This window comes from Porphyromonas sp. C0026D3 (assembly GCF_056590775.1).
Genome location: NZ_JBWPWU010000008.1, coordinates 1 through 115,343 on the forward strand (window position 1 = coordinate 1; position 115,343 = coordinate 115,343).

The following is a 115,343-nucleotide window of genomic DNA, read 5'->3' on the forward strand; positions in this document are numbered from 1 at the left end:
TACTAATTACCCAAACGCTTTATCGTGTGCTGTGTGTCTCGCAAGTGAGTCACACAGCACGAACCAAAAAAGCAGAATACGTACGAAAAGAGAAGCGACAGAGCTCGGGACTTGGTCCTCCGAAGAGAGGAAAGCCCCCGAGTGAAGTAGCACAGGAAGTGACGATACAGTAAGTAGACTATCTCGTGAGATAAGCTACGAGCTCGGAAGAAAAGAGAGAGTCACTCCACGGACGGTACGCATATAGAGCGCAATAGACACGGAAAGATACGTGAAGAGAGACATCAGGCAAATCGAGAAGACGAAGGACAAAGACTTTCGATCAGCCAGACAGAAGATCCGATAGAAGATAGTACTCTCGGTCCGATCACTAGAGTGATAACGCCCACAGCCGAAGACAAATCGGTGAGTGGATCTACTTTTGCCGACATGTTTTTATAGCTATAAACAGGTGGTTATAGCACCGGGGATCCACCTCTAACCATTCCGAACAGAGCAGTTAAGCCCGGTCACGCCGATGGTACTATTACGATGGGAGAGTAGGTAGCCGCCACTTATCGAGAGACGCATAGGAGCAACCCTCCTGTGCGTCTCTTTTTTTGTCTTCCGCTCCAACTTTTGGAGTCGATATTTTGGAGCTTGCATACGGGAATCAGCTATAGGCTGACCAATATTTTGGTACATTTGTAGGAATAGACAACAGACCTTAGGAATAATCATGATCAGAAAAATCTACTCCATACTTTTTGTCATGCTGCTCCTAGCGAGCTGCAGTGCGACAGCGCAAGTCCGGACCGAACGGTACAATGCCGCTTCGATGCCGGACAACAGCATCGTCTACATGTTGCCGGCCACCAAACTCTATGCAGTGGTGACAATTGTAGAGGAGGAGGAGATCCCGGGAGAGTTTGCCCTATATGCCAAACGCTATCTCGGAGTCGATGAAGCGATCCTGAAGCCTCGTCATACCTACCGCATCGATCAGGTGACACTGGGAAGCTATGGGGTGCCGGATGAGAGGCGACGCTTCTCGGTCCGCTTTAGGCGAAACAACAGTGCTACCTACATGACCCTCACCCCCGAGGGGTTGCTGGCGAGCATCAATAAAAAGGTGGAGACTGTGCCGGCGCTCCCAACTGACCAAAAAGGCACTCCGGACAAGGAATCCGGGTTTTTGTCTCTGAGTAGCATGCCTCAGGCATTTATCCAAGCGACCTCTACCGCCAAAAAGGCTGAGATTGCCGCACAGGAGATCTATCGCCTGCGTGACAGTCGGACCGCCATCATCAGCGGAGAGAGTGACCAACCATTTCCCGACGGGGAGGCTATGAAGGTGGCCATCGGTGGACTGGACCGGGCGGAGCAGAGCTTACTGGAACGCTTTTTGGGAAAAAAGATACAGACGAGGCACCGGTATGTTGTCACTGACCTTGATCCGGCCGGTGAGGGTGAGCAGGTGGCTTTTCGCTTTTCGGAGCGTATGGGGCTTTTGGCTCAGGATGACCTGAGGGGGGCTCCGGTCTACTTGCGGATCAAGGTTACCGATGCGGCCACACCGCTGACCGAACAGGAGCAGGGTAAAAAGGAGCGTGCCCTCACCAAGGGGGTTGTCTATGCGGTGCCCGGTCAGGTCCTTGCAGAGGTTTTGTATGAGCATGCCACGCTGGCCAAAAAGGCCTTTCCGGTGGCGCAACTGGGTACGCTCGAAGTCCTCGATCCGGTTCTTTTTGCGACAAAAGGGGTGCTGACAGCAGTTACACTCGATACAACGACCGGGGGTCTAACCAATGTAGAGGCTATACAATGAGGGCCGTTGCCGGATTGACCTCAGAGGCAAAAGTGCCGGCGGAAGAGCGGGAAGAGCTAACCCCTCTGGCGCAAAAAGTAATAAACGGCTATAGCTATGGTGAGGTGGATGAACTACTGGAGACGGTGGAGCAGACGCCACGGACGGAGCTGTACCGATCGTGCAACCAGATCACGAGTCGCTTGATGGGTGATGGCTTTGACACCTGCTCGATCATTGATATCAAGAGTGGTCGCTGTACCGAAGACTGTAAGTGGTGTGCCCAAAGCGGACACTTTAGGACAGGATGCGCCAACCACGATATCCTCCCTACCTGTGTCGCCAAGGCGCAGGCACGACACAACTATCGCAAGGGGATCAAGCGATTTAGTCTCGTAGCCAGTGGCAAGCGACCAACAGACCGTGAGGTGGACCGCTATGTGGAGATCCTGACCCAAACGGCAGAGGAGTCTCAGGGGTTGCAGCTCTGTGCTTCGCTCGGCTTGGCCTATGAGGAGCAGTTGCGACGGCTCTACGAGGCAGGTTGTACCACGTACCACTGCAATATGGAGAGTGCACCGTCGTTTTTTGGAACACTGGTCGGCACCCACACGCAGCAACAGAAAGAGGAGACACTGAGAGCCGCCCAAAAAGTGGGAATGAAACTCTGTAGCGGAGGGATTATAGGCATGGGGGAGAGCCGTCGGCAGAGGGTGGAGTTTGCCCTGTATCTAGCCAGCATGCAGATCCACAGTATTCCGATCAACGTCCTGCACCCCATCCCGGGCACGGCACTGGGCAATCGAGAGCCGATGGCGGCGGATGAGGTGCTCCTGAGTATCTGTATCTTTAGGCTCGCCAACCCTATGGCTTTTTTGAGATTCAGTGGAGGACGGGCACTACTGGATCGTGAGACTCAACGGCTGGCACTGTATATCGGCATCAATGCCGCCATTACGGGCGATCTGCTGACAACCAAAGCCTCGGTGACAGAGCAGGATATGGCGCTATTTGCCGAAATGGGATACGACACAAAGAAAGAGACAACCTGGGAATGATGACGACAGACGAACTCCTCCGGTGGGATCGTGAACACCTATGGCACCCCTACACCTCTACCGTGGATCCTCTACCGGTCTATCCGGTAAAGCGAGCAGAGGGGTGTGTCATCACGCTGGAGGATGGACGGGAACTCATAGATGGTATGAGCTCCTGGTGGGCTGCAATACATGGGTACAACCACCCGGTACTCACTCGTGCTCTCCAAGCGCAAGCCGAGGAGCTGGCGCATGTGATGTTTGGCGGACTGACCCACCGTCCCGCTGTGGAGCTGGGCAAACTCTTGGTGGAGTCCATCCTGCCGGATGGTATCGACCAACTCTTTTACTCTGACAGTGGATCGGTCGCTGTGGAGGTGGCTCTGAAGATGGCGATACAGTACCATATCTCCCGAGGCGAAACCCGTCGCCAACACTTTGCCACCATACGTAGCGGGTATCATGGAGATACTTGGCATGCAATGTCCGTATGCGACCCGGTGACCGGAATGCATGGGATTTTTGGACAGACATTGCCGGTACAATACTTCGTCCCCCAACCCCGCTCGAGATTTCGTGGTGAGTGGGACGAGTGTGACCTGGAGCCCATGAGGCAATTGCTGGAGCAAAAGGGTGACGAACTGGCCGGGATCATCGTGGAGCCCATCGTTCAGGGGGCAGGGGGAATGTACTTTTACCACCCCGCCTATCTGGAGGGACTGAGACACTTGGCTGATCAATACGGTCTTCTGCTACTTTTTGACGAGATCGCGACAGGATTCGGCCGTACGGGCGAGCTACTGGCCACCTACCATACCACGATCCGCCCCGATATCATCTGTCTCGGCAAATCACTCACCGGTGGATACATGACCTTTGCCGTCACCGCCACTACCAAGAAGATCGCAGATACCATCTGTAGCGGAGAGGCGGAATGCTTCATGCACGGGCCGACCTTCATGGGCAACCCCTTGGCTTGTGCTGTGAGCAAGGCATCGGTCAACCTCCTGCTGAGCCAAGACTGGAAGGGTAGGGTAGGCAGGATCGAGTGCCAATTGGCAGAAGGATTGGCCCCTCTCTCAGAGCTAAAAAGTGTCTCCGAGGTGCGCTGTCTCGGTGCGATAGGCGTCGTGGAGATGCAGGAACCGGTAGATATGGCTGAGCTGATACCGCAGTTTGTGAGACAGGGAATATGGGTGCGCCCATTTGGCAAACTGGTCTATCTTGAGCCACAGTTCATGGCCATCACTGACGAACAACTCCAAAAACTCATCTCCGGACTCCGAAATGTCCTTTGGCACTATGAGCGGATACACTGAGCGACTCAATACACTTCGACAGGCGGGTGTCCGCCGGACCCTCCCCGCTCTCACACTGCGTGGAAAGTACGTTTTGCTTGATGGTAGGCCCCTACTCAACCTCAATAGCAACGACTACCTCGGACTACTCGACTGCCCCGATCTCCGGGCGGATTTTCTCAGCCAAGCAGGTGCCAAGTACCCTCTCAGTAGTGCCTCCTCCCGCTTGCTCACTGGCAATGACCTGGCATATCGAGAGTTTGAGCAGTGGCTCTGTGAGGTTTACCGGTGCCCCTCTGCCCTTGTCTGGGATAGCGGGTTTCATGCCAATAGCGGTATCATCCCGGTGTTGGCGATAGAGCGCACTATGATCATTGCGGACCGCTTGGTGCATGCGAGCATCGTGGAGGGAATACGTCTGTCCGGAGTGCCCTTCACACGCTATCGGCACAACGATATGGCCGATCTGGAGCAGATTATCCGCAAAAATAGAGACAAGTACGACCGCCTATGGGTCGTCACAGAAGGAGTCTTCAGTATGGATGGAGATCGCGCACCACTCTTGGAGCTTGTTGCCCTCAAAGATCGCTACCCCGGTCTCCTTCTCTATGTCGATGAGGCACACAGTGTGGGAATTTTTGGTGGTGGATTGGGCCTGTCGGCAGAGCTCGGTGTGACGCACAAGATAGACCTGCTCGTGGGCACACTGGGCAAGGCACTTGGCTCTGTGGGTGCCTTTAGTCTACAGTCCGAGACCCTGCGTGATCTTTTTATCTCCTCTGCACGGCCATTCATTTACTCCACCGCTCTTCCGCCTCTCAATGTTGCATGGAGTCACTACCTCTTTCGGCAGGTGCTTGGCATGGAGGAGCGAAGAGCCCACCTCCGACACCTAATCTCCCTTTTTTCCGACCTACTGGATCTCCCCATGTCCAGCCCTATCCTCGGACTAATCCTCCCCGAGACACTGACAGAGGCGGTAGAGGACCTACTGGCTCAGGGCTATTACGTCCGTCCCATCCGCAAGCCCACTGTTCCGGCCGGCACCGAGCGGATCCGGCTGAGCCTCACTGCGGCACTGACCGAAGCAGAAGTCACCCACCTGGCACACCTACTGCGACGATGGAAATAGACTACCATATCCAGCCTAGGAGCGATACCCTGTTGCTCTTTTTCTCCGGTTGGGGTACTACGCCGGAGGTTGTGCGCCACCTAGCGATACCGTCCGGGTGGGATTACGTCACGGCATACGACTACCGCACACTCCCCGAGACCCTCAGCATCCGATCCGGCTACCGAGCTATCCACTTGGTGGCCTGGAGCATGGGCGTGTGGGCAGCTGATTGCCTGTCGGCGCTCCTCCCGCCACTCACCACAGCGGTAGCCATCAATGGCACTCCCCAGCCCATGCACGACGAGTACGGCATCCCTCGGCAGATCTTTCACGACACTTTGGCCACTCTCACGGACGAAAATCGGAGCCGATTCGACCGACGGATGTGTGGCGGTAAAAAGCTCCTATCGGTCTACGAGAGCTTTAGCGCACGTAGCACCGACGACCTTCGCGATGAGCTCCGCAGTACCTACGACCGTGTCTCCCCTATCATTCACTACCAAGCCCCACAGCTGGCCTGGACCAAGGCACTCATCAGCGAAAAAGACCTCATCATGCCCCCTCAAAACCAGCTTCGCTACTGGCAAAAAGTGGGCATTTCCACCCACATCATCCCCAATATCGGGCACTATCCTCTCTACAACTACACATCATGGCTGGATCTACTCCACTGATCGACAAAACCCTCCTTCGGCACAGGTTTGGTGCGGCCGCTGAGAGCTACGACGATACTGCTGTAGTCCAAGCAGAGGTCGCCGATCGACTGGTGGCACTGCTTCCACCTACAGTGGCACCCGAGCGCGTCCTGGAGATTGGGTGTGGCACCGGACTACTTAGCTACCGCCTCACTCAGAGACTTTCGGGAGCTACATTCGTATTCAACGATATTGCGCCAGAGGTCGAGCGTATCCTTCGACTCAAGGTAGGTATCCGCCACACCTTCATCACGGCCGATGCCGAGCATTCCGCCTGGGACGGCACCTACGGACTCATTGCCAGCAGCTCTTGTATTCAGTGGTGGCACGACCCCCTCTCCTTTTTCCCAAAAAGCCACCGCGCACTCCTACCACACGGGCATATCCTGTACAGCACATTCCTCCCCGACACCTTTTGCGAGCTACGACGCACCACGGGAGCCGGACTCCTTTACCCCACAGCCGATCAGATCCTGGAGACCATACACGGGCTACACTTTGCCGAACATCGCCACGAGATATACAGCTCCACGCTACATTTCCGTACATTCACTGAGCTACTCAGGCATATCAAGCAGACCGGCACCAATGCCATGCCCGCACACACAGTATGGACTCCACGCATGATCGCCCACCTCGACCACACCTTCCGAGAGGCCAACGACCTACCACTCGGAGCACCCTATCCACTCACCTACAACACGATCATAGGCATAGCGACAAAATGATACAGACCCTACTTTCCAAAAACTGCTACTTCGTCACCGGCATAGACACCGACGCCGGCAAAACCTGTGTTACCGGATACCTATCCCGCCTACTCCTCCAAGAGGGGGTCAATGTCATCACCCAAAAATTGATCCAGACAGGAGACTCCGGAATATCCGAGGACATCCGTCTGCACCGGCAGATAGAGGGGCGACCACTGCAGGCACCCGACCTCGACCACACCACCTGCCCACTCATCTATAGTTACCCCTGCTCGCCACACATGGCCCTGTCGATAGATGGGAAAAAACCACAGTACGACCTAGCCACCCAGAGCACCCAAGCACTCCTCGCCAAATACGACAAAGTCCTCATCGAAGGTGCAGGAGGACTCATGGTACCCCTCACCCAAGACTACCTCACCATCGACTACATACAGAGCCAACGGCTACCGGTCATACTCGTCACCACGGCCAAACTTGGTAGCATCAACCACACGCTCCTCAACCTCGAAGTCTTGCAAAATAGGGAGATCCCCGTCGCACTAGTCGTCTACAATACCGGAATCCAAACCGATCCCCGCATAACCGCCGACACTCAGGACTACCTACAGCGACACATATCCGTGCCCCTGATCACCTGTCCCACTCTAGACCTCCACTGACTGCGCCTTCGCCCTTGCCCAAAATATGCAACAGCCCACCCTCACCGTCATCACCGTCTGCCGAAATGCCTATATCCAGCTACGGCGCACCATAGAGTCCGTCGTCGCACAGACCTACCCGCATATAGAGTACATCATCATCGACGGAGCTTCCACGGACGACACTCCCACACTTCTAAAAGAGTGGGCTCCCAGCATCCACCAAGCAATCAGCGAACCCGACCGAGGCATATACGATGCCATGAACAAAGGAATAGGCCTGGCGACCGGTACCTACCTCTGCTTCCTAAACGCCGGAGACACTTTCCCCTCCTCCACCACTGTTGCCAACGCACTCGCGCCCATTGATGGACACCGACTTCCCGGAGTCATTTACGGACAGACCAATATCGTAGACGCCGATGGCCAATACCTACACCCCAGACACCACACCGCACCCAAGATTCTCACCTACGACAGCTTCGCACAAGGGATGCTCGTCTGCCACCAATCCTTTTATGCCCGAAAAGACCTAGTGCCACTCTACGACACACGCTACAAGTACAGTGCCGACTACGACTGGTGCCTAAAGATCCTAAAAGCATCCACCGACAACCACTATACCGGCATCCCCCTCACCAACTACCTGTCTGAAGGGGTCACCACCCGGAATCGCCTACCATCACTCTGCGAACGCTTGCAGATCATGATCCGGCACTACGGACTCCTACCCGCCATCAGTTTCCACCTAAAGATTGCATTCAAGCGAATCCTCCACTCCGACCGGAGTTAGGTTGCACCGATCCGGGGAAAATACCGGCCCCCATCCATATTCCTACCTTTGAGACGACCCAGCCCAGGGTCGTCTTTTTTTGTTTGGATCCTGCCAACCCCGGCTCTTTGCGCTTCGTGCCACGCTCCAAAAGTGGATGCAAAACGGCTCACCGCCATCTCCTCTTCCCTGTCGCACCTCCGGCGAATAAGGGTGTTTCCCTCCTGTGCTTCAATATGGCACACCACGGAGTGTATCTTCGCAATGTGCTCAGCCAAGTCCCGTCTTTCATCACATGGGGGCCAAGGATTTGGAGGAGACTCGCCTCCGGAGGATCGCCTCCTCCGACGGTGTAGTCTCGACACGACAGACAAAAGCAGCCCACGCCTGTCACATTGCAGTTGTTTGTTTTGGTAAAAAGTTGTAAACGGCAACGCAGTAGGAGTTTTTCTCTTATCTGTCTTATCAAACATACGAAGCGATTGTGCTTATCTCGAAGTCGGGAACGTAGGAAATTCAAGACTTTTTCAGAGAGAGAGCATAGTGGTTTCCACGCGAATGGCGTGGGCTGCTATCTACGTGTCTCTGAATCAAGGTATCCTACGACCTCCGACTTGGGACGTGGCTGGCAGTGCCACGCTTCTTTTGTTCGGTGACAGAGGTAACTGCATAGATGTCAAAACGTAGGATATTGGCTCTCCCTACAAGCAATGAGAGCCAAATAAAAAAATCAAAAACATGTACGCAACTAAGTTGTCAGCAAACATTGAGGCTCTAAAAGCGAGTCGTCAGCCTCTGCCAAAAGCACTTTTTCTGAACCCGATCCCCAATGATGTTATCCGGCACCAAGAAAAACGGTTGGGGATAATCCTTCGCCCGGACGAGACTCCTCTCCTTGCGGTCAATAAAAAGATCCTAGGTGCAGTGGGTGGTTATGCTTGGTCCGGGATCTTGATTACGGACAAGGCCCTCTACTACAAGCTCACCAAGGACTCTTTTCTGAGTGGGCTGGTCGCCATGTCCGTCAAAGGTTGCATCCCGATGAATCAAATCACCTCATTGCAGATCGGAGATCACGATGCTTGCTTTGGGACAGCGTATGTAGGCCATCAGTTTGTCGTGAATGGCAACGTTCTGGGACTGCTGAGGATGGGCGGTTCGATCGAGTTTGATGAGACGCTAATAGACCTCCTCAGAGGACTGTTTGGGGATGACAATAAATCCTATGCTTGGGGAAATTAAGGAACACTAAATAGTGATAAAGCCTGTATGAGACAAAAACTCCTCATCCTACCTCTGCTACTTCTTGTAGGACTATTCACCGGCTGCGACACAGAGGATCCGACGCAGGACGACTTCGTCAAAGATTACGTCAAACTCCATGTCGTATACTACGAGATGCTCAAAGGGGAGGCCGTATTCGCCTTTTGGAATATAGACCTAGACTGTTCCACTTACATTCAGAATGCCATCGATGAATTTGATGGGTCTATCAAGAAGGCCTTTTACACAGGCAATGGCATCACCGACAGCTCCCCTGAAAAAGCGATGGTGGATATGCTGATCAAGGCGGTCAAAAGCCAAAAGATAAATCTCGTGATAACCGAAGATGATCGTCCGAACTCATGTAAGATAAAAGACACCGAGAGTGATCTGTCCTTTTTGGTCACTTACTCAGGTGGTTCGATGTATATAAGCGAGATAAATAATTAAGTAAGCTATGAAACAGTACTACATTATCATCAATGATCAGAAAGCCGGGCCCTACGACTTGGAAGAGCTTACTGCTCAGCAAATCACCCCTCAGACTATGGTGTGGACCGAGGGAATGGTACAGTGGCTACCCGCCCGGGAAGTAGAGGAGGTGCGGCCGTATCTATCACCGGAGACACCTAAAAGCTGGCCCCCACACCAACCTCAGACCGTGGTACAGGTGGCGGCTGCCCCCTCCGCCTTCACCAGCCCCAGCAGGCCGTCGGAGCAACCACCCAGCTACTTGGTATGGAGTATCCTGGCCACTCTCTTCTGCTGTCTCATAGGAGGTATCGTAGCGATCATATACTCGTCACAGGTGGGGTCACGCTATTCGCGAGGCGACTATGACGGGGCCAATCGAGCCAGCCGCAGTGCTCTCGGATGGATTATAGGATCTGCCATTTGCGGTGCATTGGGGTGGGGGCTCTACCTCATACTGCTGCCACTCGGGCTTTTGTAGACGCTGAGGCCAATAAACTGTTTACGATTTACGACTGATCCGGATGGAGCAACCCGATTTTACCAATATGGAAGACCTCAATAGTTATGAGCATCAGGCCCCACTAGACAGTGGCGAGTCCCCCTCTGAGGACTGTGTCACTTCCGGTGGTACACCACCGCCTCCACCTCCACCTCCACCACTGCAGCATACTCCTCCACAGGGGAGGCCGGTGACAGAGCCCTCCCGCAGGACACTCAAGTATCTCCTGCTTGGTGGAGTAGCATTCATTGTTTTGGTCGCTGCCGGAATCTTGGCGTGGTACTTTGTCTCGAATGCGAGGATACTGAAAAAAAGCATCATGGACCCCTTGACTACAAAGGAGCTACAGACTGCCGAAAAAAAAGATCCGCGACTTTCCGACCACATCGACTTCGTCTACCAGGCACAAAATGCCTGTGTCGGAACACCAAAAGAGGATACCTATCGCCCCATCACCTATGAGAGACTGCTAGACTTCCTGAGTATAGATGAGCAGAAAGTCGAAGTCGATGCACAATCGGCCTATGACTCGTATTGCAAACAGTACGATGCAAAAGTCAACCAGCTGGTGGATAAGTGGAGCGACTACATCCAAAATCATGACCCAAGTCGCTATTTGAGCCTTAGCTTCAACCTTAGGTATATGACCTCGGGTGAGGGCTCCTCTGCGAGGTATTATCCCGGCTTTTGGGTGGATATCACCTATCCTCGTGGGGAGATCGCTGATTGTGTGGTGGCGTTTGCTTTGGCGAACAAGGAAAACGGCAACATCTTGGATGGCTCAAACGCAGTAGTTTCGCTCAATGACTTGAAAACGTACACCAAGTCAGCAGATTACCGCTACAATATCACCAGATCCGAGCCAACTTTTTACGACGAGTATCGGTATGTGTATGAGGTCAGGAGTGTGACGTTGAAGGACGGCTCGTACTTCTCCCTGGCGTATAGGGACAAAGTACCTCGCGAGATACTCCAGTATCTCCAGCAGCCATGCGCTGAGTACAAAGGTTACGTCATCAGCGAACTCATAGATCCGGACTTTGAAGATGAGGATCTCTTTTTCTCCAACTATCGTTGGAAATTTTACAATGAGAGAGACTCGCTTTGCAATGCTCTGCTTCATGAGTTTACAGAGTAGCATCGACCACGTTCCCGCCAAAGGACGTGAGAGATGAATCCGGAAAAGGTCAGGGTAGATCCAAGAGTGATCTATCCTGACCTTTTTTAGTTTGCTTAGGGTCGGTTTTTTTGCGACCCAAAAATACCCCTTTGGGGAGTCTTGATAATCAGGTACTTATAAGTGGTCTAGAGTTTCACGGATAGAAGCGAACTTTTTTACGGATAGAAGCAAAACTTTTTACGGATAGAAGCGATCGCTTAGACGGACAGAAGAAAAAAATAGGCTGTCCGAGGGCGATCGCTTTTGTTGCTTTAGGAGCTCGGATTTGGTCACGAGGCCCAGGTGTTTTTCCGAACCGACCATCCCGCTTTCCGGCAATGGCACAGAGGATAAGCGCAAGAGGAGCCCTTTTGTAAAAAAATACCTAAATGATGGTATTGACCAAAAAGTGGAGCCTATTTACCTTTGCAATTCAATGGAGAACGATTGTAACATTTCAGATTAAATATAAGAAGATATGAGAACTTCCAAAACCATTCTAGCCCTAGTGATCGCTTCAGCGGCACTGCTCACGTCCTGTAAATCCGGCAACAATGTGCCGGAAAACAAAAAGTCCACAGAGATCAAAAAAGTGGAGTACCTCGATGCCACCTCCTGGGCAGACTGGGTCTACTTTTCGCTCAAGGACAACAAGGTGGTGAAGACGACCACACCGGAGAAGGACAAGAGCTGGGACATCGCTTTTCGTCGTGAGTGCATGGCGGTGAACGCTCCTGAGCACTACAGCGGTCTGGGCGGCATCGTTCGGACTACATCGACGAACTTCGGTGCCAAGGTACAGGTGTCCAACCTGAAATTCGTCCAAAACAGCCCCAAAGTACTTGCCACTGTGAGTCCGATGGCAGGCGGTGGCAACAAGACCGCCACGATGTATGTTGCGCAAGACCTCGTGAAGAAGATGGTCAAGAAAGAAGGCAAGGAGGTGGAGGTGTCCATCAACCGGATTGCCTGCTACGACCTAGATATGTCCAAGATGATGACTGGTGGTGCAAGCGCGATGTACACGCCTGTGAAAGATATCTATGTCGTTCGCTCAGCTGATGGCAAGCACGTGTATCGCCTACAGTTCACCGGTTCGGTCAATGCACAAGGCCAAAAGGGTGGCACACTGAGCTTCCGCTACCAAGAGCTCTGATAAGTTGATCGGATAGCACTGCACAAAAAACCGGTGGGTAGACACCTCCGAGAGGATTTTTTCGGCAGGTGTCTACTCACTTTTGGCAAAATAGACCCCGGAAAAAATAGATACCAGACCATGAATAAGCTGATCCCGAGTATTGTCCTCTGCATCTACCTACTTCTCGGTACATCCGCCCTTGCCCAAAAGGTGATCAGGGGGCGTGTCGTCGACCAAGCAAGTAAGGGTATCCCCTGCGTGACGGTCTCCATCCGCCACTCCGGCAAACTGGCGCAGAGAGTGCAGACCGACCAAGCGGGCTACTACTCCTACCGGATACGTGTGGCACCGGATGGCGGAAAGTACGAGGCTACCTTTTCGCACCTCTCCTATGAGACCGAGTCGCTCGTACTGGATCTTGCCCGCGAGGAGCAACAGACAGTGCGCCTATGGCCCCGTGCCACGGAGCTGGATGAGTATGTCGTCACGGCCACACGTAGCCGCTGCAAGCTCGAGCAACTCCCGCTCCCCGTCTCGGTCATCGACCGGGCGGACCTCAAGCGTATCGCACCCCAAAACACCAAGGATGTGATGCTCTACTCGATCCCCGGGGTGGAGTTTAGTTCGCACGGTGGTATCACACACGTCAAGATACAAGGGCTCTCGGCCGACTACTATGCCTTCTTGATCGATGGAGAGGAGATCGCCGGGATGAAGGACGGTAGCCCGGACTTTTTGCGCCTCAGCCCGGAGAATATCGAGCGGGTGGAGATCATCCGCGGTGCGGGCTCAGCACTCTACGGCTCGGGTGCCATCGGCGGGGTGGTCAATATCATCACCAAGCAGGCCAAGTCGCCTCTCACGCTCTCCCTCTGTGGGGGCTGGTCGATGCCCAAGGTGTGGGATGGCTACGGTGACCTCAGTATCAAGCGCAAGCAGTGGAGCAACACCACGACCCTCTCTCTCGGCAAGGAGGGGGACTACAACATCACGCGGCGAGATGGAGAGAGCTACATACCGGTGCCACGCAACGATGTCTATCGGCTCTCCAACCGGTTTGGGTGGCAACCCACCGACCGTCTCTCCCTCAAGGTCGACCTGGGGGGCATGAGCCGCAAGCAAGAGCGCTCCGAGTACCAAAATGATGTGTACGACGCCTACAATGGCCGACTCACCGGCATGTGGGACGTGGACGACCGTAGCAACCTCGCACTCTCCTACAATGCCGACTACTCCTCCAGAGAGCGCCATTACCCCAAGTCCCCAGGAGACCGCACACTGCTGCACAGCAATTTCAAGCACATTCTACGTGCGCACTACAATATCAACTTTGGTGACAAGAGCTCGCTAGCCACAGGGCTTGAGGGACACCAGGAGCTACTACTGTCCGACCAGATCTCCGGAGCTGCGGCACGCAAGAGTATCCTCTGTGGCGTCCTCTATGGGCAGTACCTGAGAGAGTTGGGCGCAGGACTCGAACTCATGGCCGGCCTACGGGCCGATCTCCACGGACGCTACGGGCTCAACCTCTCCCCAAAGGTCACCCTTGCCTACAACAAGGGCGGACTCAGCCTGCGAGCCGGGTATGCCAGGGCCTTCAAGTCACCGACGCTGATGGAGCTCTACTTCGACTGGAGCCACCAAGGGATGTTTCATATCTATGGCAACCCCAATCTCAAGCCGGAGATTGCCAACCAGATGATCCTCGGAGCCAACTACCGATCCGGCAAGCTGGTCCTCTCCACAGGGACGACCTATACGCTCTTCAAGAACCAGATAACCATGCAGGCCGATGCCAAGCAGGATCAGCGGTACGTCAATATCGCCGGCCGATCCCGTATGTTCAATGCCGACCTGACAGCGGAGTGGTTCGTGATCAACGGCCTCTCCCTCAAGACAATGTACAGCTACACACGTGCGCCCAAGACGATCACCCACCTCGACAAGAAGTACGACATCAACGCCGCCCGACCACACAACCTCCTGATGCAGGTCAATGGCTTTTACCACACAGGCGACTGGGCCTTTAGCACCAGCCTGATCGGCCAATACCTATCTGCGGTCAGCTACTACACTCTGGACACCGACAGCAAGGGGGATCTGGACGACACCAAGCCTCTCGTCCGTCAGGACGTGGAGGGCTACCCGCTCCTGAGACTGACTGCCACGACCGAGTACAAGAGCAGATACTACGTGACCCTTGGAGCCAACAACCTGCTCAACTTTAGGCCGGCCAACCTGACCTATCAGACCGCCTCGCTAAGCCCCGGTGCCGTGTTTTTTGTGCGGCTCGGTGTACGCCTCTTTTGAGAAAAAATAGCACTCCTATACACTGAAAAACTATGACTAAAAAGAACAAACAACTGACCCGTGCGCTGGGAGTATTGATCCTACTGGTGCTCGGATACCTAGGCTACCAACGGTGGATGTCACCAACAGATGTGGCACTGATCAATATGACCGGATTCCAGGGGACACCTATCGCCAAGTCGAACACCAACAAGGCCGTGCGCTATCACCTGATCAGCCCACAGGACTTTTTGAAAAACCCACGAGGGTATGAGTTTGTACTCATGAACGGAATGGGACTCAAGATCGATGCCGAAGAGCGCGCCAAGATCCAAAAGTATGCCGACTCCGGCAAGCCCATGATGACCGTGATGGCCACCAATCCCCAAAACGATATCACAAACCTCGACTCGCTCGACATACAGCGAGTGAGCGAGTACTTCTACAACGGCAACAAGCAGAACTACATCTCGATGTCCAACTACATCCGCAAGTACATCGACCACAAGGTGACCTCTGCACCGGAGCCGATGGAGGCAGTGGAGACCCCCAACAACGTCTTTTACCACCTGGATGAGAGTGTCCGGATCGACAACCTGGAGGAGTATGAGAAGTACATCAAGGGCATCGGGTACTACCATGAGGGTGGTCCCAAGGTGGCTCTGGTGGGTGCACTCAACTCCCCATACAGTGGCAACAAAAAGAACCTCGATGAGCTGATCCAAGCCCTCTCGGATAGGGGACTGAACGTCTACCCCATCTATGCGTCGGGCAAGGAGTTGCTGGACTTCCTCGGTCAGCTACGCCCCAATGCTATTATTCACCAAGCGCATGGACGCATGTTTTTTGGTCCGCTGGCCGGCATGGGAGTCCGGAGTTTTGAGCAATTTGACTGCCCGGTATTTACCCCGCTGACGATCATGTCCGACCAAAAGAGTTGGCTGGAGGATCCGATGGGGATGTTTGGGGGATTCATGTCTCAGAGCATCGTGATGCCCGAGCTGGATGGCGGAGTGCTCCCCTATGTGCTCAACTTCCAGGAGATCAACAGCGACGGCATAGTGGAGACCATTACCGACCCCAAGCGTCTGTCGCGCTTTGCAGACCTCGTGTCGCACACCCTGCAACTCAAGACCAAACCCAATAGCGAGAAGCGGGTCGCCATCTTTTACCTCAAAGGCCCCGGACAGCAAGGCCTCACCGCACAAGGACTGGAGACCGTGCCTGCACTGTACAATGTGCTGAAAAAGCTCAAGGAGGAGGGCTATACAGTGAACCTGCCGGCCAATGCCCAAGAGCTGGAGGCAATGATCATGAAGGATGGACCTGTACTGGAGCACTTTACCAAAGGAGCTATCGACTCCTACATGCAGAAGTGCAACCCCATACGATTTGCGACAGCGGAGTACGACAGCCTGATGCGTGTTCGCCTCGAGCCAAAGAGCTATGCAGATGTGGTGGATAAGTATGGTGCCGCACCGGGTGCGTACATGAGCGGACAGACTCCCGATGGCAGCAGCTACATAGCTGTGTCCGGAGTGCAACTGGGCAATGTCGTGCTGCTCCCGCAGCCAATGTCTGCGATAGGGGATGACAGCTTTGCGATCGTACACGGTGCCAACACGGCACCGCCTCACCCCTATATTGCGGCCTACTTGTGGGCTGAGGATGTTTTTGGAGCCGATGCACTGATGCACTTTGGGACGCATGGCAGCTTGGAGTTTACCCCACAAAAGCAGGTGGCACTCAGCACCTATGATTGGCCTGAGGCACTGGTGGGTACCACACCACATGTCTACTACTACACCATAGCCAATATAGGTGAGTCGATGATGGCCAAGCGTCGCTCCTATGCTACACTGGTCAGCTACCTGACCCCGCCCTTTGAGGAGAGTGCTACACGCTCCATATTCGACCGGCTGATGCAAAACATCGTCAACTACCAAAAGAACCCCACGGACGCCAATGCCAAGGCCGTCCGAACCGAGACCATGCGACTGGGTATCCACCGCGACCTCAAGCTGGACAGCCTGTCGAACAAGCCCTATACAGCTGATGAGATCGAGCGTGTCGAGCACTTTGCAGAGGAGATCGCCAACGAAAAGATCTACACGACACTCTACACCACCGGCGTGCCATACAGCGAGACTCAGCTGAAAAACACGATCGTCGCCATGGCGTGCGACCCTATCGCCTACGGACAGGCAACCCTGCACAAGATGAATGGCCAAGAGGTACCGGAGGGCAGAGCTTTCACGCAGAAGTATCTGGATCCGGCCAAGGCACTTGTCCGTCGGATCCTGGCCGGCTACACCCCTGATAGCGCATTCATAGCCTCGTATGGAGGCTTTTCGCTCCAGGAGTATCGCGAGGCCGGTACACAAGCAGAGGAGGCAACGGACAGCGTGCGCTTTAGGAGCGATGCCATCCTGAGCCTCGGCAATGCCATCAGCAGTGTCGCCTCCTACTACGAGGCACTCAAGTCCTCACCGGAGAGAGAACTCAACCAGATCACCCGAGCACTCAGCGGAGGATTCATCGCCCCATCGTCGGGCGGAGATCCCGTGGCCAACCCCACAGCTCTGCCGACCGGACGCAACCTGTACAGCATCAACCCCGAGACAACACCCACGGAGGTGGCATGGGAAAAAGGCAAGGCACTGGCACAACAAACCTTGGACGACTACGTCCGCAAGCATGGCGACTATCCGGAAAAAGTGAGCTTCTCCTTCTGGAGCAGCGAGTTCATCGAGACCGGTGGCGCCACTATCGCTCAGGTACTTTACTTGCTTGGAGTGGAGCCGGTACGTGACCCAAGAGGTCGGGTGAGCGATGTACGACTCATCCCATCGTCGGAGCTGGGACGCCCGCGTGTGGATGTCCTGGTGCAGACGTCAGGGCAGTTTAGAGACTTGGCAGCCTCACGCCTTGATCTGATCACCAAGGCTGTCTGGATGGCCAGCCAAGCCGGAGACAAAGAACCCTATCCCAACCACGTACACGAGGGCAATGTTCGCATCGAGCAACGTCTCGTCGAGGCCGGCATGGCACCTGCCACTGCACGAGAATGGGCCGGTAACCGTGTCTTTGGAGGCATCAATGGAATGTACGGGACCGGAATACAGGAGATGATCTTTGCGAGTGACAAGTGGAACGACCGAAGTGATATCGCCGATGTCTACCTCAACAACATGGGTGCCGCTTATGGCTCGACCGAGCAGTGGGGCGCATTTCACCAAGGGATGTTCCGCGCGGCAGTTGAGCATACCGATGTCGTTGTACACCCGCGTCAGAGCAATACTTGGGGCGCACTCAGCCTGGACCACGTCTTTGAGTTCATGGGTGGGCTCAACCTCACTATCACCAGCGTAACCGGCAAAGAACCTGAAGCCTACTTTGCCGACTACCGCAACCACAACCATGTCCGGATGCAGGAGCTCAAGGAGGCTGTGGGTGTGGAGAGCCGTAGCACGATCCTCAACCCCGCTTTTGTGAAAAAGGTAGTAGAGGGAGGCGGATCGGGCAATGCGATGCGGCTGGCATCCATTGTCGAAAACACCTTTGGCTGGGAGGTCTCCAAGCCGGACCTTATCGATGACGAACTCTGGAGCGAGATCTACGATATCTGGATCAACGATGCTCTGAAAATGGGAGCAACAGACTATGTAGAGAAAAACAGTCCCGCCTCTCTGGAGCAAATCACCGGAGTGATGCTCGAGTCGATACGCAAGGGCATGTGGAATGCTACCCCCGAGCAGACCAAACGTCTGGCGGAGCTCAACCAACACGTGGTCACGACCTATGGCTTCTCCGGAGCCGGAATGATGGCCGCCAATGCCAAGCTCCGTGACTTTGTCCGTGAGCAACTACCCTCTGAGGGCCAAAAGAAGGACTTTGACCAAGCTGTGCAAGTGGCCATGTCGCAAAAGGCCGGACAAAGTGGCGATGCCAAGAGTGTGGTCCTGACCGAAGAAGGACGTCAAAACGCACAAAACGCAAGCCAAGCAGATACCCTTCAGTCCGATACACTTAGGACCCTGATGTGGATAGGTATCGGTATTGTAGCACTGTTGCTACTGGCTGTGTTCATCCTCAGAAAGAAGCGCTCATGACTCTCATCATGGTCTACCTGACCTTGTTGCTCTGTCTCCCCGCCGTCATAGCCAAGCTTAGTCTCTTGTCTCGCTGGGTGGCAGTCGTGTACGGGGCGGTACTCCTCGGCTTTTGCCTCATCATGACCGATGTTGCCAGTATGGCCCCTCGGGCGCAGATCCTACAGTACACCTCCGCTTCCCAAGCACGGGAAGCGGTGGCTGTGCTGGTTACCGTGGAGCTGCTGATGGTGGTGGCGTATGCCTTTCGGGAGTGGACCAAGCGGCCAAGCCCCCGTCCTGTGCGTCGGCATCCGGTTCGGTTGTTTTTGGAGCGACTTCTAGCACCGGTACACCTATTGCTGAGCTACTATGTCACCTTATTAGTATTTCCCACGCTCTTCTTCATCCAGGTGCAGTTGTGCTATGCGCTGCCGGGCATTAGCTTTTGGGTGCCCTCCGGCATTGTCGGTGGGTGTTCGCTCGTTTTTGTGCCACTTTTGGCAGAGGTGTTGCGTCGCAGTTTGCCGGCTCGTGAGCTTCGGGAGGAGCTGGTGCTGATGCTCTCGACGCTCCTTTGTATCTGTGCGCTCCTCTCTACCACCACCGACAGCATCCTCTACCGCCCCGCCGAGCATGCCACCGGTATGGCTACAGAGGTCGCCCTTACACTTGGGGTGATTGTACTCCTCTTCATCGTTACTCTTTTTGTCCAAAAAAATAGGACCTACAAACTAAAATAAAAGCAAGCAGACTCTATATGGAATGGATCTCTAAAATACTTTTCGGCATCTCCGACAGTCTACTCATCCCCGTCATCATCCTCCTGATTCTCTTCTTTATTCGGGTTGTAATCATGGCGGGTGTCTTCTATGGTCGCTTCCTTACCCGTCGGCGCAACCTCCGTGCTTACCAGGCGATCATTGATGACTTTCGGGCACATACGGCAGAGGAGCTCTCGCAGGCACTTCCGGCCTATGACAACGCACTTGTCATCCCCTACCTCCGGCAGATCCTCGCTCATCCCGGCGACACGGACTATGCCGAGTACCTCATAGCCGACTTCGAAAACCGTGCCCAAAAAGACCTCATCACCTCTCGCCTCCTCACCAAGATAGGTCCTATCCTGGGGCTTATGGGTACCCTTATCTCCATGAGCCCTGCGCTTGTGGGTCTCTCGAGTGGAGATGTCAGTGGCATGGCGTACAATATGCAGGTCGTTTTTGCCACCACGGTCGTCGGGTTGGTGATCAGTGGCATCGCCATTGTGGTCCTCCTCTTCACGCAACGCTGGTACGACAAGGATGCCAATCACCTCACCTATGTCGCCAACGTACTGGCAGAAAGGAGTGCGACACATGAGTAATCCTACCAAAAAGATCCGCCGGACCGGTCGCCTCAGAGAGGGGCAGGACGAGGATCCCCTGAGCGTCATCGTCAACCTCTTTGATGTCTCCATGGTCTTTGCCGTATCGCTGATGGTCGCACTTGTCCTCAACCTCAATATGAGCGAGTACTTTAGCAACGAAGACTACACCATCGTCAAAAATCCGGGGAAGGACAACATGGAAATCATCACCAAGGAGGGGCGACAGATCAAGAAGTACACCCCGTCCGAGACGGATGCCTCGAGCCAGTCCAAGGGCAAGCGCGTCGGGATAGCCTACGAGCTGGACAATGGCGAGATCATATACGTCCCGGAATAATTTACCGATCGGATAATGCCCTGATCGTTAGGATACGACACGAGACCTTTGGCAAAGAATCCCTTTTGCAATGGTCTCGTGTTGTATCCGGACGAAAGTGCTTGGGTCGCTTCGTACTTTTTAGCCACAGAGCACCCCAAAGTCTGTATCATTGAGCCGACAATCACCTATTGTTTTGGTAACTTTGCCACATCCGCACAAGAGGACGACAAAAGTATATGAGCAAAAACAAGCAGGAAAAGTTTGCAGAGCTGGATGCACTCTCCAACACCCTACAGTATCCCTATCAGGCTCTGGCCGCCGGCAAGGAGTTTCCCTACCGCGGTCAGTGGGGTGAGGCCGTCTTTGGCAACGACTATCCCATCGTGCTCGAGCTGGGTTGTGGCAAGGGGGAGTACACTGTCGAGATGGCGAGACGACATCCCAGGGTCAACTTTGTAGGAGTGGACCTCAAGGGGAATCGCATCTGGACCGGTGCCACGACAGCCGACCGAGAGGGGCTGGACAACGTCCGGTTTTTGCGGACTCAGATAGAGCTCCTCGGCACCTTCTTTGCGGATGACGAGGTGTCGGAGATCTGGCTCACCTTTCCCGATCCGCAGATGAAAAAGGTACGCAAGCGCCTCACCTCCATCCACTTTTTGGGTGAGTATCAGCGGATACTGACCGAGGGAGGGCTACTGCACCTCAAGACGGACTCGGGCTTTCTCTACACCTACACCCAAGCCATAGCCCGGGCCAACCACCAGACGATCCTCCGGGACATCCGAGATGTCTACGCCGATCCCTCGGCACAGCCACTACTCCGAGAGGTCCAGACCTACTACGAGCAACAGTGGCTCAGCAGGGGCATGACCATCAAGTACCTCTGTATCCGACTTGATCCGACGATTCTCCACGGCATCGAGCCGGAGGTGGAGATCGAGCCGGACGACTACCGGAGCTATGGTCGCAGCCGACGGACCAACCCCTCCAGTACAGACTAATCACATCCCCCCAAAAAAACAGACATGAGCAACAGCATGGATACCATCACAGTAGAGCAGGTCCTCCAAGCCCTCAAGCACGTCACCTATCCCGGTGCCACGGACAACATCGTCAGCAGTGGCATGGTACAAGACGATATAGAGATCAAGGACAACAAGGTCAGCTTTTCCCTGAGATTCCAAAAGTCCAGAGATCCATTCCAAAAGTCAGTGACTCGTGCCGCCGAGCGTGCTCTGCAGGACTACCTCCACCCCGATCTCGCGGTCGAGATCACCCCACTACTCCCCACACCTCAGCCAACAGAGCCGGATCGCCCCCTGCCCGGGGTCAAAAACATCATTGCCGTGAGCAGTGGCAAGGGTGGGGTGGGCAAGAGTACCGTCACGACCAACCTGGCTGTGGCACTCACACGCCAGGGCTACCGTGTCGGCCTGCTCGACGCCGACATCTATGGACCATCCATCCCCAGGATGATGGGCGCTGAGGGCGCCAAGCCCCTTTTGACCAAGGTGGATGGCAAGGACCTCATCGATCCCGTGGTCCGCTACGGTGTGCGGCTGCTGAGTATCGGCTTTTTCGTCGAGCCCGAGAGTGCGCTTATCTGGCGAGGGACCATGGCCTCCAATGCTCTGGGGCAATTGATCCGAGAGGGCAACTGGGGTACCCTCGACTACCTCCTAGTGGACTTGCCCCCAGGCACCAGCGACATCCACCTGACACTCATCCAGACCCTTGGCATCACCGGCGCACTGGTCGTCACCACCCCCCAAGCCGTGGCCACCGACGATGCACGCAAAGGGATCAGTATGTTCCGGGACGAAAAAGTGGCCGTCCCCATACTCGGAATTGTCGAAAACATGAGCTGGTTCACCCCTGCCGAACTGCCCCAAAACCGCTACTATATTTTCGGAAAAGAGGGTGGGGCACATCTCGCACAGGAGACCAATACACCACTCATTGGCCAGATCCCACTCGTCCAGAGCGTATGTGAGGCAGCCGACGAAGGTACCCCCATCGCCCTCAAGGAGAGCGTCATGGGACAAGCCTTTATGGATTTGGCCACCAAGGTGACCGAAGTCACCGACGAGCGCAACAAAACCCTAGCCCCCACGCACAAAGTGGAGATAACCCGACGGTAGCTCCACCCACCGAGAAACAACACGCAGACCCCATATTTCTTTTTTTCAAAAAAACAGACACAAAGATTCATGCAACCTGCTACCCAAACTACTAAAAATAGGTCCCTGCTAGGTTTACTGAGCCAAGTCAACCCCTCAGTCTACCTCTTCATGGCCACCATTTTGGCGATTATAGTCGCCAATAGTGGCAATACCGCCGACTTTTACTTCAAGTGGCTACAGACCCCTATTGACTTTGGCATAGGCGACTTCACCCCCTTCATGGTACATGGCGGGCCGATGACCATCTCGCTCTTTGTCAACGATGCCCTCATGGCTATCTTCTTTTTCGCCATAGGCCTCGAGATCAAGTACGAGCTCCGTGCCGGCAGTCTCTCCCATCCGCGCAATGCCCTCCTACCGGTGATCGCCGCTATCGGCGGAATGATCCTGCCGGTGATCGTTTTCAGCTTGGTTGATCACAACCCCGACCACATCCACGGAGCCGCCATCCCGATGGCCACGGATATCGCCTTTTCGCTGGCAGTGTTAGGGCTATTGGGCAAAAAGGTTCCCTCCACGCTCAAGGTCTTTCTTGTCACACTCGCTGTGGTGGACGACATTGGAGGTATCTTGGTGATTGCGATCTTCTACACCTCGCACATCAACTTTGCCGCACTCGTCTCCGCCGCCTTGGTCGTCTTTTTTGCCTTCTACATAGGACGCTTCAACGTGCGGAGCCGCTGGGTCTACTACCTCCTCTTCTTTGTGGCTTGGACCTTCATGCTACAGTCCGGAGTGCACGCCACTATCGCCGGTGTCGCGATGGGGCTGGCCGTTCCGCACATGCCTTTGCGCAAAAAGAGTGAGCTGCAAGCCTCACTGGTCGCTCTGGACCATGACCTCGAGACCGCCAAGGAAACCGGTGGCGACAAACACTTCTTCCTGCCCGAGCCCCTGGTGCATACGATGAAGGCAACCCAAAACAACATCGACAAGACCATCAGCCTCACCCAGCTCATGCACACCGAGCTCATGCCCTTTGTCAACTATGTCATCCTGACCCTCTTTGCCTTTGTCAACGCCGGGGTCACCTTTGAGGCCATGACTCCGGATCAGATCACCGGCATCCCACTCGCCATCACATTGGGCCTGGTGCTTGGCAAGACCTTTGGGATCTTTGGTGCCACCTACCTGGCTTGCAAGACCAAGCTGTGTGAGATGCCGGCGGGTATGACTCACGAAAACCTCTTTGGGGTATCCATCTTTGGTGGCATAGGCTTCACGGTGGCCCTCTTCATCGCGACACTGGCCTACTCGCCTCACGTCGTAGGTGCGATAGGGCCGGAGCTCCTCAACGAAGCCAAGATTGGCGTCTTTGCCGGTAGCTTGATCTCCGGGACTCTGGGCTACTTTGTCCTAAAAGCAATCCTCCACAAGGAGAAAAAGCAGGGACGAGGAGCTTTTAGTCCGGAGTACCTACAGCATGTGGGCGGGAAAAAGGACTGATGCTCCGCACCGGATCCTCCCGTGACGATGAAAAAGGGGGTGTGTCGAGGTTTTGCCTACGACACACCCCTTTTTTCTCTCCCTTTTCGTACCCAAAAGTCACTTGAAAAGGCCCCCCCAAAAAAAAGCCGATTTTTGGGCCCCAAAAAGCCCCTCCCGGAGCCATTGATAATCAAGTGCTTGTGAGGAGCATCGAGTTTCACGGATAGAAGCAAGACTTTTCACGGATAGAAGCGAAAGTTTTCACGGATAGAAGAAAATGCTTAGACGGATAGAAGAAAAAACAGTGGCCCGTAGCCAACCAAAAAATCAAATGACACTTCGTGAGACATTCTCAGGATAGATAACGAGAAAAAACGTACCTTTGTGAGGTATGAACAAACCGAGCAGCAACAACAACAGCATCTTGTACCGTGCGGATGTCATCCCCTTTGTGGCATCCGTGGCCGGCTTTTGCGCCTTGGTGGATCCCGGGACGACCCCCCGATGGACCCACGAGACCCTCGCTGAGTGTCGGCGAGAGTTGGCCGCTGTCTACGCCACAGGAGTGGCGTTGCAAAAGGCCGACTTTGTCCCCATGGGGGAGCTGGAGCCCTATATCCGACAAGAGGATTACGACCGAGTCGAGAACCGACTGATGCAAGTGTTTGGCGAGTACGACCGCTTCCTGACCACCCAAGTGGAGGAGATGAAGTACTCGGACGTCCCGATTAGCGTCAGCACCTCCGAACTTTTGGCAGACTTGTACCAAGCTCTGGGCGATACGCTGTGGGCCTTTAGGGGGCAAAACGAAACCCGTATGTTGCTCGCCCTCGATGACGTACAGGATCAGCTCCTCCACGAGCTCGGAGATAGTCTGCTCCTAGTGCTCAAGCAGTTGCACGACCTACTGGCGCACCCCGACTTTGACCCCTATCCGGTCCAAGACCACTAGAATGGATACGCACACCGAAGACGAAGAGATGCGCTCCATATCCATGGAGGAGCTCAACGAGCTAGAGGCAGAGACCATCCCCATCCCCGTCGAAGTCATCACCACCGAGACTGAGGATGAGAGGATACAAGAGGTGTGTGCCTACCTGGCGCAGTCGGAGGTCCTGGGGATGGACACCGAGACCAAGCCCGTCTTCAAGAAAGGGCAGTACAACCCCGTCTCACTCCTCCAGCTCTCCGGCTCGGAGCATGCTTTTTTGTTTCGGCTCTTCACCTTTGAGGACCGCGAGCGACTCGCACCCCTGGCCCGACTCCTCAGCAATCCGGAGATCCTGAAGGTGGGTGTCGCTATAGTGGAGGACTGCCAGGAGCTATACCGAGACTACGGGCTCGTCACCAATGGGATCCTCGACCTGCGCACCCTCGCCACGGCAGACCATATGGAGGTACAGTCGCTATCCAAGATCTATGCTCTGCTCTACGGCAAGCGACTCACCAAAGGACAGCGACTGAGCGATTGGCAGCAGTCGGAGCTAACCCCCTCACAAGTCGGGTACGCCGGACTGGATGCCTATGCCGGACTCAAGATCTACGAGGCCCTCAACCACTTGCGACGACCGGAGATGATCTGCAATCTGGCACAAGTGCGACAAGACAGTGTCGCCAAAAAGGGACGGAAACGAAAAACAGGTGGACCCAAAAAGAATAAGAAGAAATGATGACCAAGATACGCCTAAGACACGACGAAGCCAAGTCCGTACAGCGTCGCCATCCGTGGCTCTTTTCGGGCGCACTGGAGCCGGGGGACCTACGTCACCTAGGCGAGGGCGACCTGGTGGAGGTGATCAGTAGGGAGGGGAAGTTTGTGGGCCGTGGATACTACGAGGCCGGCAGCATCGCTGTCCGTCTGCTGACCTTTGACCCCACAGTCCGGATCGATGCCACCTTTTGGGAAGAAAAGGTGAGGCGTGCCTACCACTTGCGCCAATGCTTGGGACTCACACAGCCACACGGAGCGTTTCGGCTGATCCACGGCGAGGGAGACGGTGTGCCGGGGTTGGTCATAGACATGTACGACCATGTGGCAGTGGTGCAAGCACACACCATGGGTATCCACCGCCTGAGAGGAGCGATCTCAGATGCCCTCGTGCAGGTACTCGGCTCGCAACTCCGCTGCATCTACTACAAGAGTGCCACCACACTCACCACACGCACGACGATCACCGAGCCACTGGACACCGTCGTGTATGGAGAGCTACCAAGCGACCTCGTGATCTCCGAGAATGGTGTCGCCTTTGCCCCCGATATCCTTAGGGGCCAAAAGACAGGCTTTTTCCTCGACCAGAGAGACAACCGCCGACTGATCCAAAGCTACGCTCACGACCGAACCGTGCTCAATGTCTTTTGCTACACAGGAGGCTTTTCGCTCCACGCATTGCGAGGAGGAGCCAACCAGGTCACATCGGTGGACAGCTCGGCTGTGGCGACCCAACAACTCGAGCACAACCTCTCGCTCAACCCCGACCTGCCACTCGACAGACACCATACTGCGACAGAGGATGCCTTTGACTTCCTCGACCGGATGCCGGCCGGTGCCTACGACCTCATCGTGCTGGATCCCCCCGCTTTTGCCAAAAAACGAAGCGCACTCACCAATGGTCTGCACGGCTATAGACGGATCAACACCCGAGCTCTGGAGAAGATCGCACCCGGCGGACTCCTCTTTACCTTCTCCTGCTCTCAGGCACTGAGTAGCGAAGTCTTTAGGCAAAACATCTTTACGGCAGCGCTGGCGGCCGGACGCAATGTCCGCATCCTCCACCAATTGGCGCAAGCACCGGACCACCCGATCAGCATCTATCACCCCGAGGGCGATTACCTCAAAGGCCTGGCTCTGTATGTAGAATGAACCTCCGACACCTGCTCATCACAGTACTGGGCGTGCTCATACTCCCACTGGGGTCTTGCCTCCGACATGAGAGACAGGACGATGGGCGACTTTTTCGGAGCTGGGATGAGATCGTGGCATCGGACACACTCCGAGTCGGGACCTGCACTTCACCGCTGAGCTTCTTTCTGTACCGCGGACAGCCACTCGGCACAGAGTACCAAAAGGCACTGGACTTTGCCCAAGCGCACCACCTCACACCCGCTATCTCGATCTCCCATAGTACCGACAGCCTACGCGCATGGCTCGACAAGGGCGAGATCGACCTCATCATCTCCCCACAGCCACTGACCAAGACGAATACTGACTCGCTGAGGTTTTGCGGAGAAGTGGATACGACTGCGCTGGTCCTGGTCCAAAGAAAAACCGCCACCCCCATCCGCTCCATGGCTGACCTCGAGGGAAAAACCCTCCATATTACCACCGACGCCACCCTGCGCCTACGCGCCAAGCAGATCGCTCAAGAAATAGGGGCAAAAGCACTGACCATCATCTCCATCGACTCTCTCGGAGTGGAGGACCTCATCGAGAGTGTCGTGACCACCGACACCATCCACTACACACTGGCCGATGAGCGACTTGCTCAAGCGTTTGCACAGTACCATCCCGAGCTGGATGTACGTACTCGAGCGAGTGTCCCGATCCGCTATGCCTGGGCCACTCAGCGCACCAATAGCAGCCTCGCCATGCAGGTTGACTCCTTCTTCATCGGACCCAACGCCCCCGAACAGTCCTACAAGCGTGCCGACAGTCAGCAGTGGCGCCACTACTTCAGCCCCACACACTACTTTGTCCACGGAGGGGGAAAAGCCATCTCCCCCTACGACAACCTCTTTCGTCAGGCGGCCGATCAGCTCGGCTGGGACTGGAGTATCCTGGCCGCAATCGCCTGCTGTGAGTCCGGTTTTTATCCGGATGTCATCGGCTGGAGTGGTGCTCGAGGACTCATGGGTATCATGCCGGCCACCGGCAAAGCCTATGGGGCCACTGCCGATCGCCTACTACAGCCCGAAACCTCAGTGCAGGTAGCTGTCGCACTCCTCCAAGTCCTCCGAGCGCAATATGCCGACATCCCCGACCCATACGATCGCGATGCGCTCGTGCTTGCCTCCTACAATGCCGGCATCGGACACGTACAGGACGCACAGCGACTGGCCAAAAAGTTTGGCAAAGATCCCCAAAAGTGGCAGGGAAATGTCCGAGAGTACCTCCGTCTCAAGAGCAATCCCGCCTACTACAACGACCCTGTCGTCAAGTACGGGTATGCGCGAGGGACAGAGACTATCGACTATGTCGACAACATAATGTCAATGAGCGCCACCTACCGTGCTCATGTCCAAAAATAATCCTCAACAACAACGACAAGAAGAGTATGAAAGTAATCAACCTTTCCGAACAATCCAGCATCCTCAATCGGTTCGTGGCAGAGATCCGCGATGTTGAGATACAAAAAGACCGTCTCCGGTTTCGCCGAAATATAGAGCGCATAGGGGAGATCATGGCATACGAGATCAGCAAAACCTTTGACTACGTCTCCACTCCCGTCACCACCCCACTCGACATCTCCCACGACATGCTCGACCAAGATCACGTCGTACTGGCCACCATACTTCGCGCCGGACTCCCACTGCACCACGGCTTTGCCGGCTACCTCGACCGTGCCGACAACGCCTTTGTCTCCGCATTCCGAAAATACAAGGATCGGCTCAATTTTGAGGTCATGATCGAGTACCTTGCCTGTCCAAGCATCGAGGGCAGTACCCTCATCATCACCGACCCCATGCTCGCCACAGGTAGCTCTATGGAGCTGGCCTACCGAGCACTCCTCACCAAAGGCAATCCCGCCAAGATCCATCTGGCGGCGGTCATCTCCAGCCAGCCAGCACTCGACCACCTACAGAGCGTGATGCCCGAGGAGACCATCTGCTGGACAGCCGCACTTGATCCCGCTATCAACGAGCACAGCTACATCATCCCCGGACTGGGAGATGCGGGAGATCTGGCATTTGGCGAAAAAGAGGACGAGGCCTGACCTCCACGCTCAAGCGACACAGCTCGCTCAAGGCATTACTTGTCCGAACATGTGTAAGAGATTGAAATAAAAGGTATATTTGTCCTCAAGAAAGATTTGACGACGGACAACAATTTATTTTACAAACCAATATAGATTCACTCGATATGATAAGCTATAAGGAAATAGGCTTGGTAAACACCAAGGAAATGTTTGCCAAAGCAATAGATGGCGGATACGCCATTCCGGCTTTCAACTTCAACAACATGGAGCAGCTACAGGCCATCATCATGGCAGTGGCAGAAAACAAGTCTCCGGTCATCCTCCAAGTCTCCAAAGGTGCGCGTGAGTACGCCAACCAGACCCTCCTCCGCTTCATGGCAGAGGGTGCTGTACAGTATGCCAAGGAGCTCGGACTAGAGCACCCACAGATCGTACTGCACCTCGACCACGGTGATTCACTGGAGCTTTGCAAGAGCTGCATTGAGCTCGGATTCTCCAGCGTCATGATCGATGGTTCGCACCTACCCTATGACGAAAACGTGGCCCTCACCAAGTCAGTGGTAGAGTACGCACACAAGTACGACGTGACCGTAGAGGGTGAGCTGGGTGTCCTGGCAGGTGTAGAGGACGAAGTATCCGCTGAGCACCACACCTACACCGAGCCCGAGCAAGTGATCGACTTTGTCACCAAGACAGGCGTAGACTCACTCGCTATCTCCATCGGTACCTCACACGGAGCCTACAAGTTCACTCCGGCGCAGTGCACACGTGACGAGAACGGTCGTCTCGTACCTCCCCCTCTCCGCTTTGATATCCTGAAAGAGGTGGAGCAAAAGCTCCCCGGCTTCCCAATCGTCCTCCACGGATCCTCCTCTGTGCCACAGGAGGACGTAGAGACCATCAACAAATATGGTGGCAAGCTAGAGGCAGCCATCGGTATCCCCGAGGAGCAACTCCGCAAGGCCGCCAAGTCTGCTGTCTGCAAGATCAATATCGACTCCGACAGCCGACTCGCCATGACAGCGGCAATCCGCAAGGTCTTCCACGACAAGCCTGCTGAGTTTGACCCACGTAAGTACCTGGGACCGGCTCGTGAGCACATGAAGGCCCTCTACGCACACAAGATCACCAACGTACTCGGATCGGACAACAAGCTCTGATCACCGATACCGGCAGTGGGGTAGTCGCTCCACTTGCAAGAGAATAAATAAATAGCCCGGCGGGTGTGTCAAAACTAAGTTTTGGCACACCCGCTCTCTTGTATTGAGCTCTTTTGCGCAAAGAGAGAGGTGCGAAAACAGTCCCCCAAAAGGCGATTTTCGGGGTCAAAAAAGTACTTTTTGGGGAGCTTGATAATCAGAAGCTTATAGAGGGCCTTGAGTTTCACGGATAGAAGCGATCGGTTTCACGGATAGAAGCAAAAGTTTTCACGGATAGAAGCGATGGCTTAGCCGGTACTAAAAATTTGGGGGCTGTGCCCTTTGGGGCTTTTGGGGTCAATGTGTGAGGAGGGACTGTTGTGCAGCTTTTAGACAAAAAAGAGGCCACTGCTTTTTTCGGCAGTGGCCTCTCTGCGGTATTGGCCCGATAGGCAGTCGGCTGTCTCAGACGTTGGTGTCGAAGCGGGCATTTTTCATGGACCCTGTCTCGAGTAGCGCACGGTGCATGTTGTGGCAGGTGGCGAGGTTGGTCGGGGTTTGTCCGATGGGGCAGCCCTTGAGGTAGTCTCGGAGTGCGTCTCGGTAGTCGGGGTGTACGACGTTGTTGATGATCTCTTGTGCGCGTTGTCGTGGTGACTTGCCACGGAGGTCTGCTATGCCGTACTCGGAGACGATGACCTTGACCGAGTGCTCGGTGTGGTCGACGTGCGAGACCATCGGGACAAAGCTGCTGATGTCGCCTCCCTTGGCTGTGGACGCTGTGGTGAAGATGGAGACGTATGCCGCCCGAGTGAAGTCTCCGGATCCTCCGATGCCGTTCATCATCTTTGTGCCAAAGAGGTGTGTGGAGTTGATGTTGCCGTAGATGTCTGCCTCGATGGCCGTGTTGATGGCTATGACCCCCAAGCGTCGGATGACCTCGGGGTTGTTGGATATTTCGGACGGTCGCAGCATGACTTTGTCTCGGAAGAAGTCCAAGTCTCTGTAGAAGTCCTGTATGGCTTCGCGTGAGACGGTGAGTGAGCATCCGCTGGCAAAGGTGACTTTGCCTTGGCGCATGAGGTCGAGGACGGCGTCTTGGATGACCTCGGTATAGATTTCAAATGGCGGGATGTGGCTGTTGGACCCCATTGCTCCGAGTACGGCATTGGCTACATTTCCGACGCCACTCTGGATGGGCAAAAACGTGGTGGGGATGCGTCCGGCTTTCATCTCTTGCTCAAAGAAGCGGGCGACGTTTTGGCCAATGGCGTCCGTGACATCGTCCACTGGGCTAAACTTCCCGTCGTCGTTGGGGGCTTGGGTCTTGACCACGCCCACGATTTTGTCCGGGTCTACCTTGACACAGTCTGTGCCGATGCGGTCTTGTACCCGTGTGATCTCTATGCAGCCTCGGTGTGGTGGGTCCTTTAGCTCAACGATGTCGTGTAGTCCTCGTATATTGGGTGGGTAGCAGGCGTTTAGCTCGACGATGATGCGGTCGGCCAATCGGCAGACGGTGGGGAGTATGCCCACTGCGGTGGTGGGGACGATCTCGCCGGATTCGGTGACCTGTGAGGCTTCGACGATGGCGACATTGACCTTGCCCTCAAATCCATAGCGGATCTCCTGTGCGACGGTGGAGAGGTGCATGTCGGTGTAGTCTGTGCCACCGGAGTTGATGAGCTCACGCAGTGACTTGTTGGTCTGGTAGGGTAGTCTGTGGCTGATGGCATTGGCACGTGCCAGCTCGCCATCCAGTCGATCGCCTGTACTGGCGCCGGTGAAGATGCCGATCTGGTAGGGTCGTCCGGCGTTGTGCTCCTCCAGTGCGTGTCGGGCAATTGCTCCGGGTACGACTTTGGGTGCTCCGGCGTGTGTGAAGCCACTGAAGCCGACATTGTCGCCGTTGTGGACGTAGGAGGTGGCTTCTTCCGGGGTGATGAATCTTAGAGCCATGCTTTGTGTTGTCTGTTGTTTAGTGGGGATTAGAATTTCCTTTCCAATATCTCTTTTAGGATCACAGCTCGTCGTAGGTCGTTGAGGCGTTGGGTGGGATCCGTGGGAAGGATGCCCCGGCCTGTGGTGCCCATGCTGTCCGATGGGTGAGCTCCCTCCAGGATCTCCAGCTCCAGTGGGTCGTGGTGTAGGTCTTGGATGCCGGACTTGAGCGGGGATCGTCGAGTGCCTCGGAAAGCGCAGGTCCCCTCCTCAAATGCGGGTGTGGGGATTGGTGGGCGAGTGGAGGTCGTCCAGGGACTGTCATCGATCTCGTAGAGGGGTGGTGGAGGTGGTGTCTCTTGTGGTGCGTCTGTGGGCTTTTCCAACTGCTGGACAAAAGATCTGAACTTTTGGTCCATTTTTCGGAGTATGTAGTAGCCGGCAATGATGAGTGCCAGTGAGCTGATTGATCCCATCTTTTTTTTCTGTGAGTTGTTTGTCCGGGTGCCCGGGGGCAAAATGGTCTTCTCCTATTCTTTTGGTATTTTTGTACTCCAAAAGTAAGTAATAACTTATTCTCTGCCAAATTTTTTGAGACCCAACATGCCCGATCCATCCGATAAGCTCCTGTATCTAGAGACCTATGGTTGCCAAATGAATGTCGCCGACTCGGAGGTGGTCTATGCCGTGATGCAGACTGCCGGCTATGCCCCTACGGCCAATCTGGAGGAGGCTGATGCGGTGTTTCTCAACACTTGCTCGGTGCGTGAAAATGCAGAGCACAAGATTGTGAATCGTCTGAGCCAGCTGGATGCCTATCGCAAGCGTCACAAGCCGGGGCTCATCATCGGTGTACTGGGCTGTATGGCCGAGCGGGTGCGGGAGCGTTTGCTCACGGAGCATGCCGCTGACTTGGTAGCGGGTCCGGATGCTTATCTGGACTTGCCGGCCCTCGTGTCGGCGGCGGAGCAGGGTGAGAAGGCACTCAATGTCACGCTTTCGACACAAGAGACCTACAAGGATGTGGTGCCACTCAAGCTGGAGGGACTCCATATCTCGGGCTTTTTGTCGATCATGAGGGGGTGCAATAAGTTTTGCAGCTACTGTATTGTGCCCTATACCCGTGGCCGTGAGCGCAGCCGTGAGGTGTCGAGTATCCTGACGGAGCTGCACCACATGGTGGAGCTGGGCTACCGGGAGGTGACTCTCCTGGGGCAGACGGTCAATGGCTACCGATATGCCGATCCGGAGAGTGGGGGGACGACGGACTTTGCGCGCCTGCTGGAGCTGATAGCCACTGAGGCTCCGGGTATGCGGATACGCTATACCAGCCCTCATCCGATGGAGATGTCGGATGAGTCGATAGAGGTGATGGCGCGCTATCCCAATATCTGCAACCATATCCACCTGCCGGTACAGAGTGGCTCCAACTCGGTGCTCAAGCGGATGAAGCGTGGCTACACTCGTGAGTGGTACCTGAACCGCATCGCCAAGCTCCGGGAGCTGATCCCGGACTGTGGAATCAGTACCGATATTTTTTGTGGCTTTTCGGGAGAGACGGAGGCTGATTTTTGTGAGACCTTGTCGCTGATGGAGGAGGTGGGGTTTGATACTTCGTTTCTTTTCAAGTACTCCGAGCGCCCCGGTACCTACGCAGCTCGCAAGTATGCGGACGATGTGCCGGAGGAGGTGAAGCTGGAGCGTCTGCAGCGTATGATTGACTTGCAGCAAAAACTGTCGGAGGAGAGCAACCGCCGTGATGTGGGCAAGACGTTTGAGGTATTGGTCGAGGGCTTTTCCAAAAAGTCGCGTGAGCAGTACTTTGGACGCACGCAACAAAACAAGGTCCTGGTCTTTGACAAAAAGAAGCACCGTATCGGTGACTTTGTATGGGCGACGGTGGATGAGGTCTCTTCGGCCACGCTCCTAGGACACAGTGTGGATCGCCCATGACGCAGGATGAGATCATCGGGAAGTACAATGTCCCGGTGCCGAGATACACGAGCTATCCTCCGGCCAACCTTTTCGCCGAGACCTATACCGGTGAGGACTACAAGCGGGATATCCTAGCGAGCAATGGGGTGGGGTCGAGGTCGCTGTCGTTTTATGTCCACATCCCTTTTTGCAAAAATATTTGTCACTTCTGTGCCTGCAATAGGGTCCTGATACCTGCTGACCGACGGGAGGTCTCTGACTATGTGAGCTATCTGGGTCGGGAGTTTGGGCTGGTGCGACCATTGATCGACCCGGAGCGTCGGATCAGCCAAATCCACTTTGGAGGTGGCTCGCCTACGGCTATCGCTCCGGAGTATATCGGTGGGGTGATCGAGATGCTTGCCGGTGCCTTTGCACTTGCTCCCGGTGCTGAGGTGGCGATAGAGGTGCACCCCGGTTTTTTGAGATGGCAGGAGTGGAAGCGTCTCCTAGATATGCCGTTCACACGGTACAGTATAGGCGTGCAGGACCTTCATGCCGATGTGCTGAGGCTGGCCGGTCGCATCGCTCCCCGTGAGTCCGTGGCGGAGATTGTGGCGGAGATACACGGCGCGGGCAAGCGGGTGAACCTAGACTTTGTCTACGGCTTGCCCGGACAGACGGTTGAGAGCTTTGCCGATAACATGGCACAAGTGCTGGAGATCCGTCCTGACCGTGTGGTGACTTTTTCGTATGCCCATGTGCCGTGGTTGCATCCGGGCCAAAGAGTTCTGGAGGAGTATGGGCTGCCGACTCCGGAGATCAAGCAATCAATGTACGATCGTGCGGCTGAGATGATGACGGGAGCCGGCTATGTGCAGATCGGGCTCGACCACTTTGTAGTACCTGATGATCCGCTGGCCGTAGCACTCCGAAGCCATAGCCTCCACCGAAACTTTCAGGGCTATTGTCCGCGCGATCTCTCCGGACAGGTGTATGGACTGGGGGTGACCGGGATAGCGCAACTACACGACGCCTATGCCCAAAATACCAAGTTAATACCGGAGTACTACGAGGCTATAGACCAAAGGAGACTGCCTACCAAGGTCGGCTACAAACTGACACCGGAGGAGTGTCTGGCGCGAGACATCATCACCGAGCTCATGTGCAACTACCGCACTGCTCCGCTGGAGTCGGCCAAAAACTATGGGCTGTATCCCAATCGACTTCGGGACCTGAAGATCCTGAATTTTGCCCGACTGGAGGAGATGATCCAAGATGGGCTGGTGACGGTGGATGATGCGATGGCATTGACGATCTCTTCCGAGTGCCATCCTTTTGTCCGCAACGTCGCCTCTTGCTTTGACGTGCACTACTCCCCGGATCAACCACGGGGCTACTCCAAGCCTATCTGATGGTCCTACCGACTCATCGACCCAAAGCCAAGTAGGTGGACCAGTAGGTTGTTGGGGAACTTGCGGACGTATGTGTCGTACTCTTCTATCGCTTTGGCGAGGTTTAGGCACTCTGTGTTGAGCCCTGCTTCGGCATCCTTGAATTGCGCTTGCAGGGTGCGGAAGTTTTGGTCGGCTTGGAGGTCAGGCTGTTGCTCAGCGGAGCTCATGATCCGATCTAGTGCTTGGGACAGTTGGCGCTGTGCCGCCAAGTATTCTTGCATTGCCTCGGGTGTTGCCGGGGTATCTGCTTCTGTCGGTGTGGCTTGTAGCAGGGGAGAGGAGTCGAGTTGGGTGTAGACTTCGACTTGCTTTAGGAGGTCGGGGATGAGGACTTGTCGGTGTTGGGATTGCTCCACAACCTGGGTTCGGGCTTGGCTGATGTCTGCTTGCAGTGCGGTGATGTGGTTGTTGGTCCGTATGGCTTTTCCGGTCAGCAACACCAGTAGTACAAGGGTGACGATCGTACTTGTAAGCCCTTTCTTTGTCTTCATACGGTGGTTTTTGGGGTATAGTGTACGAGCACGACCTCATCTTTTTCGATCTTTCGGGTGCAGTAGTTGCATTTGAGGCGTACTTCCTTTTTGTCCAGTACCTCAAAGTCACTCTGCATAGGCTCGTTGTTGGTGATGCACTTGGGGTTGGTGCAGCGTACGAGTCCCACGATACGGTCCGGCAGTCGTACATGTATCTTCTCTGCCACCTCGTAGTCTCGGATGACGTTGATGACGATGTCGGGGCATACCAGTGCGAGGGTGTTGACTTCGTCGGGGGTGAAAAACTTGCCCTCCACCTTTATGAGTCCTTTTTGTCCCAGTTTTTTGCTCTTGAAGTTTTGGCCGATTGTCAGGGGGTACTTGGAGGCATAGAGATCTAGGAGTGCCACCACTTTGGGCAGCTGATCTACGGGGATATGGTCGATCACGGAGCCATTTTTGATGGCCGGTACGTGCATCTTTCCTTCTTCTATCTTTTTCATAGTAGGTGTGTTGGCTGAGTGGTTAGCGGACCTCTATGCCGAGTCCTCTGCATATGAGGGCTTGGCGTACATATAGGCCATTGAGGGCTTGCTCAAAGTAGTAGGCATGCGGCGTGGCATCCACATCCATGGCGATCTCGTTGACACGTGGCAGGGGGTGTAGGACTCGCATATTGGGTCGTGCTTCTGTGAGCATGTCGGCCGAGAGGACAAAAGCACTCTTGACTGCCTCGTAGTCCTCCTCGTCCATGAAGCGTTCCCTTTGGACCCGGGTCATGTAGATGATGTCGCTGTCATTGATTGTGTCGGGTGTGAGAGCTTGGCTGTAGCGTGTGGGGATATTGTGTTCGTCACAGTAGTCTCGGTACTCGCGTGGCAGGCCCAGCCGGTCCGGGGCTACAAAGATGAAGCGTACCCCAAAGTGGCTCATACCTGATATAAGGGAGTGTACTGTGCGTCCATACTTGAGGTCGCCGACCACTGTGATGGTGAGGTCGCTGAGTGTCCCTTGTGTCTTTTTGATAGAGTAGAGGTCGAGTAGGGTTTGGCTGGGGTGCTGGTTGGCACCGTCACCGGCATTGATCACGGGGCGCTCGGTCACTTCGCTTGCGTACTTGGCCGCACCCTCCAGGTAGTGTCGCATGATGATGATGTCGGCATAGTTGGAGACCATCTGGATGGTGTCGTTGAGGCTTTCGCCCTTGACCGAACTGCTGACCTTGGGGTCCTGGAAGCCGATGACACGGCCACGGAGACGGTTGACGGCGGTCTCAAAGCTGAGGCGCGTACGCGTACTTGGCTCAAAAAAAAGTGTGGCCGCCACACGTCCTTGCAGATAGTCTCGGTTGGGGTTTTGCTCAAATAGCTCTGCCACACTCAGGATGTCCAGGATGTCCTGTTTGGAGAGTTGCTCGATGGAGTAGAGGCTTTTGGAGTTCATCTGTATCCGTTGTCTTTTTTGTGAAGCGAAAAGCTGCCATCCTATCCGGTGGCAACTGATGTCGACCTGAATCAACCAAGTTTTCACCGGACAAATATACCTATTTTGTGGGGCTAAAAGTGGAGCAGTGCCACAAATTGTGTGTCGGGTAATAGTGGGGTCAGGAGGTGAGCTCCGCTGTGTGGTGCGGTCGGATCTGTGAGGTAGAGGGGCGTGGAGGAGGAGGGTTGGGGTAGCGCACCGGCTTCTGCGAGGTATCGGATCTCAAACAACCGCGCATGCTCATACTTTTTCTCCAGTGCCAGTGCCACATGCCCCATTGTTGGCCGTATGTTGATCTCTATGAGGGGCCAGATGTGGGGTTGGCCATCGCTTCCTTTGTATATAGCGGTGTCCACGCCTATCAGCCCGTGGTAGTGCCCCAGGTCGTAGGAGCCGAGTACCTCCAGTACCAGATCAATGTAGGTGTGCATGTCGGGGTGGGGCAGAGTGGGGTCGTTTAGTCTATTGCCGGCATATCGACCTTTGTTGTTTTGCATCCGGCTCAGTCCGAGGTAGCGGAGTGTGCCTGTCGACGTGCGCTCGAGTTCGATCCCGATATCCTCCTGTATCTCGAGCAGGGGTTCCACTATGCGCTGTCGCTGTCCGGAGGGCAGTTTGGCTTTTGTCGTTGGTACGAAGGTGACCCCTCTTCCGGAGCTGGAGTAGAGGTCTTTGAGGACAAAAGGGGGGGTGGGGAGGTCGGTGCTGTCGGCTTGCACTCTGGGAGGTATGGTGTTTTTTTCAAAAAGGTCGCCACCGATCCGGTAGATCATTTTCCACAGCTCCACCGACCGTTTGCGGCAGGCAAAGTAGCGCATCTCATCGGTTGAGTAGGGTAGTGGTCCGTATTGTGAGAGTTCGGGAGCCCACCCCCACGGTGCCAAGGGTTGTCCATTGGCTGTGGCGCAAAAGGCCGGATGCCACAGGGCTTCCGGCAGTGTGTGTGGTACGAGGACTCGATCTTCCGGTCCGGCCAGCGATAGGAGGAGCGGTGCACAGTCTGTCCGGAAGCGATCTACGTTTTTTGGGGGTGTGTAGTTGGGGAGACCTTGTTTTGCTGAGGATTCGTATCCGGGGTTGAAGATCCAGACGGCCATCTTTTTTTCTAGGGTTGTAGGGGGCGGAATAGGTAGTCACCACTTCCCAAAAAGGGATGGGATGCTCCCGCACCGACAGCGGGGAGGAGCATCCCATCCTTGGTTATGGGGCACACAGTCGTAGGCTCATGTGCCGTTGGTTGCTTACTTGTTTTCTACGTTTGGCTCTTCTGTGGTGTTGTCGAGCGTTGTCTCCGGTGCCGGTGATTCGGCTACGGTCTCGTCGGTCGTCGCTGTTTCGTCGGATACTTCGTCGGAGCTGGTCTTGATTGCCTCCTTCAGCCCCTCCAGTCTTTGTTCGTGGCGGTCGATATCCTTTTGGATCGCATCGATCTTCTTTTGGATATGCTGTACCATGGGGTCATTGTGGGCGCTGGACTGGAAGAATCCCAGGTTGTTCTCGTACTGTAGGCGTTGCGACTCGAGTTGCTTGATGTTCCACTTGAGGTCGTTGCGCTCTTTTTGCAGCTGCTCTGTGGTCATGCTCTCGAGACTCTTGGAAAAGTCCACCGGAGCTCCACTGGCAGTCTGGCGGTCCGTCGACCAGGCCACGCTGCCTTGGCGTCTGCCGGCACCTCGTTCCTCTCTGTGTTGTCGGCCTTCGTTGCGGCGTGCGCCACCCTCTTTGCGTTGGCGTTGTTTGCCGTCAGCGGGCTTGCGTCGTGCATCGCCACCGCCACGGTAGGCGCGTAGGATGCTGTAGTATGGGCCGAGTACGTCGTCTTTTTTCTTGTCGGGTACCGGGCCGATGCTCTGCCACTCACTCTCGATGGTGGCTATCTGCTCATCGAGGTCTGCCGGCTTGGACTCCCATACGGAGCGGAGTCGCTCCACCAGCTCCATCTTTTTGTCAAAGTTTTCCTCACGGCCGGCACGGAGTGTGGCATAGTGGTCACGCATCCGTCCAAAAAATTGGTCAGCGGCTCGCCTGAAGGAGCGATTCAGTCGCCGATCGACGGCGAAGGGGATTCCCTCGTTGCGCAGTGACTCCCACTCCTGCTGGATCTCCTTGAACCACTGTGACACCTCATGCCACGTCTCGCTGCTCTTGTGTCCGATGGCCTCCTCGAGGATTTCTTTCATGCGCTCCACTCTCGAGACACTCTCCTCAGCGATCGTCTTGCTGTAGCTGCGACGTTGGTGGTAGTACTCGTCCATGGCCACACGGTAGCGTGAGTCCACCTCCCAGCGGTCCTCTCGTGCTACGCGACCGGCATTGCGCCATTGCTCCTTGATCCGGTTGATGTTTCGCTCTAGCTTTTGCCACTCGCGTGGGATCGATGGGATCTTGGCCAAAAGGGTCTCCAAGTCATCGGCGATGCTCTTTTTCTTTTCGAGAGCCTCCTGCTGTTGCTTGCGGACCTCCTCGTTGTACTCTTCTTGCTTCTTGTTGACTACCGAGGCGGCGTCCTTGAATTCCTTCCACATTGCATCCTTAAACTCCGGTGCCACAGGGCCGGTCTCTTTCCAGAGGTCTTGGAGCTCCCGTAGTTTACGGGTGGCTCGGCGGATGTTTTTGTCATTGGCCAGCTCTTTGGCTTGGGCGATCAGGGACTCTTTGGTTTCTCTGTTTTCGCGGTAGTCTGCCAGTACATCCTCGTCGCCGAATTTGTTTTGCTCGTAAAAGGCTTCGTTGACCTTTGCAAACCTATTGAGTAGCGCGGTGCGCCTGTTTTCGGGTACAGCACCAATCTCACGCCACCTATTGATGAGGTTGGCGCGCTCGTTTCGGATAGTGAAGTAGTCGGCCGGTGAGGTGAGGAGTGCTTCGAGGTCGTTGAGGAGTGCCTCTTTTTGTGCCAGATTGGCTTCTGCTTCGTTTTTCTCCTCCTCTTTTTGCTTGGCTCGCAGCTCCTGGTAGCGGGTCTTGAGGTTGATCAGAGCCACCTGCAGTGCTTCTGTCTCCGGAGTCAGCGCCGTCTCGGCTGCCTCGGCCAGGTTTTGTGTGGCCTCACGTACCTTTTTCTCCACTAGGTTTTGCAGGCGACGCAGGTCCGCCCCTTTGGGGAGTTGCAGGGCATCGATCTGTGCGCCAAGGTGCCGGAGTAGCTCTTCGGCGGACATTGACCGAGTATCGACCTCTGCCTCATGACTCTCGGGGGCTTCGGAGGTCTCCACGGGAGGGGTTGCAGGGGTGTTGTCTTCGTTTTCTACTGTTGCGGCAGGGGTTGGCTCTGCACTCTTCTCTTCCACTTGCGTTTCCGCTTGGTTGCCGAGGTTTTGCTCCTTCAGCTCGTCGGGCGTCAAGTTCACAGGATTTTGATCCATAGCTCAGTTGTATGATTGGTGTGTTGTAAAATGTCTATTCCACCCTGAAAGATAACCAACTTTCCGGAATTTTCCAAAACTCTTCATCGGGCGACTTTGGCTCCTTTTTTGGGGAGCTTTGGAGGTGGGCTTCTATCGGTGGTCAATATTTCTTCTATCCGTCTAATCGATCGCTTCTATCCGTGAAAACTTTTGCTTTTATCCGTGAAATCGATCGCTTCTATCCGTGAAACTCGAGGCTTATTGCAAGTGCTTGATTATCAGCGTCCCCCCAAAAGTCTTTTTTGACCCCAAAAATCACCTGTTTTTTGCCTTTTGGGGGAATGTCTCGGCAGGGAGGATTTTGCCACAAAGGTGTCGGAATGATTTTGGGCAAAAAGCCCCTCTCTCCCTCCAAAAAACAATGCCCCCCGTAGACTTCACGTCTGCGGGGGGCATCCTCACTAAAAACTAAAAACAAACAAAAAATAGAATTCTTATCACTTGGTCACAATCATGTGGCTACCGTGTGGCATCATTGGTCGCACATGGCCCTGCTGTGTGCGATCATATATCCATTGCGAGCCCGACGTAGTAGCTTCGGGGTTGTGAGGGTCCGAATACGTATGCACTGTCGCGTGCGCCATTGAGGTCAAAGTCTTTTTGGATCGAGTTGAGGAGGTTGTTGGCTCCCACATAGACCTGAATGGTGGAGGAGTTGAAGACCCTGAAGTCGTAGGACACCTTTGCGCCCAGCTCTACGAATGATGGGGTGCGCTCGAGCCGGTCCCACCTCGGTGCGGCATCGGTGCCGGTGGCTTGGCGCTTGCCTCTCTTGACGAGGTCTCTGTCGACCAGTGCGGCCATCCTTCCGCACTCGATCATGTGTGGTGCGTACATGGAGCCTGTGTAGTTGAGCGTCGTGCTGAGTGTGAGTTGGTGTGTGGGGGTGTACTGTAGGGTGAGGTAGCCGTATAGGTCGGGTGTGCGTAGGTAGTGGCGGGTCGACATCGGGACCTCCTCGTAGGCACCGTTGGCATCTTTGGCAAATCCGGTGAGCTTTTCGGGTCCATTGTCTTTCAGGGTGTTGATCTCACGGGGTTCTGCCCCGGTGGCTTCGTCGGCCAGTCGTGCTCGCTTGCCCCACTCCTGTGGTTGATCCCACATGGCGGTCTGTAGGGTGAGTCCGCCTTGGATCATCAGGTGGCTGACGGCGGCTTTGGCTTCGATGTTGAGCCCGGCCACTTTTGCTCCGGAGCCATTGATGCGCTCGTAGATGATGTAGCCATCCTTGGACCCGACTTCGTTGGTGGTGAAGGCATCGTTGAGCCGGGTGTAAAATCCCTCTACGAGGAGGTTGGTCTGTACCTGTCCGAGGGTGAAGTACATGTCTGCACTGGCCGATAGGCTGTGGCTGTTTTCGGGCTTGAGGTTGGGGCGGTTGTGTATGCGTTGCGACTCCCCACCGACGATATTGACGTGTAGGTCTTCGTCGAATAGCTGTGGAGCGCGGAAGCCCTTGGCGTAGGCTAGGCGCAGGCTGATGTTGCTGAGGGGGTTGAACCTCAGAGTGGCTCGTGGGCTAAACACGGGCTTGAGCCGGCCCTTGCTGTTGCGGACCATGGAGTGCTCGTCGAGACGCCCTCCCAAGAGGATGGTCCAGCGGTCGTCGGTCCACTCGAACTGTGCTATCTGCGATACGACATGCAGGTGCTGTATCGTGGGCGGGTAGAGGGTTGCCTTGCCGGTGTCATCGGGTATCCACTGCCGGACGGGCATGATGTCGTGCAGGCCGTCGTAGGAGTATTCGGTGCCGAGTAGTAGCTTGGCGGGCATGAAGAGTAGGTGGCCAAGGTCTTTGTTCCACTGAAGCCCGGCGACGTAGGTCTGCCCTGTGGTCTTGCCAAAGTTGATCCCGGGTACATAGTTGCCCTCCTCAGCCACAGAGGGGAGGTGCCCCAGGCTGCCTAGGTTTTTGTCTCCCACACCTCCATAGTAGCTGTCTCTCACGACGACCTGTCCGGAGCCGTAGATCTGGAGCAGTCCGGTGCCGTCCTCGGATCTGTGAGAGTAGTTGGCGTTGCCACTGTACACGTTGTGCTCGAGTCGCTCGGAGACGGAGGCGTATTGGTCGGGGAGGTCGAAGTGGTCTCCGCCTCGCCTATACTCTTGGATGAAGTGGGTCTCGACGCTGAGCCGGTCTTGCCCTGTGGGGCGGAAAAAGAGTCGCCCTCCGAGTGAGTTGTTTTTGTTTAGCCCAAGTTCGCTAAATCCGTCGCCATTGGCATCCCACGGCCGGCGTATCCTATTTTGTCCAAAGATCATGCCACCGATCCGGCCATCTGCGCCCACCACGGTGCCACAAAAGCTGACCGCATTGTCGGGTACCCGTCCACCGAGCATGGTGAGGTTTTCGCGGAAGTGAAAGCTATTGTACTCCGGCTCCTTGGTGATGATGTTGACGACTCCGGCTATGGCGTTGGAGCCGTAGAGGGCTGATCCTCCGCCACGCACGACCTCCACGCGGTCGATCATGTTGGCAGGGATTTGCTCAAGTCCGTAGATTCCGGCCAGTGCGCTAAATGATGGACGGGAGTCAATGAGGATCTGGGAGTAGCGACCGTCGAGGCCATTGATACGGACTTGGGAGAAGCCACAGTTTTGGCAGTTGTTTTCGACACGAAGTCCGGGCTGGAAGGTCAGTCCTTGGGAGAGGCTGACAGCGTTGGTGATCTTGAAGACATGGTCGTCGAGGACGCTGACCAGTGTGGGGGCCAGCTTGCGCAGGGTGCGCTGCCTATTGGAGGAGACGACGACCTCCTCCAGGCTCAGGACATCCTCCTCGGCCTCAAAGTTGACCTCCAAGGAGACACCCGCCCGTAGCGTGACTGTCTTTTCTTGGGTCTTGTAGCCGACACCCTGCATCACGATGGTGTACTTGCCGGCCCGGAGGTTGCGGAGGAAGTAGTGTCCGGAGGCATCGGTGGTGGCACCGTGTGGTGTCCCCTTGAGGTAGATCGTGATACCGGATAGGTACTCATTGGTGTTTTTGTCCACCACGTGTCCGACCAAGTCTCCATCCTTGACCTGAACGGTGGCAAGTGGCGATCCGGCTATTGCCTGTCCTGAGAGCAGGAAGGCAAATAGTGCGATGAGCAGGGTGGCTATTTTGGAAAAAGCAAGAACCTTTTTAGATAAAATGGATTGCATGTATTTTTGTGAAAGTCAGTGTTGGTTGTGTTGTGTACATGATGTATCTGTATTTCGTGGCCAAAGGTACGTCTAATTCCCAAAAAAGCCCCAAAAATTACCGATTTTACCCATATATAGGTACGATTGGAAAGGTTGAGTACCAATATGTTGGCAGGGTGCCATTCTGCGGTGGAGGCCTATGGGTGCGAGTTGTGTGAGGGTGGTCTGCTTCGTTGCTTTCCTTTTTGGTACCTTTGTGCCGAAGTTGGCCGATCGGACCAACTCTTGGACCAATAATAGATGAATCCCTCAATGCAGAAAATACGTAATATCGCGATCATTGCACACGTCGACCACGGCAAGACCTCCTTGGTGGACCGTATGCTACAAGCTGGCAAGCTCTTCAGAGACCCCAGCGAACAACTCGAGCAGGTACTGGACAACAATGACCTGGAGCGAGAGCGAGGGATAACGATCCTCTCCAAGAATGTCTCGATCCGGTACAATGACTACAAGATCAACATCATCGACACACCGGGGCACGCCGACTTTGGGGGTGAGGTGGAGCGTGTGCTCAATATGGCGGACGGCTGTCTGCTGCTGGTGGATGCCTTTGAGGGTCCGATGCCTCAGACCCGTTTTGTCCTCGGCAAAGCGATAGAGATGGGGCTGAAGCCTATCGTCGTGGTGAATAAGGTGGATAAGGAGAATTGTCGCCCCGATGAGGTGCAGGAGCAGGTATTTGACCTGATGTTTAATCTCGACGCCACTGAGGATCAGCTGGACTTCCCGACCATCTATGGCTCGGCCAAGCAAGGCTGGATGTCGACCGACTGGCGCCAACCCAAGGAGGATATCACCGATCTGCTGGATGCGATCATCAAGTATATCCCGGAGCCTCCTATGCTGGAGGGGCCGGCACAGATGCTGATCACCTCCCTCGACTACTCGACCTATGTGGGCCGTATCGCTGTGGGCCGTGTGCACAGAGGTACCCTCAAGGAGGGGCAAAACATCACACTCATCAGCAGAGATGGCTCTTTTCACAACTGCAAGATCAAGGAGCTAGATATCTTTGAAGGGCTGGGTCGCAGCAAGGTGAGTGAGGTGCACTGTGGCGATATATGCGCCGTGGTGGGGCTGGAGAACTTTGAGATCGGTGAGACAATAGCCGACAGCTCTTGCCCCGAGGCACTGCCGACGATTGCCGTGGATGAGCCTACGATGAGTATGCTCTTCACGATCAACAACTCTCCCTTTTTTGGCAAAGATGGCAAGTTTGTCACCTCTCGTCACCTCCACGATCGCCTAATGCGTGAGCTGGACAAAAACTTGGCACTGAGGGTAAAGGATACAGAATCAGCGGACTCGTGGCTGGTCTATGGTCGCGGTGTGCTACACCTCTCGATCCTCATCGAGTCCATGAGACGTGAGGGGTATGAGCTCCAAGTGGGACAACCACAGGTCATCATCAAGGAGATCAATGGGGTGAAGCATGAGCCAATAGAGGAGCTGACCGTAAGTGTACCCGAGGAGAGCTCCAGCAAGATCATAGATATCGTCACCAAGCGCAAGGGGGAGATGACCATGATGGACACCAAGAACGACCGGGTGATCCTGCAATTCAAGATCCCCTCCAGAGGGATCATCGGCCTCAACAACCAAGCACTCACGGCCAGCAGTGGAGAGGCCATAGTCTCGCACCGCTTCTTGGACTTTGAGCCTTGGAAAGGGGAGATACCCTCACGGACCAATGGGTCGATCATAGCCCTAGAGGGCGGACAGGCCTATGCCTATGCCCTGAATAACCTCCAGAGTAGAGGACGCTTCTTCATCGAACCCGGTGAGGAGGTCTATGAGGGCGAGATTGTGGGCGAGCATACCAAGGATAATGACCTGGCGGTAAATGTCTGCAAGGCCAAGAAACTGACCAACATGCGGGCCAGTGGATCGGACGACAAGGTGATACTGGCCCCACCGGTACGCTTTTCGCTGGAGGATGCACTGGAGTACATCAAGGAGGATGAGTACGTGGAGGTGACACCTCACCAGATGCGTATGCGCAAAATACTCCTCTCCGAAAACGATCGTAAGCGCGCCGCTCGCTAAATTTTCCGAGGGAGAGAGAAACACGACTCGGCGGAGAGCCAACAACCTCCATGGCCCAGCGACTAGGATCACAGACCAGCCCTGCCGGCACCCGACCTAAGGAAAATAGGACAACCATACTGGCTCTGATCGTCACCTACAATGCCGGAGAGTGGATAGCAAAGTGCTTGGCACCATTTGTAGAGGATCGAGAGGGGGTGGAGCTGCTGGTTGTGGACAACGCCTCCTCGGATGGGACTCCGGCTCTCGTACGTGAGGCCTACCCATTTGTGTCACTGCTGGAGCGACCTGCCAACTTGGGGTTCGGCATGGGCAACAACATCGGGCTGGAGTATGCTGTTGCCAAAGGCTACAGAGGGGTGATGCTGATCAACCAAGATGCCGTCTGTACTGCCTCGGTCATTCGCACTTTGGCCGATCGCTGTGATCAAGATCCGACCATAGGTATCGCCACACCTGTACACTATGCCGACGTGCATCAGACGGTGGTGGAGAGTGGATTTGGGCACTATTGCCCCAAAGCAAACGGGCGCGCCTTTTGCCCCGTCGCATTCGTCAACGCAGCCTTGTGGTACATCCCTATGCCGGCACTGCAGCGTGTCGGACTCTTTGCCCCCTTTTTCTTTCAGTATGGGGAGGATCTGGACTACTGCAACCGTGTGCGAGCACTGGGGCTGAAGATTGGCTACTTCCCTGATTTGGGTGGAACACACTATCGGGCCAACGGCACCCGATCTCCCGAGAAGCAACGCCACCTCGACTACGTGTACCACTTGGCCGAGTTTGCCAACCCCGCTCACGGAACACTCGGACGCTACCTCTACGGAATAGGTGGGTTGCTGGCAAAGGCTGTTCGCCAACGCAACACTTTTTTCCTGAAAAAAGCCAAAGCACTCCTGCAACTCCGCCCAACCATCAACCTATGGCTCTCGCGCCCTCCAATCGACCCAAAGGCACTCAGACGGACCTACCAAAAGGGGAGCTACGCTCCGGTGTTGCTCCTCGTCTACAACCGCCCGGAGCATACACGCAAGGTGTTGGCGGACTTTTGGAGACAGCCGGAGGCCCCCTCCACACCACTCTATATCCTGTCGGACGGAGGGGAGGGCACGGAGGAGGTCCGAGCGCTCATCCAAGCCGAATCCCACAGATCGCCGCTGGTGACGATCTGGCTACAGCCAAGCAATAGAGGGCTGGCACGCAACGTGACCGAGGGGGTGGGGCGTGTACTGGAGCGACACGACAGGGTCATTGTGCTGGAGGATGACCTCGAGCTGTCGCCCTACTTCCTACGATGGGCAAACGACTGCCTGGACACCTATGCTCCCTACCCCGAGATAGCGCACATACATGGTGGCACCTTCTACGCTCACCAAGGTCTGCGCACCAATCACCTACTTCGCTTTGCCGGTAGCTGGGGATGGGCTACTTGGCGTGACCGCTGGCAGACACTCTGGGAGGAGGATGGGCTCAAGCTCCTCCGGCAGTTGGACGCACTGCCTCAGGCTGACTACAAGGGACATTTTGACTACGGAGGCTTCCAAAAATTTAGTCGCATGCTACGCCGACAGACACTCGGGCAAAACAACTCGTGGGCTATCCGCTGGCATGCCTCGCTATTGATCCACGACAAACTGAGTGTCAATGCCTATCCACCTATGGTCAACAACAGAGGCTTTGACGGCACCGGCATCCACTCCGCCAACGATGATCGCTACCACACCCCAGTGAGCCCCTATCCAATATATGCGACCCCACCGGAGGAGAAACCGGTGGAGGACCCCCAAGCCTACCGGATACTCAAGTGCTACTACATCCGTACGAATAACAAGGTCGCCAAGGGTCTGCTAAAACTCAAGGAGATATGGCGGAGATTTTTCGGCTAAAGGAGTTTGCGATCCGCCATACGGACTCGGTGGTCAAGGTCGGCACAGATGGGCTGATCCTAGGGGCTGTCTCATCTCTTTTTGCTCACCAAAATGGTGCAAAAAGGATCCTGGATATCGGGACCGGTACCGGCATTGTCGCACTCATGCTGGCAAGCAGGCTGGAGTGTGGGGTCACAGCACTGGAGATCGACCCACAGTCCGTGCAAGAGGCTGAGCACAACGTCCGCCAGGTCCCTTTTGGCAAGCGGATCGCTGTGCACCACTGCGACTACCTGGAGTACCACTCCGACCATCCGTACGACCTCATTGTCAGCAACCCTCCCTACTATCCACCAGTGGCAGTGGCAGACCGGAGCCGAATGGCGCTTGCCAAGCACATCGGCCGGCTCACTCCGAACGCTCTTTTTGGACGCGTGGAAGAGGATCTGGCACACAATGGCTACCTGCTCCTCATCCTGCCGACCGATGCCACTGCATACTTTGAGCAAAACGGACGCCCGCATGGATTGCAACTACATGGTGTACTGTACGTACAGACCGTGGTCGGCAAAGCCCCCAAGCGTGCCGTGCACTTTTGGCACCGTCGCATCCCTGCCGACTGCTTCGTCGATACCCTGACCATCCTCGAGCGTGACGGAACCTATACCGAGCAGTACCGGCGACTAATGCAGCCCTACCTTTTCATCTAAAATATGGCGCGCCGGGGTGCGGGCATTTATTTGGCTCGCCACCAGGCGGTAGATCACCAGCACCACACTGTAGTAGAGTACCACCTGCACGAGGTCCATCTCTCCCGTCGACGAGAGGTATGGTGCCCCTATGCTGAAGTACTGAGTGACACGGATCATAGCCTCCACCAGCCACCCCTGTATCACCAGTAAAAACGATGGTATACTGCCCACCACACCGACCACGACCACCAGTAGCAACCCATACGGGATCGCCAAAGCACTCAGGTACATTAGTGGAATATTGCTCCAGACAACACCTAGATTGGCGCGACCAAAAAAGAGAAAAAGAAACGGCAACACACCGATCTGAGCCGAAACGGACACAAACAGTGCATCTCGCAAGGCAGAGAGGAGAGGTATCGATGGTGTGATCAATTGCCGGAAGAGGGGCAGAAATGTGAGGATACCCCATACCGCACTGACGCTCAGCATCAGCCCCACACTCAGGTACGACATGGGCTCGTGGATAAGGAAAATGAGGAGGGTCAGACTCAGAAGTTGTACTTTGTCCGTACGCCTGCCAAACAGACTGGCAAGCAACACCAGGCTACTCATCACAAAGGCACGTACTGTGGCCGTCGAACACCCCGTTAGGAGTGTATAGCCCAGTGTTCCACCCATGAGAAGTAGATAGCGTAGCTGTCGATGGCGCCACCGCCACAAAGCACGAGAGACTACCCATGAGAGGAGAAAAAAGATCACCCCCAAGTGGTACCCACTCACCGCCAGCACATGGGCAACACCGGCATCCCTGAATCCCTCGCGGATCTCCACGGGCAATTGGCTACGATCCCCCAGTGCCAGAGCATAGGTCACACCTCGCACCTCCGGGCGTAGCACCGAAGCAGAGACTTGCTCAAAGTCGCTGATCAGCCGGGCGCGCACCCTACGTCCCCAGCCAACGAGGGAAAAAGACGCTCCTCCTTGCTCAAGACGATAGATCCGCTCGATCCGTCCCAGGGCACCATAGCCCTCACTCAGTAGGTATCGCCGGTAGCTATTGTCAGGGGAGAGACGACGGAGCCGGACATCGGCGACCAGCCGATCACCGTAGCCGGCACCCACGACATCCGTAGAGAGGAGTACACGCTCCACTCCCCCTTTCACCCGGAGTCCGGCATCGTACTGAATGGATGATCCGGAGTGAGTCTCCACAGGATAGTGAATATCCACCACCGCTTGCCGTATGAGCTGCTCTACCGGGCTCTCGCGACGCCATGTCGTACGGGCATCCGCATAGATCCAAAAAGCAACAGACACCAGCATGAACACCCCCACATCGGACCAACGCTTGGACCAAAAACAGAGTCCCATCCCAACCAATGCCAGTGGTGCCGAGATAGCGATGGGGTACGCCATGTGGAGCATTCCAAGCCCCAGCAGACACGCCACCAAGATCACAAATGCCGGGCGATCCAGCGGTCGTGAAATCGGTATGGTGGGGACTCGTGGTACCACCCCGACTACATCAGCGAACGGATTGCCGCCAATGGATCATCGGCACCAAAGACATAGCTACCTGCCACCAGCACATCCGCTCCGGCTTCCAGCAGAGCTCGCCCGGTAGTGGCATTCACACCCCCATCCACTTCGATCAGCACCTCGTAGCCTCCTTCATCGATCATACGACGTAGGCGCACCGTCTTGTCGAGAATGCGGGGGATAAATTTTTGCCCTCCAAATCCCGGATTCACCGACATCAGCAATACCAAGTCCAGGTATGGCAGCACGTCCTGTAGAAGCTCCACCGGCGTGGCAGGATTGAGTACCACTCCGGCTTTCATGCCGGCATCACGGACCATCTGCATCGCCCGATGCAAGTGGCGGGTGGCCTCGTAGTGGAGGGTCAGCACATCGGCACCGGCTCGTCCAAAAGCCTCGATATACTTCTCCGGCTCCTCTATCATCAAGTGTACATCGCAGACCTTGTCGGTGATACTCCGGACCGCCGACACTATCGGTAGGCCAAAAGAGATATTTGGCACAAAACGCCCATCCATCACATCCAAGTGGATCCACTGCGCCGCACTGCCGTTGAGCATCTCGATATCCCGTCCCAGGTGCAAAAAGTCGGCAGACAGCACGGATGGTGCTACGATCACGTTCTTTTTCATACTACGTACTAGTGGTTGGTTCATCTATTCAGGCAAAAATAGGCCGGCATACTCCATTCCCTCCGTCTGCTCACACCATGGCCTGTGTGATCTGGTGTATGCGGAGTAGGTCATTCTCATCTCGTAGCCGGCAGATAAGGTTGTTCAGCTCCTCCTTGTTGGGCACCCGTACCCGTATGGTCCCGATTGCTCGATCCTTGTTGCTCGTAAATTCGATTCCCATCAGCGGTATCTTCATCTGCCGGAGAGTGTCGATCACGCTGTACACAAAGCCATCCAGGTTGGCTCCCTCCAGCTCCAGCATCACCCCAAAGTTGGAGTGGATGTGTGGTCCCCAGGCCACCGACACGATATCGTCGCCTCGGGTGGCCCGTAGTTGCATCGCCACGGGGCAAGACTTTTGGTGCACCACCACCTGCCTTTTGTCATTGAGTATCCCGTGCACCTCCTCCCCAAATACCGGACTACAGCAGGTGGCGCGTATGTAGTTTCGCTTGCCATTCTTGGCGGTGAGCAAAAACTGCTCTTTCATCTTCTCCTTGGGCAGTGCCGGTGCTTCCGTCTCGTCGGAGTCCCAGAGCTGACGCTCCTCCGTCTCTCCATTTTTGGCTCGGTCTTCCTTGTGGCGCTTGAGCTCTTTCAGGAGTTCGGGGGTCAGCAATACCTCCCCACTGTATATAGCGAGGAAAAAATCATCCGTGGTCGGGTACGAAAACACAGACCCCTCGGGTGGCAATACCAGGTCCGACTGATACCCCTGCTCATCGGCATAGAGCTCCAGCTGCAGTTTGCCCTCCTTGATCTGACGGATACGGGAGCTCTCCAAGTACTTGCGGATGTAGCGTTTGGCCGTTGGGCTTGTGACGTAGTAGAGCCACTCCTCCTTGGGATAGGTCTTGGAGGTCGTGAGGATCTCCACCTGGTCACCACTTTGGAGGTGGTAGTCGATATTCACCATCGTGTGATTGACCTTGGCTCCGATACAGTGGTTGCCCTCCTCCTCCGACTGCATGTACGCAAAGTCGAGGACGGTGAAGTTTTGGGGACAGCGTACCTGCTCGCCATTGTAGGTGAAAATGATCATATCCTGGCTGGCAAACTTGTACATCATCGTCTCGTAGTCGTCCGATGCATCCGGTCCGGGATTGCTCAGGAGTGCACGGACGTTGCCCAGGATCTTCTCCTCCGTCTTGTCCACCTCGCCCGACCGTTGCTTGTACCGCCAGTGGGCCGCCAGCCCTCGTTCGGCCATCTCGTGCATCTTCCACGATCGGATCTGTACCTCCACCCATTCACCTGTCGGCCCCATCACTGTCACATGTAGGGCGCGGTAGCCGTTTTCCTTGGGGCGGGTGAGCCAGTCGCGCGTCCGATCATCCTTCACCCGGAAGTGAGAGGAGATGATCTGGTAGATCCTAAAGCAATCACTGTACTCCGACGTCTCTGTCGCCGGCTCAAAGATGATTCGGATCGCAAAAATATCATAGATCTCACGAAACGATAGCGACTTGGTACGCATCTTATTCCAGATACTGTAGATGCTTTTCATGCGGTGCTGGATCTCGTAGTCCAGCTCAGTGTCCGCCAAGTCGTCACGTATGTCGCTGTAAAATTGCTCAAAAAGGTCGGTGCGCCTACTGCTACTCTCACTGATCAGTCGCTTGATCTCCCAGTAGTCCTGTGGGTGGTCGTACTTGAGCGACAGATCCTGCAGCTCGCTCATGATATTGTACATACCCAGTCGCTCGGCCAGTGGGGAGTAAAAGAGGCGTGTCTCCGCCGCAATCTTGGCCTGCTTGGTCTCCGGCATGCTGTCGAGCGTCCGCATGTTGTGTAGGCGATCGGCTATTTTTACGAGGATGATTCGGATATCGTTGTTGGCAGTCAGGAGGAGGTGACGGATATTCTCCAGTTGTTTGGATGCATTTTCTTTGCCACTCATCACCTCGGCCAGGATCTCACCCGAGAGCTTGGTCAGGCCATCCACGATACGCGCTATCGAGTCGCCAAACATATCTCGGATATCCTCCACCGTATAGTCCGTATCCTCCACTACATCATGCAGGAGTGCCGCAGCGATGGAGGTGCTACCCAGGCCTATCTCGTTGCAGACAATACTTGCCACCGCTATCGGGTGCATGATGTACGGCTCGCCACTCTTTCGCTTGGCATGCGCATGAGCACTGCGCGCCAGGTTAAACGCCTTGATGATCGGCTCGGTGCGCTTGCGGTGGTTGGAGTTGAGGTAGTCCGCCAAGAGCTGGTCAAATGCTGCTTGGACGACTAGGGTATAGTCCGGTTGGGTGTCACTTCTGCTCATACGTGTAGTAGCCTTGCAATGATCGTACAGACAAATATACATGAAAACATTGAGACCCATCCCCGTGTCGGACTTTCCCCAAAAACGGCCTGCAAACCCCGCCCCCCCCCACACCTCTTCCTGGGGATTTGGCCAAAAATGAGCCTCTTTTCGGCTCGGACTTTGGGTATCGATCGGCAATTGATTAAGTTTGTGATTGGGCAACCTATACAATAACACCAAGCCCATACCCATACCATGAGCCAATCAACCCTGACCATCCACCTGCCTGACCTAGGTACCAATATGGAGTGTGAGCCGGGCGTCACCCCGCTCGAGATCCACTCCCGGCTAGAGCAAAAGCACGGCACCACCCCGATGCTTGCTCTGATCAACAACCACGAGGCCTCACTCTCCAGCCCGATCTATAGGAGTAGCACGGTGGCCTTTTTGGACTACCGAGACAATAGCGGAGCGCGCACCTATGCACGCACGCTGGTCCTCCTCCTCTGCAAGGCGGCGGAGGAGCTGGGCTACCCACCGATACAGGTGGAGCATGCCATATCCATGGGCTACTACGGGGTGATGCCCGACCTTCTGTCGCCGGACGAGCAGCGGATCACCGCCCTGCGTGAGCGCATGGCCCGGCTCATCGATGAGGACCTCTGCATCCGACGACATCGGATTACGATGCAGGAGGCCCTCAAGTACTTTGGCGACAAGGGGCGAGAGCGCACTGCCGAGCTGATCCGGAGCCGCGGCCGATGCTACGTCACCGTCACCGAGCTGGATGGTTACCGAGACCTCATCCTCGGCCCTGTGCTGCCACGCACCGGCATGCTGGGCGTGTTTGGGCTGGAGCGGTATATGGATGGCTTTTTGCTACGAGTGCCCGACCGCTCCGACACCACACGGCTCTACCCCAGGATCGAGCAGCCAAAGGTCTTTGAGGTGTTCCAAAAACACCTCCGCCTCATCCACCTCCTTGGCGTGGAGGATGTCGCACCTCTCAATGCCCGGATACGGGAGGGCAAGTCGGCCCACCTGATCACCATCGCTGAGGCGATGCAAGAAAAGACCATCAGCGAGATCGCCTCCGAGATCACGGAGCGTCACCGAAACAACGGCCTCCGAGTGGTGATGATCGCCGGACCCTCCTCCAGTGGCAAAACCACCACCGCCAAGCGTCTCATGACCCAGCTGATCACCAATCTTTTGGTGCCACATGCCCTCTCTCTGGATGATTTTTATGTCAACCGAGCGGACACCCCACTCGACGAAAACGGACACCCCGACTACGAGAGCCTCCATGCGCTGGATCTGGAGTACCTCGGTCGGGTCGTACGGAGCCTGATCCGAGGAGAGGAGGTGCAGATGCCCAAGTACCACTTCCCCACCGGCAAGCGGGTGATGGATCACGCCAATCGACTCCGCTTGGCCGAAAACGACATCTTGATCCTCGAGGGCATCCACGGCCTCAACCCCGACCTCCTGCCCGGGATAGGAGACAAGGAGGTGTACAAGCTCTATGCCTCCGCACTGACCACCCTCTCCATCGACCGGCACAATTGGCTCAGCACAAGTGACAATCGGATGATGCGTCGCATGGTCCGTGACCTAAAGTACAGAGGGATATCCGCTGAGCAGACGATCCTACAGTGGGAGCACGTACGGCAGGGTGAGGAAAAGTGGATCTTTCCCTACCAAGAGCATGCCGACCGAGTGTTCAATACCGCCATGATGTACGAGCTGGCGGCACTGCGCCCCCAAGCCGAGCAGGCGCTCCTGCGGGTGCCGGAGGTGAGCCCTGCCTTTCGGACAGCGGAGCGGATGCTCAGGGTCTTGCGACTATTTGAGCCTATCGAGCCGGATGCCATGCCGGGAACCTCGTTGTTGCGAGAGTTTTTGGGCGGATCCCTCTTTCGCTACTAGGCGATGACACAAGCACCTACCCCCCTCGGACAGCCTATGAAAACCTACCAAAACAACAGCCTACTCGATACCCTCGCCCAAAAACGCCCGACGCACACCCCCGTCTGGCTCATGAGACAAGCCGGGAGGTACCTACCCGAGTACCGCAAGTTGCGCGAGCAAGCCGGCTCCTTCTTGACCCTCGCACAGACACCCGAGTTGGCCGCAGAGGCCACTCTGCAGCCCGTGCGACGCTTTGGGATGGATGCCGCCATCCTCTTCTCGGACATCCTCACCATACCCGATGCACTCGGGATGCAGCTCACCTTTGAGGCCGGGAAGGGACCACACTTCCGTCGACCGGAGGTCTTTGCCCACGGCCGATTGGCACTCACCCCTGTGGATATACGCCAAGCACTGCACTACGTCGCCGACACCATCCGATTGGTTGCCAACGACACCTTCCCCATCATTGGCTTCTCCGGCAGTCCTTTCACGCTCGCCTGCTACATGGTGGATGGCGGAGCCGCCAAGGGTTTTGTCCGGACACGACGCCTCCTCTACTCCGAGCCGGGGCTCCTACACGCCTTGCTCGAGCTGCTCACATCGCTGATCATCGACTACCTCACCATGCAGGTCGAGGCCGGGGTGGCGGTGCTCCAGATATTCGACTCATGGGGTGGGTTGCTCAGCACACCGGACTACGAGACCTACGACCTCGCCTACACCCGTCGTATCCTATCGGCACTGCGCAAGCAACCCTCCACGGCGGAGACACCGATCATTGTCTTTACCCGCAACGCCACACTCCACTGGTACCGACTACTCCACGAGGCCGGAGCCACGGCCATCGGCATCGACTGGCGACACCCCATCAGTGAGGTGGCACACCACCTCCCCGATGGAGTGGTCCTGCAGGGCAACCTGGATCCCGCCGCACTACTCGGCACGCCCGAGCAGCTCCGACGCACCACGGCTGACCTCCTCGAGAGCGTGCCACCCACCACACCGCATATATTCAATCTAGGGCATGGCATCGACCAATCCACTGATCCGGAGATGGTACGCCTGCTCGTCGACCAAGTACACAATCACCAACTAACCTAATATACAACAGCATGAAGAGAAAGATCTTTACCGCCCTGCTGGTGACACTGCTCGCCACTCCATCGATCTGGGCACAGTCCTTCCTGGAAAATATAGTGGCACCCCGTGAGGTGCTACGCCTCACCGATGGGTGGCGATTCACCCGAGAGGACAGCTCGGACTTTGTCCGCCCCGACTACGACGACACCGGGTGGCAGAGGGTCACCGTCCCCCACGACTGGGCGATCTACGGCCCCTTTTCGCCCCAAAACGACCGACAAACCGTGGCCATCACCCAGGATGGACAAAAAGAGGCACTTGAGCATGCCGGACGCACGGGTGGGCTGCCCTTTGTGGGGGTAGGCTGGTACCGCTACACCTTTGACCTCCGACAACCCCTCCAAGACCTGGGAGACCTCACCCTCTACATCGATGGTGCCATGAGCCACTCCCAAGTCTACATCAATGGGCACGATGCCGGAGGATGGCCCTATGGCTACAACTCCTACCACATCGACATCACCCCCTACCTCGACCCCACCACCACTCGGCAGGTCATCGCCATCCGGCTCGAAAACCCCACCGACTTCTCACGCTGGTACCCCGGTGCCGGCCTCTACCGCAACGTCTACCTCATGGTGTCACCCTCACGCACCCGCATCGACGACTGGGGCACCTACATCACCACCCCATACGTCACCGAGGAGTACGCACAGGTCAAGGTGCGCACCCGGATCAAGCACACACCCATAGACCCACAGCCACTCACGCTGCGCACCACACTACTGTATGAGGGCACGCCCGTAGCCACCCAAGAGATATCCGGTGACCGGATCTTCGACCACACCCTCGAGCAAAACCTCAGGATCCCCACACCACACCTCTGGGACATCAAGCAGCCCAACCTCTACACCGCACACAGCGAACTCTTCTACGACGGGCGACTCATCGACGCCTACAGCACCACATTCGGAGTGCGCACCATAGAGCTACGCCCCGACCAAGGCTTTTTCCTCAACGGCAAGCCCGTGATCTTCAAGGGCGTCTGCCTACACCACGACCTCGGACCCCTCGGGGCGGCGGTCAACAAAGCAGCCCTACGCCGACAGATCAAGCAGATGCAGGACATGGGAGCCAACGCCATCCGCACCGCACACAACATGCCGGCACCCGAGCTCGTACAGCTGGCCGACGAGATGGGCATGCTCCTCATGGCCGAAAGTTTCGACGAGTGGAAGATCCCCAAGGTCAAAAACGGCTACAACCACCTCTTCGATGACTGGGCAGAGCGTGACTTGGTCAACCTCGTGCGCCACTACCGCAACGCTCCATCCATCGTCATGTGGTGCATTGGCAACGAAGTCTACGAGCAAGCCGCCGAGGGGGGCAACAAAGTAGCCTACTTCCTCCAAAATATCGTACACCGTGAGGACCCCACCAGGCCCGTCACGCAGGGAATGGACAACCCACGACCCGTCACTGCCAATAGCTTCGCCGCCATCATGGACATCGCCGGATTCAACTACCGCCCATGGCACTACCCCGAAGCCTATGCCAAGCTACCACAGCAGCTCATTCTAGGAGCGGAGACCACCTCCACTCTCTCCTCCAGAGGGGTCTACAAGTTTCCGGTCCAACGCAGGTCCATGGCCCTGTACGACGACCACCAAGCCAGTGGCTACGACGTCGAGCACTGCTCCTGGAGCAACCTCCCCGAGGATGACTACATGAGGCACGAGGACTTTCACTACAACATCGGCGAATTCATCTGGACCGGCATCGACTACATAGGTGAGCCCACGCCATACTACACCAATTGGCCCTCACACACCTCACTCTTTGGAGCTGTCGATCTCGCCGGAATACCCAAGGACCGCTTTTACCTCTACCGCTCGCACTGGAACAAAGAGGCAAACACCCTACACATCCTACCCCACTGGGATTGGCCCAACAGAGTGGGCGAGGTGACCCCCGTATTCGTCTACACATCCTACCCCACGGCTGAGCTGTTCATCAATGGCAAAAGCCAGGGCCGAAGGACCAAAGACCTATCCCTCAACGTGGACAATACCTCCGACCAAGACCTATCCCGACAGCCAAGGTACCGACTCATGTGGATGGATACCAAGTACGAGCCGGGCGAGCTGAGAGTGGTGGCCTATGACCAAAACGGCACCATGCAAGCCGAAAAAGTCATCCGCACCTCATCCGACCCCTACACCATCCGACTCACTCTCGAGGAGCCGAGCGAGACCATACCCGCCTACGACATCGAGCACCTCGTCTACGTGCGTGTACAGGTCATCGATCGTGACGGAAACCTATGCGCCACCGCCACCCCCGACATCACATTCAGCGTCCAAGGCAATGGCAGATACGTCGCCTGTGCCAATGGTGACGCCTCATGTATCGTCCCCTTCCAGAGCCGGACCATGCCCGCATTCAGCGGACAAATGACTGCGATAGTCGCACCCACCGGCACACCCGGGACGATCACCCTGACTGCTTCGGCACCGGGACTAAAGCCGGCAACTCTCGAGATACCAACTTGGTAAAAAAAAGCCCCCTCCGAGGGTGAATATCCGGAGCGTGTGTGGCGGAGAAAGAGGCTGCCACACACGCTCCTCGAGAATGTTGCACGAAGTTATCCCCCCAAAACCTTGGCAGAACCAAATAAATTGGTAACTTTGCAGAGCAAACCCCCAAAAAGGGGTTATGATGGTGACCGTAGCTCAGTTGGCAGAGCATTGGATTGTGGTTCCAAGGGTCGAGGGTTCGAGCCCCTTCGGTCACCCAGGGTATTCGTAGTGGGTGTGTCACTCTGTGGCACGCCCGCTTTTTTTTGCCCCACACCTCGGGTGATCGATGGTTCTTCGAGAATGTTGCACGAAGTGCCATTCTCGCACATTTGAAGCAAATGTGCTGAGACTTTGCACGAAGGATGAGATGCAAGGCCTGAGGATGAGGGCAAGGTGCACGTAGGGCACCAAGGCCTACCCGGCCGAAGGGAGTGTACTCACGTACGTGACCTAGGCCGAATTCCGAAAGCAACGCCGCAGATTGCCTTCGTGCAACAGTCTCAATATATATGAGACCGTTGAAAATCACGTCTCTGATACCCCTTTAGCCCCAATCCCATTGCCATCGGAGCCAAAAGCCCCCGACCCACAAGGGTCGCCAATCGTGCCGATCTGCTTTGCGACCCCTGGTGGGGTCGGAGAAAACAGTACTGCAAATCGGGCAAAAAACGCCTCTTCTAGGAGCATTGAAAATCAGACACTTACAAGAACCCTTGAGTTTCATGGATAGAAGCGATCTGTTTCACGGATAGAAGCAAAACTTTTCACGGATAGAAGCAATCGCTTAGACGGACAAATGCAAGAAAAAGGTGGATTGATGTAGATTGATGGTAAGTGGTTGAGAATATGAGAGAAAAATAGTGCTGGGATACGCTATATTCGTCAGTACAGAAAGAAAACCGATGTAGAAAGCATTACGCCACTGCATCCGATCGCAGAGCAGATACTCTCACTATTCCCTCCCAAAGAGAAGAAAGAAGACAGCCTGATTTTTGAAACATCGCTCAGTCGAATACAGATAGGGACGCACCTCAAGGCTATTGGTTTGGCTTGTGGCATTCGGCAACCACTTTCATTTCTGCAGCTTGCCATTCATTCGGAACTCTGATATTGGAAGCAGGAGTGCCAATTGAGAGCATCGCTAAGATGAAGGGGCATGCCTCCATTGCCAGCACGCAAATCTATGCCCAAGTCACCGACCAAAAGATCGCAAAAGATATGGAGAGGTTGATAGAGAAAAAATGCGAAAGCAAAGTTTGAGTGAAGGAGAATAGCTTATTCCTCTATGAAAAGTGTTGCAAATCAGCAGTATATGATACATTCGTCCTTTTCTTCCCCCAAAATTTTCATGAACAACAAAAGCTTTGTCTTTGCAAGCAATGCAGTAGAAGTATATTTCAGTCTGAGCTAAAAGAAATCTACGACAGCCCTTTCCTTTTCGGGATGTATCTATTGTCGGTCTCAGATACTTCTTCTATAACATTATCAGCCAAAGCCTTTGCTATATGCCACATCATCACTGGGGGGACAGCATTGCCTATTTGCCTATACGCATACGTATCGGAGACAGGGAACTGAAATGCATCGGGGAACGATTGAATACGAGCTGCCTCTCTTGGTGTAAATCTACGATATAATTCTTTTTGGGGATCAACAAGTAAAACAGGATCTCTTGAGTTTAAGCTAGCTTTAGCAAGATGAGATGTAATGGTCAGGCAAGGTTGATCGAGGTCTTGCCATAATCCTCGCTTCATATTATTCTTAGCATTCTTCATGCCTAAGACTGCTCGCTCAGAGAAATAATATTTTTTATCCTCTAAATCAAGCGTATCAATGACTCTCGACAATGGGGTATATGTCGAAGGTTCGAGAAATGGTTTAGGGAACTCGTATTTGATTTTGATGTCATTTCTAATTCCCACGATAATGACCCTCTCTCGTTTTTGTGGTATTCCAAATTCAACAGCCTTTATCAATTTATATGATATAGCATAACCCTCTTCAGAAAACTCACGCACAATTTTCCGAATGATTTCTCCTTTTTGGAGAGTCATCAACCCCTTGACATTTTCACAAATAAAGAAACGAGGTTTTTTTTCTTGCAAAAAACGGACAATCTCTTTGTATAGATTAGCTCTAGCGTCATTTGTGTCTTTAGTTGGATTTACCGTAGAGAATGACTGGCAAGGAAAACCGCCAATCATAACATCTACATCGCTAATCGCGTGAAAATCTATATCTTGAATGTCAGCACAGATCGCAGGGTGAGAAAAATTGGCATTATAGGTCTCAGTGGCTTTTTTATCAAAATCCACAGCAAATACAATCTCAAAAGGCAAAGAGGGATAGTGCTTAGACAGAAAGTCGAAGCCTCCAAGCATTCCCAAATCGCTACCTCCACAGCCACAGAATAAAGAAGCAACCTTTAGTTTAGCCCTTTTCATAACGCTTTTCTATTACGGATGCCCCAAAATTCATCTGATAAATTGTAGGGTATACTTCGATTTCGTCTTTTTCTGCAAGCAAGTAGGGATTTTGAATTCTAATCACAATTGTTTTGTGTTTTGTAAAATATACCCTATAAACATTGTAGTATTCTCTATATTGCTGAGCTGCGATCCATTCCTTACTTGTCAAATAGAGAGAATCAGACCAATTCTTATCAAATTTGGGTTCGGTCACCCTCTTTGTAGCTTTTACTTCTATATATCTAGCAAACTCTGGATTATGGGGATTCTCATCTCCCTCTATAGAGCAGATATCATACCCAAGTCCTTTTGTTTTACCTAATAGAAGAACCTTGTTGACAAGACGAGCTTTGTATAAACGAATACGTTCCTGTTCCAACTGAAAGACAAGTGCTTCTCCTTCATCTCCCAAATCAATCGTAGATTTGATTGCTGAGCCGTTACTAATCGCCACAGAGGAGCTTGTTTTTGGGTCATTCTCTTTAATAGTCTGAAGCTCGCCTGTAAACTGTCCCTTGAGGTGTCTCCAATCAGAAGCAAAAGCTCTCAAGCAGTCTATATTTTGAAAATCTACTCCTTTGGGAGACAATAAGAAGTCTCTCTCTTTACTTATGAATAGATCTATCGCTTGCTTGGATGAAGGATTGAGCCAGATATGACTCGCATCGACTTCTACAATATTAGTCAGTTCAAGAAGATTAAACTGTTCTTTGATGTGTTGCCAATCGTGAGAGCCACTTAGCGGAGTTCGCTTAATGTTGTTCGATCTATCAGAAATAATTCTCTCCACTACTTCTTTAGCTGATACTCTTCCTTGTAATACATCTAGGTTGTTCAAAGCGTAATATCCGATTTCCTGTTTGAGCAATCGAATATTACGCTCTTCTGCCTCTTTTAACATCGCAACGATAAAGCAAAAGGGCTTGAGTTGTATTGAGTTTGAAAAATCCTCATAGAGCTTGTCGCTTTTCTTTTCTCCATTAGGAAACTGAAAGTTCAAACAAAGATTTTTAAAAAACAGCGTATTGTCCATCTTCTCTCGAAGTACATGACAAGATTCCGATTCATATACCAATTTTTGAGAAGTTGCTTCATCGTACTCTATGTAGTACAAACCTAGTAAGGTACCAGCTATCTCTGTAATATGATTGCGGATCGTTTTTTTATTATTATCTCCAAGCTCTTCAAACGCTGAAGTTTGAAATAACGCTTTGGATATAATCTGATTAGCTCTTTGATCAAATTCTTCCTTAGTACAAGGACAAATCAAATTAACCATATTGGCATAACAAGGCAACAAATCTTCCATATCTGATTGACTTTTGCCTCGTATAATAGTACAACGATATTGGTTCTCTGGATTATATGTCGTCATAACATTTTGCTTATTGGAGAGATTAATTTTTGGGCTATCGCCTTAGCAAGGAGCGGTGGCACAGCATTACCGACTTGTTTTAATTGACTTCCCTTGTTGCCTTTGAAGATAAAGTCGTCTGGAAATGACTGCAGTCGTGCACTTTCCCTGACCGTAGGTACACGATTGTACAGGTAATGAAAGTGATGATTATGCCCTGTATCTATGGTAAAGCTAGGACGTTGACTATTCAACCTTGTCCAAGCGATGTTGACTTTTCTTGTGCCTTGTAGCTCTAAGGGTAAATCCTTATAATTTCCACCATCAGGCACAAGTGCTATTGTGTTAATAGTCTTGGCAGTATGATGTGTGATTTGGTGGTTATATACTCCGATACTACGCTCTCGTATTCGTCTCTGAAAGTCGGACTGTGGCGGAATTGTGTAGGGACTACCATCCTCAAGAGAGTCTTCTTGCAGGTCAGATATAGCCTCTGATACAGTTATAGGACTCTCAATACTCTTAGTCGGAAACTCGAAAGGTTGACCACCTAATAATCCTACAAAAAAGGCTCGACGGCGATTTTGAGGGACACCATAGTCTGAGGCTAGCAATACTTTATACTCGACGCTATACCCCAAGGCTGTAAACTCTTCTACAATGGCATATTTAATGGTGCCACCTGCCATGGAAAGGATGTTGGGCACATTTTCCATAACGAAAGCCCTAGGGCGAAAAGTTGCTACAAAACGAACAAAACTCTTGTATAAAGCATTGCGTTCATCATCTATGATTCGTTTGCCAGCAATAGAAAATCCTTGGCAAGGAGGACCGCCAATGATAACATCTACATCCTTGATACCTCGTTCCTCTTTCAACTTAACAGGGTTAAGCGTTGATAAATCTCCGTAAAACGTATGTGCTTTGGGGCGATTATGAACATAGGTATCAAGTGCATCTTGCCAGTTGTCAATAGCCAGTAATCCCTCGAAACCTGCCATCTCAAAACCAAGAGACATTCCTCCACATCCCGAAAAGATATCAATAAATGTAAGTTGTTTCACTTTTTATTCTATTAAATCTTTAGGAGAAGCTCCGAGCAAATCCGCAATTTTGAAAATGGTTTTAAGATTGGGCTGTTTGCGATTACAGGCATAAGCATTCGTAATGCTAAAAGACACCCCAAGTTGCTCCGCAAGCCATACTTGCGTATACCCCTTAGCTTTTAACTGCTCTTTGATGAGATTGCCATGTCCTTTATCTTGTGCCATATTGTATCTCGACTTTACTTAATTCACCTGCAAATATATGAACTTATAGTGAGAGAAACGAAGAAAATCAGAACGTTTGCATATAGAGACAGTTGCACGAAGGCGATCTGCGGCGTTGCTTTCGGAATTCGGCCTAGGTCACGTACGTGAGTACGCTCCCTTCGGCCAGGTAGGCCTTGGTGCCCTACGTGCACCTTGGCCTCATCCTCAGGCCTTGCATCTCATCCTTCGTGCAAAGTCTCAGCACATTTGCTTCAAATGTGCGAGAATGGCACTTCGTGCAACATTCTCAAATGAAGTCATCCTGGGCGGTTCCGTTTTTTTCTTTTTTCGGGCCAAAGATAGTGCGGGGTGGAGGCCTTGGGCTCGGAAATAGGGGTAGAAATGTTATCTTTGTGGCATGAAAAGGAATAAACTTTACCCCATACTATTGTTGCTCCTGCTGTTGGTTGCCCCCTCTGTGGAGGCACAGGAGGTCGCGCCGGTGCGTGATCTGCTGAAGGAGCTTGAGTCGGATGTGCCCGGCCAGGGTGTCGTCCGTATCTATCAGTCACCGGCTATTGCGGCCTTGGTGAGGATGTGCCGGCCGGGTGATCCGGAGGTGAGTGGAGAGCGCCACCGCTCGATGCAGGGCTATAGGGTGCAAATCTATAGTGGAAACGCCGTGAACAGCAAGGAGGTGGCCGCCGAGCGTTCGGCTCAGGTGCGTGCTCACTTTCCGGAGCTGACGACGGAGACGATCTACAAGGCGCCTTTTTGGCGGGTGCAGGTGGGAGACTTTGTGAGCCGCGAGGAGGCACAGGAGTGCCTGGAGCGTATGCGTGAGGCTTTCCCGTCGCATGGCAGGAGTATGTACATTGTCCGAACCACAGTGAAGGTACCACTATGAGTGCATCCGCCCATCACGACAACCCCTACTTCACGGAAGACCAGGATCGCGACCTGGTGGAGTACACCGAGCGAGAGCTTGCCACGAGGATAGCGGATGTGCTGCGCTTGCTCGAGCCGGAGCCCGATCGCGAGGGCTTGGTGGACACCCCTGTGCGGGTGGCCAAGGCGCTTCGCTTTTTGACCCAAGGGTACCGCCAGGATCCTGAGGCGGTGCTGATGTCGGCGAGGTTTGAGGTGGACTATCGCCACATGGTGATCGTCAAGGATATAGGCTTTTACTCCATGTGTGAGCACCATATGCTTCCCTTTTTTGGTCAGGTGCATATTGCCTATATCCCCAATGGCTATGTGACGGGGCTGAGCAAGCTCCCTCGTGTGGTGGATATTTTTGCCCGTCGTCTGCAGGTGCAGGAGCGACTGACTACGCAGATCAAGGACTGCATCGAGGCGGCACTGAGCCCTCTGGGGGTGATGGTGGTGATAGAGGCGCAGCATATGTGCATGCAGATGCGTGGGGTCCAAAAGCAAAACTCCGTGACGACAACCTCGGCTTTTACGGGAGCCTTTAGGCAGGAGTCGACAAGGGAGGAATTCATGAACCTAATCCGAAAGTAAGTGGTACGAGATCGACAAAGCCGTTCGGACTATGAGATCATGGCTCCGGTGGGGAGCTGGGAGTCTTTTTGGGCGGCTGTTCAGGGCGGTGCGGATGCGATCTACTTTGGCATCGAGGGGCTCAATATGCGGGCTCGGTCGGCCAAGACTTTTGACACCGAGGATATGCGTGAGCTGGCCCGCCTCTGCCGTGAGCGGGGGATGCAGAGCTACCTGACGGTCAATACTATCATCTACGACGACGATATGGAGCTGATGCGGCAGATCATCGATGCCGCCATCGATGCCGGGGTATCGGCGATCATAGCGAGTGACATAGCGGCACTGGAGTATGCGCATAGCCATGGCATGGAGGTGCACCTGAGTACGCAGCTCAATATCACCAATGTGGAGGCGCTGAGGTTCTATGCCCGCTTTGCGGATGTCGTGGTGCTGGCACGCGAGTTGACTCTCGAGCAGGTGGCGGTGATCCATCGTGCGATCGTGGAGGAGCATATCTGCGGCCCCTCCGGCCGTCTGATCCGGATCGAGATGTTTGCGCACGGAGCCTTGTGCATGGCGGTGAGTGGAAAGTGCTACCTGAGCCTGCATGAGATGAACTCGAGCGCCAACCGCGGGGCCTGCAACCAGATCTGCCGGCGCGGCTATCGGGTGACGGACAACAGCACGGGCGAGGAGCTGGCGGTGGAGAATGAGTACATCATGTCGCCCAAGGACCTCAAGACGATACACTTCATCAACAAGATGATGGATGCCGGGGTGCGGGTCTTCAAGATTGAGGGACGCGCCAGAGGGCCTGAGTATGTGCGGACCGTCTGCTCCTGCTACAACGAGGCGATAGAGGCCTGCCTGGATGGGACGTTCGGAGAGGCGAAGATCGAGGCGTGGAATGAGCGTCTGAGCCGGGTATTCAACCGAGGTTTTTGGGATGGGTACTATCTCGGCCGGAGGCTTGGGGAGTGGACGCATAGGTATGGCTCCTCCGCCACACGGGTGAAGGTGGCTGTGGGTCGGGTGAGCAAGTACTATGGCAAGATCGGCGTGGGGGAGTTTGAGCTGGAGAGCTCGTATGTCCAGGAGGGGGAGGAGCTGCTGGTGTCGGGTCCGACCACGGGTGCCGTCTTTTTTGCCGCAGAGGGGATGCGTCTCAATGATGGCGAGCCGACCACGGCTGTCCGGACCAAGGGGACCCTCTTTAGTTGCAAGGTGCCGGAGAAAATACGCCCCAATGACCGCCTGTATGTGATGAGGAAAAAAACACAAAAGGAATGAACAAAAAGGAGTATCGCTATATAGAGGAGATGAAGGTGCGCGACTACGAGTGCGACCTCCAAGGAGTGGTCAACAACGCCAACTACCTCCACTACATGGAGCATGCCCGGCATGAGTTTTTGGAGGCGATGGGGGACAACTTTCAGCGGATGCATGATGAGGGGATCGATGCCATGGTGGCTCGTGTCGAGATCGACTACAAGGAGTCGCTGAGGAGTGGCGAGCGCTTTTGGGTGGGGATCAACTTTGAGCGGCAGGGGGTGCGCCATATCTTTCACCAGGATGTCGTACGTGAGCGAGATGGGGTCGTCTGCACCCGAGCAAAGGTGCATGTGGTGGTGCTCGATCGAGGTAAGCTCACCCGTGGAGAGTACCTGGCCGACCTCCTCCAAAAGTTTGGGGAGAGGTGAACCTCACAGCGGAGCAGCAGGCCCTCCTCCGGCTCAGCCTGACTGAGGGGGTGGGACCGGTGACGGGGCGCGGACTGATCGACTACTGTGGATCGGCCACTGCCCTGTACAGTACCTCGGAGCGACAACTGGCCGATGCACCGGGGGTGGGGCGCAAGCTGGCCTCTCTCCTCCACCACTCGTCCGGTGCCTCTCGGCAAGCGGAGGAGCAGTCGCTCCTCCTGCAGCGTGAGTGCCTGAGGGGAAATCCTATCCGACTCATCTGCTCGGGAGAGCCCGGCTATCCCGAGGCACTGGATCACTGTGCGGATGCCCCCCTGGTCCTCTATGCCTCCGGTGACCTCCCGGTGGATGCCCCGATGATTGCGGTCGTCGGAACCAGACGCTGTACCCCCTATGCAGAGGATGCCCTGCGCTATATCATAGGCGAGTGGGCGACGGTGTGCCCCGACTTGGTGATCGTGAGTGGACTGGCCTACGGTGTGGATGCGGTGGCCCATCGCCTGGCACTGGAGACAGGACTACGCACGGTGGCTGTGCTGGCCCATGGGCTGCAAACGATCTACCCCGCCACTCATCGACAGCTGGCTTGCCGGATCCGTGAGAGTGGAGGGGCACTCCTGACGGAGTATCCGCTGGGGACCAAGCCGCTTCCACAGCGCTTCATCGCTCGCAACCGTATCGTCGCCGGCCTCTCGAGTGCAACCCTCGTGGCCGAAAGCCCTGAAAAGGGCGGGGCTATGGTGACTGCGGCACTGGCCTTTGAGTACGGCCGAGAGGTCTATGCTGTGCCTGGGCGACTCTTTGACCACACCTCGGAGGGCTGCAATCGCCTGATCGCACAACAAAAGGCCACCATCCTGGAAAACCCCTCGCAGGTACTGGAGGATCTGGGGCTGATACGGTCGTCTCAACCCAAAGGCACGCCCCTCCCCTTTGCCGCACCGGAGGGTGCCGACTCTGCCGAGGTGGATCCTATCTTGCGCGAACTGACCCGGTACGGTGAACTCTCCCTGGCCGACCTCTCGGATCGTCTTGGGGAGCCGATCTCCACGATCTCCTCGCTACTCTTTGGGCTCGAACTGGAGGGACGGGTCCGCTCCCTCCCGGGCGGACGATACCGACTGATCCAACACGGCTAACCCAGCACCAATACCGCACCAAGGTGATAGGCCGACAGCCCCCTAGGGTTGTAGCCTAAGTAGGACCATAAGCCCGTAGGAGGTCATCCTGAAGGGGTGATCAAGGCCGGTGGTCAGCGGACGACGGGCGTTTTCTTCCCAAAACGCCCGAAGGGTGAGGGCTTGGGAGAGTTTGTAGTCAATGGAGGCTTGGAGGAGGTGGGTATCCAGCCCTTGTGTGGCGACGGAGCTGCCGGTGCGGATGTTGCGCGCTAGCAGGTAGGTCCGAATATAGGTGTGCGTGAGGTATGCACTGATCTCGTGCTGTGTGTCCCCCAGAAGCGGAAGGGTGGCCCCAAAGGGAGCCGGGAAGGCTCTCGTGTAGCCTATGGTGGATCGCAGCTGGGTATCGTGCTGCTCCAGCAGTCGCAGGGAGGCGAGGAGCAGGGTATTGGATCTCCGCAGGGTGTACTGCTCACCGATGGTGAGCCCCCAGGTCGTGGTGAGCTTGAGCCCGGCCAGTGGACTTAGCTCGTCGACCTGGGTGATGGTGCGCAGGCTGAGCCCCTTTGTCGTCTGCTCGTATGCCGGGACATCCAGGTAGCCACTATAGCGGTGTTCGAGTCGGAGGGTGGAGAAGTGTCGGGCGAGTAGGGGCGATGCTTGGGTCAGATCGTAGGTGATGAGCCAAGCCGGAAGTAGTGTCCCGTAGGCGGGCAATCCTCCGGTCAGCCTCCCTGACAGTGTGTACCGTGCCACAAAAGCCTGCTCCGGGGCTTGTCCGTCGGCACAGAGCCGGATAAATGAGTCGTAGAGGGTGGAGGGGTGACCGGAGCGCTGTAGAGAATTCTCGAAAAGGGAGCGTAGACCCCAGCTGCTGAGGCGAATGCTGCCCGATTGGCGGAGAGGGGTCCCGGTTTTTCGGGACAGGGTGGTGTGTCGATGGTTGCGTGCCTGTAGATTGAGCTCCAGCAACAGTCCGGGGAGTAGCCGGGCCGAGCAAGTGACCTCGTACTCTTGTCGGACGTAGTGACTGGCTTGTCGGGGCGAGGAGAGGTCCGTGAGCAGCCACCGGTCCTGTATTGCCTTGGAGAGCGTGGCCGGGCCGCTTGTCCACCCCAGTTGGTAGAGGTAGAGCTGTGGTACCCCCATAGCACTGCGGGCCTCCAGCCCCAGGCCGGGGATGGTGCTACCGGTCTGATACCCGGCGCGAAAGGAGAGGCGCTTGGGCCGGAAGGGGCTGTCTTTTGCGAAAAGGGTCTCCAGATCGTACGCCAAGCGTCCGTCGAGAGAGACGGTGGAGCTGGCTTGATGCCCATTTTGGACAGTGGCCGTGCGAAGGCCCCTCTGCCAGTCAAAAGTGGTGCGCCAGGTGGCTGAGGCGGTCAGAGGAGCCAAAAGCCGGGCTTGCAGCCGGGGTAGTCTGGCGGTGAGGTCGGTGGTGGCCCGATAGTGCTCAGTGCGGCCAAGTGACTTGATAGCCCGCAGGAGCTCACCGGAGAGGAGGCTGAAGGCTTGGTCCGTATTGGCGGTGTGCGCTTGGGCCATCGGCTCCTCGATGAGTGCTGTGGTCGATCCGGTAAGCCCCACGGACAGGCACTGAATCGGCTGGTAGCGTAGACGGAGAGCTCGGTCCCACTTCCAGTGGCTCAGGGTGACGGCCTTGTCGGCACCCGGTAGGAGTGTGTGGCGGTAGAGACGATCCCATGAGGAGGAGAGGTATAGGCTGTTGGACGGGGATGGACGATAGTCGTAGAGGAGCTCGGTGCTCATCCGTCGCTCCTTGCTGACGGGTAGGTAGGGTGACCTGGTGTCTGAGTGGTGGAGCCGGTAGGAGAAGTGGAGGTTGGAGGGGTCGTAGAAGGCTCCGGAAGCGATGATGGGCCCGAGGTGCCAATCCTCTAGGTGCCACAGGGAGGTGAGGTGGTGCCCCATGCCCTTTTCGCCATCCCGTCCGCGGTCGTATCGTAGATCGGAGTGGGTGGGACTGTAAAAGGGGGTGGTGGAGCGACGCTCGGTCGAGAAGCGAAGTGGTGCGTGGACTTGCCAGGTGGTGGGTGCCAGGTAAGAGAGGTCGAACTGGCCCGAGAGGGCTAGAAATCGAGTGTCCTCCAGCGAGGTAAAGCGACTGTCCCGGGTAAGGGAGGTGAATCCTGCGGAGGTGTAGCCCCCCTCCGCACGCAGATCTAGTAGATCCGACAGTGTGAGGGTACCGGAGGTGAGTAGGGCATCGCCTCCGAGGTGCCGTGTGCCGGATACGCTGAGCTCATTGACCCAGACCTCTCCGGAGAGGATCCCTCCAGTGCGGGAGCGCAAACCTATGAGGACAGAGGAGACTTCGCCAAGTGTGGGATAGCCCTTGAGGCAGATATTGCCTTGTCGATAGGGCTGCCCGGGATCGGCCCCTTCGTGGTCTCGCGCTTGCTTGAGTGCTGTGAGCTCGGAGAGGGTGAGGACAAGCTTGTTTTCATCGGGCCATACCAGTCGACGAAGGTCGAAAGGTGTGTAGCCGGTATAGTCACCGAGCGGCGTGGGGGAGAGTGGGTGCCGGATCTCGTAGTAGTTTTGGGTGAAATCCGAGCCCAGGCGGACAAAGAGCTCCACTTCGCCCGACCGTAGGTCCTGCTCGGAGTGGAGGTGTGTGTGTAGGGTGAGGTGATCGTAGTGGCGGAGGTCCCATCGGGGGTTGTAAAAGACAGCCACGGGTTGATCTTGGTGGAGCTGATCAAAGGTGAGGGCAAGGGCACGCTCATCGGAGCGCATAGGCGACATGGGAGTGAAGATGAGTTCTTGCCCGACTCCGGGAGGTGAGACGTAGGGGATGGGCTTGCGCCCGGAGTCTTCCTCCAAACTTAGTTGGCTGACCGCAAGGGAGGCCGTCTGGGTGTCCTTGGGGTCGATGGGGCGGTTGTAGTTTTGCCAGGAGGAGGAGACGAAGCGAAGTAATGCCCACCGAAGGTGGATGGGGGCGGTGAATCCTCGCAACACTAGGCGGACGGATGGCACATCGCGGAGTGTCGGTGAGCCATACTCGGAGTGGGGGTGATCCAGAGGTATGCGGAACTTGATCCAGCGGACGGTCGTCTGTCTCCCGGCTCCACGGTCTACCGTGTAGGTGCGCTCTCCGACAATATAGGGAGAGTGCTCCTTGGTCAAAGCCGGTGGGCTGAGGGGTAGTCGGTACCGAAAGTAGTGCTCCTCGGTATCCAGCAAGAAGTTGCGGTTGAGATCCTCCTTGTCCGGCTCCCATGTGGCCGCACTCCGGATCCCCTGAATTGTGTGACCGCCGGTATTGCCCTCTGTGCCGTTGATGTACTTGTAGCGCTCTAGGACGGTAGCCTCGGTGCGATCCCACTCCTCTCCAAGGTAAAAACGGTAGTCGTCTGCCGCAGGGTCTCTCCAAACCTCCGGGTCGGAGGTATGCCGAAGTAGTGCTTGGTACAGAGGGTGTCGTCGCTCCTCTTCCGAACTGAGCCCATCAAGTCCTCTGTCCTGAAGCGCCAAGGGTACCGCACCGGTTTGGTCAAAAGTGTAGGTGTCGGCAATCTCTGTAGGTACTCGCCCATAGTCGCTGTCGGTGTAGCTCCCCGGCCCCTCGTAGTAGAGTTGGCCATCTGGCAGAACTTCCTCGGAGAGACGCCCCAAGTCGATCAACAACTCCCCGGGTGAAGTGTTGGGGTCCAGTGTGTAAGGATCCAGTAACCAGCCCTCTAGGTAGAGGATCTGCTCCTGCTCAAAGTCGGTGACCTCCAAGGGGCGTGTGATGGAGCCCCAACTCTCTCCCGGTGACACAAAATGGCCGGAGGCATCCAGTGTGGAGGGAGCGGCCGTGTATGGGCCACGCTCTTGGGGATAATAGGAGAGGTTGAGGGTAGACAAGTATTGTTGCTGTGCCGGACCCGGGTCTCGGCCGGGGAAAAGTGCCTGAGTGGCGACTTCGCATACCAATGGGTTGGTCCGCTCCGGGAGATTGTCTCGGAGGGAAGTTGGCTGGCCCGGCACTCCGTCTCTTACCAAAAGTGGGTCGACCGTGTACCATGCCAGTCGAGCTCTATGATCAAGTGCAGAGCTGTTTTCCGGAAAGGGGTTGCCACTTATGGACCAATCGTGTGGATAGACCAGTGTGATGCTCCTCCCCTTTTGCTCAAAGTCCTCTAGGACGATGGCTTGATCCTTTGGAGTGTTGTAGTTGGACTTTAGGTTGGCATAAGCGATCTCTAGGTGCAGGGCTACGGGCTTTTGCAGGCGTCCGGGGAGTAGGTGGTCGAGGTAGTCGGTGAGCCTTTTTCCCCGGTAGTCATAGGTGGCATTCATGCCCCAGAGGGTATTGTGGAGGGGTTCTTCGCCCAGTCGGACTCTCCGGGTCGGAAGGGTCTCGGTGTAGTCCAGCACGGTCCCGCCAAGTGATAGGCCGGGCAGGAGTTGTAGCTGAGCTTCCAGCCCAATGAGTGTTTTTTCCTTTTTTCGTGCCAGTTCGCGCTCTCGTATAGTCACCTCCACAGACTCTGCCTGTGGTGTGTTTAGCGTGAGTGTGCCGGTGGTGTAGTCCACAGAGTAGTCGAGCCCCTCACTCAGTATGCGTGCCGGTGTGCGGACGGTTAGGTCTCCCGGTGCGAGCGAGGTGGTCCCCAGAGGTATGCTCCTGGTCTCGCCACCTGAGAGGTCGCCTCGTAGAACAAAGCGGTCAAGCTCTGTGTCCTCAATGGCTTGCGCGGGGGTAGTCGTGTAGAGTGAGGTGTATGGCTCATCGGGAATCGTGGCAAACGGCCTCCTGAAAGGGAGAAAAAGGGTCCCTCCATTGCGCAAGAATAGTGTCCCCGGCAAGTAGTCCAGAAGTCCATCTGCCCGAGCGGAGCTACCCGAAAGATCCGTCCGGTCGAGTGCAAACTTCTCGATCCATGGTTTCCCTCCTGTGTCTGTGGGGCGGTCTATGGCTGTGCCTGGTGTCCGGTAGTAAATGTTGAGCGTCAGATCCTCGGGCTCTATCGGGCGACTGCTGTAGGGGATGCTGTATCCGTTTTTCATCATCAGCTCCCATAGAGGATCGCTTGGCAACTTGGTATCCCCGGATAGGAGAGCGGCCTCTAGGTGGTCACTTTCACCGACAAAAGTACCTACCTGATAGTCCTTTCCCTTGTAGCTGTAGCTGTAAACTACAGCGAGCTGTTGACGCTCGGCAAGTGGAAAATTGAGAGAGATGAAGCCCAGGGTTGGGTGGACGGTGTAGTCCGACTCCTGCAGCCGTGTGGCATTGTGGAGGGAGTGCCCTTTTGATCCCGAAGTGTCGGACGATGGGGGAGTGTCCAGCGTGAGGGCCCACTCCGGGTAGGCGGTGAGGTCGGCTGTCCGGTGGTCCGTCGAACGTCTACGAGTATCGGTGACCCAAAGCTCCACGTGGCGGATGTATAGGTCACTTGTGACGAGAGGAAGGGTGGAGAGAGCTTGATCGTACTTGCGTGCGAAAAACTCGGAAAGAAAGAAGTGTTGGGCAAACTGGTACTCAGAGCTACGCACCTCAAAAGGAAGAAGACGCTTCCCCCCTTGGATCCGGATCTTTCGCTCATTGTCGTGCCGGCGAGCGGCTAGTGCTGTAAGGCTCAGTGGCCCGATCCGAAAGTCCGATCGCAATCCAAGGAGGTCACTGCCGAGGGCCACCAAGGGGTTTTGACTTGTGAATTGGATATTGCCGGCTTGGACGTTTTGGACCAAATCGTACTCATCACCGACATAGGCGAGCCGGACAGACTGGCGGTCGGCCGGCAGTGTGGTGTGGGTATTGTATCGGAGGTCCATCCGTATATGATCACCGTAGGAGGCTTGGACCCCGAGTGTTGTCTCGTAGCTAAAACCTACATAGCTCCTATGACGCATCTGTACCGGCAGCATCGGTGATCCATCACGTATGGTGGTCTGCTCGAGCCGTAAACGGGCTTCACCAACGGTAGTCAGACTGAGCCCTTGGGGCTCCCGCTTGGGCGGAACTTCACGGATAGACCGTACCGGAGTGGGATCGGTAGAGAGTAACTGTGTCTCTCTATACTTTAGGTACTCCTTGAGCGACAGTACTTTTGCCAGCCGCCATGCCCCGACAGAGTCTTTTTGGTGGATCAGGTATAGGTGCCCCTCTCGGTCGTAGACTACGGAGTCCGGTCGGGTCTGAGCGACCATCTGTTGCAGAGGGAGAAGTGTCAGAAGTACGCAGAGACCATACCATACTATCAGTCGGGCTATCCGGCTCCGTTGTCTTCTGTCCATATACTTTAGGACGCTTGTGCGCTTTGCGATCCCACCCAGAGATGCTAAAGCATACGCAAGCCTTGCCTCACCATGTCGTTGACACTCATTTCGGGATCAAGCTTCACCAGTTTTGCCACTACTGCTCGGGCCTGACTCTGGGTGTACCCCAGTGCCACAAATGCTTTTTCGGCCTCTTCGTACTGCACAGCATGGGGTACCGCCTCCGTGCTGTCGGTCCCTCCCGGAGTGACTCCCTCATGCATGGCCTCTGCGATTTTGTTTTTTAGCTCCACGATGATCCGCTCTGCCGTTCGGGGGCCAACCCCTTTTACGGTCTTGAGTGCAGCGCTGTTTTCGTCTGCAATGTACCGTGCCAAATCCTTTGGGGTATAGGAACTCAGCATCGTCCGTGCCGAGCTTGGACCAATCCCTTTCACCGTGATGAGTAGCCTGAAGAGTATCCGCTCCTCCTCGCTAGCAAAACCGTACAGGTCATGCGTGTCCTCCCGTAGTACCTCATGCACCAGTAGCTTGTAATCCTGCCCGACCACCAGTGCCGTAGAGGTATTGACGGATATGTAGAGCTGATAGCCTATGCCGTGTAGGTCAACTACAGCGGTAGTGGGGGTCTTTTCGGCAATTGTGCCCTGTATGTACTCGATCATAGCAGTCCGTCTCGACGAAAGAGAGCCTCGATCGAAGCCGGTCGTCCCTTGAAGTTTTTGTAAAGCACTTCGGCCTCTTCTACGTCTCCTTTTTCCAGAATTTCGCTCCGGAAGCGGTGAGCGGTCTCTCGATCTCTCAGCCCTCTCGACAAATACTCCTCAAAGGCGTCTGCATCCAGGATCTCGGCCCATTTGTAGCCATAGTAGCCTGACGCATATCCCCCGCTAAAGATGTGTCCAAAGGAGGTACTGATAGCCACTCCATCAACCTTGGGGAGTAGACGGATTGGGTCATTGACCGCAGTCTCTAGTTCGTCGATGGTGCTCGGCAGATTTGCCGGGAGGGTATGGTGCCAAGCCATGTCGAGGTACCCAAAGCCCAGCTGACGGACACAGGCATATCCGCTCAAGAAGTGGTTGCTGCGACGGATTGCCTCTACGAGATGGTCCGGAATCACTGCGCCGGTGAGGTAGTGCTTCCCAAAAGACTTGAGAAACTCCGGTTGCAGGAGCCAGTTTTCCATCAGCTGAGAGGGAAGCTCCACAAAGTCTCGTACTACGTTAGTCCCGCTTAGTGAGGCATGCCTTACACGAGTCAGTAGCCCGTGCAGTCCGTGTCCAAACTCGTGAAACATTGTATTCACCTCGCCAATTGTGAGCAGAGCCGGTTTGTCGCCGGTGGTTGGGGTGAAGTTCATCACCAAACTCACAACCGGACGCACTTCGTCGTAGGCCTCCACATAGTTGGTCATCCAAGCACCACTCTGTTTGCCTTTGCGTGGGTAATAATCCATGAGCAGTGTCCCCATGAGTTCGTCCCCATCTAGGACATCATATACCTCCACTTCGTCACGGTAGGGCTTTAGTTCGGTGTTGGGAACAAAAGCCAGCCCATATAGGTCCGATGCCAGGCCAAACATGGCCTCCACACTGTCTTGTAGCCCAAAGTAGGGTCGAGTCTCCTCTTCATCATACGCCAGCTCCTTTTGGCGGTACAGCTCAGCGTAGTAGCTCCAGTCCCACGGTTGCATGGGTTCCTGCAGCCCCTCTCGCGAGGCTAGCTCTTGTACTGTCGCCACCTCTTTCTGAGCGATGGGCAGGTAGGCATCGCGTAGTTGGTCCAGCATTGCGTAGACGGAGGTGGAGTCTTTGGCCATGCGATCTGCCAAAGTGTAGTCGGCATAGGTGTCGTATCCGAGGAGGTTGGCGATTCGTGTCCGAAGTCGTACTATATCGTAGACCAGCGTGGTGTTTTTGGTCTCCTTGTTGGTGTCAAAGCCCAGTTTGCCGTGGTCGCGGTACATTTTTTCCCGTATTGGACGACTGTCGCAGTACTTCATGATAGCCGAGTACGCCGGCATGCTAAAGTCAAATACCCATCCACTGACACCTGCTTCTTGTGCCGTGTGTGCCGCTTTGTCCAGTACGGCTTGTGGCAGTCGCTTGAGGCACTCTCCATCCATGATTGAGAGGCGGTAGGTGTTTTGTTCTTTTAGGACGTTTTGCCCAAAGTTGAGGGTGGCGAGGCTTAGCTCTTTGTGCAGGCTCTTTAGCTCGGTACGAATGTCATCGGTCAGGTAGGCGCCTCTGTTTTTGTAGCCCTCGTAGCTACGGTAGAGGAGTCGACGATCTTGTACATCGAGGAGGCTCTGGTCGGCATTGTATATGGCACGTACCTTTTGGGCCAGCCCCAGGTCCATGCCTACTTCGTTGGCGACCTCGGTGAGCTCCATGGTCAGTTCCTGCGAGAGCTCCATCAGTCGATCATCGGCATCGCAACTCAGAAGGTTGAAAAACGAGGCACTGGCTACATCCAAATCCTTACCACTCTTTTCCAACGCCAAGACAGTGTTGGCAAAGTCTGCCTCATTCTCAGGTACAGCTTTGATCCGGCTTATCTCAGTACGATAGGACTCCAGTCCTTGACGCACTTTTTGGGCAAGGGTGTCTGGATCTCGATGCTCAAAGTCCGGGTATAGTCGTTCGCTCATTTGCGGCAAATCTTATCTATTCTTTTCTGATGTCTTCCTCCCTCAAACTCGGTTGTAAAAAAACACTCAACAAACTTTGGCCCATCATCCAGAGTGACGAATCGACCGGGTATGGCCAGAACATTGGCGTCGTTGTGTTTGCGAGCTAGCTCAGCGATCTCACGGGTCCACACCAGCGCGGCGCGGACTCCCTCGTAGCGATTGAGTGTCATGGAGATGCCGTTGGCGGTTCCACACGAGGCTATCCCATAGTCCACCTCTCCTGATGCGACGGCGATGGCCAGCTTACGCCCATAGTCCGGGTAGTCCACACTTGCTGTGGAGTCCGTACCGTAGTCGACAAGCTCCACCTCAGGTGCCCATTTTGACAAAAACTCCTTCACCGTCTCTTTCATGCAGTAGCCGGCATGGTCAGAGGCTAGGCCGATGCGATTGACTCCTCTGATCATCGTGCCACCTCCTTTCCAAGTAGCAGACGTACCCTGTGTGCCACATTCTCTGCTGTGAACCCGAGCTTTTCGTCCAATACAGTGTAAGGGGCAGAGAAGCCAAACGACTCTAGACCAAAGATCTGCCCTTTGCCCTCGGGAACCAATCCTTGCAGGTTGACTGGCAATCCGGCTGTCAATCCGAACCTTGGCAACCCTTCGGGCAATACCTCATCTTGGTAGGCTTGAGGTTGTGTCCGGAATACCCCCTCGCTCGGTACCGAGGCGATGTTCACCTCTATTCCACTCTTGCGGAGCAGCTCTGCACCAGCTACGAGGGTGGAGACTTCTGATCCTGTGGCGACGAGTACTGCCTCCGGACGATCGCTCTTTACCACGACATATCCTCCTCTCTCAGCGCGTAGACTCTTTTGGTAGTCGTTGCCCGGGAGGTTCTTGATGTTTTGACGCGAAAAGATTAGCCCGGTGGGGGTGGATTGGTTTTCCATCGCCATTTTCCAAGCCACAGTAGCCTCATGCACATCTGCCGGACGGAGGACAAGCATGGAGTTTTGGTGGTTGTGGTTTTGGAGCTTCTCCATCAGGCGGATCTGTGCTTCTTGCTCGACCGGCTCGTGTGTGGGCCCATCCTCACCGACCCGAAAGGCATCGTGTGTCCATACAAATTTCACCGGCAGGCCCATCAAGGCGGCAAGTCGGATCGCCGGCTTTTGGTAGTCGGAGAAGACAAAGAATGTGCCACACGCCGTGATCATACCGCCATGCAGAGTCATACCCATGCAGAGTGCGGTCATAGAGAGTTCGGAGACTCCGGGGTTCAAAAACTTTCCGGAGAAGTCCCCACGGACGATAGGTTTGGTCTTTTTCAAAAATCCATCGGTCTTGTCCGAGTTGGATAGGTCGGCACTGGCTACTACCATGTTGGGTACTTGTTCAGCAAGTACACCTAGGACAGTTGCTGACGCATTGCGAGTAGGCCCATCCGCCTTTTGCTCAATCTTGTCCCACTCAATATAGTCCACAGAGGTGTTCAGCCAGCGGTGATACTCTTCTGCCAAAGCCGGATTGGCCTGTGCCCAAGCTTTGTATCTGTCCTTCCACTGTTGGTACTTCTCCTCTAGTACAGTGGTACGCTTCGCAAATACCTCACGCACCTCCGGGAAGAGGCAAAATGGATCCTCCGGGTTGCCACCCAATGCCTCAATGGTCGCAGAGGCGCAGGCACCGGCATTGGAGAGGGGCTGACCATGGGTAGATATGAGGTCCTCATACGACTCGTGGTCCTTGCCTATTGCCCCCTTCCCCATCAGCGTATGTCCAATGATCAGGGTAGGCTTGCCCTCTACGGCGATAGCGGTGTCCAGTGCCTGGCGGATCTGGTTGTGGTCATTGCCATCTATGTCGAGGACCTCCCAGCCCCAAGCACGGTACTTCATCGCTACATCCTCCTCGGTCACATCGGTCACACGTGTGGAGAGTTGTACATCATTGGCATCATAAAACATCACCAGATTGTCCAGCCCCAGGTGACCGGCCATGCGTCCCACTCCCTGTGAAATCTCCTCTTGAATTCCCCCATCGGATATGTAGGCAAAAATCCGCTGACGCATCAGCTCCTTCCCAAACTTTTGCTCATACTTCTTGGCCGCAATAGCCGCACCTATGCCCAGAGCATGACCCAGTCCCAGTGGGCCAGATGAGTTTTCGATCCCACGTGCGACATCTAGCTCCGGGTGTCCCGGAGTGACACTCTGCCACTGCCTAAAACTCTTGAGGTCCTCCATCGTCATGCGACCACTCATTGCCAGCACTCCGTACAGCATAGGTGACATGTGCCCGGGGTCAAGGAAAAAGCGGTCACGCGCCATCCATGTGGGATCGGATGGACTGTACTCCAGGTACTCCGAGAAGAGTATGTACGCAAAATCCGCACCACCCATAGCACCGCCGGGGTGACCGGATTTGGCTTTTTCAACCATTGAGAGGGCTAGAATGCGTAGGTTGTCAGCACCTCTGAGTGAGATAGAAGGGTTCGTGTTCATAGTGTGTATGGTTTTGATTGATCAGATATAGCTTAGTCTCCGAAAAAAAGCAGGCTTATCTACTGTGTTCCTTATTCCTCCCCGACAAAAAGTCAGCCCACTACCTATACAAAGGTACGCAAAAACAACCCCTTTGCCCAAAATTTCCTCACAACCCTTCTTCCTGGTGGGTTGCGAGCCGTTGTCTGTATGGGTTTCGGTGGCCGACAGTCTCTTTTCAGCCCTCTGCATGCGGAGCGGAGGTGGGGCGCCTAAAGAGTCGATAGGCGATCCTACTACTGATCCATCCGATCAGTAGGATTACAAGGATTACGCCAAGCACATCAGGTAGCCTGAGCAGTACGGGATAGGAGTCGAGTAGGTAGTCACTACTACCATCCCCCAGCCGTAGGAACCCATATCGATCTTGTAGGATAACAAGGACCACTCCTGTGACGACTCCGATAGTGGTGCCGGAGATCGATAGCAACCAGGATTCGAGGATGATGATCTTGTCCAGCAGGGCAGGTCGTGCTCCGAGGACGGAGAGGGTTGTGGTATCCTCTTTTTTCTCAATAATGAGCATGCCGAGGGTGCTGATGACGCTGAAGAGTGACAGCAGGAGGACAAAGAGTAAGAGCAGGGCAGAGACCCACTTCTCGATGATAAGAACCCGATAGACCTCTGGGTGTTGTTCGCGACGGGTGAGTTGCTCATATCCTTTTGGCAACGAGCCGTTGTAGGGAGTGGTGCGAGCGATACGATTGACTTCCCCATTCGTGTACTGTAGTAGGCGTCGGACGGTGGCGATCGGTAGGTAGATGTCTGTGTTGTCCTCTGCTTGGTCTGTGCGGAATAGGCCGGAAATGTAGAGGTCTTCGACCAAAAAGCTGCGTATCGGTACGATGGTGGAGATCCGGCCTATGCGCTTTGGGGTCATGACTTTTAGGGGCGATAGGTAGCCTGCCCCGGCTCCGAGGTCTGCCGCTATGCCAATCCCAACGACGGCGGCCGGAGCTTCATCCTCACCGAGGTCAAAGACCCCTTCTGTCGTGTAGTGTTCCAGCGGGACAACATCAGTGTAGAGAGAGTCAACCCCTACCAAGGTGACGGGGACGGTATTGCCCTCAAAAGTGGCTACTGCCTGTCCGGTCAATACCGGTGCTCCCTCCACGTCCAGTGTGTCCGGCAAGAAGGCGGCTCCGTCGGTACGCTGTAGGACATAGGGTGCTGTGAGGTCGGAGAGTTGGTCATCGGTAAAGGCCTCAAAACCATTGAAGATGCTGAGGACACAGACCATCGCCATGGCTACCAGTGCAATGCCTAGTACCGAGACGATGGAGATGATGTTCACCGCATTGGTCCTTTTGGGGGAGAAAAAGTAGCGCCATGCGATGAAAAGGGCGACCGACAGGCTATTTCTCTTCGTTTGTGCCATCCGGAGTTACCGGTCGATTTTCGTCCAAGAGTTTGTCGATCTTGCGAGCATACTCTTCGGTGCGGTCCAACTCAAAGGTTAGTGACGGGATGCGCCTCAGCTGTGAAGCCATCCGGTTACCGAGGTTGTAGCGTATGACTCCAGTGTTTTGCTCAACCAAGTGCATTACCTCTTCCTGCTTAGCATCCGGAAAGATACTAAGGTAGGCTCGGGCATTGCTGAGGTCCGGGCTGAGGTCAACGTCGGTGACGGATATGATCACGCCGCTCATCTTTTGGGTCTCCAGGCGAAAGAGTTCGCCCAGTTCTTTTTGGATCAGTCGAGCTAGTTTGGTGGTTCGTAGTGTGTCCATGTTACTTTACATATATGAGGGTTAGTCCATCCCTTAGGGGTAGCAGGACTTTCTCTACTCGGTCATCGTCGGCAACCAATTCGTTGAACGATCGGATGCCGTCGGTCTGAGGGTCATGCCCTGTTGAGTCTAGTACTTTCTCGCCCCATAGTGTGTTGTCGGCTAGTACAAAAGCCCCGCTTGGCAACCCCGAAAGGAGTAGTTCGTAGTAGTGCGGATAGCGTCGCTTGTTGGCATCGAGATATACGAGATCGTAGTGGCTGAGGTCCAGCTCCTCAAGCAGTCGCTCGGCATCTGCATATACCGTATCCACGCGGTCGCGTACACCGGCCTCTTTCAGGCTTTGCTCAATGAAGGGCTTTAGCTCCTCATCCACTTCTACAGTGGTGAGGCGTGCACCCGGTGCAAGAGCCTCTGCCATGCATATCGTGGCATATCCGGCAAAGGTGCCCAGCTCCAGTATGTTGCGAGGTCGGATCATGCGTACCAGCATCTTGAGCAAGCGTCCTTGGAGGTGTCCGGAGACCATCCTAGGGTACACAAGCTGTAGGTTGGCTCTATGGCGCAACTGTCGGAGCACCTCGGGCTCGGGCTCGGAGTGCCGGCTGATGTATCGATCGAGTGCGATCTCTCGGAGCGTCTCACTCAGAGTCGGAGTGGAAGTCGCATTCATTGGACTGGCCGTTGTCTTCGTAGAAGTCTATGGCGTCTTTTGCTCTATTGATGGTCAGTGTCGTTGTCCCCAGTTGTGTGAAAAGCGTGCCACCGATGTAGGCCACGAGGTCATCCGGCTGAAGACATTCATTCTGTATGAGGACCTTGACCGCATCGTGCATGAAAGCCGCTTTTTGGGCACTTGCACGCTCACCTCTTTCGCGGAAGAAGGGGAAGACCCCGTAGCTGAGAGCAAGCTCCCGACACTTGCGATCCTCAAAACACATGGCATAGATCGGTGCCTTGCCACGATAGGCGGATAGGTTGCGGACCGTCCGACCGGACACCGGATCGGTGATGATGGCCTTTACACCCAGCTTTTCCACGGATTTGACAGTCTGTTTGGCAAGGAAGCTAGTGACATTGAGCTCCTCATTGTCTCCCCTTTTTATCCTCGATTCCCCATTCTTTTGCTTGTGTAGCTCAGCCTCTCGGATGATCTTGCTCATCACCCTCACCGCTTCGACCGGGTACTTGCCATAGGCCGTCTCTCCACTCAGCATCACGGCATCGGTATTCATGAGGATGGCGCTGCTCACGTCACTCACTTCGGCACGTGTCGGTCTCGGGCTGGTGATCATGGTGTGTAGCATCTGTGTGGCCACGATCACCGGTTTTTTCTTGAGTAGGCAGGTGTGTATTATTCTGGCTTGTATGGCCGGGATCTTCTCCATGTCGATCTCGATTCCGAGGTCTCCGCGCGCAACCATCACACCGTAGGCGGCATCCAGTATCTCCTCTATGTTTTCGACCCCCTGGCTGTTTTCGATCTTGGCGATAATCTTGATCGGGCTGTTGTGCTCGTCCAAGATGGCCTGGATGTCGAGCACATCTTGCTTGGATCGGACAAAAGAGTGTGCGATGAAGTCCACTCCATTCTCTATCGAGTAGCGTATGGTGTCTTTGTCGCGCTCGGTCAGGGAGGGCTGGTCGATATTCACCCCGGGTACATTGACACTCTTACGTGATCCCAACTCTGCATCATTGAGTACCTCGCAGTGGAGGACCCCCTCCTCTTTTTGGCGGACTTGTAGCTCCAGCATGCCGTCATCGATGAGTATGAGGTCACCTTCGCCTACATCTCGTACGAATCCCGGGAAGTTGACCGCAATCACCTCGCGCGTGGTGCCGACACTGGGGTCAGCGATGATGTCCACATGCTCTCCAGTAGAGTAGCGGATCAGCTCGGGGGTGACTGTGGTACGTACCTCGGGGCCTTTGGTATCCATGAGGATGGCCACGTGAGGATCTACCGACCGCACGTTCCCGATGACTCGGTCAAAGCCTTTGTGGTCCATGTGGGCTGAGTTGAGTCGCACCACGTTCACGCCCTCGGAGATCACCTGCCGTAGAAAGTCTACATCACAGCGCTGATCGGATATTGTTGCCACTATCTTGGTGGAGTTGTGCCTATTCATTGTATGAAGATCTAATATGTGTTCTTTTTTACGGGATGCTTTCAAAAAAAATGCCCCCAATCCGTTCCCTTTCTTTCCCTAGGTGGGTCACTTACGTGCCACCAGATGAGCGACTGCCAGTCGATAGCCGTCCAGACCAAAGCCCATGATCATTCCTTCACACACCTCGGTGAGCACAGTCATGTGACGGTGTGGCTCACGAGTGGCCAAGTGACTGATGTGGACCTCTACCACAGGACACGGTACCATTCGGATCGCATCTGCGATAGCATAGGAGTAGTGGGAGTAGGCGCCGGCATTGATCACCACGCCTATTGTTTCGTCACCGATAGCACTTTGCAGATAGTCGATCAAGTCTCCCTCGTGATTGGACTGATAGTAGACCAGATCCACGCTCGGAAAAAGGTCGCGCAATCGCTCCAGGTAGTCCTCAAACGCCGTCGTGCCATAGATGCTCGGTTCCCGTGAGCCAAGTCTATTCAGGTTGGGACCATTGAGGATGTGTATCGTTCTCATAATATTGTGCTCAAAAAGTAGTGACAACACCCACTTATCACAAAGGTACCAAAAAACTACACGCCGTGCAGATACATCTGTAAAAAATATCCCCGATTTAGGGACGCAACCGACGGGGCAATCCGGTGCAGACAAGCTCATAGGAGCGAGCCACCAAGCGCGCTATGAGATCCGCCGGTACCTCTAGATCCATTCGGGCAGAAGTCCAGTGTAGCTTATTGAAGTGAAAGCCCGGAATCAGCCCCTCATGTCGTCCGTACAACTCCTCCACCTCCGCACGTACGCTCTTGAACGAAAGGTACGGATTGCCCTCCTTGTCCTCGTGAAAGATCGCAAAGATCCTGCCACCAACACGATAGAGGGTTGCTTGCCACTCCGCCTTGTACTCTTCGGTTGCACCGGGGTGAGCCAAAAACGACTCCGGCAGCCGCTCGTAATCCATGCAGTCATCCTTTGACATAAGACATACTTCCAATAATGTGACACACCTCACCCACCTACGCAAATGTAGCAAAAGATCACCGTCACCCGAGATCCAGTTATTGGAGAAAAGTGAGCTTCATAGTACCGGGCGAGTGGATGGTCGATCGGGTATCCACTGTTTTTGGTATCTTTGTAGGAGAGAGAAAGATTAAGTGCAAGGTTATCAATGGCAATCATTTTTTCAAACAACAATAAAGCAATAAAAACATGGAAATTGTAAACATCCACGCTCGCGAGATCCTCGACTCTCGTGGCAACCCAACCGTAGAAGTAGAAGTACTATTGGCTTGTGGAGCTTTTGGCCGCGCAGCCGTCCCCAGTGGAGCATCCACCGGTGAGCACGAGGCGCTGGAGCTACGTGATGGTGACAAAAACCGCTACGAGGGCAAGGGTGTCCTCAAGGCTGTAGAAAACGTCAACAATGTCATCGCTCCTGAGCTCCTCGGGATGGACGCCACCGAGCAACGTCGTATCGACCACAAGATGCTGGAGCTGGACGGCACCCCCACCAAGAGCAAACTAGGTGCCAACGCCATCCTAGGTGTATCTCTGGCTGTCGCAAAGGCCGCTGCAGACGCACTCGGACTGCCACTGTACCGCTACATTGGCGGAACCAATACCTATACACTGCCTGTGCCAATGATGAATATCATAAACGGTGGTTCACACAGTGATGCCCCCATCGCCTTCCAAGAGTTCATGATCCGTCCCGTGGGTGCCAAGTCCTTCCGTGAAGGGCTACGCATGGGAGCCGAGGTCTTCCACTCACTCAAGAAGGTCCTCAAGGGACGCGGCCTCAGCACAGCTGTAGGTGACGAGGGCGGTTTCGCTCCGGCACTCAACGGTACCGAGGATGCCCTAGACAGCATCATCAAGGCAATCGAAGCCGCAGGCTACAAGCCCGGTAGCGATGTGACCATCGCACTTGACTGCGCATCTAGCGAGTTTTACGAAAACGGAGTGTACGACTACACCAAGTTTGAGGGCGACAAGGGTGCCAAGCGCACAGCAGACGAGCAAGTGGCTTACCTCCAAGAGCTCATCAGCAAGTACCCCATCGACTCCATCGAGGATGGTATGTCCGAAAACGACTGGGACGGATGGAAAAAACTCACCGATGCAATCGGTGCCAAGTGCCAGCTCGTGGGTGATGACCTATTTGTGACCAACGTGGACTACCTCCGCAAGGGTATCGAACTAGGGTGCGCCAACTCTATCCTGATCAAGGTGAACCAGATCGGATCACTCACCGAGACACTCGACGCTATTGAGATGGCACACCGTCACGGCTACACCACTGTCACCAGCCACCGCTCCGGTGAGACAGAGGATGCTACCATCGCCGATATCGCAGTAGCCACCAACTCCGGACAGATCAAGACCGGGTCACTCAGTCGCTCCGACCGTATGGCCAAGTACAACCAGCTCCTCCGCATCGAGGAAGAACTGGGAGATCAGGCAGTCTACGGCTACAAGCGTATCAAGTAAGCCGGTAGGCCGGACATTATTATCCCAATACATGGAGGAGGGTGCGTCCATCGGACGCACCCTCCTCCATATTTTTATACTCTTCTGGCATTGTCATCGCAATATCCAAAGATTTCAACCCGCTAGTTCTGTGCGAAAGCAACTCCTAGGCTGTGGTCCGAAGACGCCTGCTCTCGGTTTCTCCCTTGCACACAAAAAAGTGCGAAAAGGCGATAAGCCGAAAAATAGGTTATGCCTCATGCTCTATTTTCTTCGTTTTATTCCGTATAAGTTCATAGACTTGTAATCAAAATAAAAACTATATGAGTACAATTCAACCATCGAATTCCCACATCTTCACCAATAGGAGGGGGAATACTTTAATGAAAGAGTTTGAGGGGGTGCTGTTGCATAATCCACAAATTAGAAATCTTGATGCTGTCGTTGGCTTTCTACGTGCATCTGGCTATTTTCCGCTGCGTCCATTCCTTGACAGGATCAACAAGGTAAGGGCACTTATTGGCATAGATGTGGATAAGTATATTACGGAAGCCTTTCGACAAGGTAAACTTTCCTTTGGCGCCGAAGATGTAAAGCAGGATTATCTTCATCGTATTCGCAAGGACATTGAAAGTTCCAACTACAGAAAGGAGGTGGAAAAAGACATATTTCAGATGGTGCAAGATCTTATTGACGATAAGTTGGAGTTACGCGTCCATCCATCAAAGAAGATACATGCCAAAATATATGTACTCTATCCTGATGACTTCAATCAATATACCCAAGGCATGGCTATAACAGGTTCCAGCAATCTGTCTTGGTATTACCGAAGAACAGCAGTATGAGTTCAATGTCAAGATGACACAACATGAAGATGTCCCGATAACTGATGTTATCTTGAATCTCAAACCATTTGTTATTGGTCTTTTTCCGGGCGTTCACTTTCTTGCCATTGACGACATGTGTTTTTCCTGTTTGTTCCAATCGTTCAATGCCGAATGAAAGTAAATGTTGCTTGACAGCTGGGTACTCATCAATATTGTAACACCGTGATGGAAAAAGTGGAATCAACCATATATTGGCCCACTCATATCCATACCTCTTAATATCCCTGCCACGCAGAGAATAGGTCGTATAAGTTCAGCCGTCCTTACTCGTTCCTCATTAGATTGACAATTTCCCAAGATTTCATTGCGCTTTGCAGTATTGATAATAAATGCTTCATTGCAACCTGTAAGAACACCTCTGTAGATTTTTATATTCCAGTCCTTTAATGGTGTGCCAACGGCTTCTATTTTCCTCTTAATGCTTTGCTCGATAGGAGAAAGTATGATCCAGCTATCGGAAGTTGCAAAGTCACAAATAGAATTTTTTTTGTTGCACAAAAACGCTGATTTTCTACTGTTTGCTTATCGCTGCTTACTCTAATATATCCGTAAATCATTATGTGTGACAGGTATTGCATTCAGGGATACGATGATATTGCGGCAAAAGAAAGGCAATAAGTCCGGAATAATGGATTTTGGGGCGTGGAAAGAAAAAAGGATGTAAATCATGGATTGATTTACATCCTTGTTTGCGGAGGGGGAGGGATTCGAACCCCCGGAAGCTCTCACTTCAACGGTTTTCAAGACCGCCGCGATCGACCACTCTGCCACCCCTCCGGGGGGTTAAAAGCGTTGCAAAGGTAGCTATTTTATTTCGTTTGCCAAAACGAAAATGTTGCGGATGTGTTGATCGGTAATTATTTGCTCCGATATTTTGGTGGTGTCAAAAATTTTCGTATCTTTGCAGAGCAAAACAAAACTGATGAGCATTTGGTCTGGTAGTTCAGTTGGTTAGAATGCCTGCCTGTCACGCAGGAGGTCACGGGTTCGAGTCCCGTCCAGACCGCAAGAGGCGTTAAAGTGTGGAAATCAACACTTTAACGCCTTTGTTTTTGGTGTAAATAGGGCTATTTTGGTGGATTTTTGAGGTGTTTATCGCTTGGATTTGCGGGCATTTTAAGGCAAAAAACGAACAATTATGAGCAAATGCAAGCAAATCACGAGCAAATCACGAGCAACCGTCACTACCCCGGAAAACACTAAGGTAACTCAAAGTGATTGGTCTAGTATTATGGCAGGTTTCAAGGAGATAAAAGTGGGGGTGCGACTTGACAAGCGTAGGCAAAAAGGGGATGGCACGTTTCCGCTTGTAGCGACTTTCTCTGTGCGTTCCACCACTGCTCTTATCCCTTTGGGGATAGACTTGGCGGAGGAGCAGTGGAGCGCACAGACGAGGCAAATAACGTCCCACCCGAGGAGGGCGGTGCTGAACAACTATCTCTCCTCTCGGATCGGGGCTATTTCGGAGGGGCTTCTTTTTCTTCAGCTCAATGGGCACCTCAAGGGGTTGGGGACGGCGTCTGCGGTAAAGGCTGTACTCCTCAAATACTTGGATGACCCCGACGCCCTCAATGAGGACGGGGTGCAGTCCCCGGGCGATACGCTCCTCAATGTCTTCATGGGGGTTATCGGCGCCAAGCAAAAGCCCAAGACCCGGGAAAGCTACCGGGATACGTTCAACAAGGTTCGGGCTTTTCTCGGCGAGGATGGGGCAGGCACCGTCTTTGATGATTTGGATGTGGGGTGGCTTCGCAGGTTTGAGGGCCGGTTGCTTGGTTCGGGGCTTGCCGTGAATTCGGTGTCTATCCACTTGCGCAACCTACGTTCGGTCTGCAACTTTGCCATTGACGAGGAGTTGACAGACAATTACCCGTTTCGCCGATTCAGGATCAAGCAGGAGGCGACCCGCAAGCGTTCGCTGTCGGTGGAGGAGTTGCGGGCGTTTTTTGGCGCACCCACCACGGAGGATGAGCAAGTGTATTTAGACATTTTCAAGCTCATCTTTTTACTCATCGGGATCAATATGGTAGACTTGGCAGGCGTCACGGAGGTAGAAAACGGGCGTATCTACTACCGTCGGTCCAAAACGGGCAGGCTCTACTCCATCAAGGTTGAGCCGGAGGCGCAGGCCATCATTGACCGCTACAGGGGCAAAACGCACCTCCTCTCTCCTTTTGACCGATACAAGGACTACTCGCACTACCTCAGCCGTTGCAACCGTGCCTTGAAAAAGATAGGGGACACCACCGTTGGCAAGCAGGGTCGGCGCACCCACCACCCACTACAGCCGGAGATTAGCACCTACTGGGCTCGGCACACTTGGGCGACGATAGCCGCTAGTCTGGACATTCCAAAGGACACCATTGCCCACGCTCTCGGTCATGGGGGTAACACGGTCACGGATATATACATAGACTTTGACCAAGGCAAAGTGGATGACGCCAACCGTCGGGTGATCGACCTTGTGCTGTATGGCAAAAGGTGAGGCCTACCGGCGCAAAAGGCGCCACGCCACGACTGTAGCGGATAGGATCACCACGATAGCCAGCCACTTGGTGGCGGTGCGCTCCCGGCTCTGCTGTAGCTCCGCCACTCCCTCTCCGACCGGGGCGGAGTCACCGGTAGACACCTCCACTGTGTCCACCCTGTCGATGTACACTGTGTCATGTAGCTGTGTCGCACCTTTGCGCTCGTCGCTTACCTCTCTGTAGATGGTGCGTACCAGCGTATCACGGAGGTATTCATTGATCACCTCCACGGTGTACCTTGTGCGGGTGGTGTCGACTGTGTAGGTGACCCCATGCCCCGTCAGATACTCGGTACGCTGAGTCTTTCGTGCTGAGGCGCACCCCGAGAGTGTCAAGGCTATTATGCCCAAAAGCCCCCAACTGATCCGTATCATTGCTCGAGTAGGCTGTAGGCGGTGTGGATAGCGGTGCGGTCCCCGGGCTGTCTGCACTCTACATAGGTCATGGCCTCCAGTAGTCGGGTGACGGGCTCCACATTCCACATGTTTAGCGGAGTGTCGGGTAGGATCTTGGCTCGGTGTGAGACGGTGGAGAGGTACCCGTCTGTGTTGTTTTCGGTGGGGGGTGCCCAGCGGTGGAGGACTTGTCGGAGGGTCTTTAGCCCGTAGCGTGCCACATAGTTACGCAGGATCACGATAGCGGCTCGGTAGCCGTAGGCTGTGGTCTCAAATTGCACAAACCTTGGATCGCTTTGCTCGGCTCTCATGCCCAGCCACTTGTCGCCGGTGCGCTCGATATTCAGGGGGTTATTGTTTCGGATCCCCCTTGGGGTCTTGTCGTTCTTTTCCATTGTCTTGATCTTTCAGAATGTTTTGCAGGTCGCTATCGTCCACGTCCAGCCCCCACTCTCGCAGGAGTCGGCCTACAAACTTGACGGCCAGTATCGTGTACAGTAGCCTCAGCCCCCGGGTCTTGGGGGCTATCTTCAGGCAGTTTTGCAAAATCTTGACCGTGTAGCCCCAGACTGCTATCCACGCTACCACCTTGGTAGCAAAAAGGGACTTGTCGGTGTCGCCGAAGACATAAAAGGCCGTGTGCAGTAGCACCACCAGCCCCATGTACATAAGTAGCTGTATGCCGGCTCGCCAAAACTTGCTGAACGAGAAGGCCTCCCCCAGCGTAATGTTGTTGCTTTGGTAGCCCACAAAGGCGTTGGAGAGGGCGAAAATGACCAGTAGCACCAGGGCATTGGTGGTGGGGGCCAGTGCGGTCATCACCACGGCCCAGATGGCTACGATACCGATTCGGATTTGCTCTATCAGGTTGTACATACGTGTGGGTTTAGGGAAAAAAGGGAAGGCACCGCCGGTGGCATTTCGGGGAGCCGGGCTCGGCCGTTGCCACCGTCGGCGCCGGCTATCCATTACAGGTTACCACCGCTCGGGGGGTTAGTCCCCTCACCGTGCGAGGGACCGCCGGGAGTATTGGGGGCAGGGCAGGTGCCACTGCCGGTCTTGTTGGCCTTGCGCTTCTTCTTCTCCTCCTCACTCTCCACCAGCTCGAAGGTCACTTTCTGCAAAGCCTCCTTCAGTACGACACTCGGCGTGAACCGTGCCAGCACGCCACGGATATGCTCACGGCCGTACACCTCATTCAGCGGTACTGCCTTGGCGGACAGGCGGGGTGTGAACGTCCCCAGCTCGCCCAGCTCCACCGAGTACCCCATGGACACATAGCGCATAGCCACGTCCGAGATGGTCGACAGTACGTTGTACACGTCACCACGGCCGAGAGAGGTAATCTGCGCCACCTCCTCCGCAAGTGGTCGGGTCGTGATTCGCCCGTGATTGACCTGAGAGGCCAGTTGCATGGTCTTTCGCTCGCCACCCTTGGCAAGCCCTTTCTTCTGTACGATTCTGTACTTCATAAATAGTTGATATTAAAACACTTTCCCCTACCGAATTCTTTTCTCTCGTCTCTCTCTTCTCCCGATCGGTCGGGGCTGTTTCTCGGAAGAAGTGAGTTGGTCCCACCATATGTACATTCGGTCCCACAGAGTGTACATTTGGGTTGGTTCAAATGTACATTTGGGTTGGCTCAAATGTACATTTGGTTTTTTCATATGTACATTTGGTTTTTTTCAAATGTACATTTGGTTGGGTCCTTCCCCCCATGACCGCTACTTGATCCAGCTGATGAACTCGACATACCAGGCTACCGGCTTGTCACCGACCTTGTGGTCTCGTCGTATGCGGGTCACTCGGAACGTGCCGGTGGCTTCCGAAAACTCTGTCCGTGTCACGCCCATGTCTTTTTGGCGGACCATGGCTGTGCCGTCGGTTGTCTCCAGTCCCAGCCAGCGTGAGGAGTTGTTCCAGGCTACGTCGAGTGTCCAGCCGGGGTAGACGGTGTCGGCTCGGGGGAGTCGGACCTCGGGGTTTTTGGGGTTGACCAGCAGTAGTCGGCAGTCTATGGAGCGGACTTGGATGGGGGTGTCGGCCTCCCATATCGTCCGGACCATGAGCTCCAGGCCGTCGACCCGTAGGTGTTCGAAGTAGCCTCCGTAGTTGCGGTAGTACTTGGGGTCTGCGTACTCACTGGTGGTGCCGGCCACACCTGCGTATTTGGCGAAGATGGCCTCATCTTTCATGTACTGCTCTTCTCGCTCCAGTGTGTTGTTTAGGCTAAACCCTGCGGTTGGTCTCCGTCCGTCTCCGTCGGTGAATTGTACATCTCCTGCAATGGCTGCTCCCCCGGTCGCTCCTAAACTTGGGGGGTATATCGGGCAGCGTGCTCGGTTGGAGGAGACTCCGTCTTTGCCGATGTAGGCTCCTTGGTTGGATCCTCGTCCTCGGTCTATCGAGAGCTCGCCCCGGAGTGCGTCGAGTCGTACCCGGTATTGGTCGGGGGTGGGGTTGTTGGTGATACTGTCGCCTTGGATGGTCCAGGCGCCGAGCTTGGCTTCTCCGTTGTGCTTGAGGTGCATTTCCTCCTCTCCGGTGTCGGCTCCCGAGGTGTCGTACTTGATCCCGGCTCGGAGGATTTTGCCGTCGCCGTTGCTTCCGTCGTAGCCGGAGAGGTAGGCGGTGATGCGGTCTACTTGGTTGGAGAGGGCTATGATCTTGGACAAAATGAGCCCGCCTGCGACCTGCGTGGTGCCTTTTTGGAGGGCGTCGAGGAGGTAGCGGATGTCGGCGAACTTGCTTGCGTCGAGTTTGCCACTCTGCAGCTCCTTGCTTATTTTGTCGAGTGTGGCTATGGCGGTGTTGGCGTTGGACAGCCCGCTCTTGAGCTCCGCCAGCTCTCGTGGGTCCGGGAGGTTGGGTATGTAGAGTGTGTCGCTTGCGACCATCCCCTTGTATTTCGCTGTCGCCATCACCCAAATCCCTTTGGGGGCTTCCTCGCCATTGATTGGCAGGGCTTGCATTTCGAGGTCTTGCTCGTCTGCAGATTTCCAGCCGTCGCCTAGGTTGTAGGTTATTGTGGTGTCTTCGTAGTGAATTTCTTTGTCCGGGTTGTCCACTTCGTCTGTGATCTGTATCTCTTTTCCTCCGTATGTGGGGCGGAGTGTCAGGTACATATCCCCGTTGACTTTCCCTCCTATCACAGTGCCGTCGGTATGCTCTAGCCTCAGGGCGAATGCCGACTTGCCGTCCTCGCCTTTGATCCGGCTCCAGCTGTAGCGCATCGGGTCGGTGCTGTCGGCTTGGGTGGTGTCGGTGTATTGTCCGATGTGTGTCCGCTCGGTGAGTGCGGAGTGCGTGAAGTTGGTGATGGGGTTGCTTTTGTAGAGTGCGCAGGTGTCCACTCGGGCTTGGATGCGGTCTGCGTTTTTGGAGGAAAACTGGAACTGTACGAAGTCGTAGTCGCTCCTGCACCGTACCTGCCATATTCCGCTAAATGTATCTCCCGGGGGGAGTGGTTGGCGGATGCGTCCGTCGAATGCAAAGCCGTTGGTCAGGACCTCCATCGGGGTGTCGCCTACATTGGTGACGCTTGCCACAAACCAGGCCGTGGCTCCTCGTGTGCCGGTGAATCCCATGACACCGCATGGACCGCCTGCTCCTCGCTTGACGGTGTAGATGTTTCCATCTCTCTCAACGGTGCTTTTGTAGCCATTCCACTGTTTTGTTTGGGGGTACTTGTCGCTGTCGAGGTTGATGTCGGCATAGGCGATGTGTAGGTAGGGTGTTTGGCCGTCTCGGCCTAGTGCCTTTACCCCCGTGTCGGTGTACTTGGTGCCGTCCCACTCATGCCAATTGCCGTTGAGTATCTTGGGGGCTTTGCCGTCATCTCCTACACTAGTGCGCCCGGTATCGATGTACTTACCCTGCGATGGGACATAGACCTCCCAAGTCTTTGTTGTTGGATTGATCCGTGGTGGATTGGCGTTGATGGCGTCTATCTCTGCCTGTAGGTCTTCTGGTGCGGGGGTCCAATCGGTGGCGATGGTGCCACGCTCGATTTTGACTACGGGATTTGAGCAAGGGAAACCAATGCGGATATAGGCGGTCTTTGCTGGTGGTGTCAGGGTCTTTGTGTAGCCTGCCGGTCTCTCACTCCAGTCAAACGACCAGCCTATAAACACCTTATCCTTATCGTGGTAATGTATGATCGGTACTGACACCCCACCCTTCTTGAGCTTAAATGTCAGTGGCATTGCTCCGTCCCACTCGTGGTAGGTCGGGTCGTAGGCAAAGTCTTTATACAGCATTACCTTGTAGTCCTTGTCTCCCGGGTTGCCTTTGTTGTAATCTCCAAAAAGATAGCCGGGTATCATCCTTGACATCACGGCGAGGTTGCGCCCGCCGACCTGTATCTCGCCGTCCAGCTCCTTGGCTTTGGAGACTGCGTCGGTGTAGGCTTGCCGGATGGCGGTGAGGTACCGTGTCTTGTCCTGCCAGTGTGCGGGTACAAAGATCTCGGAGGTGGCGGTCGCAAAGAGCAGTGTGCCGGCCTTGATGGGCTTGCCGTCCAGGGTGAGGTTGCTCTCGACTATCCACGTGTCGCCCTCTTCGTACCGGGTTGGTTTGGTTAAGTGCGTGGTGCTTTTGCCGTCCGCTGTGGCTTGCGCCTCCTTTGCTTTGGACAGTGCTTGGCTAATGAGTGTGTCGGCTATCTCCTGCCACTCAAACTTGGTGGTGTACCGCCACGACTTGCCCATGTAGGGGCCCTCCTTGTCAGTAGAGGTGTAGGTGTCCCCGATGTGGCGGGCTTTGTGTGCGTTGGTCGTCCACTCGCTCTCGGGCTTTTTGTCCACGGCAGGTGCGCCGGGGTAAAACCAGTTGGACACCTCGCCGTCTATCTGCTCCTGCTGTTGGTTGAGGGTCTTCAGGATCTCGCCTATCTTGGCGGATACGTCGGCGGTGGTGGTCTTGCTCTCCAGTCGTAGCTTGTCCAGCTCGGAGAGTAGCCCCTTTAGCTCTCGTGTGGCCTTGGCCTCGGCCTGCTCTCTCGCCCGGATGGGTATCTCCTTGTCCAGATAGGCCACTATGCGGTTTCCGCCAACTCTTTGTGCCGTCCCACGCAACTTCTGTAGCTCCTCCACGGTGAGTGTTGCGCCGTCGGGGATCAGTAGCACAGCAGTAGTCAGCGACTGCCTCAGTGCCTCGTGCTTGATCTGCACCGTACACACTTCGGCGGTCTTGATCTCGCCTTTCGGCTTGAGGACAAAAAACCACGGCTGGTCGCTGTAGGGGCGTGTCACCTCAAGGGCGGAGGACTGCTCCCCCACCGACAAACCGGACGACGTCCTGCTTGTCACCTCAAAGCCTGATATGATCACCTGCACATACAGATGTGCAGTGCCGGTGCCCTTGATGATCTCCCCGGATACCGTGTGCTTGAGCTCTGCTGTCGTAGGGTCCAGGGGCGAAACGTACCGCCAAGTGTCGCCGTCAAAGCCGGGGGCAGTGCTCGTGCTTTTCAGTGCCTGCCATACAATACCGGCGTGCACTACTCTATCCCCTCTGTTGTACACCGTGCCGGGGAGATATACCCCCCTGTCGACTGTGAGCTCGGGGGTATCCTCCACTCTTTTAGGGGTGATGCGTTTGCGCGCCAGTCCGCTTGTCTTGTCGTTGATGATGTAGTTATATTTGCGCCTCGCCATACCAATCTGTATCCAATATTTGTTGTAAATCCAGTGTTGCCCGGCTCTCCCGTATGCTGTATCTGCACCCGGTGAGCCAATAACGTCTCTCCCCATAGCTGTACACCTGCCCCTGCGGATCCTCCGCCACAGTCAGCTGTGCTCGCTCCCCTCTCGCCCCATAGAGCTTGAGGATAGCTTCTACCACCACCTCCCAGTGCTGTTTGTTGCCTATCTGCTTGACCCGCATATAGTCTCCTCCCCCCGGTAGGGTATAGGTCCAGGCCGGTATGCTCTCCCAGGTGCTCACGGTTGCTTCGTAGGTGATCTCCTCGGTGACCTCAGGCGAGACATAGGCTTGTAGCTCCAGCTCCTGCTCCTCCCTCTCGGTCTCGCTCGTGATGGAGACTCCCTGCAGCACTAGCCCCCCGGGCTGTACCTCCTTGGTGTCTCCCATGATCTCCCAGTACTGCACCAGCGGTGCACCTAGTTGCTCGTTGACATGGCTCCACCACATCAAGTGCGGAGAGGTGTACTCCAGCAACCAGCCCTTGTGTGTGATCTGGTGCTCGGCCAGGGTGAAAAAGACACCGTCATAGACCTCCACCCGAACACGTGCGTTGAGCAATTTTCCCCCGGGTAATGGTAAGGTAAGTCCCTCGGGTCCACCCTTGTAGTGTCCGTCGCCTTTGCTATCCAGTGCCGATTTGCTGTCGGCTAGGGTCGTGCAGTTTGACGGTGCGACAGAAAAACCACCGTGCCGGTACATGAGTGTTGTCGTTGCCTCTGACCTTGTCCAGCCTGAGCTCCCCCAGTACAGTTTGCTCCCATCCCTGTATTCCAGCGTGATGCGTGCCGGGATATGTAGGAAAAGGTCAATTTTGTCGTGAACTCGGGCGGTAGCAAGGTACTGCCGTTGGTCTTTGCTCAACATAGGTAAAGCATAGTAGGCAAAGGCCGAAACATTGACCCGGTCGGATCCACCTCTCAGGGGTTTGCTCACCTGCTCCATCAGTTTGCGCCCAATGCTCACCGGCTCTCCGTCTTGTTGCGTCTTGGGGATCCAGCCCTTGTAATCTTTGTGCTCTCTGACGAGCAGACCATAGGTGTAGCCCTCACTCTCTGAGGGTGCCAATCCGAATCCTCGTACACCCGGCTCCACCGCCGTAAATGTATGGTCGGAGTTGCCTATGGTCCCCTCTCTGTACTTTGCTCCATCCTCACCCGACTGCTCCTGCGCCGAGACCAGATCTACCACAGCCCCCTTGCTCTCCCAACTGTTGGTTGACGATAGCTTGTAGTTGATCGTGTTGTACACCCTTCCTATAGAGGTGATATTGTCCTCGCCGTAGGTGTAGCGTATCCCTTGGGGGGTGAGCTGTGTATGCCGTAGTGGGCTGTCGAAGCGGATAGCTCCATACTGACGCACTGTGGCACAAAGGGTCTTGGCTACCAGCTCCAATAGGTCGTACTTGCTACAGTCATCGTCCAACAGTCCCGTGTCCACATACTGATCAGATAGCCCGGCTACTGCATGAGCTCCGTCCGTCTTGATAGGCACACCATACGCTCCTACCGTCTTGGACAGTGCCTCACGTATGCTTATGATCCCCTCAGGTGTGTATCGGGACAGCTTGAGAGGCAAAAAGTCGCCAAAGCTCAGCTCCGCCCGGTACCCACGCTCGTAAGGCTCCGGGACCTCCACCCCCTCGACATCCAGATACCCGCCCCACACCGGGAGAGTGTCTCTGCTTATCAAGATCCGAACGGTGTTGGTATCGCTCATCAGTAGCTTGGTGAGATTATCTTTGGCGGTACAGTAGAGGCGCACAATACACCTGGTGGACTGCACGGCGTCTACTATAGGTGTGACACCGTCCGTGATCAGCTCTATTGGCCGATCATGCAGTAGTCGCCACTCCTTGGGTGCGGGGGTGACGTCCGTTATTATCTCAATACTGTAGTGCCGTCCGTTGGCACTCAATAGACTAGTCTGCCACATATCTCTTTATGTCCTACTTGTCCTGCGTCCGTGTTTGGTGAGGACACCTACCAGTTCCTCGCCTCGGATCTTGAACTCCACTCGTCCGCCTGCCCCGCCTCCTGCGTCCGCTCGGTCGATGATCTGTCCCAGGCGGGTCTGCTGTGCTGTGTTGAGTACCAGCTCGCCCGCATTGAGCCTCGCCAATATCTTGTCTCCTGTGTGGCTCGCACCTCTGACCACTCCTCCGGTCGCAAACTTGGGCATATTGGCCATGGCGGCTATCACTCCGGCTATGGCACTCACCGCCATTATCGCCCCCACCACCGGTATGTTGGCCACTGACGCTCCTGCGCCCGTCACTGCGTCCTCGGCTTGAGCTGTTGCCTTGGCCTTGTGTAGTGCTGTTAGGGTCGTTATTGCCGGTATCGCTGTGCCTATGGAGGAGAGTAGCGTACCCACCCACTGTGTTATCGATACTATCGCATTGTCGCTTTCGCCAGCCATGGCGGCTATCGCACTGCCCAGACTGCCAAAGCTGTCCACTAATTGCATATTGGCGTCCAGTACATCACTCAGTCCGTCCTTGTCCATCTCTACCTTGGGTAGCTCCGGCAAACCCTTGATCTCGTACCCACTCCTCATCTCAGCTATGTCTTCCCGCTTTTGGGCTATCTTGGCCTTGATGGCTCGTCGCTTGTCCGCTGTGTCAGCGTTGGAGAGTTGAGCTTGCAACCGCTCTATGTCTTGCTCCAGCCCTCGGATGATCTCCGGGGTCTGTGCCAGCACCGGGCGGATCGGTAGCACTGTGGGCTTCCGTGCCTCTATCAGTCTGCGTCCCTCCTCGCTTATATCCTTGGCAAAGTCCGCACTCATCACCGGAGCTTGTCCCTCACGCTTCCTTGCCACCGCACCGCCTCCCTGTCGGTTGCCCTCCTTGCCCAGTCTGCTCTTGAGCCTGATCAGTGACACTCGGTAGCTGTCTGCCTCTCCCTTTAGTGCCTCGGACTGCTCAAAAAACCGCTTAGCCTTGTCTCGCTCCTCGTCTCCCAGCTTGTTTATCGTCTTGTAGGCGTTGTAGTGGTCGGGGAACCTTTTGCCGATCCGCTCGGCCTTGCGGTTGAGCTCATCTATCTTTGCCTGCGCCTCCTTGGTCAGCGTTTGGGTCGTGATCATGCCTCCTACCGTTGGACTGCTTGTGGTTACTGTCACGGTACCTTTTGCCCTTACCTGCTTAATCTGATCCTCTATGTCAATAAGGGTTTGGACAATCTTTTGATCTCGGGTCTTTGGTGCTCCCTCATGCTCCTGCGTCCACCGGTATAGCTCTATTGACTTGCTGTTGAGCTGTAGGCCGGTGGCTTTGCTCATTTGTTGGGCAAACGCCTCTATGTTCTTGTCCGCCATCCGCTTGTTGTCACGCTCAAACTCGTCCGTCATCCGCTCAAACTCCGCCATTGCCTGCTTGCGCTCCTCCAGAGGTACACTCTCGTCTCGGACTTTGAGTTGCAGTTTTTGATACTCATTGCGCATGCCCGCATGCTTGATCCCAAAGGCCCACTGCATGTCGCCCAGTGTGTCTAATGTGTCGTATAACTGACGCCCCATCTCTATTGACGTGGAGAGCCCGTCTAGGAAGTTGCTCCAGTCACCATCTGCCAAGGTTTGGAAAAAGTGATCCACCCCGGCCGACAACCCCTCGGTGACAGAGGCAAAGGTATCTGAGGTAGACTGTGTGCCCTCCATCGTGCGTTTGAATGCCTCCATAGCCACAGTACCTCCGCCGATGACTGCTCCAAGTGTCCCAAAAGCCCCCTTGAGACTTCCAAGAGTGGCTCCAAACCCTTGACTGCTCTGATTAGTCTTGGAGAGTTGCGCTTTTAGTCGATCCGTCTCCTTGCGCATTGACTGCATGCCGGCTGCAAAGCCCTCGTCATAGGCTTTTATTTTTACCTTGATTTCAGCGTTTGCCATTGTCTCTATCCTTTAATGTGTTGCGTATGTCTGCAATAACCGCACTGTCTTGCGCTCTCATCTCCTCAATATTGACCGGTGGAATCTCGTTGTCGGGGGTGTCCTCCCACTCAAATACGCCCATGTCCTCCGGTGACAAATCTACCTTGCTCCATGGTTGCGCTATCAGTAGGCGCTGCAGTCGTTGCTCACTTCGTAGGTGCATATCCCTATAGACCAGCCCTCGTATCAATATGCGACAAAGCCAGAGCGGGGTGCTATCCATAACCTCGCTCGGGCTGTACCCATTTGCAGTAAGTATCTGCAGTATTTGGGTCATGGTCAGGCTTTTTTTTTGCCCTCTGTATCCTCCTCGGAGATCATGTCGTCGGGGCGTGCGGACTTGGTCAGCCACTCAGTAAACTCCTCCACCGCTCCGGGGTGAGCGTCCAAATAGTCGTACACCTCATCAGCTGTAGGACACTCTCTCGTGCCTCTGCGTACCTCGGGGGCTGTGACCACCGCACTAAGTATCAGGGCTATCATGTCTGTATAGCCATTGAGGGCAAACGGCCTGCCCGTTATACCCTCAAAGGCTACAAACATGCGCAGTGAATACTTGCACTCTATACCCAGTATCTGCATACACTATTATACCTCGGTGCCCTTGGATGGGGTCAGGTTGCCAGAGCCTGTAAATGTAGCAGACAGTGTCGCCTGCCCATCTGACGGTGCGTTGCTCGATACGCTCGTTACCTTGGCTGTGCCATACACTCCTGCGCCGGGCTTCCACGGTGTGGCGGTCAGGCCATCTGCATTGGGGTTGGCTACTATGTGATAGCCTATCAGTACCTCTTTGTCACCCTGCATAGCCTCCAACAGTGAGGTGAGGTTGCTCATGTCGTCGGCCAAGATGTTACTTGTGGACATTGTCCACTCGATACCGGTTAGCTCGGTCAACCCCGACTTAGGAGCGTCCTTGTCCGATAGCTTTTCGGTGGTCGCATTGATTGATACGTCACAACTTGTGGCGTATAGTATGGTGCTCCCCGCCTTGGGTAGCCCCTTGTTATCCAGATTAAGGAATATTCGTACGTCTCTACCTTTTTGCCTTTTCATAACATTATCTTGTAGTTGAGTTCCTGTATGTATTTTTTGTCGTCTATTGCATATCCCTCTACTGCACTGACCAACCTACTACGTAAGTCTCTGTGCATTAGACTGTCCACCTGCTCTGCCAAGTCCACCGCCTCTGCGTAGGTATTGGCTACTACAGACACTCCAACCTGCACCACCTCGGAGTAGCCGTCATCGTCGTACTCTCTCTCGATTGTGTCACGGTTGTACACCGCAAAAGGTGTCGGAGTGTCTATACCGGCATACTGCGGGTGGACATTAGCCCCAAATACTTTGGCCAGCGTCTTGTTTATCTCTCGGCCTATTGTAAGTGCTCTGCTCATCTCTTTGCTCTCTGATCCAGTGCCTGTAAAATCTCCTCGGACATTGAGCGCATAGCCTCTTGTTCATGTGCGCTCACCGCTCGGGCAAAGTAGCCTCCTGCAGTTATGCTACCTCGGTTGTAACCGTTACGTGTGCGCCTCAGCTGTGTACCTAGCTCAAAAAACAAGGCTCTAAAGTCCGTATTTTGGTTGCGGGTCCGCAGTGTGGCTACGGTAAATGGGTTTTTTGTCCTCTGCCAAATGGTCTTGGCGACAATTACCGGCAAAGTACGCACTGCCATTGAGTAGCTACCATGTCGCCTCCTTACGCTATTGGCTCTCAGTCCGACAAGAGATCCGCTCCTACCGTTACCCTGCCCTGAGACTAACCGCTTAAAATTAGCCTTTGTGGCATCTAGTATTGGCTTGCTAGCTCGCTTAGTTGCTGTGCCTACCGCTTTGCGCAAATCGGGTGACGTGAGGTTGCGGACTAGCTCCGTTACCTCGGATATATCGGTGTCTATTTGATTGCCTCGGTTACTCATTAACTCGTTGTGTCGTTACAATCAATCGCCTAGTTTGGCGGTTGTACTCTATGTCCTCAATACTGTACAGTCTGCCTCCATGGCGAATCCTGTCCGTGTAGGCCATTTTTTGGAAAATGTGCAACTCAAACACAACCACTCCGGCCGGAAATGCCTCTGAGGTCGATAGCTCCAGTCTCCCGCTCTTGTGTATTACGTTGGCTCGTGCCTTGCGGTCTACTGCCCAGACTGCGTCCGACCCGCCAAACTCGCTAGGTGTAGCAGTAAGTCGCAGTATCTCCACAACCTCGTTAAGTAGCCCTGCTTTCATCTTGCGTAGTTGCGTATTAGGTTACAAAGACGGTCAAACCCCAGAGGGTGTGCGTTGACACTAGCCCCTATAACAGTGGACTCACGTTGCGCATAGTAGTCCCCAACCAACAACAAAACCGCACGCTTGGCGGTACGTAACGCAGTGCCATCCAGAGAGGAGATGTCTACACAGGCCTGCTCGGAGACTATCCCCTCGCAGTCTGTTATCAGCTCGGATATGTACTCATCATCGTCAACAAAATACTCATCTATGTTGAGGTGCTTTTTTGCGTCAGTGAGCGTTACTATCATAGTGGTATGTGCAAAATATCTGAGTGCTTGAGGGTCACCCCCTCAAACACTCAGCCTAACAACAACAATCAAACCGCTTGGGTCGGCTCCTTAATCGCTCCTATCACTCGTGCATTGTCATCCACAAATCCAGCGTCCCAATATGTATTGAGTACAAAGCGGACAACTCCCTCATGAGCTCTTGTGTATGGGTCTCGGGTGATCTCTAGTCCACCCCAGTTGCCGATAAACAACTTACTCCAGTCTGCAAAGACAAGACCCTCGGCTCCTGCTATTGTACCTACCCCATTTGAGGTCAATACATTGTAGCCCAGAAATGTACCTTGCTTGTAGTCTACAAGTGACCCTAGGTAGTTAATACCCATCGGGGTTGCGCTTAGCATTGCCAGACCTGCCGGTGAGGTGATAAATGCCAGCTTGCCACGTAGTGCGTCATTTGCTCGCAACCCGTTGACAAATGTAGTTGTGAGGTCTTTGAGACTTGCGTCCACCTTGGTCTTGGTCAGATTTGCATTGACAAAAAAGGCCTTTGGTGCATTGGCAATGTCTGCAGTGCCTAGGATCGTGCTCTCTAGTTTTGCCCGGATGGCATTGCGCATTTGATTAGCGATATACTCCTCTACTCCTGCTGTGGACTGATTGAGTAGCTGTACAGACACATCCACCCGGGTAGACAGTCTCTTGGGTGCAAACTCTTTGCTTTCAAAGGTCAAATTTTCTGCTTCCTTGGAGTCGGTCTCGCCTTTCCACTCTGCACCTAGCTTGCTACCTGATATAAACTCAACATTGCCAGACAGTCCGGTCTGTATGGTGGCTCCTGCTTTGGCAAACACCAACTCCTCATTGAGAGGATCTAGCAAAGTTGTTGTCTTACCCACCAACTCCTTGCCACTGCCTGCAGTGGTTGCTGTAACCTCGTTGGCTCGGGTAAGTGGGACTGCAAAACCGCCCAACACCTCGGTTCCTGCCTTGGCAAAATCAGATCTGCCACGCTCGTTAAGGGCCTCCATTTCTGCGGTCATGCGCCCTGTGGCCAGTCCACGTAGCACCTCTACCAATGTCGGTTCCTTGCGCTCCTCTTTGGTGAGGACTACCACGTCACCAAAAGGCTTGCTTGCATTGTTGCGCTTGTCCAACTCAAACGACACCTGCTCAATGTCGTACTTCAGCAACCGTGCCTCAGTCAGCTCCTCCTCAGTCAGCTCTCGCTCCTCAGATAGTTTGCGCAACTCGGCTTGTCTTGCCACTCGCTCGGCTCTTACCTCCATGAGATCGGCCGTCTCCATTCTCTTTAGTTCATCCTTTTTCATAGATACAAAAACGCTTTTCTATTAGTAGTGTTAAGATTTCTATCTTCTCCTTTTTTAATCTTTTCCTTTTCTGACTGCTCCGCCTCGCTCTTCTTTTGCTCCAGGCTCCGGAGTGCTACAGTCGTGTCTCGGTAGGCCGGGTCATATACAGGGCTCACATCGTATAGCTCCTCTATCTTGGTTATTGTGCGGTGGTAACAACTTTCCCCGACATGCTCCCACTTATCCTCCTGCACCGTAAACGCAAAACTACTGCCTGCAATATCTCCCCTGCGGATACCCTCCAGCAACTCATCGCCCAGTGTTGTCTTGGGTGCCTCAAATCGATACTTCAGGCCCTTGTCATCGATTGTCAACTCTAACGTCCCGTTACCTTTGATGGCTCGTGCCAAGATTCCTCGGTCGGGGTTGTGATTGAGCCATGCTTTGACATCTGACCGCTCTATAACGCCGTCAAAGGCCCCACGGTCTATGCTCTCTACAAAATCACCTCCTAAAATCTCGGAGTCTGTCTCAAATAGTGCGGCATACCCCTCCACTACTCGGCTCTCTCCGTCTTGCGCTCGGATATTGAGCGGTGCTGTTTTGTTACTCCTCGTTTCCTTCTCTTTCATTGCTTCCGTTTTTCTTGTTTGTTACTCCTGCGCCTAGGTCTTTGAGCTTTGTCATATTGACTTGTATATAGGCGTCATCTCCTCCCTCTATCTCGTCAAATCCAAAGTTTTCCCGCACCTCGTTAGGCGTTACTGCTCCAATGGTGGCCAGCGACCGATACAAATTGACTTGGGCTGAGGTGTCCCCCCTCTTAAATGCGCTTGTGTCAAACTCTATGCGGTAACTCTTGCGTGCGTTGCGTGGTAATATCTTACGCCACAACTCCAGCTCTATCTTGGTGAGGTATGGACTTAATGTGTCGGTCAAAAAAGCTAGATCAACCGCCTCCACTGTTGAGTAACTTGATTTTGATAGGTCGTGCACCTTGACGGGGGAAACGTTAAAAAAACGGCAGATCTCGGGTACCGAAAAAGCCCTCGTCTGTAGCAGTTGTGCGTCTGCCGGGTTAATGGTGATCTTTTGGTACTGCATACCGGCCTCTAGCACTGCCAATCCTGTTAACCCTGTAGTGGATCTCGCAAAGTTTTCCTCCCACTCTCTGCGTATCTCTTCCCTTTGGCGGTCATTGAGGCGGGTGTTTTCGCTCGTCAGGATACCAAAGCTACCGCCCCCGTTTGTGTAGTAGTTGCTGACCTCCTGCTCAACCTTTGTGGCTAGGTTTAGCGCACTAGCCGCATATGCCAAAGTACTAACCCCTTTAATACCGTCGTCAGAAAAATTGCGCACATGTACAATATCCCCTGGGGCGACTTGCTCGTCTAGTCGTGCATTGTAATACCCAGCTACCTTTGTCGCCGTCTTGTCTAGTAGGATGGTTACGTCATTGGCGTTCCACAACTCCAACTCCGCTCCATAGCCCGTATAGCTGTTGCGCACAACTCTTGCATATCCATTGCCCTCTAGGAGTGTGGAGATAACCAAGGCCTTAACAAAATCAAACCGGGTCAGATTTTCGTTGGGGGTAAAATTGAGCATATAATACAGATCATCCTGCTCTGCCCTTACTCTCCGTCCAGCTCTTTTGTCTACTTTGTAGGGTACAATCGGTAGCTTGGCAATTGCACTGCTGATTACGTCTACACAAGCAAATACCGCACTTAACCCCATTGCAGAGGTCGGCTCTGTCGTGCTCGGGGCTGTGTACATGGTTACCGGCAGAGACCCATATCGGCTCCTGCGCTCCTCGTTGCGGTCTGCTGTAAATAGTCGCTGTATCTTATCTAGTATTGCCATTAGTGCTACTCCTTTTACCTATTGGTAAAAAGTGTAGACCGTTTGTTTGTTTTAGATACACATCCTTATTCCTCTGTCTATATCCGTTGCCAAAAAATGTGGATCGTTTGTAAGGTTCGGCCTCTGTGCCCTCCTAAACGTCCAAACAAAAAAAAGGAGCCACCCATGTACTGGGTAGCTCCCTAATTGGTTTTCCGCTTTTTGACTACATCTTGAGTATCACCTCCGTCTGCATTGCCTTGGCTATTGCCTGCAAAGTCTTGAGGGCCGTATCGGTTTTACCTCGCATGGCGTTACTGACGATATTTGGAGATATGCCGGTAGCCTCAGCTATATCATTTTGCGACAGATCCAGACATGCCAATTGTAGACGTAGTGCAGTGGGTATATCTGCATCTATCTCACCCACTGGCGAATCGTACAGCACTAGAGGACGGTCTAGTGCCTTGCTTATTGCTACCAGCGTAGAGAGTCTAGTAGCTTCCGTGATGCCTCCAGTCAGCGACCCTCTAGATATATTAGCTCGCCTTGCTAGCTCACTGTATGTTAGTCCACAGTTGCGTACTTGGTCGGTAATGTCCTCGTCCCACTCACGTACCACCTTGTACAGTGGTGACTCTATGGGTAGACTTGCATTAGCTACAGGTAGTCCTTGCCCATCCACCCACACTGCCTGCCCATGACTAGCTGCAGGGTGGTGTCGGATGGCGTAGCACTCTATGATGGTCCCCCCCAACATTTGTATTTCTGCTCGTCTCATATTGCTGTTTTTTTTTGCTTGTTGTATCTCCTCTGCGGTCATTTTGGCTCTGCTTGCTTGGCTATCACCACACGTTGATGGGAGTATCCAAATCCTTAATCTTGTACTGCTAGTTGGAAGTGTAGACCGGTGCGCTCCTCTAGCTCACCAGTCAACCGATCAAGCTCCTCTGCTACCCTTACATCGTTTGCTTGATCATCGCCAACCTCGAATGGATATGCCCAGTAGCCACTAACTCGACCCCAGCGGAAACCCAACTCTTTGAGAGTGTCCTTAATCTCATAGCTCATCCTTGTGTGGGCTACCAGATATGGAGTTCCGTTGTGCTCCTCCATCCTGAGGACATGTGGCTGAGACTTTTTGTAGCACTCGCTGCACTTGCCCTCTTTCTCCAGCCACTCTATCTTGCGGTAGCGCTCTTTGTGCGGTCCGTATAGTTCGATAGTTTCTGTGTGTCCGCAAGCGTAATGTACTTCATATTTAGCCATGGTCGTTTTTTGTTTTATGTTGTTGTTATTTTTTATTTGTGTCATATCTCTCTCTTGACATTACAAAGGTACGAAATATATTTATACTGTACAAGTATTTGGCGAATTATTTTCGTCATTTTATGGGAAGCAACTGACTAACAAACAGTTAGCTGTAAAAAAGTACCCGGCACGTAACCAATACGCACCGGATCTGTCAATCCACAAATAAAAATACTACTATATATCTCTTAGTAGATAGACACCCAAGGCCTCTAGCATGGCTATTACACCGTCTATCTTTTTGAGCTTGCTACTCTTGTCGGGTTTGGCGTTGCCGTTGTGGTCGATCCGTAGATCAACGTTGCTAAAGCAATATCGGGTTATCGGGTTGTTGTCTATCAATGCCTTGCCACTTAGGATCAGTCGCTCCAGCTCTTTGGTCGGTCGGTTGAAGTTGCCGATACTCTGCGAAAAGGGCACCATCGGCAGTGCGCTGTTGGTCGCACTTGTGGCAAACTGTGTGGCGTTCCAGCTGTCGTAACCCACCGCCTGTAGTTGGGTTTTGCTGTCCTGCTCCAGTATGTCACGCAGTATATACTCGTAATCAACCACGTTGCCGGGGGTTAGTCGTAGGTGCCCCCTACGAACCCACTCCCGATACTGCACCGCCAACTCACTCTCCGCCACACTCTCACTCGGTAGGTAATAGTCCGTGCGAAAATAGTACTTGTCGTGGTCTCTATCCACCGCCAAATAGCTAACGGCCGTAAGGTCTGTTGTGCTCGACAAGTCCACTCCGCAATATATATCCGGATAGCGGGGGTCGTAGTGGTCGGAGATAACAACCTCTCCCAATGTCTTTTTGAGTGCTTGGCTCGGAATCCACGTCTCCCGACTGTCCATCCATTGGTTGAATGTCTTTGTGCGGATACCCACCTCCAGGCTTGGCGACTGCTCCGCCTTGGTAACCTGTACACGCAAAAACCTAGGATTGACACTCACCCCTAGGTTGGGTGTACACTTTAGCCAGTTGCCCTCGTCACGCCAGTCATCATCGGTGTCCATGGTGTAGACAAACGCCCACAAAGTGTCGTCTTTGCTAGCCCCGCTGAGGACATCTAGGCACATCTCTCTGTACTGATAACACGGTAAGTTTTTGTCAAAGCCAGCTGTTGTGATAATCACCTCTAGTGGGTTTTGGCGGTTGGCCTGTGACGACTGCAGTACGTCCTTTACTTGGGTGTCCTTGGCAGCGTGGTACTCGTCAATCAGATACATGCTCGCATTGTAGCCGTCCAGCCGGGATACATCGGTGGCAAAAACGTTCATTTTGCTGTCCGTCTCGTCAAAAAAAAGCTCCTTGCGCAAGGCCCTGAACCGCTTACGCTTGTTAGTGTTGAGTCCTGTCGCATACTTGCTTGCAAAGTCAAAAGCAATGCTTGCCTGCTCCCTACTGTTAGCCACCAAGTCTACCTCGGCTCCATGCACTCCGTCGGCCACCAAGTGATACAGACAGAGGCCGGCCGCAAAGGCTGTCTTACCGTTTTTGCGACTGACCTCGATATATACGTTATTGCAAGCCCGTATATCCGTGCCTCTGTGGTAAAAGCCATAGACACACGCAACTATAAATTCCTGCCACGGCTCCAGGGTAAAGGGTCGCCCGGCATACCGATCCTTGAAATGCTTGAGTATGCCAAAAAAGCGAACCACCCTGTCTACCGCCTCCGGACGAAACTCTAAATCCTCTCGCTCCAGCCATGTCCTGTACCTTGCCACCGCTTGGCGGATGGGCTCGCCTGACGGTATAGCCCCACTCAATATGTCCGCTACATATTTGTTGTACCCCGTCACGACAAAAACTCGGCTAAGTGGTCCTCGTCTGCGTCACTCTGCACCACCGGTAGGTTGCTCCTGCTCTTGATGGTTAGTCCTAGCTCTTTCATCACGGCCACACATTGATTAAATGCTTGGTGACGGACATTGACTGCCGGGTGCGGTTTGAGTTCTCCGTAGCGGTTGGTGGCGGTCACTCCCTCTTTGCGGACTTGCTCGTCACTCTGACAATACAGATTGTATGAGCCACAGAGTAAATCTATAGCCCCCAAGTCTATGCTCTCCACGGCCTCTGTGGCGTTGAGCTTGTCCATCACCAATGCTACAAACTGACGACACCTTGCATGAGTATGTGGGGGACAAGTGTACTCGACTACCCCCACTTTTTTGTCCTGTTTTGTCTTGACTTTCTGCTGTTTAGCTCCCATTTTCTGTAGCTTATTCCGTAATTATCTGACTTTCAAAAGTTTGAAAAACACTTTCGGCGTAAATTGGACTGGGGGTGGGGTTAGCAACCACCCCCTCCCAATCTTTTTTACACCCCCCTTCCCCCTGTGGTGGGGTGGGTACCTGCTCGCTCTTGTTGCTCTCTAGCGTGGTGAGCTCCGTGGCACTGCTTGCAAATACTCTCCAAGTTGTCGTAGTCGTAGGCCAAAGCGGTAGCCTCGTCCTTGTCTACGTAGTCCGCAAAGCTGATCTTATGGTGCACCTCGTCTGCCGGGGTGATCTTGCCTTGCCTCAAACACTCCTCGCAGAGTGGTTGATCCCGTAGCTTTTGGTCTCGCAGTCGCCTCCAGCGTTGAGTGTTGTATACCCTGCGCCGTCTCTTGTGTGCCTCTGCGTTGACAGTGTGTCGGGGTCGTCTTTGCCTTTTTGGCTTATATATCCATGCCATAGCTTGTCTCCTCTGTTGTGTACTCGATGAGCTTGTTATCCTCGATGCGATTACCCTTGCGCAGTGCGTTGTACCTCGCACGCACCACGGGTAGTAGGTTGTCGGTGGTTAGCTCACAGTCACTCACACACACTTGTATAAGTGCTGTGTGTAGGTCATCCTCCTGCGTCCGTGCATTGACCACCACTCGAACACTGCTACCTATCAGGGTCTCTCGTATCACGTGGTAGTGTGATGCTATGAGTTGCCACCGCTCTCGCTCTCTCTCTATATCTGCTCTTGATAGCTCCTGTCTCATCGTAGATCTCTGCCAAAAAACGCTCTACCCCTTTGCGCATTATCGTAGACTGATTTAGCCCCAGCACCTCCGATACCTCCTTGACTTGTAGATATGTGTACTCGCTCAGTCGTAACTTGACGACCTGCGACTTCTTGTCCTTTTTCATAGCTCCAGCTCGTCCTTGACTGCTTGTATCACTGCATTCTGTGTCCTGTCCTTGCCTGCCAGCACCTGTAGTATCCGCTCGTCTATGGTGCCTTTGGCTACTAGGTGGTATATCTGTACTTGCTCCTTTTGCCCCTGTCGGTGCAGTCGTGCGTTGTACTGTTGATAGAGCTCAAGTGACCATGTGAGGCTATACCATATGATCGTATGACCTCCACTCTGTAGGTTGAGCCCGTGGCCGATACTTGCCGGGTGACCGATACCCACTCGCAATTTCCCCGCCTGCCACAGGTGCATGCTCTCTGCTGTGTCCAGCACCGCCACTCCGTCAGTACCCTGTAGCGCACCTAGTATCCGTTCTTTGTCGTGCTTGTACTCGTAGGCTATCAGTACCGGACTGTCCGCAAACTCGATGAGCTCCAGCAGTGCATCAAGTTTGGCTCGGTGTATCTCTCTGTAGTGATCGCCATCCACATACACCGCTCCGCTTGCAAATTGCCTCAGTCTACCTGCCAGCACCCCTGCACTGTCTGCTGTGAGTACGCCGTCCGGTAGCTCGAGTATCATATCTCGTTTGTATCGCTTGTACTCCTCTAGTGTCTTGGAGGGGAGTGTAACGGGTATGTCTATGTAGTTGGCGGAGGGGAGGTCGTCCAGCTCACCTCGGGTCATGCTCATTACTATGTCACTTACCGCTGAGGTGATCTCCTCTAGTGCATTTGGTCGTGGTATCCACTCATACACTACGTAACCTCTGCTCATGCCGGGGCGGAACCAGCGTTGACGGTAGCTTGTCAGGGTCTTGCCTAGTCGCTCCCCTTGGTCCAGCAAGTAGACTTGGCTCCATAGATCCATCAGACTGTTGGGTGTCGGGGTGCCGGTCAGTCCCACTACTCGGACTGTGGCGGGGAGTTTGCGTCGGAGAGCCCGAAACCTCTTAGAGGTCGGGTTTTTGAAGCTCGACAACTCATCGATAACGCACATGTCAAAGTCCCATCTATAGTTATCGCAGAGCCACTGCACACAATCACGGTTTATCGTGTATATATCTGCTTTTGCTCGCAGTGCCCGTGTGCGCTCCTTTGCTGTGCCTACCGCCACTGATACCGTCAACCCTTGTAGGTGTGCCCACTTTTGTACCTCGTCCGCCCAAGTGTCCCTAGCCACTCTCAACGGGGCTATCACCAGCACCTTGCGTACCTCAAAGTCGTAGTACATCAAATCCGCAATGGCTGTCAATGTGCTTGCTGTCTTGCCCAGCCCCATGCCAAGGAATAGCCCGCACTGTCTGTGGTCCTTGATGTACTGCACTGCCCGCACTTGGTACGGGTGTAGATCGTCCCTTGTCAGCATATCATTGTTGACTTGGCGAACTCGACTACCTCCTGTACACCCTCGTAGCTATCTACAACAAAGCACTGGAAGCCCAGTTTCCGTAGCTGTCTGTGTCTGTAGTCTTGGATCAGTTTTGGCTTTTCTCCCGGTGCTTTGAGTTCCACCCATACCGCTACTCCACCTGGTATCAGTACCAGTCTGTCGGGCATACCGACTGTGTGCAGTGGTACGTATTTCAGCGCCATACAACCTATCTTACTGAGCTCAAACACCAGCTTTTCTTCTATTTCCTTCTCTCTCTTCATCGTCTTGTCTTGCCTTGTCTTGCCTTGTCTTGTTTTTCTTGTTTTCTTTGTCTTGTTTTTGGCCTGGCAACTTTTTGTCTTGGCAAAAGTTGCCAGCGTAATTAACTGTAAATCTGTTGGTTGTTTGTTGCCGATAAAAATTGGCAACTTTGTTTCGTAAACTTTGTATATCTATTATAGATGGCTACAATGGCTACAATGGCTATATATGGCTATATATACTATATATACTACTACTACTACTACTACTACTATAGGTATATAAGTTACCAAGTTGCCATTGCTATGTTAATTATGTGACTATCAGTATATTTCGCTTGGCAACTCTCCCAAAAACCGTAACTTGCCAAGGTGCTAAGTTGCCAGCAACTCTCTCTTTCCATTGTCCTAGAACGGTAACTCATCGTCTGGCGAGATCGTGTTTTCGACCACATCCTCCACGAAACCTATGCGCTCAAAAAGTACGACTCGCCCGTACTGTGTCACGGTGCGTCGTCCTATCTTCTCCCAGTCGGAGAGCTTGCCCAGGGTCTTTGTGGCTATATGAGTGGTGTACTTGTTGCCGTTGTCCAGCTCGGAGAGCCACTCATTGCGAAACTCCTCCCCGCAGACTTGTCTCCGTATCTCCATATGGCAGTCGGAGAGTGATGGGTAGGATCCTCGCCCAGTACCCATCCGCACGGTCTGTATGTAGTTTTTGCGTTGCTCTTTGGTCCAGCTGTCCCATGTAGAGGGTATGCGTATGGAGAGGTACCGTTCCGCCTCGGCGACCAGTGGATCCTCGTACTCGTAGGCCCCCTGTACTTGCTTCATTTCTAGTTTTAGCTCGTGCGGTAGCTCGGTGCTCTCCCCCTCCTTGTACCTATGGTAGGCCTCGGCCCATATCTGGCGGATCAGGGTGCCATCGTCGTTGATGATCTCCAGCATAGCATCACTCACAGTCTGCTCGGGTTGGTGGCAGGCTATGGTCCAAAAGCGTCTGTTGCCTGTCTCGTCTCGCAAAAAGCTGTCCTCGTTGGTGGTGCCGAAGAAGACACACTGCCTCGGCAGGACACTCACTCTGCGGTTGTAGGCGCCACGGTATCGGTCGTCACGCTTGGAGAGAAAAGCCTTGATAGTGGTTGTTTCTTGACGGGAAAACCCCTTGAGCTCGGCACTCTCTATGATCCAGTTGCCGTCCAGTTGCTCCATCAGTCCTTTGCCGTCTTGCCGAAAATCAAAGCTGTCAGAGAACCACTTGCCCCCCAGCTTGGCTAGCAGGGTGGACTTGCCTATACCCTCGTCACTGATCAGTATAGTCATGTAGTCATACTTGCACCCCGGCTCAAAAACCCGCTTGACGCAGGCCACAAGGCTTTTTCGGGTAATGGCTCGCACCAGCTCCGTATCGTCTGCCAAGAGGCATCGGATAAAAAGGGTGTCCAGTCGCTCCACCCCATCCCACTCTGTCTCCTGTATGTACTCTCGTATGGAGTGGACCTGTCTGTCGTCTTGCATGAGGACATAGTCCATAGCGTCTTGGATTTTGTCTTTTGTGGCGTCTAGTCCGTACACTTTGGAGAGGTAGACACGAAGTGCGGCATCGTCGGTGTCTGCCCATATGTCGTTCCGTTCGCCACGCTCCCACGGCAACCGTCCGGTGATGATCACTCGGTCGGTGAATTGGTCGTGCTTGATATGGTTGGAGAGGAGTAGGTCATTTTCTAGGACCGTTACACAGTTGGTCAGGCTCCCTATGGTGATCCCCTTTGCGTTGGTCTCTAGCTTGGTTGCTATGATCTCATCGGCGGTTGTGTCTATAGCGTTGAACTGGTCCAGGTCAGGCCTCGCCTCCTCTAGGTATCGTGCGCCCGCCTTGGCGTCCTCCCGCACCGCTTTGCACATAGCGGAGTAGCTAGGCAGTCGGTCTGTCCGTGTGTGTGCTTTGGCGTCTTTGTCGAGAGTGCCAAACTTTAGAAGTCGGTATAGATCAAAAGCATTGAGTGTACGTCCGTGCAGGGGGTCTGTGGAGTGGTTGGAGTAGCAAAACAGTCCACCCTCGTAGAGTACCACTCCATTGGAGGAGTGTCCAGGCTTGTAGGTGTATCGGTTGTAGCTATTGCCCCGCTCGTAGAGGTCAGGGAACATCTCCAGCACATCTCGGCAGTCGTACTCACGGCACCACGCGCCCACAAGACCTGTTTTTGTGGTTGGGTCCTCCATACGACCTCCTCTGTTGGCGTGTTGGTAGCTCTTCTCCTCCTCTGTGGGACCGTAGCTCCACTCCTTTGGGTCTCTTGGGTCTGTGTAGGTCTCCAGTACTAGGTCAGGGTCCAGCACCTCGCCTATATGCACCTCGCTCCAGTACTCGCCGTCGGAGGAGACCGATGGCCAAAACATCAGCCTCTCCGGCTCGTAGCTTGCGGGGTCCACCTGATCCAGTACCGGCTCGGCCACTCGTCGTGTGAGGGCTTGGTACTCGGTGCGGTCGACCTTTCGGGAGAGTGGTATGATATACCGCCACCGCCTAGCTGTGGGGGTGCTGCTGTGTGTTGTGTGTCGTATGTAGAGGCAGGTGGGGGCAAAGTCCGTGTCCGTGTCTATGTCTAGAGTGATCAGGCTCCGCTTGTCCACTGCTCCGCCTATTCTGCGCTTGACGCCGGGGCGAAACTTACCGCCCACGAACCCCCCTACGTCCTTGGTGTCGCACTGCTCGTCCTTGCTCATACGCAGGTACTCCCCCATGCTCTCCCCTGTCTTGGTGGCGTCCTGTAGTGCCTTGACTATATCGCCCCAGGTAGGGTAGATGAGACTAAAATCAGCCCGCCTGTTGTCGGCCACCATGATGGGGTACCTAGTTGTCTCTGTTGTTGTCTCCGCCGTTGTCGCCATTGTCGTATTGCTCCAGTAAAAAGTCTATATATTGTTTGGCCTTGCGCAAGTCCTCCGCACCGCCTTTGTGCCGGTATCGACAGACATACTTGATCACGTTGCCCTCGCAAAACCCCAGCTTGTTTTGGAGGATGAAGTCTATCGGCTCCACTTTCATGTCCTTGTAGTGGGAGCCTCCCACTTGGTCTCTCTTATTCATATCTGTCGACCGTCTTGATTTTCACTTTCAGTGGCAGGCCGTTAGCCCACCGGGGGGTGGAGGTCATGATCACCTCCAAGTACATCCTCAGCCAGTCCGGCGCACGGTTGGTCAGCCCAGTGTCTAGTACAATCTCGTCGTATTGGTGCATGACAACACACTGTAGGCAGTCGCACCTCATCAGGGCGAAGTACAGTAGGTCGGTCGCAAAAGCTGAAACGATATTTTGGAGTACCGTGGTGGCTCGTCTATCGTTGTCGTTGTCAGAGTCTCTGTAGATCAGACACCGTCCACTCGGTAGCTCCACCCGCAGGGTGTCGCCACTGCGCCTGACCGTCACACTGCCCAGTGCCAGTTCTCCGTCCGACTTGGCACGGTTGCTCCTCAAGAGGCGGGACAGCTCCTCCACCGCTTGGGTCACTCCGGGGTGTAGCTCATGCCATCTCCTGACCAAAAACTGTGCGTCGTCCAAGTGGATACCCAGCTTTTTGGCCACCGTCCTTGCTCCGGCACCGTACCCGCACATGATGTCCAGTTCCTTGGCACGGGCTCTGCGCTCCTCGGTCACGGTCATAGAGCCGTCCTGTACACCGGAGAGGCGTCTGGCCAGTTCCTCGTAGAGGTCCGCACCGTTCTTGGCCGCCTCCAGCTTCCACTCCACCCCCAGCAGGTAGGCCATCACTCTAGGCTCCATACTGCTCCAGTCGGCACAGATCAGGGGCTTGCCGTTGGTGCCGGTGATCCGGCTCCGCATACTGCCACCCTTGGGCAGACCGTAGAGAGCGGAGGAGGTGGCTCGCCCCACCTTGGTACTCATGATCCGACACCCGCCCCGGAGGCGACCGTCTGCGCTTGTCAGCCGTCCCATAGGGGAGGTGCCGTCCCCTAGAGCGTCACACACCGCCACACCACGGCTATTGATCCGCTCGCACTCATCCCATACGTACCGCCATGTGTCCAGCGACTGCAGTTGGTCACGTATCGCCAAGTGACGCTCCTTCAGCTCGTCCACGGTCGTAGGCTCGGTGTCGCAGGGCAGTCCCAGGAGGCGGTAAAAAAAGGAGAGGTCCACAAACTGCCTCGGATCCACCACCGCACCTGTAGT

97 protein-coding genes, 3 tRNA genes, 1 rRNA gene and 2 pseudogenes (1 of these 103 running past the window's edge) are annotated in these 115,343 nt (G+C 54.4%); 47 read left to right on the plus strand and 56 right to left on the minus strand.

Features of this window, described 5'->3' with window-relative positions:
- The first annotated feature begins 447 nt into the window (after positions 1-447).
- The 28 genes from rrf to AC1EK1_RS07360 all read left to right on the plus strand — a co-directional run bounded on the left by rrf (position 448) and on the right by AC1EK1_RS07360 (position 30,341).
- Positions 448-556 (plus strand): 5S ribosomal RNA (gene rrf / locus AC1EK1_RS07225).
- 162 nt (positions 557-718) lie between these two features.
- Positions 719-1,807 (plus strand): DUF4831 family protein, encoded by a 1,089-nt coding sequence (locus tag AC1EK1_RS07230; RefSeq protein WP_480306445.1) that lies wholly within the window; start codon positions 719-721, stop codon positions 1,805-1,807.
- Positions 1,804-2,844 carry a biotin synthase BioB gene (bioB, locus tag AC1EK1_RS07235; RefSeq protein ID WP_480306446.1) on the plus strand — a complete coding sequence of 347 codons (1,041 nt, stop codon included), beginning with the start codon at positions 1,804-1,806 and terminating at the stop codon, positions 2,842-2,844. The genes AC1EK1_RS07230 and bioB overlap by 4 nt, the downstream gene beginning before the upstream one ends.
- Positions 2,844-4,142, plus strand: coding sequence for an adenosylmethionine--8-amino-7-oxononanoate transaminase (gene bioA, locus AC1EK1_RS07240; RefSeq protein WP_480306594.1), 1,299 nt, complete (start codon positions 2,844-2,846; stop codon positions 4,140-4,142). Before bioB ends, bioA begins: the two co-directional genes overlap by 1 nt.
- Complete coding sequence (locus tag AC1EK1_RS07245) at positions 4,126-5,253, plus strand: aminotransferase class I/II-fold pyridoxal phosphate-dependent enzyme (RefSeq protein WP_480306447.1); 1,128 nt, start codon at positions 4,126-4,128, stop codon at positions 5,251-5,253. The genes bioA and AC1EK1_RS07245 overlap by 17 nt, the downstream gene beginning before the upstream one ends.
- Complete coding sequence (locus tag AC1EK1_RS07250; RefSeq protein ID WP_480306448.1) at positions 5,244-5,909, plus strand: DUF452 family protein; 666 nt, start codon at positions 5,244-5,246, stop codon at positions 5,907-5,909. Before AC1EK1_RS07245 ends, AC1EK1_RS07250 begins: the two co-directional genes overlap by 10 nt.
- The gene (locus AC1EK1_RS07255) at positions 5,888-6,658 is read left to right on the plus strand and encodes a methyltransferase domain-containing protein (RefSeq protein ID WP_480306449.1); all 771 of its coding nucleotides are present in this window, start codon (positions 5,888-5,890) and stop codon (positions 6,656-6,658) included. Before AC1EK1_RS07250 ends, AC1EK1_RS07255 begins: the two co-directional genes overlap by 22 nt.
- Entirely contained in the window at positions 6,655-7,302 is a 648-nt protein-coding gene (gene bioD, locus AC1EK1_RS07260; RefSeq protein WP_480306451.1) for a dethiobiotin synthase, read from the plus strand. The genes AC1EK1_RS07255 and bioD overlap by 4 nt, the downstream gene beginning before the upstream one ends.
- Before the next feature lie 25 nt (positions 7,303-7,327).
- On the plus strand, positions 7,328-8,074 hold the full coding sequence (locus AC1EK1_RS07265; RefSeq protein WP_480306453.1) for a glycosyltransferase family 2 protein: 747 nt from the start codon (positions 7,328-7,330) through the stop codon (positions 8,072-8,074).
- Between the two features lie 717 nt (positions 8,075-8,791).
- The gene (locus AC1EK1_RS07270; protein ID WP_480306455.1) at positions 8,792-9,295 is read left to right on the plus strand and encodes a hypothetical protein; all 504 of its coding nucleotides are present in this window, start codon (positions 8,792-8,794) and stop codon (positions 9,293-9,295) included.
- A 27-nt stretch (positions 9,296-9,322) separates the two neighbouring features.
- A complete protein-coding gene (locus tag AC1EK1_RS07275) occupies positions 9,323-9,766 on the plus strand; it encodes a hypothetical protein (RefSeq protein ID WP_480306457.1) in 444 nt (147 codons plus the stop codon).
- A gap of 7 nt (positions 9,767-9,773) precedes the next feature.
- Positions 9,774-10,268 carry a CD225/dispanin family protein gene (locus tag AC1EK1_RS07280; protein WP_480306459.1) on the plus strand — a complete coding sequence of 165 codons (495 nt, stop codon included), beginning with the start codon at positions 9,774-9,776 and terminating at the stop codon, positions 10,266-10,268.
- 67 nt (positions 10,269-10,335) lie between these two features.
- Positions 10,336-11,427 carry a hypothetical protein gene (locus AC1EK1_RS07285; RefSeq protein WP_480309168.1) on the plus strand — a complete coding sequence of 364 codons (1,092 nt, stop codon included), beginning with the start codon at positions 10,336-10,338 and terminating at the stop codon, positions 11,425-11,427.
- A gap of 499 nt (positions 11,428-11,926) precedes the next feature.
- Positions 11,927-12,604, plus strand: coding sequence for an HmuY family protein (locus AC1EK1_RS07290; RefSeq protein ID WP_480306462.1), 678 nt, complete (start codon positions 11,927-11,929; stop codon positions 12,602-12,604).
- Between the two features lie 120 nt (positions 12,605-12,724).
- Positions 12,725-14,896 carry a TonB-dependent receptor gene (locus AC1EK1_RS07295; protein WP_480306463.1) on the plus strand — a complete coding sequence of 724 codons (2,172 nt, stop codon included), beginning with the start codon at positions 12,725-12,727 and terminating at the stop codon, positions 14,894-14,896.
- A 32-nt stretch (positions 14,897-14,928) separates the two neighbouring features.
- Positions 14,929-18,987 carry a cobaltochelatase subunit CobN gene (locus AC1EK1_RS07300; RefSeq protein ID WP_480306464.1) on the plus strand — a complete coding sequence of 1,353 codons (4,059 nt, stop codon included), beginning with the start codon at positions 14,929-14,931 and terminating at the stop codon, positions 18,985-18,987.
- A complete protein-coding gene (locus AC1EK1_RS07305; protein WP_480306466.1) occupies positions 18,984-19,709 on the plus strand; it encodes a hypothetical protein in 726 nt (241 codons plus the stop codon). The genes AC1EK1_RS07300 and AC1EK1_RS07305 overlap by 4 nt, the downstream gene beginning before the upstream one ends.
- Positions 19,710-19,726: 17 nt before the next feature.
- Complete coding sequence (locus AC1EK1_RS07310) at positions 19,727-20,332, plus strand: MotA/TolQ/ExbB proton channel family protein (protein WP_480306468.1); 606 nt, start codon at positions 19,727-19,729, stop codon at positions 20,330-20,332.
- A complete protein-coding gene (locus tag AC1EK1_RS07315) occupies positions 20,325-20,672 on the plus strand; it encodes a DUF2149 domain-containing protein (protein WP_480306470.1) in 348 nt (115 codons plus the stop codon). The genes AC1EK1_RS07310 and AC1EK1_RS07315 overlap by 8 nt, the downstream gene beginning before the upstream one ends.
- A gap of 218 nt (positions 20,673-20,890) precedes the next feature.
- Positions 20,891-21,658, plus strand: coding sequence for a tRNA (guanosine(46)-N7)-methyltransferase TrmB (gene trmB / locus AC1EK1_RS07320; RefSeq protein WP_480306472.1), 768 nt, complete (start codon positions 20,891-20,893; stop codon positions 21,656-21,658).
- Between the two features lie 24 nt (positions 21,659-21,682).
- A complete protein-coding gene (locus tag AC1EK1_RS07325) occupies positions 21,683-22,798 on the plus strand; it encodes an Mrp/NBP35 family ATP-binding protein (RefSeq protein ID WP_480306473.1) in 1,116 nt (371 codons plus the stop codon).
- Between the two features lie 69 nt (positions 22,799-22,867).
- A complete protein-coding gene (gene nhaA / locus AC1EK1_RS07330; protein ID WP_480306475.1) occupies positions 22,868-24,286 on the plus strand; it encodes a Na+/H+ antiporter NhaA in 1,419 nt (472 codons plus the stop codon).
- Positions 24,287-24,659: 373 nt separating this feature from the next.
- On the plus strand, positions 24,660-25,220 hold the full coding sequence (locus AC1EK1_RS07335; protein ID WP_480306477.1) for a DUF5063 domain-containing protein: 561 nt from the start codon (positions 24,660-24,662) through the stop codon (positions 25,218-25,220).
- 1 nt (position 25,221) lies between these two features.
- Complete coding sequence (locus AC1EK1_RS07340; RefSeq protein WP_480306479.1) at positions 25,222-25,938, plus strand: 3'-5' exonuclease; 717 nt, start codon at positions 25,222-25,224, stop codon at positions 25,936-25,938.
- Positions 25,938-27,128, plus strand: coding sequence for a class I SAM-dependent rRNA methyltransferase (locus AC1EK1_RS07345; protein ID WP_480306595.1), 1,191 nt, complete (start codon positions 25,938-25,940; stop codon positions 27,126-27,128). The genes AC1EK1_RS07340 and AC1EK1_RS07345 overlap by 1 nt, the downstream gene beginning before the upstream one ends.
- Positions 27,125-28,513 carry an MltF family protein gene (locus AC1EK1_RS07350; protein WP_480306481.1) on the plus strand — a complete coding sequence of 463 codons (1,389 nt, stop codon included), beginning with the start codon at positions 27,125-27,127 and terminating at the stop codon, positions 28,511-28,513. Before AC1EK1_RS07345 ends, AC1EK1_RS07350 begins: the two co-directional genes overlap by 4 nt.
- A gap of 26 nt (positions 28,514-28,539) precedes the next feature.
- Complete coding sequence (gene upp, locus AC1EK1_RS07355) at positions 28,540-29,199, plus strand: uracil phosphoribosyltransferase (protein WP_480306483.1); 660 nt, start codon at positions 28,540-28,542, stop codon at positions 29,197-29,199.
- A gap of 146 nt (positions 29,200-29,345) precedes the next feature.
- Positions 29,346-30,341: a class II fructose-bisphosphate aldolase gene (locus AC1EK1_RS07360; RefSeq protein WP_480306485.1), complete on the plus strand. Its 996-nt coding sequence runs from the start codon at positions 29,346-29,348 to the stop codon at positions 30,339-30,341.
- Positions 30,342-30,785: 444 nt separating this feature from the next.
- On the opposite strand, the gene AC1EK1_RS07365 is transcribed toward AC1EK1_RS07360, so the two are convergent.
- Positions 30,786-32,279, minus strand: a complete 1,494-nt coding sequence (locus tag AC1EK1_RS07365) for a butyryl-CoA:acetate CoA transferase (protein WP_480306487.1) — start codon at positions 32,277-32,279, stop codon at positions 30,786-30,788.
- 29 nt (positions 32,280-32,308) lie between these two features.
- Complete coding sequence (locus tag AC1EK1_RS07370) at positions 32,309-32,737, minus strand: hypothetical protein (RefSeq protein ID WP_480306488.1); 429 nt, start codon at positions 32,735-32,737, stop codon at positions 32,309-32,311.
- A 127-nt stretch (positions 32,738-32,864) separates the two neighbouring features.
- Between AC1EK1_RS07370 and miaB the strand changes: the two genes are divergently transcribed.
- Both miaB and hemN read left to right on the plus strand, forming a co-directional pair.
- A complete protein-coding gene (gene miaB / locus AC1EK1_RS07375) occupies positions 32,865-34,214 on the plus strand; it encodes a tRNA (N6-isopentenyl adenosine(37)-C2)-methylthiotransferase MiaB (RefSeq protein ID WP_480306490.1) in 1,350 nt (449 codons plus the stop codon).
- Entirely contained in the window at positions 34,211-35,590 is a 1,380-nt protein-coding gene (gene hemN, locus AC1EK1_RS07380) for an oxygen-independent coproporphyrinogen III oxidase (protein WP_480306491.1), read from the plus strand. The genes miaB and hemN overlap by 4 nt, the downstream gene beginning before the upstream one ends.
- 5 nt (positions 35,591-35,595) lie before the next feature.
- Here the strand turns inward: hemN and AC1EK1_RS07385 are convergent, their stop codons facing one another.
- From AC1EK1_RS07385 to AC1EK1_RS07410, 6 genes are all read right to left on the minus strand, one after another.
- Positions 35,596-36,123, minus strand: coding sequence for a LemA family protein (locus AC1EK1_RS07385; protein ID WP_480306493.1), 528 nt, complete (start codon positions 36,121-36,123; stop codon positions 35,596-35,598).
- The gene (pyrI, locus tag AC1EK1_RS07390; protein WP_480306494.1) at positions 36,120-36,608 is read right to left on the minus strand and encodes an aspartate carbamoyltransferase regulatory subunit; all 489 of its coding nucleotides are present in this window, start codon (positions 36,606-36,608) and stop codon (positions 36,120-36,122) included. The genes AC1EK1_RS07385 and pyrI overlap by 4 nt, the downstream gene beginning before the upstream one ends.
- A gap of 22 nt (positions 36,609-36,630) precedes the next feature.
- Entirely contained in the window at positions 36,631-37,548 is a 918-nt protein-coding gene (gene pyrB, locus AC1EK1_RS07395; RefSeq protein WP_480306496.1) for an aspartate carbamoyltransferase, read from the minus strand.
- 113 nt (positions 37,549-37,661) lie between these two features.
- The gene (locus AC1EK1_RS07400; protein ID WP_480306498.1) at positions 37,662-38,687 is read right to left on the minus strand and encodes an ATP-grasp domain-containing protein; all 1,026 of its coding nucleotides are present in this window, start codon (positions 38,685-38,687) and stop codon (positions 37,662-37,664) included.
- A gap of 144 nt (positions 38,688-38,831) precedes the next feature.
- Positions 38,832-40,940 (minus strand): DUF349 domain-containing protein, encoded by a 2,109-nt coding sequence (locus tag AC1EK1_RS07405; protein WP_480306500.1) that lies wholly within the window; start codon positions 40,938-40,940, stop codon positions 38,832-38,834.
- A 561-nt stretch (positions 40,941-41,501) separates the two neighbouring features.
- Positions 41,502-44,144 (minus strand): TonB-dependent receptor, encoded by a 2,643-nt coding sequence (locus AC1EK1_RS07410; protein WP_480306502.1) that lies wholly within the window; start codon positions 44,142-44,144, stop codon positions 41,502-41,504.
- 294 nt (positions 44,145-44,438) lie between these two features.
- On the opposite strand from AC1EK1_RS07410, the gene typA reads away from it, so the two are divergent.
- Genes typA through AC1EK1_RS07425 form a run of 3 tightly spaced genes read left to right on the plus strand, consistent with a single transcriptional unit; the run spans position 44,439 to position 48,813 of the window.
- Positions 44,439-46,235, plus strand: a complete 1,797-nt coding sequence (typA, locus tag AC1EK1_RS07415; protein ID WP_480306504.1) for a translational GTPase TypA — start codon at positions 44,439-44,441, stop codon at positions 46,233-46,235.
- 50 nt (positions 46,236-46,285) lie between these two features.
- A complete protein-coding gene (locus tag AC1EK1_RS07420) occupies positions 46,286-48,121 on the plus strand; it encodes a glycosyltransferase family 2 protein (RefSeq protein WP_480306506.1) in 1,836 nt (611 codons plus the stop codon).
- Complete coding sequence (locus tag AC1EK1_RS07425) at positions 48,100-48,813, plus strand: tRNA1(Val) (adenine(37)-N6)-methyltransferase (RefSeq protein WP_480306508.1); 714 nt, start codon at positions 48,100-48,102, stop codon at positions 48,811-48,813. The genes AC1EK1_RS07420 and AC1EK1_RS07425 overlap by 22 nt, the downstream gene beginning before the upstream one ends.
- Here the strand turns inward: AC1EK1_RS07425 and AC1EK1_RS07430 are convergent.
- From AC1EK1_RS07430 to AC1EK1_RS07440, 3 genes are all read right to left on the minus strand, one after another.
- Positions 48,787-50,313, minus strand: coding sequence for a ComEC/Rec2 family competence protein (locus AC1EK1_RS07430; RefSeq protein WP_480306510.1), 1,527 nt, complete (start codon positions 50,311-50,313; stop codon positions 48,787-48,789). The genes AC1EK1_RS07425 and AC1EK1_RS07430 overlap by 27 nt on opposite strands.
- Positions 50,314-50,318: 5 nt before the next feature.
- Positions 50,319-50,969, minus strand: a complete 651-nt coding sequence (rpe, locus tag AC1EK1_RS07435; protein WP_480306511.1) for a ribulose-phosphate 3-epimerase — start codon at positions 50,967-50,969, stop codon at positions 50,319-50,321.
- Between the two features lie 70 nt (positions 50,970-51,039).
- On the minus strand, positions 51,040-53,289 hold the full coding sequence (locus tag AC1EK1_RS07440) for a RelA/SpoT family protein (RefSeq protein WP_480306513.1): 2,250 nt from the start codon (positions 53,287-53,289) through the stop codon (positions 51,040-51,042).
- A 237-nt stretch (positions 53,290-53,526) separates the two neighbouring features.
- Between AC1EK1_RS07440 and AC1EK1_RS07445 the strand changes: the two genes are divergently transcribed.
- The 5 genes and pseudogenes from AC1EK1_RS07445 to AC1EK1_RS07465 all read left to right on the plus strand — a co-directional run.
- Positions 53,527-55,200: a uridine kinase family protein gene (locus AC1EK1_RS07445; protein ID WP_480306515.1), complete on the plus strand. Its 1,674-nt coding sequence runs from the start codon at positions 53,527-53,529 to the stop codon at positions 55,198-55,200.
- A gap of 36 nt (positions 55,201-55,236) precedes the next feature.
- Positions 55,237-56,286, plus strand: coding sequence for a uroporphyrinogen decarboxylase (hemE, locus tag AC1EK1_RS07450; protein WP_480306517.1), 1,050 nt, complete (start codon positions 55,237-55,239; stop codon positions 56,284-56,286).
- A gap of 11 nt (positions 56,287-56,297) precedes the next feature.
- Positions 56,298-58,820: a glycoside hydrolase family 2 TIM barrel-domain containing protein gene (locus tag AC1EK1_RS07455; RefSeq protein WP_480306519.1), complete on the plus strand. Its 2,523-nt coding sequence runs from the start codon at positions 56,298-56,300 to the stop codon at positions 58,818-58,820.
- A 166-nt stretch (positions 58,821-58,986) separates the two neighbouring features.
- A tRNA-His gene (locus AC1EK1_RS07460) sits at positions 58,987-59,059 on the plus strand.
- A gap of 635 nt (positions 59,060-59,694) precedes the next feature.
- Positions 59,695-60,104: pseudogene (locus AC1EK1_RS07465) on the plus strand (tyrosine-type recombinase/integrase); the annotation flags it as partial.
- Between the two features lie 158 nt (positions 60,105-60,262).
- Here AC1EK1_RS07465 and AC1EK1_RS07470 read toward each other — a convergent pair.
- From AC1EK1_RS07470 to AC1EK1_RS07485, 4 genes are read right to left on the minus strand one after another with little or no spacing between them, the layout of a single operon-like run.
- The gene (locus tag AC1EK1_RS07470) at positions 60,263-61,288 is read right to left on the minus strand and encodes a DNA cytosine methyltransferase (RefSeq protein WP_480306521.1); all 1,026 of its coding nucleotides are present in this window, start codon (positions 61,286-61,288) and stop codon (positions 60,263-60,265) included.
- On the minus strand, positions 61,275-62,687 hold the full coding sequence (locus AC1EK1_RS07475) for a protein NO VEIN domain-containing protein (RefSeq protein ID WP_480306523.1): 1,413 nt from the start codon (positions 62,685-62,687) through the stop codon (positions 61,275-61,277). Before AC1EK1_RS07475 ends, AC1EK1_RS07470 begins: the two co-directional genes overlap by 14 nt.
- Positions 62,684-63,730: a DNA cytosine methyltransferase gene (locus AC1EK1_RS07480; RefSeq protein ID WP_480306525.1), complete on the minus strand. Its 1,047-nt coding sequence runs from the start codon at positions 63,728-63,730 to the stop codon at positions 62,684-62,686. Before AC1EK1_RS07480 ends, AC1EK1_RS07475 begins: the two co-directional genes overlap by 4 nt.
- A 3-nt stretch (positions 63,731-63,733) precedes the next feature.
- A complete protein-coding gene (locus AC1EK1_RS07485; protein WP_480306526.1) occupies positions 63,734-63,937 on the minus strand; it encodes a helix-turn-helix domain-containing protein in 204 nt (67 codons plus the stop codon).
- 400 nt (positions 63,938-64,337) lie between these two features.
- Here AC1EK1_RS07485 and AC1EK1_RS07490 point away from each other — a divergent pair, with 400 nt between their 5' ends.
- From AC1EK1_RS07490 to dprA, 5 genes are read left to right on the plus strand one after another with little or no spacing between them, the layout of a single operon-like run.
- Entirely contained in the window at positions 64,338-64,826 is a 489-nt protein-coding gene (locus tag AC1EK1_RS07490; protein ID WP_480306528.1) for an SPOR domain-containing protein, read from the plus strand.
- Positions 64,823-65,443, plus strand: coding sequence for a GTP cyclohydrolase I FolE (gene folE, locus AC1EK1_RS07495; RefSeq protein ID WP_480306529.1), 621 nt, complete (start codon positions 64,823-64,825; stop codon positions 65,441-65,443). Before AC1EK1_RS07490 ends, folE begins: the two co-directional genes overlap by 4 nt.
- A 39-nt stretch (positions 65,444-65,482) precedes the next feature.
- On the plus strand, positions 65,483-66,715 hold the full coding sequence (locus AC1EK1_RS07500; RefSeq protein ID WP_480306596.1) for a peptidase U32 family protein: 1,233 nt from the start codon (positions 65,483-65,485) through the stop codon (positions 66,713-66,715).
- The gene (locus AC1EK1_RS07505; protein ID WP_480306531.1) at positions 66,712-67,125 is read left to right on the plus strand and encodes an acyl-CoA thioesterase; all 414 of its coding nucleotides are present in this window, start codon (positions 66,712-66,714) and stop codon (positions 67,123-67,125) included. Before AC1EK1_RS07500 ends, AC1EK1_RS07505 begins: the two co-directional genes overlap by 4 nt.
- The gene (gene dprA / locus AC1EK1_RS07510) at positions 67,122-68,267 is read left to right on the plus strand and encodes a DNA-processing protein DprA (protein WP_480306532.1); all 1,146 of its coding nucleotides are present in this window, start codon (positions 67,122-67,124) and stop codon (positions 68,265-68,267) included. The genes AC1EK1_RS07505 and dprA overlap by 4 nt, the downstream gene beginning before the upstream one ends.
- Before the next feature lie 42 nt (positions 68,268-68,309).
- On the opposite strand, the gene sov is transcribed toward dprA, so the two are convergent.
- The 11 genes from sov to AC1EK1_RS07565 all read right to left on the minus strand — a co-directional run bounded on the left by sov (position 68,310) and on the right by AC1EK1_RS07565 (position 84,489).
- Positions 68,310-74,501, minus strand: coding sequence for a T9SS outer membrane translocon Sov/SprA (gene sov / locus AC1EK1_RS07515; RefSeq protein WP_480306534.1), 6,192 nt, complete (start codon positions 74,499-74,501; stop codon positions 68,310-68,312).
- A gap of 44 nt (positions 74,502-74,545) precedes the next feature.
- Positions 74,546-75,148, minus strand: coding sequence for a Holliday junction branch migration protein RuvA (ruvA, locus tag AC1EK1_RS07520; RefSeq protein WP_480306535.1), 603 nt, complete (start codon positions 75,146-75,148; stop codon positions 74,546-74,548).
- On the minus strand, positions 75,145-77,139 hold the full coding sequence (locus AC1EK1_RS07525; RefSeq protein WP_480306537.1) for a M3 family metallopeptidase: 1,995 nt from the start codon (positions 77,137-77,139) through the stop codon (positions 75,145-75,147). Before AC1EK1_RS07525 ends, ruvA begins: the two co-directional genes overlap by 4 nt.
- Positions 77,136-77,588 (minus strand): ribose 5-phosphate isomerase B, encoded by a 453-nt coding sequence (gene rpiB / locus AC1EK1_RS07530; RefSeq protein WP_480306538.1) that lies wholly within the window; start codon positions 77,586-77,588, stop codon positions 77,136-77,138. The genes AC1EK1_RS07525 and rpiB overlap by 4 nt, the downstream gene beginning before the upstream one ends.
- Positions 77,585-79,630, minus strand: a complete 2,046-nt coding sequence (locus AC1EK1_RS07535; protein WP_480306540.1) for a transketolase family protein — start codon at positions 79,628-79,630, stop codon at positions 77,585-77,587. Before AC1EK1_RS07535 ends, rpiB begins: the two co-directional genes overlap by 4 nt.
- A 217-nt stretch (positions 79,631-79,847) precedes the next feature.
- Positions 79,848-81,047 carry an FtsX-like permease family protein gene (locus tag AC1EK1_RS07540; protein WP_480306542.1) on the minus strand — a complete coding sequence of 400 codons (1,200 nt, stop codon included), beginning with the start codon at positions 81,045-81,047 and terminating at the stop codon, positions 79,848-79,850.
- Positions 81,025-81,399: a 30S ribosome-binding factor RbfA gene (gene rbfA, locus AC1EK1_RS07545; protein ID WP_480306544.1), complete on the minus strand. Its 375-nt coding sequence runs from the start codon at positions 81,397-81,399 to the stop codon at positions 81,025-81,027. The genes AC1EK1_RS07540 and rbfA overlap by 23 nt, the downstream gene beginning before the upstream one ends.
- Position 81,400: 1 nt before the next feature.
- Complete coding sequence (locus AC1EK1_RS07550; RefSeq protein WP_480306546.1) at positions 81,401-82,072, minus strand: O-methyltransferase; 672 nt, start codon at positions 82,070-82,072, stop codon at positions 81,401-81,403.
- Positions 82,041-83,531 (minus strand): pyruvate kinase, encoded by a 1,491-nt coding sequence (pyk, locus tag AC1EK1_RS07555; protein ID WP_480306547.1) that lies wholly within the window; start codon positions 83,529-83,531, stop codon positions 82,041-82,043. Before pyk ends, AC1EK1_RS07550 begins: the two co-directional genes overlap by 32 nt.
- Positions 83,532-83,618: 87 nt before the next feature.
- Positions 83,619-84,047 (minus strand): type II 3-dehydroquinate dehydratase, encoded by a 429-nt coding sequence (locus tag AC1EK1_RS07560; RefSeq protein ID WP_480306548.1) that lies wholly within the window; start codon positions 84,045-84,047, stop codon positions 83,619-83,621.
- Between the two features lie 97 nt (positions 84,048-84,144).
- On the minus strand, positions 84,145-84,489 hold the full coding sequence (locus AC1EK1_RS07565; protein ID WP_480306549.1) for an MmcQ/YjbR family DNA-binding protein: 345 nt from the start codon (positions 84,487-84,489) through the stop codon (positions 84,145-84,147).
- Between the two features lie 248 nt (positions 84,490-84,737).
- On the opposite strand from AC1EK1_RS07565, the gene eno reads away from it, so the two are divergent.
- Together eno and AC1EK1_RS07575 are read left to right on the plus strand one after the other, a co-directional pair.
- A complete protein-coding gene (gene eno, locus AC1EK1_RS07570) occupies positions 84,738-86,018 on the plus strand; it encodes a phosphopyruvate hydratase (RefSeq protein ID WP_480306551.1) in 1,281 nt (426 codons plus the stop codon).
- 302 nt (positions 86,019-86,320) lie between these two features.
- Positions 86,321-86,876, plus strand: a pseudogene (locus AC1EK1_RS07575) (phospholipase D-like domain-containing protein); the annotation flags it as partial.
- Positions 86,877-87,576: 700 nt separating this feature from the next.
- Here the strand turns inward: AC1EK1_RS07575 and AC1EK1_RS07580 are convergent.
- Positions 87,577-87,661, minus strand: a tRNA-Ser gene (locus tag AC1EK1_RS07580).
- A 155-nt stretch (positions 87,662-87,816) separates the two neighbouring features.
- Between AC1EK1_RS07580 and AC1EK1_RS07585 the strand changes: the two genes are divergently transcribed.
- Both AC1EK1_RS07585 and AC1EK1_RS07590 read left to right on the plus strand, forming a co-directional pair.
- A tRNA-Asp gene (locus AC1EK1_RS07585) sits at positions 87,817-87,890 on the plus strand.
- A 225-nt stretch (positions 87,891-88,115) separates the two neighbouring features.
- Positions 88,116-89,369, plus strand: coding sequence for a phage integrase SAM-like domain-containing protein (locus tag AC1EK1_RS07590; RefSeq protein WP_480306553.1), 1,254 nt, complete (start codon positions 88,116-88,118; stop codon positions 89,367-89,369).
- A gap of 3 nt (positions 89,370-89,372) precedes the next feature.
- Here AC1EK1_RS07590 and AC1EK1_RS07595 read toward each other — a convergent pair whose 3' ends face one another.
- The 29 genes from AC1EK1_RS07595 to AC1EK1_RS07735 form a co-directional block, all read right to left on the minus strand.
- Positions 89,373-89,786, minus strand: a complete 414-nt coding sequence (locus AC1EK1_RS07595; RefSeq protein ID WP_480306555.1) for a hypothetical protein — start codon at positions 89,784-89,786, stop codon at positions 89,373-89,375.
- Positions 89,783-90,202, minus strand: coding sequence for a structural protein P5 (locus AC1EK1_RS07600; RefSeq protein WP_480306556.1), 420 nt, complete (start codon positions 90,200-90,202; stop codon positions 89,783-89,785). The genes AC1EK1_RS07595 and AC1EK1_RS07600 overlap by 4 nt, the downstream gene beginning before the upstream one ends.
- Positions 90,159-90,683 carry a hypothetical protein gene (locus tag AC1EK1_RS07605; protein WP_480306557.1) on the minus strand — a complete coding sequence of 175 codons (525 nt, stop codon included), beginning with the start codon at positions 90,681-90,683 and terminating at the stop codon, positions 90,159-90,161. The genes AC1EK1_RS07600 and AC1EK1_RS07605 overlap by 44 nt, the downstream gene beginning before the upstream one ends.
- A gap of 92 nt (positions 90,684-90,775) precedes the next feature.
- Entirely contained in the window at positions 90,776-91,279 is a 504-nt protein-coding gene (locus AC1EK1_RS07610; protein WP_480306558.1) for an HU family DNA-binding protein, read from the minus strand.
- Between the two features lie 252 nt (positions 91,280-91,531).
- A complete protein-coding gene (locus AC1EK1_RS07615) occupies positions 91,532-95,464 on the minus strand; it encodes a hypothetical protein (RefSeq protein WP_480306559.1) in 3,933 nt (1,310 codons plus the stop codon).
- Entirely contained in the window at positions 95,445-97,445 is a 2,001-nt protein-coding gene (locus AC1EK1_RS07620) for a hypothetical protein (RefSeq protein WP_480306560.1), read from the minus strand. The genes AC1EK1_RS07615 and AC1EK1_RS07620 overlap by 20 nt, the downstream gene beginning before the upstream one ends.
- A gap of 6 nt (positions 97,446-97,451) precedes the next feature.
- On the minus strand, positions 97,452-99,398 hold the full coding sequence (locus AC1EK1_RS07625) for a hypothetical protein (protein ID WP_480306561.1): 1,947 nt from the start codon (positions 99,396-99,398) through the stop codon (positions 97,452-97,454).
- Positions 99,385-99,717, minus strand: coding sequence for a hypothetical protein (locus AC1EK1_RS07630; RefSeq protein WP_480306562.1), 333 nt, complete (start codon positions 99,715-99,717; stop codon positions 99,385-99,387). The genes AC1EK1_RS07625 and AC1EK1_RS07630 overlap by 14 nt, the downstream gene beginning before the upstream one ends.
- 2 nt (positions 99,718-99,719) lie before the next feature.
- Complete coding sequence (locus tag AC1EK1_RS07635; protein WP_480306563.1) at positions 99,720-100,022, minus strand: hypothetical protein; 303 nt, start codon at positions 100,020-100,022, stop codon at positions 99,720-99,722.
- Positions 100,023-100,028: 6 nt separating this feature from the next.
- Complete coding sequence (locus AC1EK1_RS07640) at positions 100,029-100,496, minus strand: phage tail tube protein (RefSeq protein WP_480306564.1); 468 nt, start codon at positions 100,494-100,496, stop codon at positions 100,029-100,031.
- Positions 100,493-100,837 carry a tail completion protein gp17 gene (gene gp17 / locus AC1EK1_RS07645; protein ID WP_480306565.1) on the minus strand — a complete coding sequence of 115 codons (345 nt, stop codon included), beginning with the start codon at positions 100,835-100,837 and terminating at the stop codon, positions 100,493-100,495. The genes AC1EK1_RS07640 and gp17 overlap by 4 nt, the downstream gene beginning before the upstream one ends.
- Positions 100,834-101,361 (minus strand): hypothetical protein, encoded by a 528-nt coding sequence (locus tag AC1EK1_RS07650; protein ID WP_480306566.1) that lies wholly within the window; start codon positions 101,359-101,361, stop codon positions 100,834-100,836. The genes gp17 and AC1EK1_RS07650 overlap by 4 nt, the downstream gene beginning before the upstream one ends.
- Positions 101,354-101,671, minus strand: coding sequence for a phage head completion protein (locus tag AC1EK1_RS07655; RefSeq protein WP_480306567.1), 318 nt, complete (start codon positions 101,669-101,671; stop codon positions 101,354-101,356). The genes AC1EK1_RS07650 and AC1EK1_RS07655 overlap by 8 nt, the downstream gene beginning before the upstream one ends.
- Positions 101,668-101,964, minus strand: a complete 297-nt coding sequence (locus AC1EK1_RS07660; RefSeq protein WP_480306569.1) for a head-tail connector protein — start codon at positions 101,962-101,964, stop codon at positions 101,668-101,670. Before AC1EK1_RS07660 ends, AC1EK1_RS07655 begins: the two co-directional genes overlap by 4 nt.
- Positions 101,965-102,032: 68 nt before the next feature.
- Positions 102,033-103,274 carry a phage major capsid protein gene (locus tag AC1EK1_RS07665; RefSeq protein WP_480306571.1) on the minus strand — a complete coding sequence of 414 codons (1,242 nt, stop codon included), beginning with the start codon at positions 103,272-103,274 and terminating at the stop codon, positions 102,033-102,035.
- Positions 103,271-103,888, minus strand: coding sequence for an HK97 family phage prohead protease (locus AC1EK1_RS07670; RefSeq protein ID WP_480306572.1), 618 nt, complete (start codon positions 103,886-103,888; stop codon positions 103,271-103,273). The genes AC1EK1_RS07665 and AC1EK1_RS07670 overlap by 4 nt, the downstream gene beginning before the upstream one ends.
- A complete protein-coding gene (locus tag AC1EK1_RS07675; protein ID WP_480306573.1) occupies positions 103,863-105,122 on the minus strand; it encodes a phage portal protein in 1,260 nt (419 codons plus the stop codon). Before AC1EK1_RS07675 ends, AC1EK1_RS07670 begins: the two co-directional genes overlap by 26 nt.
- 205 nt (positions 105,123-105,327) lie before the next feature.
- Positions 105,328-105,882, minus strand: a complete 555-nt coding sequence (locus tag AC1EK1_RS07680; protein ID WP_480306574.1) for a helix-turn-helix domain-containing protein — start codon at positions 105,880-105,882, stop codon at positions 105,328-105,330.
- Between the two features lie 95 nt (positions 105,883-105,977).
- Positions 105,978-106,415, minus strand: a complete 438-nt coding sequence (locus tag AC1EK1_RS07685; protein ID WP_480307282.1) for a hypothetical protein — start codon at positions 106,413-106,415, stop codon at positions 105,978-105,980.
- A gap of 174 nt (positions 106,416-106,589) precedes the next feature.
- Positions 106,590-108,206, minus strand: a complete 1,617-nt coding sequence (locus tag AC1EK1_RS07690; RefSeq protein WP_480306577.1) for a terminase large subunit — start codon at positions 108,204-108,206, stop codon at positions 106,590-106,592.
- Positions 108,203-108,616, minus strand: a complete 414-nt coding sequence (locus AC1EK1_RS07695; protein WP_480306578.1) for a phage terminase small subunit P27 family — start codon at positions 108,614-108,616, stop codon at positions 108,203-108,205. Before AC1EK1_RS07695 ends, AC1EK1_RS07690 begins: the two co-directional genes overlap by 4 nt.
- Before the next feature lie 107 nt (positions 108,617-108,723).
- On the minus strand, positions 108,724-109,083 hold the full coding sequence (locus AC1EK1_RS07700) for an HNH endonuclease signature motif containing protein (RefSeq protein ID WP_480306579.1): 360 nt from the start codon (positions 109,081-109,083) through the stop codon (positions 108,724-108,726).
- Positions 109,067-109,306, minus strand: a complete 240-nt coding sequence (locus AC1EK1_RS07705; protein ID WP_480306580.1) for a hypothetical protein — start codon at positions 109,304-109,306, stop codon at positions 109,067-109,069. Before AC1EK1_RS07705 ends, AC1EK1_RS07700 begins: the two co-directional genes overlap by 17 nt.
- Positions 109,281-109,529: a hypothetical protein gene (locus AC1EK1_RS07710; RefSeq protein ID WP_480306581.1), complete on the minus strand. Its 249-nt coding sequence runs from the start codon at positions 109,527-109,529 to the stop codon at positions 109,281-109,283. Before AC1EK1_RS07710 ends, AC1EK1_RS07705 begins: the two co-directional genes overlap by 26 nt.
- Positions 109,526-110,881 carry an SNF2-related protein gene (locus AC1EK1_RS07715; RefSeq protein WP_480306582.1) on the minus strand — a complete coding sequence of 452 codons (1,356 nt, stop codon included), beginning with the start codon at positions 110,879-110,881 and terminating at the stop codon, positions 109,526-109,528. The genes AC1EK1_RS07710 and AC1EK1_RS07715 overlap by 4 nt, the downstream gene beginning before the upstream one ends.
- Positions 110,875-111,168 carry a VRR-NUC domain-containing protein gene (locus tag AC1EK1_RS07720; RefSeq protein WP_480306583.1) on the minus strand — a complete coding sequence of 98 codons (294 nt, stop codon included), beginning with the start codon at positions 111,166-111,168 and terminating at the stop codon, positions 110,875-110,877. The genes AC1EK1_RS07715 and AC1EK1_RS07720 overlap by 7 nt, the downstream gene beginning before the upstream one ends.
- Positions 111,169-111,555: 387 nt before the next feature.
- Positions 111,556-114,039, minus strand: coding sequence for a virulence-associated E family protein (locus AC1EK1_RS07725; protein WP_480306584.1), 2,484 nt, complete (start codon positions 114,037-114,039; stop codon positions 111,556-111,558).
- Positions 114,002-114,238 (minus strand): DUF3310 domain-containing protein, encoded by a 237-nt coding sequence (locus AC1EK1_RS07730; protein WP_480306585.1) that lies wholly within the window; start codon positions 114,236-114,238, stop codon positions 114,002-114,004. Before AC1EK1_RS07730 ends, AC1EK1_RS07725 begins: the two co-directional genes overlap by 38 nt.
- A protein-coding gene (locus tag AC1EK1_RS07735) for a DNA polymerase (RefSeq protein WP_480306586.1) crosses the window boundary here: on the minus strand, positions 114,231-115,343 show its 3' portion. 243 nt of this gene lie beyond the right edge of the window; the window shows 1,113 of its 1,356 coding nt (coding positions 244-1,356); its start codon lies off the right edge, out of view; it ends in the stop codon at positions 114,231-114,233. The genes AC1EK1_RS07730 and AC1EK1_RS07735 overlap by 8 nt, the downstream gene beginning before the upstream one ends.

Bases quoted from the DNA above. Each gene is read 5' to 3' on its own strand.
- hemN (WP_480306491.1), top strand. From the start codon at position 34,211: ATGACGCAGGATGAGATCATCGGGAAGTACAATGTCCCGGTGCCGAGA.
- AC1EK1_RS07335 (WP_480306477.1), top strand. From the start codon at position 24,660: ATGAACAAACCGAGCAGCAACAACAACAGCATCTTGTACCGTGCGGAT.
- AC1EK1_RS07420 (WP_480306506.1), top strand. From the start codon at position 46,286: ATGGCCCAGCGACTAGGATCACAGACCAGCCCTGCCGGCACCCGACCT.
- AC1EK1_RS07695 (WP_480306578.1), bottom strand. From the start codon at position 108,616: ATGGGAGCTAAACAGCAGAAAGTCAAGACAAAACAGGACAAAAAAGTG.
- AC1EK1_RS07565 (WP_480306549.1), bottom strand. From the start codon at position 84,489: ATGGATTACGAGCGGCTGCCGGAGTCGTTTTTGGCTCACCCCGGTGCA.
- AC1EK1_RS07715 (WP_480306582.1), bottom strand. From the start codon at position 110,881: ATGCTGACAAGGGACGATCTACACCCGTACCAAGTGCGGGCAGTGCAG.
- AC1EK1_RS07525 (WP_480306537.1), bottom strand. From the start codon at position 77,139: ATGAGCGAACGACTATACCCGGACTTTGAGCATCGAGATCCAGACACC.
- AC1EK1_RS07505 (WP_480306531.1), top strand. From the start codon at position 66,712: ATGAACAAAAAGGAGTATCGCTATATAGAGGAGATGAAGGTGCGCGAC.
- AC1EK1_RS07485 (WP_480306526.1), bottom strand. From the start codon at position 63,937: ATGGCACAAGATAAAGGACATGGCAATCTCATCAAAGAGCAGTTAAAA.
- AC1EK1_RS07230 (WP_480306445.1), top strand. From the start codon at position 719: ATGATCAGAAAAATCTACTCCATACTTTTTGTCATGCTGCTCCTAGCG.
- pyk (WP_480306547.1), bottom strand. From the start codon at position 83,531: ATGAATAGGCACAACTCCACCAAGATAGTGGCAACAATATCCGATCAG.
- AC1EK1_RS07360 (WP_480306485.1), top strand. From the start codon at position 29,346: ATGATAAGCTATAAGGAAATAGGCTTGGTAAACACCAAGGAAATGTTT.
- bioA (WP_480306594.1), top strand. From the start codon at position 2,844: ATGACGACAGACGAACTCCTCCGGTGGGATCGTGAACACCTATGGCAC.
- AC1EK1_RS07640 (WP_480306564.1), bottom strand. From the start codon at position 100,496: ATGAAAAGGCAAAAAGGTAGAGACGTACGAATATTCCTTAATCTGGAT.
- AC1EK1_RS07680 (WP_480306574.1), bottom strand. From the start codon at position 105,882: ATGAGACGAGCAGAAATACAAATGTTGGGGGGGACCATCATAGAGTGC.
- AC1EK1_RS07385 (WP_480306493.1), bottom strand. From the start codon at position 36,123: ATGAAGACAAAGAAAGGGCTTACAAGTACGATCGTCACCCTTGTACTA.
- AC1EK1_RS07350 (WP_480306481.1), top strand. From the start codon at position 27,125: ATGAACCTCCGACACCTGCTCATCACAGTACTGGGCGTGCTCATACTC.
- AC1EK1_RS07400 (WP_480306498.1), bottom strand. From the start codon at position 38,687: ATGGCCGTCTGGATCTTCAACCCCGGATACGAATCCTCAGCAAAACAA.
- AC1EK1_RS07300 (WP_480306464.1), top strand. From the start codon at position 14,929: ATGACTAAAAAGAACAAACAACTGACCCGTGCGCTGGGAGTATTGATC.
- AC1EK1_RS07325 (WP_480306473.1), top strand. From the start codon at position 21,683: ATGAGCAACAGCATGGATACCATCACAGTAGAGCAGGTCCTCCAAGCC.
- AC1EK1_RS07365 (WP_480306487.1), bottom strand. From the start codon at position 32,279: ATGGCTCTAAGATTCATCACCCCGGAAGAAGCCACCTCCTACGTCCAC.
- AC1EK1_RS07475 (WP_480306523.1), bottom strand. From the start codon at position 62,687: ATGACGACATATAATCCAGAGAACCAATATCGTTGTACTATTATACGA.
- AC1EK1_RS07560 (WP_480306548.1), bottom strand. From the start codon at position 84,047: ATGAGAACGATACACATCCTCAATGGTCCCAACCTGAATAGACTTGGC.
- nhaA (WP_480306475.1), top strand. From the start codon at position 22,868: ATGCAACCTGCTACCCAAACTACTAAAAATAGGTCCCTGCTAGGTTTA.
- bioB (WP_480306446.1), top strand. From the start codon at position 1,804: ATGAGGGCCGTTGCCGGATTGACCTCAGAGGCAAAAGTGCCGGCGGAA.
- gp17 (WP_480306565.1), bottom strand. From the start codon at position 100,837: ATGAGCAGAGCACTTACAATAGGCCGAGAGATAAACAAGACGCTGGCC.
- AC1EK1_RS07700 (WP_480306579.1), bottom strand. From the start codon at position 109,083: ATGGCATGGATATATAAGCCAAAAAGGCAAAGACGACCCCGACACACT.
- AC1EK1_RS07660 (WP_480306569.1), bottom strand. From the start codon at position 101,964: ATGATAGTAACGCTCACTGACGCAAAAAAGCACCTCAACATAGATGAG.
- AC1EK1_RS07665 (WP_480306571.1), bottom strand. From the start codon at position 103,274: ATGAAAAAGGATGAACTAAAGAGAATGGAGACGGCCGATCTCATGGAG.
- AC1EK1_RS07290 (WP_480306462.1), top strand. From the start codon at position 11,927: ATGAGAACTTCCAAAACCATTCTAGCCCTAGTGATCGCTTCAGCGGCA.
- AC1EK1_RS07245 (WP_480306447.1), top strand. From the start codon at position 4,126: ATGAGCGGATACACTGAGCGACTCAATACACTTCGACAGGCGGGTGTC.
- AC1EK1_RS07275 (WP_480306457.1), top strand. From the start codon at position 9,323: ATGAGACAAAAACTCCTCATCCTACCTCTGCTACTTCTTGTAGGACTA.
- AC1EK1_RS07600 (WP_480306556.1), bottom strand. From the start codon at position 90,202: ATGGAAAAGAACGACAAGACCCCAAGGGGGATCCGAAACAATAACCCC.
- AC1EK1_RS07730 (WP_480306585.1), bottom strand. From the start codon at position 114,238: ATGAATAAGAGAGACCAAGTGGGAGGCTCCCACTACAAGGACATGAAA.
- AC1EK1_RS07550 (WP_480306546.1), bottom strand. From the start codon at position 82,072: ATGAATGCGACTTCCACTCCGACTCTGAGTGAGACGCTCCGAGAGATC.
- ruvA (WP_480306535.1), bottom strand. From the start codon at position 75,148: ATGATCGAGTACATACAGGGCACAATTGCCGAAAAGACCCCCACTACC.
- AC1EK1_RS07620 (WP_480306560.1), bottom strand. From the start codon at position 97,445: ATGTGGCAGACTAGTCTATTGAGTGCCAACGGACGGCACTACAGTATT.
- AC1EK1_RS07615 (WP_480306559.1), bottom strand. From the start codon at position 95,464: ATGGCGAGGCGCAAATATAACTACATCATCAACGACAAGACAAGCGGA.
- AC1EK1_RS07605 (WP_480306557.1), bottom strand. From the start codon at position 90,683: ATGTACAACCTGATAGAGCAAATCCGAATCGGTATCGTAGCCATCTGG.
- AC1EK1_RS07500 (WP_480306596.1), top strand. From the start codon at position 65,483: ATGGCTCCGGTGGGGAGCTGGGAGTCTTTTTGGGCGGCTGTTCAGGGC.
- rpiB (WP_480306538.1), bottom strand. From the start codon at position 77,588: ATGATCAGAGGAGTCAATCGCATCGGCCTAGCCTCTGACCATGCCGGC.
- AC1EK1_RS07370 (WP_480306488.1), bottom strand. From the start codon at position 32,737: ATGGGATCAATCAGCTCACTGGCACTCATCATTGCCGGCTACTACATA.
- AC1EK1_RS07655 (WP_480306567.1), bottom strand. From the start codon at position 101,671: ATGAAAGCAGGGCTACTTAACGAGGTTGTGGAGATACTGCGACTTACT.
- AC1EK1_RS07490 (WP_480306528.1), top strand. From the start codon at position 64,338: ATGAAAAGGAATAAACTTTACCCCATACTATTGTTGCTCCTGCTGTTG.
- AC1EK1_RS07670 (WP_480306572.1), bottom strand. From the start codon at position 103,888: ATGAAAGAGAAGGAAACGAGGAGTAACAAAACAGCACCGCTCAATATC.
- pyrI (WP_480306494.1), bottom strand. From the start codon at position 36,608: ATGAAAAAGATAGAAGAAGGAAAGATGCACGTACCGGCCATCAAAAAT.
- AC1EK1_RS07280 (WP_480306459.1), top strand. From the start codon at position 9,774: ATGAAACAGTACTACATTATCATCAATGATCAGAAAGCCGGGCCCTAC.
- AC1EK1_RS07440 (WP_480306513.1), bottom strand. From the start codon at position 53,289: ATGAGCAGAAGTGACACCCAACCGGACTATACCCTAGTCGTCCAAGCA.
- AC1EK1_RS07345 (WP_480306595.1), top strand. From the start codon at position 25,938: ATGACCAAGATACGCCTAAGACACGACGAAGCCAAGTCCGTACAGCGT.
- rpe (WP_480306511.1), bottom strand. From the start codon at position 50,969: ATGAAAAAGAACGTGATCGTAGCACCATCCGTGCTGTCTGCCGACTTT.
- pyrB (WP_480306496.1), bottom strand. From the start codon at position 37,548: ATGAACTCCAAAAGCCTCTACTCCATCGAGCAACTCTCCAAACAGGAC.
- AC1EK1_RS07610 (WP_480306558.1), bottom strand. From the start codon at position 91,279: ATGAAGTACAGAATCGTACAGAAGAAAGGGCTTGCCAAGGGTGGCGAG.
- AC1EK1_RS07720 (WP_480306583.1), bottom strand. From the start codon at position 111,168: ATGAAGAGAGAGAAGGAAATAGAAGAAAAGCTGGTGTTTGAGCTCAGT.
- hemE (WP_480306517.1), top strand. From the start codon at position 55,237: ATGAAAACCTACCAAAACAACAGCCTACTCGATACCCTCGCCCAAAAA.
- AC1EK1_RS07725 (WP_480306584.1), bottom strand. From the start codon at position 114,039: ATGGCGACAACGGCGGAGACAACAACAGAGACAACTAGGTACCCCATC.
- typA (WP_480306504.1), top strand. From the start codon at position 44,439: ATGCAGAAAATACGTAATATCGCGATCATTGCACACGTCGACCACGGC.
- AC1EK1_RS07250 (WP_480306448.1), top strand. From the start codon at position 5,244: ATGGAAATAGACTACCATATCCAGCCTAGGAGCGATACCCTGTTGCTC.
- AC1EK1_RS07255 (WP_480306449.1), top strand. From the start codon at position 5,888: ATGGCTGGATCTACTCCACTGATCGACAAAACCCTCCTTCGGCACAGG.
- sov (WP_480306534.1), bottom strand. From the start codon at position 74,501: ATGGACAGAAGACAACGGAGCCGGATAGCCCGACTGATAGTATGGTAT.
- AC1EK1_RS07635 (WP_480306563.1), bottom strand. From the start codon at position 100,022: ATGCAGATACTGGGTATAGAGTGCAAGTATTCACTGCGCATGTTTGTA.
- AC1EK1_RS07310 (WP_480306468.1), top strand. From the start codon at position 19,727: ATGGAATGGATCTCTAAAATACTTTTCGGCATCTCCGACAGTCTACTC.
- AC1EK1_RS07295 (WP_480306463.1), top strand. From the start codon at position 12,725: ATGAATAAGCTGATCCCGAGTATTGTCCTCTGCATCTACCTACTTCTC.
- AC1EK1_RS07470 (WP_480306521.1), bottom strand. From the start codon at position 61,288: ATGAAAAGGGCTAAACTAAAGGTTGCTTCTTTATTCTGTGGCTGTGGA.
- AC1EK1_RS07625 (WP_480306561.1), bottom strand. From the start codon at position 99,398: ATGGCAAACGCTGAAATCAAGGTAAAAATAAAAGCCTATGACGAGGGC.
- AC1EK1_RS07340 (WP_480306479.1), top strand. From the start codon at position 25,222: ATGGATACGCACACCGAAGACGAAGAGATGCGCTCCATATCCATGGAG.
- upp (WP_480306483.1), top strand. From the start codon at position 28,540: ATGAAAGTAATCAACCTTTCCGAACAATCCAGCATCCTCAATCGGTTC.
- AC1EK1_RS07265 (WP_480306453.1), top strand. From the start codon at position 7,328: ATGCAACAGCCCACCCTCACCGTCATCACCGTCTGCCGAAATGCCTAT.
- miaB (WP_480306490.1), top strand. From the start codon at position 32,865: ATGCCCGATCCATCCGATAAGCTCCTGTATCTAGAGACCTATGGTTGC.
- AC1EK1_RS07445 (WP_480306515.1), top strand. From the start codon at position 53,527: ATGAGCCAATCAACCCTGACCATCCACCTGCCTGACCTAGGTACCAAT.
- AC1EK1_RS07535 (WP_480306540.1), bottom strand. From the start codon at position 79,630: ATGAACACGAACCCTTCTATCTCACTCAGAGGTGCTGACAACCTACGC.
- AC1EK1_RS07595 (WP_480306555.1), bottom strand. From the start codon at position 89,786: ATGATACGGATCAGTTGGGGGCTTTTGGGCATAATAGCCTTGACACTC.
- AC1EK1_RS07650 (WP_480306566.1), bottom strand. From the start codon at position 101,361: ATGAGTAACCGAGGCAATCAAATAGACACCGATATATCCGAGGTAACG.
- rbfA (WP_480306544.1), bottom strand. From the start codon at position 81,399: ATGGACACACTACGAACCACCAAACTAGCTCGACTGATCCAAAAAGAA.
- AC1EK1_RS07630 (WP_480306562.1), bottom strand. From the start codon at position 99,717: ATGACCCAAATACTGCAGATACTTACTGCAAATGGGTACAGCCCGAGC.
- bioD (WP_480306451.1), top strand. From the start codon at position 6,655: ATGATACAGACCCTACTTTCCAAAAACTGCTACTTCGTCACCGGCATA.
- AC1EK1_RS07710 (WP_480306581.1), bottom strand. From the start codon at position 109,529: ATGAAAAAGGACAAGAAGTCGCAGGTCGTCAAGTTACGACTGAGCGAG.
- AC1EK1_RS07270 (WP_480306455.1), top strand. From the start codon at position 8,792: ATGTACGCAACTAAGTTGTCAGCAAACATTGAGGCTCTAAAAGCGAGT.
- AC1EK1_RS07540 (WP_480306542.1), bottom strand. From the start codon at position 81,047: ATGGCACAAACGAAGAGAAATAGCCTGTCGGTCGCCCTTTTCATCGCA.
- AC1EK1_RS07425 (WP_480306508.1), top strand. From the start codon at position 48,100: ATGGCGGAGATTTTTCGGCTAAAGGAGTTTGCGATCCGCCATACGGAC.
- AC1EK1_RS07675 (WP_480306573.1), bottom strand. From the start codon at position 105,122: ATGGCAATACTAGATAAGATACAGCGACTATTTACAGCAGACCGCAAC.
- AC1EK1_RS07590 (WP_480306553.1), top strand. From the start codon at position 88,116: ATGGCAGGTTTCAAGGAGATAAAAGTGGGGGTGCGACTTGACAAGCGT.
- AC1EK1_RS07305 (WP_480306466.1), top strand. From the start codon at position 18,984: ATGACTCTCATCATGGTCTACCTGACCTTGTTGCTCTGTCTCCCCGCC.
- AC1EK1_RS07685 (WP_480307282.1), bottom strand. From the start codon at position 106,415: ATGACACAAATAAAAAATAACAACAACATAAAACAAAAAACGACCATG.
- eno (WP_480306551.1), top strand. From the start codon at position 84,738: ATGGAAATTGTAAACATCCACGCTCGCGAGATCCTCGACTCTCGTGGC.
- AC1EK1_RS07315 (WP_480306470.1), top strand. From the start codon at position 20,325: ATGAGTAATCCTACCAAAAAGATCCGCCGGACCGGTCGCCTCAGAGAG.
- folE (WP_480306529.1), top strand. From the start codon at position 64,823: ATGAGTGCATCCGCCCATCACGACAACCCCTACTTCACGGAAGACCAG.
- trmB (WP_480306472.1), top strand. From the start codon at position 20,891: ATGAGCAAAAACAAGCAGGAAAAGTTTGCAGAGCTGGATGCACTCTCC.
- AC1EK1_RS07455 (WP_480306519.1), top strand. From the start codon at position 56,298: ATGAAGAGAAAGATCTTTACCGCCCTGCTGGTGACACTGCTCGCCACT.
- AC1EK1_RS07410 (WP_480306502.1), bottom strand. From the start codon at position 44,144: ATGCAATCCATTTTATCTAAAAAGGTTCTTGCTTTTTCCAAAATAGCC.
- AC1EK1_RS07285 (WP_480309168.1), top strand. From the start codon at position 10,336: ATGGAAGACCTCAATAGTTATGAGCATCAGGCCCCACTAGACAGTGGC.